We start from the raw sequence: 115,343 nt of genomic DNA, 5'->3' as shown, positions 1-115,343 counted from the left end.
CACTCGTACAAAAACTTTATGACTGGAATATCGTTAGCTACTATGGGATGAAGCTGCTGCTCCCGCTGCTGCTAATCCTCATTTATTATCGAATGAAAAATCGGTATTGGATCAACCCATGTATTCTTATTACGGTATTGATCTACTTTCTCGTCAATATTTATCACTTGGTTTGGATTTCTTACGGTGTCTATGACGGCTGGTTTTCACTTGATTCGCTGATATGAATTTCTTTACCTCTTCTAGGAGTGTTGTATAATAGCTAATAGAAACAATACAACATATTCCTTCTCTCAGGGAGCCAACGAAGGAGTTCACATGCATGATTGATGTAAGGCATTTCGCACCGCTCACACTTGCCAAATATATGTTGAAATGGCTGTTCATTGCTGGAGTGATCGGCATCCTATCTGGTTCTGCTTCCGCATTATTTCTAGCCAGTCTTGAATTCGTAACCGAAACGCGTATACAACATTTGTGGTTATTGTGGCTTTTGCCATTCGGCGGTGCCTTCGTAAGTTATCTTTATCTCAAGTTTGGGAAAGAAGCAGGTAGAGGAAATAATCTAATCATAGAGCAAATACATACCGGTAATGGCTTCATCCCATTAAGAATGGCACCACTTGTTCTAATTGGAACTTTAATCACCCATTTATTTGGTGGATCTGCTGGTCGTGAAGGTACTGCAGTACAAATGGGCGGCAGCTTAGCGGAATGGTTTGGCAAGCTAATTAAAAGCAGCCCGCTTGATCGCAAAATCATTTTGATGTGCGGCATTAGCAGCGGCTTTGGTGCTGTCTTTGGCACACCTTTAGCTGGAACAATTTTTGGACTAGAAGTACTTGCAATCGGCGTCATCAGTTATGAAGCGCTGCTCCCCTGCTTTATCGCGAGTTATGTTGGCCATTTGGTTGCTACCGCGTGGGGAGTTCAACATATCTCCTATTCAATGGGCGATGTCCCTCCGCTCGATTGGCTGCTCATTGTCAAAGTTTTCATTGCATCTGTGCTTTTTGGTCTAGCCGCATTATTATTCACTCAGCTGGTACGAGGATTCAAACGTTTATTTAGTAAATGGTTTAAAAGTCCTGTTCTCAAAAGTTTTTTGGGCGGACTATTCATTATTGCTCTCGTCTATACGATCGGAACACGTGATTATTTGGGACTAGGCATCCCGCTCCTAGAGCAGTCCTTTCAAGAGGCGGTTTCTCCGTTTGTTTTTTTATTGAAAACACTATTTACTGCTATAACGCTTGGGACAGGCTTTCAAGGCGGGGAGGTAACTCCACTCTTTGTCATCGGTGCAACGCTAGGAAGCGCACTTGCAGGTTTGCTCCATGTCTCCGTCCCCCTGCTCGCTGCCATTGGTTTCATATCCGTATTCAGCGGCGCTGCCAAGACGCCAATCGCTTGCTTCATCATGGGCATTGAATTATTTGGGGCTGAAGGTGCAATTTATATGTTTATCGGCTGCGTAATCGCATTTATATGTTCAGGTCGAATCGGCATCTATGAAGCTCAAAAACCAATTGAGTTGCGCCCATAAATCGAAAAAAAGCCTGCTCCTTATCATAAGGGAGCAGGCTTTTTCTATTGGTTAAAAATAAACGATATAGATTACAGCAGCAAGCACGATGCGGTATATTGCAAATGGTACAAGCTTGATTTTGTTAATAAGCTTCAAGAAGAAACGAATCGAAAGAAGTGCAAAAACGAATGCGCTTATGAAACCTGCGATAAAAAACGGCAATGACTCTAACGTGAAGTATTCCCAGTTTTTCGCCAAGGACAACAAGCTCGCACCAGCCATGATCGGCACAGCCATGATGAAAGTGAAATCAGCAGCAGCGCGGTGACTCATGCCTAGCAGCACCCCTCCGGAAATAGTGGAACCGGAACGGGAGAAGCCTGGCCAGAGGGATAAACATTGGATAAGCCCAACGGAGAAGGCTTGCTTATAAGTGATCTGGTCAACTGACTCGATCTTAGGTTTCTTAGGCCCAAAACGATCGGCAATAATCATAAGTATAGCTCCGATAACTAGACCAATTAGCACTGTACGTATCGAGAATAAATGCTCATCAATGTAATCGTCAAACAATAGACCAAGTACACCAGCTGGGATGAGACCAACGATAACATGTGTTAGCTTTAGCTTTTTCTTCGGTTGAGAAGAAGCTTGTGCAGCGTCCTTGCTGCCTCTGTTCAAGCCCAGCAAGTCAATAAAACGATTTCGGAAAATAATGACTACTGCTAAAATGGAGCCGAGCTGAATAACAATTTTGAATGTGTTCGCAACGTACTTCGTCAAGTACTGTTCCGTTTGAAGCCACATATCGTCAACAATGACCATATGTCCTGTCGAGGATACAGGTGCAAATTCCGTTAATCCTTCAACAATACCTAAAATAATCGCTTTTAAAATCGTAATAAAATCCATGTGTAGTTGAATCTCCTAACTCTCTGATTGATAGAAAGACGACAAAGAACAGCACGGAATAAATCATAACACAAAACGACCCCACTCAACAATTCCAACGCAATACCTATAATTCACATAACTTATTTCATTAATAATCGTTACTATAGTTATTTTGTCATTACAAATTGCCTTGTTGACCTACTAGCATAATCCTAGTAATCACCCAAAACGTTGGCGATAGCCGCATTTCCTGCACAGCTCCTCGACAGCTTCCCGTCTTGAGAAACCATCATAGAGATTAGTTGATCGCTCATTCTCAATAATTTCCGAGAAATGAGTATCATGAATGTTTCCTAAATTAATGACGCCCTCTCCGTCCAAGCAGCAAGGGATGACTGTTCCGTCGATGAGAATGCCAGCTTGATTCCTTAAGGCATGGCAGAAGCCTTTCCCATTATACTCCGGCTCTTTTAAATCCGGCCATTTGAACTCAGGATCTTGGTTTAGGTAAATGCGCTCCGCTATTTTGACACCTGAGCCGGGTATGAATTTTTCTTCAATTTTATAATCGAGATTAAATGCCTTCTCAATCATGCCCAGGAGCTCTCGGTTTTTGTTTTTCTGCTGATTCGTTTCATTGTCCATATCTAAGTTCCATAGCCGAAACGAAATAATAATATTGCTGCTTGCGACCGCTTCTTTTACGAAGGCTAAGATTTCAGCAAGGTAACCTTCTTTATTCGTAGAACCGGCATGACCGTCAAAGCTGTGCAGCGAGAAGTTGATTTGACGCAAGGCTGGCTTGTTCAGTAGCTTTTCCTTGTTTTTCGTAATAAGTGTGCCATTGGACGTAATATTTACTTTGAAGCCCTTCTCATGGCTAATATCAAGAAGCTCGTCCATTTTAGGATGCAGCATTGGCTCGCCTTTTACATGAAAATAAATATAATCCGTATGCGGCTTGATCTGATCCAGTGTTTTTTTGAAATCCTCCACTTTAATGAAACCTTTCGCTCGCAATGTGGGCGGACAGAAGCTGCATGATAAGTTGCAAATACTTGTCGTCTCTATATAAAACTTTTTAAATTTTTTCATTAGTCTAGTACTCCGTTTCCCATGGATCCAGCTGCATTTACCTCGTTAGCTTGGACCTGCTTATCGTGTCAGCTTCTATTATACAACGCCAAACACGAAAGTGACAAAAAGGAATAAACAGCAGTAGCCGTTTATTCCCTCTTCTCTTCACGTAATGGCCGAATTCCAATCGGAATCGCCTCATGCTCGCTATTCACGAATGAAGCTTGGAAAGAGCCTTCATAACGGAAAATTTGGCCAAGGATAGGGTTCCGAACGTCCACAGATATTTTGTAGCAGCGCTCCTCATCGTCATACCACTCATTCACTTCTGCTCTGCCAGTAAACAAACGAGGAAATCGAAATTGAAGCCACCCTTCATAGAAACGCTGCTCACCCGAAATGATTCGAATTCCACCCTTTGTGGAAACCGCAACATCCAAATCGACTGCTAAATGCTGCTTATTTCCTAAATAATCAACGATAATCTCTCTTTCTCCGCTATACACCATCGTTGCGTCAAAATGGCGGATCGTCCTTGGAAACTTGAATTTGCGAATCCACGTGACGGTTTCACGTCCGAATGCATCTACATATGCATAGTTTTCTATTGAAAACGGGATGTTTACGCCGCCTTGGGGGAACATGATGTGGCGGAGCGTTCCAATAAACAATGGCAGTGCAGCAAGTTTGTTGTACCAAATTAGCTGCATGACACCATGGCCTATGGACGCGGTACGATCTTGACTGCAAAAGCCAAAACGCTTCTGTATGCGAGGATGGAGCTTTTGAAAATCAGCTCCTAACGCTTGTTCATATATAGAACGCATCGTGATTTCCCCTTTTCTATTCTGTTTATTTAAATTGTCTTTTACAGCGGCTCGCTTGCGGCAAGTGACGTCTGCTTAAATAGGCTGTTAAGCCTAAACCAATCATTGGCAACGTAAGCGTAATTGGATTAAAAGGCGACTTCAGCAATTCTGAATAGAATAGAAGCGCTGGCATTGTTAATGAAATAAGTACCAATACGTGAATAATATAAATCCATTTTCTCCTATGGAAACAAGCGATTAGCACACCAAGTCCCATTTCTCCAATACCGATCAATTGAACCATTTGCAGCTCCATTCCTTTAAACCAACCCACCTGCCTCATCATTGTCAACTCTCCCGTTTCTGGGAACAAGAGCTTAGGCACAAGGCCTTCATAACACCAGAGCAGAACGATGAAGCAGACGCTCAAATAATGAAGCAAAGCTCGCTCTGCAACTACAGAAGGAGGAATACGTTCCTCAAGCCATATTCGCAATCGATCGAAGCTCCATGCGGTAGCCCAGCCAAATAGGGGTCGGAATACAAAGCGATCCAAAATTCGTCCTGCAATACCGAAACGAGTCTGATAATTAAATAATGTTATAAAGGACTGTTTGTCTCCAAGATCCTTGTACTTCCAATAACCGCCTCCGATTCGTATAAGCGAGATTGGCTGCTCTGAAGCAAAAGTTAACGTTGATACTCTTTCATTTCCATCTTTGAAAATTGTGCTGCTCGTTTCTCCTGTGCCTCTAATGTTTAGACCAAAGCCAATTCTCGTTTCATATTGGAATTTCTGGATGTCGGATTCACTATTTTTTGGAAAATATTGAATTTTCGAGAATCGGAGATCCCATTGCTCATGCAGCTGTGGGATTTGAGTATACGCCCACAGTTCATCCTGTGTTGCACGAATTTCAAGCTCGACGTAAATCGGTTTTCTATTCATTCATGCTCCTCCTATTCCATCGTCCAAAAATCTCTCTAATAACTCTGGTGTCGGGATGATGCACATTTCATGTTTCTCAAACCAACGATAGCGATTTCGCGCAATAATATGATAAACATAATTTCTCCAAGCAAGCGGTACGAAGCGAAACCAATACAACAACCTCCACCAGCCGTCAAGCTTGCGAAATACTCGAAGCGCCGCTTCGGATTTGGTATAGTACTGATTCGACTGCACCATTACAAACGTATCAAGATCATCTATAGGCAAATTTCCATCCTTAAGCAACTGCTGGCCAACAGGCGACTGAAGCGCAGCAAATCGAAAATATTTCTTTTTATCTCTCTTCACGACAAAGTGAGTAATTTTATTACATAACATGCAATTTCCATCAATGAGCAGCACAGCAGCTTCGTCGTTGTGTGAGGTTATTGCTTCCATGTTAAATCGCTCCCTCTCTCGTTTTATTTTAACCGCAAGCTGTATAGTAACGGCAGTTCCATCTTTCATAGAACGACAAACAAAGGGGTACTACGTTATGTAGTACCCCTTTGCCTTCTAGCTATGTAAAATAGGTTATTCCTTCTCATCCCGCTGGAAAAATCCTCTTCGCTTCACTTTTTCCACAGCTTCTTTGCTGCTGCGCACGCCAAGCTTCTTGAGCATTTTATTGACCTGATTTTTGAGCGTGCTCTCTGCCTTGTAAAGCTTCTTCTCAATTTGCGATTGCGTGTAGCCGGCTTCAATAAGCTCGAATACTTCACGTTCTGCGCCTGTTAATTCCTTAAGCTGCTCCTCGCGCTTTAGCCGAGTCAGCTCGTTAAGTAAAGCCTCCATAGGAGCAGAATGATGATATGCGTTACGAATCGTTTGCGGCAGCTCCTGAAAGCGTGTCTTCTCCAAATACTGTACAGCACCCGCTGTAAAGGCCTGAGTCATCGTCTGCTCATCATTTAATGACGTTAACATGATAATCTTGGCGGGAGAATGCTCATGCATAAGAATTGCTGTATGAATGCCGTCAAGCCTGCTGCCCTCCAGCTGAATATCCATTAGTACAACATCAAACGTAAGCGTGTGTGCAAGATTGATCGCATCGGTAGAATTAGTTGCCGTTCCTACAACAAGCAAATCAGACTCTTTATTCAAAAAAGTAGTGAGCGCTTTAATCCAATCCGTGTCATCCTCAACGATAAACACTTTGATATGACTCAAGGTTGCTCCCTCCTTCTCTACTCATTTTAAAATCTTTTTTCGCGGCCATATTAAGGCTGCACGTGTTCCTACACCTTCTTGGCTGGTCAGAATGACCTTTGCACCGCTCTTTTGCATAACATTATATACATAAGATAAGCCGAGTCCGAAATTCCGTCCACTTTTCCCACTGCTATAGAAGGGATCAAACACCTGGCTTAACTTCTCCTCCGGGATGCCCATGCCACTATCCTGCACAGAAAGCTCCGCCCCATTCTTATACGCTGCAAGCCTCACTACAATAGCTCCCCCATTTGGCATTGCATCACTTGCATTCATGAGCAGGTTACCAAATGCCTCGCTTATATGAATGGGATCACATTGGATGATAGGACGCAGCTCATACTTCGCGGTTAACGAAATTCCTTTATTTTGCATCAGACCCTCATGCTGAAAAAGAACTTTTTCGATGAGCTGATCGAGCTGAACCGCCTGCTCTTTCAGGGTAATGTCCTTTATTTGACTATGAATACGGCTGATCATCTCAAGCATATGATTGGATGCATTCGTTATGATCTGCATATGCTGCATAGATTGCTCATTCGATTCAGGCAGCAGATTTCTTAAATTTTCCGTACTGATGGCTATTTTTCCAATTTCATTTTTTATCGTATGATTAAGCATCGTAGTGCCAGTGCTAACTGCTCGCATCGTACTTTCCATTGGATCATGCTCAAAGCGGAGTTTAACACCAAGAACACCATACATGAAGGTACATAACAGCGCGACCGACAACGAATAAATCATAAAGACTGAAATATAATTAAAAAATTCAAAATCCGGCGTAATCACCTTTGCCACATATATGAAGATTAGAACAGCAAGCAGTGTTGGAACCATTATGATTGTGGTGATAAAGCGACTTCGCTTTATCCTTGCATCACGCTCTTTCCAAAAGGATGCGACTAATAAATAACAGGAAATTATATAATAAGGTGCGCTCCATAGCAGCAAAAGGTTAAAAAACCATTGCACATCAGAAGAAATCATAACAAATAAAGCCATCAAAAAAATCGGAATGGAAAGATAAAATTTCAGTTTTTTTCTCATTCGGTTATGGTCTAGAACAGACGCATAAAGTAGGCAGAATACGAAAACAGCATAAGGCGTGAATGTATAATTAAGAAATTGCAGTAGATCAGTTATTAAGAATAAACCATAGTCTATTAATACTTCTGAGAGTCCGCCAATTGAAGCGCTGAACAAAAATAAAGCAGCCCAGCGATTCGATTCGCTCCTGCGATTATTTAAGATGACAATTACGGCTGCCGTAAATAATGCGACAAAATAAAACAGCATATAGGGTACCATCCTGTCATTGTTTGTATGTCTATCCTACCATATTTTTAGTCGAACGATTCCGCTGTGCAATAAAAAAATCCCGATCCAGCTCTTATGAGAGGATTGGGATTTTTTTGAATAAACATTTTAGTAGTCCGATTTCGGCTTACGTGGCTGAGGTTTCGGCTTATTCTGAACGGCTGGCAAATGCCTCATGCTTCTGAGCATTGGTCCTTTGCAGATCGGACAGGTTTGCTCCGTTGCAGCAAACTCATCTCTAACCCATGCCTTGCAGTCCGGATTTTTACATTTGAAAATTTTGGTCGCCTTTAATTTCGGTTTTTCTTCTTCGCTAGTTGCCACGCTTCTGTATTCCCCTTTTCTCTCTATGCTTACGTCATTAATTATTTACATCGTTAAATAAACAGGGATTACACAAACTGGCTTAGATAACGATACGCTATTCCCAGTGAAGGCCAATTGTCCACTTGATTTATTAACTTTGAATGTAACGATATTGTTTGTGTCTCGGTTTGCAGCAAGTAAATAATTGCCGTTTGGCGTCAGTGCAAAATGACGTGGATGTCCGCCTTCAACCGAAATGTGCTGAACAAGCGACAAAGCACCCGTTTGTTCATCGATTGCGAAAACAACAATGCTGTCATGACCGCGATTGGAACCATATACATATTTGCCGTCTGAAGATACTGTAATTTCAGCACAAGAGTTTTCACCTTCAAAATCCGACGGAAGAGTGCTAACGGTTGCTAAAGTCGTCAACTGGCCGATTTCTTTATCGTATGTAAACGATGTAATTGTTGAATCCACCTCATTAATGACATAGACGAACTTACCATTCGGATGGAACGACAGATGACGCGGCCCTGCTCCCGGATGCAAAGAAATTTCGGCATGGTGAATAAGCTTATGATCAGCATCATCCAAGCGATAAGTGACAATTCGATCCAGTCCCAAATCAGAAACGAACAGGTATCGACCGTCAGGGCTGTAGAACGAGGAATGCGGATGCGGACGATCCTGGCGTTCTGGATGCTGACTGCTTCCAACATGTTGTTTCACATCAAGCTCTTGATCGATAGCGCCCTCTTCTGTGATGCCAAATAGTCCAATCATGCCGCCATGATAGCTAGTAACCGTCAAATAACGGCTATTCGCATCACGCTGAATATGACAGGTCGTCGAAGCAACCGTCTCTTTACGGTTTATGAGCCGTAATGAGCCCTCCTTGGTATCAATGGCAAATGCCGCAGCCTCTCCAACCTTAAGACCTGATTGATTCACGGTTTCGGAGATCGTATACAATAGCTTGCGGTCTGCATCTACATTGAGAAACGTCGGATTTTTAAAATCAGCAACCGCGTCCGTCAACGTTAATGTACCCGATTGCTCATCGAATGCATACACGTACACGCCATTCTCCTCTGCTTCTGCATAAGAGCCTGCGAACACAAGAAGACGTTGTTGTTCATTTGTCACGTTTAAAACCCCCTAAGTATTTGCATGTCGTCGCTTCTTAACGAACGTCTGACTTTTATACCGTTATCTATTATAAGTTGTGAAAGCTAATCCGACAAATACGTTTTTTCATAAGATCGTTTTACGATTCCAGCTGCTGCCTGTCCAGACAACAAAGTCGCCGAGGATTACACCCTCAGCGACTTTCGTTAATGGCACTTCAATACTTTTTTCATTTATTAAAATAAAAGCAGACATGCGAGACAACTCGATAATTTTACCAATTCGCTCAATTTGACAGTTGCTCCTTAGAGTTGTTTCCTCCATGAAATGTCCGCCCTTCGTAAGCTGTTACGACTTTGATGGATCAGGAACACAATAACCATCCGTACATGTAACATCAGCGTCCCCTTCATTCACTTGAATAAAGGTTGGATGTTTTTCTTCCCACGCTTTATTTAATGTGTCCAAAAACACTTCAGGCGATTGTGCGCCGGAAACAGCATATTTACGATCAACTACATAAAAAGGAACACCTCGAATGCCGAGCTTGCTGCCTTCCTCTTCTTCTCCACGGACATTGTCAGCGAATTGGTTAGACTCAAGCATTGCAGCTGCTGCGGCAGTGTCAAGCCCAACTTCAGCAGCGATTTCAACAAGGCGCTCGCGATTGCCGATATTTACGCCATCTATGAAGTAAGCTTTAAACAATCTCTCGGAAAGTTCCTTTTCCTTGCCCTGCTCAGCAGCAAAGTGAATGAGACGATGTGAGTCAAACGTATTTGTAGAAACTGTTCCTTCAAAATGAAAAGTGATTCCTACAGCTGCAGCTTGTTCTGCTACGTTAGCCGTTGTTTCCTTTGCTTTCTCCACGCTCATTCCATACTTCGTTGCAAGCATGCTGTATGTGCTTATATTTGAATTAGGATCAGCACTTGGATCTAGCTCAAAACTGCGGAATACGATTTCGATCTTGTCTTTATGCGCAAATTTTGCAAGCGCGAGTTCGAACTTCCTTTTTCCTATATAACAAAACGGACATACATAATCCGACCAAATTTCAACTTTCAATGTTGGCACCTCCAGAATGTTTAAAAAAAGTATGATACTATCTTTCTTATTGTAACATGATTGCATAACTTTTTGAAAACATCTCGCTGGCAAATATGATAGATACAAAAAGATTCTTATCGCAAGTTACATTGTCGATAAGAATCTTTTGTTTATACTGCAAATATATGACGTCCAATTTTTCCGGTTTGCTTGCGTGACCAAATCCATTCAGAGGTAGCTGTTTCTGGATTAAAATAATAAAGAGCTCCACCTGTTGGATCATAACCTTTGACAGCTTCCTGTGCTGCTTGATAGGCAAGTTTGTTTGGAGTAAGATTATATTGTCCATCATCAACGGCAGTAAATGCTCGCGGCTGTTCAATAACGCCTCTAACTGTATCTGGGAAACTGGACGATGCCAATCGATTCATAACGACAGCTCCAACTGCAACCTGTCCTTTATAGGATTCACCACGTGCTTCTGCATAAATAATTCTTGCCAGCAAATCAAGTTCTCCTTGATTCACGGATACACTCTTAAGTGTTTTCCAGGTCTGTGCGCCTGCGACACCGTCGGAAGCCACACCATAATCCTTCTGAAAACGTTTGAGTGACTCTAACGTTGTTGTGCCAAAATAAGCCGTTACGTCTTTATTAAAATAACCTAGCGTTTTTAACCGATATTGCAAATCCGGAACATCGGGTCCTGAGCTTCCTACCTTTAATGTAGCAGGCGGAGCAGCATGAGCAGCTTCGAGCGGAACCGAAAATACCAGCATAAATATAATAATAAGCGCCATACTATGTTGTATGAATTTAGTGTTCATCATTTAAGAATGAACCTCCTTTTTCTATAGCGTACATACAAATTGTCCGCAATTTGGAAGAAGATTGGCAACTCTTCTACAGACTCGTTTGAGTTTAGCACAGTTAAAATGGAATTGTAACCGAATTTGCAGAATTGCATATATTTACTAATTTACAACATCGCAAAAATCTGAATCAAATAATGAAGCAATCTTAACGGTTTAATGTGACGTAATATAGAGGAATTCGGAACATTTATAAGCTAATAAAAAGAAAAAAACTGTTGAGTTTCCTCAACAGTTTTTTTCTGATTTATATTGAAAATAGATTAGTTGTTATTTGTAGCTACCTTACCGTCATTGGATTCCTCTTTGTCGCTCGATAGGAACCAACCTATAACCGCGATCAAGACAAGGACAACATAGAAGGTAATTTTCCAAGCTGCTGAATGGGAGAATGATTCTGGAATGATCCCCAGTTTAGGGTGAGACAATGTGACAACAGCCAGCTTGACGCCTACCCAACCTACTATAACGAATGCAGCAACTTCAAGTCCAGGCTTGCGCTCTAGCAGCTTCACGAAAGCTGAAGCAGCGAAACGCATAATGATTAGACCGATGAAACCACCGATAAAGATGACTGCAAAGTGACCGCCATCCATTCCGCCTATTTTCGGCAAATTGGTCGTTGGCAGCGCCATTGCAAGCGCAACAGCTGCCAGGATGGAATCTACTGCAAATGCGATATCCGCAACTTCTACCTTTAATACGGTAAACCAGAAACCACTCGCTTTTTTGGTTTCTTTTTTGTCTTCTGTTGCATTATCGACATGCTTCTTGAAAATGACTTTTCGGAAAATATGGTTTAGCGCAATGAACAATAGGTACAACGCGCCAATTGCCTGTACTTGCCACACTCCAACCAGAAAGGAAATAGCGAATAACGAAGCAAATCTGAAAACAAATGCCCCTGCTAAGCCGTAAAACAATGCTTTCTTCCGTTCTTTCTCCGGCAGATGTTTGACCATGATAGCCAGCACAAGTGCATTGTCTGCAGCGAGCAAACCTTCAATTGCAATGAGGATGAGCAGAACCCATCCATATTCCATTAACAAACCAAAATCCATACAAGATTCCTCCCTTTCGACTCTGCTTAAGTAAATTTAACTTGTGCTTACACCCAAAAAATAGACCTTTGCCGACTAGTGGCAAAGGTCTCGCTAACAACGTTAAGTTGCCAATAAAGCCGGAGATCGTTAGATTCTCGTAATGACGACTTTACTGTAGCAGCTACTCCCCTTTGGAATGAAGCACGATGAAGTTATAAAAAGGTATACGGGCTGTTTATTAATGGGTTTCAAAAATAAAAAATAAAATAAATGAGATATTATTTTGTTTTTTTTAGAGTGACCATTATATAAATTCTTATACATCCAAACACCATAATCAACGTATGAGGGTCATAATGAGAAGATGTCTCTGAGTAGAGAATTCTTTTTTTGCCTATTACCCTTTTATGACGTTGTACCCCCTTACTCTAATTGTTACAATATAACTATTCATCTGGTTGTTATTACAATTTGTTAACATAATTATTATTATGTTTATTAAACGCCATTAATTATTCGCACCATTAATTTTAGGAGTGACTCGCCATCAATATTATTAAACAAAAAGATCGTGAAGAGCTCGACAAGAAACTTCCTACGATGCCTTGGTATATTGAAAAATTTATTAATTACAAACTTCCGGATTTATCTCCTTCATCGCTCGTCGAATATATGAGAGACTATGAAACCTTTCTTAACTGGTTAATGGCAGAAGGCCTTTCTGAAGCAGCAAATATTAGAGATGTAGCTTTGCTTGAACTGGAAAAGCTGCATATGGACAGTATAGACGGCTTCCGTATGTATTTATCGACTCATAAAGTGGAGCGAAACAGTAAAACGACGATCTCACGCAAGCTTTCCTCCCTCCGCTCGTTATTTCATTATTTAAGTCAAATTGCAGAGGATGAGGAGTTTTATCCTCTGCTCAAACGGAATGTTATGGCAAAAGTTACGATTAAACGTACGCATAAGCCGAAGGATACAGCCGCAAAGCTTGAGGGAAAGCTGCTTCAAGAAGAGGAAATTTCCGAATTCATGGCTTATATTAAACAGCATTATGGGACGGATGTTGCCAAAAACAAGCAGGCACTTTACGCATACGAGCTTAATATGATAAGAGATGCATGTATCATTAGCTTTATTCTACATTCAGGCTTGCGTGTATCTGAACTCGTCAATTTGAACGTCGATGATATCGATCTCAAGAAGAAGCTTTCCTATGTATATCGCAAAGGTAAAAATGACGATACGTTTAAAACTCCTGTATATTTTCGCCAAGAGGCGGTTGAGGATCTGCAAGCTTATTTGACTCTTAGGGAACTCCGTTACAAGGCGCCAAAAAGAGAAAAGGCTTTGTTTCTGGCTGTTGCTAATGGAAAAAACGAGGGTTCGCGCATGACGAAGCGAGCAATTCAAGAAATGGTCCTGAAATATGCCAAACGCTTTGGAAAACCTTACTTATCCGTACATAAGCTCAGACATAGCTTCGCCACGGACTACTATCTGCGAAACGACATCTACAAAACCCAAGAGCAGCTTGGGCATGCTTCGCCGGAAACGACGCAAATTTATGCGCATTTAACAGATAAAACGATGGCACAAGCAATCGATCGTACAAAAAAAGAGGACGAGTCAAGCTAGCGCATTTTTTGCGTGAGCCTGACTTGCCCTCTTCTTTTATTTCATGCCATTAAGAACTAGTTTGCAAAATAACAGATTCCTGCATAGACAGCTGTGTTAGAACAAGATTGGAGTAGATGCCGCCTTTCTTCATCAGCTCCGAATGCGACCCCTGCTCGGCTACTCTTCCGTTCTCAATGACGAGAATAAGATCAGCATCCTTAATGGTGGATAGTCTGTGCGCGATAATAAACGCCGTTCTTCCTGCTAGCAGCGTGTGCAAAGCCTCTTGAATATGCTGCTCTGTTTCCATATCTACGCTGGAAGTAGCCTCGTCTAATATGAGTATGCCGGGATCTGATAGCAATACACGGCCGAAAGCGAGCAATTGCCTTTGGCCTACCGAGAGTTTTGAGCCTCTCTCCTCCAGCTGCGTTTGATACCCGTCTGACAGCTTGCTTACGACTCTGTCTAGCCTTACGCTCTCGGCTGCTCTAATCAGCTCTTCCTCTGTTGCATGGTCGTTGCCATAACGCAAGTTCTCTTCTACCGTACCCGCAAAAATAAATGAATCCTGAAGCACGATTCCCATTTGCTTGCGTAGAGATTCGAGCGTTGCCTGCTTGACGTCCATCCCGTCGATTCGCACGGTACCGTCAGTAGCATCGTAGAAGCGCATCAAGAGATTAACGATCGTGCTTTTTCCAGCGCCGGTTGGCCCGACTAAAGCTACTCTTTGACCGGGCTTAACGAGAAATGAAACGTTATGAAGCACATCTGGTTTATTTTCCTCATATCGAAACGAAACATTATCAAACTCAACCTCACCGCGAACCTGCGGCAGCTCTGAAGCATGCTTGCTATTTTTCACCTCTGGATCGGTATCCAGCACTTCAAAAATACGCTCGGCAGAAGCCATAGCTGACAACAGCTGGCTATAAACCTTGGATAAGGCGCTCAGCGGCCCCCAGAAGCGCCATAAATAATTAATGAACGCCATAATAAAACCAAGCGTAAGCGCGCCTTCAATGACCTTCGTGGCTCCGAACCAAACTACGATACAGGTGCCCAGCATTCCGATCATTTCAACCAGTGGATATACAGTCGATTCCAATGTAATTGCACGCATAAATGCGCCTTTGTTGCGGGTATTTATGCCTTCAAATCGCTCATTATTTGTCCGCTGGCGTGAGAAGGCTTGAATGACTCGAATGCCCTGTATCGTTTCGTTCACATTACCGTTAATCGATGACATTGTTGAGCGAGAACGCGACCATGAGCCTTCAATTTTTGGACGGAGTTTTGCAACGATGAAATAGAGCAGCGGCATCATAATAAATGAGAGCAAGGCAAGCTGCCAATCCATCCAGATCAAAATGATGACGATGCCAAGTAAATGCGTAACCTCCATCACCATCGTTATCAAACCGCCGTTGATTAGCTCGCCAATTGCATTTGTATCATTCGTAATTCTGGACATAATTTTACCAGCGGGACGTCCATCAAAAAAACGAAAGGACAAGGTTTGCAAATGATTAAATAATTGCTGACGAAGATCAAACAAAATACGTTGTCCTGTAAAATTGATCCATCTGGTATGCATATAGCTAAACAACCAGCCTATTAGCTTAACGCCCAGCAGAATAGCACCCAATACATGGATAACCGAATAATCTTTTTGGTTTATGCCTTTATCGATGATGTACGCAAGAATAATTGGTTCGGATAAGCTTAATAACATATTAATAAGCACTATAATAATGACCCACGTCATTAATTTGCGATAAGGGATAAGATATTGAAGCATACGCCGCATGTATTTCCCATTAAACGGCTTCTCTTCTACATCAGAATCCATATCCCACTCCACTTGACTCATGATTTCACCTCTCTTCTATTGATGTGCGATTTGCTTCTGTCTATCAAACAATTGACGGAAGAAGCCACTGCCTTCGTTTAGTTCCTTATGTGTGCCTTCTTCAGCCACACGGCCATTTTCAAGCACAATAATACGGTCCGCATGCTGAATCGAGGAAAGCCGCTGCGCGATAATAAATGTCGTACGACCCTTCATGACTTCTAATAAAGCTTCATGAATAGCTGATTCTGTAGCTGTATCTACACTTGCTGTCGCTTCATCCAGTACTAGAATTGGCGGATCCATTAAAATCGCACGAGCAAGCGCCACACGTTGTCTTTGTCCGCCAGAGAGCCCGACACCCCGCTCACCGATTCGCGTATCGTAGCCGCTTGGCATGCTTTCGATGAAGGAATGGATTTGCGATTTGCGTGCTGCCTCCTCAATTTGCTCCTGCGTCGCATCCGGATGACCGTAGGCGATATTATCTCTAATCGATGCTGAGAACAAGAAGGTCTCTTGCGGTACAATACCTATGCTTCGCCGCAGTCCATCAAGCTCATATTCCCGCACATCTACACCATCAATGAGTACACTGCCACCGGACACATCATAATAACGAGAAAGCAAGCCAATTAGACTGCTTTTTCCTGAACCCGTGGCACCAAGTACACCGATCACCTCACCTTGCTTCACTTGGAAAGAAACCTCATCCAATATCGGCTTATCCTTCGCTAAATCCTGATCGGAGAAGAAGAATGTTACGCGATCAAAAACGACGTTGCCGTGCATTCCGTCCGTATTTATTGCTTGTTCAGGGGTTTGAATATCAACCGGTGTGTCCAGCACTTCAAATACACGTGGAGCTGCTTTAATCGCTTGCTGGAAAATATTAATTTGCCAGCCTAGCATATTCAGCGGCCAAATAATGCCCCATGTGTACCATTGAAACGCCATAAAGGTACCAATCGACATTTCTTCCCGAGCAACAAAAATAGCACCGATCCAGATCATCAAAACAAACGTGAGTCCTCCGTAAAAGCCCATGAGCGGAAATGCTTTTGCCTCCAGCCTTGCCCGGTCCATATTTGTATCGAAATTTTGCTCATTTCGCTCAGCGAATTTCCGTTGTTCGACAGACTCCGTTGCAAAAGATTTGACAACTCGAATGCCTGAAATATTTTCTTGCAGCGTAGTCGTTAAGCGCCCCATTTGTTCACGAATATTGGACCAAGCTGGTCCTACTTTGTGGTTAAAGCGAAATAACACGAACAAAATAAAAGGAATGGTAATTAAGCTGATTAAAGTTACTTTCCATTGCATCGTCATCATGAAAATTGTCGTTCCGATAAATGTCAGCATGCCAGTAAATAGGTTCATCGCTCCAAACCCGACAAAGTTTTTTACCGCATCAATATCCCCAGTCATTCTGGACATGAGCTGACCAGTCTGCGCACGGTCATAATAAGAAAATGATAACCTCTGCAAATGCTCATAAAGCTCTTTCCGGAGTTTAAACACGACATTTTGACCGACCAGCTCTTGGGAATAACCTTGTATAAACATGCCTAAGCTCTTTAAAGCTTGAATGCCTGCCAAAGCAAGTGTTAATCCGATCACGACAGACATATTGCTTTTTCCGATTCCTTCGTCAAATATTTTGGCTAATACCCAAGGAGCTACCAAATCGAATATCGTCGCAAAAATCATAATGATAACCGCTGTAAATACCCATTTGGCACTCGGTCTTACATAAATCATCAAACGTAACAGCGTTTTCATTGGATTGCCCCTTCCCCTATAGGAAACAAAAAAAGACCTCAAGCCATAATCGGCTTGAGATCTTCGTATAATAGCGTGCAACGGTCAAAAAAGCTGCGTTGACACCAATGAACGAAGGCAGCCCGATCGGCATGTTTGAACAACAAGATGGAAATTCATGCTAAACTGCGCGCCTTCGACATTCATTCCAATCTGATTGAAAAACATTCGTGAGCCCCCCTTTTCGTATCCATTTGATCATATTTTCCTAACCCATCCAAATCTTAACACCTGTTTCTGCCTTTGCGCAAGAGGTTTTTACAAAAAAATGATTTAAAACCTGTCCGACTCATTCGGCAAATCAAAGTCGCTTGAGGAGATGCCTTCCTCTACCGCAAACTCAAAATCCTCAATATCGTAAATTTGTACAGGGACCTCTGCTTCTATCAGCTTATCTTGAAACTCAAACTGATCCGACAGCAATGGGACTTGCAGCTTCAGCCCTGTTAACAGCAATTCCGTTTCGATCGGATCGAACATCTCGCCATAATGGGCATTATCGACAGCATGCACGACCGTAAAATGAATCGTATCATTTAGAATGAGCGGAGAGCTTTCTCGCCAAGGCACTTGCATGGCCTTTTCAATTTTTTTGCGATTAAGAGCATCCTCAAAAAAAGCAATAAGTTCATTTATTTTGGTTTTTACATGCCCATCGTCATCTGGATCATCCATGACAGGTTCAACACCGTCTCTCATTTCATACAGCTCAGCTATGGATGAATAAGGTACGACAAAATCAATTGGACGACTCGGTACAAGAAGATGTCCATACGTTGCCACCAGTACTGCCTCTATTACAAAACGTCGCCGCATGTGATCTCCTCCTATCATTTTGTGAAATAAAGCTAGTTTCATAGAACCGGTATACAAATAAGAATGGTTACACATTATTATACAATAATATATTGCATGTACACGAGAGCCATAAATCCAGATTTGCACAATATGTACGCCTCGCAGTAAAATGATCGTTATATTAGAATTTATATAGCTTCGTTATAGTATAGGAGGGTAATACGAATGCAAAAAGAAAAAGCCATCATCATTGGAGGCGGTCCGTGCGGCTTGGCAGCAGCGATTGAACTCGAACGGATTGGTCTCCAGCCACTAGTCATAGAGAAACGCAACATTGTACATTCAATCTCGCAATATCCCACTTATATGCAATTTTTCAGCAGTCCAGAAAATCTTGAAATCGGCGATATACCATTCACAACGGCTAACGATAAGCCTTCCAGACTCGAAGCACTTAATTATTATAGAACAGCCGCGCAGCGCAAAAACGTTCGTGTGCAAGCCTATGAAATGATAAATAAGATTACGCCTGAGAATGGACAGTTTATTTTGCATGGAGAAGATCGTTTTGGCGAGAAGCGCACATACCAAAGCAAGTATGTCATCATCGCTACTGGTTATTTCGATCATCCGAATGAGCTGGGCATTCCCGGTGAGCAGCTCGATAAGGTTAGTCATTTCTTTCGCGAATCGCATCCTTATGTTGGTATGAAAGTTGCCATTATTGGCGGCAGCAACTCCGCAATCGATGCAGCTTTAGAGCTTGAGAGGGTCGGTGCAGAGGTAACGGTCGTCTATCGCGGCAATGATTATTCCACCAGCATTAAGCCATGGGTTAAGCCAGGTTTCCAGAGCAAAGTAACGAAAGGCTCTATTCGCATGCTGTTTCAGTCAACTGTAACCTCTATCGAAAACAATGAGATCACTGTACTAGGACCTGAAGGCGAGATCCGTTTGGAAAATGATTTTGTATTAGCTTTGACCGGCTTCCATCCCGATCGCAACTTCCTTAACACAAGCGGCGTTACGATTGAGGAAGAAGGGTATCCAACCTTCAACGAAGATACTATGGAAACGAATGTTCCAGGCATTTATCTGGCAGGTGTGGTAGCCTCCAGACATGAAGCAAATGAAATTTTCATCGAATCAGGACGGTATCATGGCCATAAAATTGCCGAACATATTTTAAGCCTCAAATGATTATATGGTTAAGCTTTGAATCATACACCAAAAAAAGGGAATCAGCTTGTTAAGCTTGATTCCCTTTTTTTTCGAACTGGTTTTTAAGAGCGTTGATTTGTTGGTCATCTGGCTGTTTATCGCCATACCTTGCTTCTTCGTACAACTCAATAAATCGAGGCATATTGTCGAGCTTGCCAGCCTGCCATGTATTCAGGTCTTCTGACGTTTCGCGCGGAGTCATATGTTCTTTGACCGTATACCCCTGTTCGGCGCTGCTTCTCAATAAGCGAGCATATAAAAACCTGATTTTTTCGGTATTTGTTCGCAGCTCATTCCATTCCTGAGCAAAGGAGCGCTTCTTTGGCAGCAGCTGCTTCAGTTTATTGCCCATTTGCTCACGCCATTTAGTTAATGTCATTAAACTTTCAACTTCATCTGTAAAGCCAACCCCATTATTGCGGCTATCTGCTCCTCTTTCCTGCAATTTAGCAGCAAGCAGCTTCGCCCATTGCATTACCTTTCTAGCAATAAAATAGAACAGAATGCAGAGGATGATGATGACTAACACAATGCCGATGATTTTCGCAATTTGCTCGAGTAGCAGCATCCAATCAGACGGCGGTTTCGTTTCCTCCAAAGGCATCTCAGGTGTTGAAGAATCAATAGGAGGTTCTTCAACCGGTGTCTGCTCCCTAGACTGGTTTAGCCAGTTCATTATTCGCTCAATGATTGAATGAAAGAAGCTCTCAATCATCTTCTGAATTTGTCGGAAAAGAGCAAGAATGCTAATGATGCTGACAATTACAATAATTAATAGACGATTTTGGCGTTTGAAAGCAAGAGTAGCTGACGTTTTCCCTGAATCTACTGTTTCACTGTTCAAATGCCGCTCATTTGCAAAAAAGAAAAATATAATGACGGCAGCAATTCCGCAAACGATTAAAACACCGTTGAACTCCATCAGTTTTTTTAACGCAATTATTTTTAACGGCTGCACAGCGACATAAAGGAGCACGCCAATCAGCATCTGTGTATTGGGAAATGAGTTGAACCATCCGCGCAATTGCGCCGACATGCCCTTCATTGCTGCTACAGCAGCAGCAAGTCCGCATACAACTATAGGGACGATATCCACATTACCTACCCATGCGATAATGAACAAACTACTATGCAACGCCCCAATAGCAATAGCTAGAAGCAGCTTCACGCCGTATCGTAATCTTGGATATTTTCCGAGAATTAGCGATGCTGCCCAGTAACAGAGAGGAATCGTTGCTATCCATGGCCACAAAGCTCCAGCAGGCAGCAAGTAAACAGCTATCGCTATAAATACAGGCAAATAAAAGAGCAGTTCAATAACGCCTTGACCTAAGGTATTTAAAGAAAAAGATCGCTTCTGTGGCTCATTCACGCGGTCACCTCTTCTCTGCCGCTACCTGATATCGCTTGTCCAACATCGCTAATCGTTGGCTTAGCTTTATCTGTCAGCATCCAAACTGCGACTGCATTGCCGTTGTAGCGAAGCTGTTCAGCTTGTTTTTCCAGTTCTTCGTTCCAATAAGCCGTAATCATTAGCACATCTCGTTCACTGAAGCCGCTTCTTGCTTCGCGTTCCAACAAATGATGAAACAGCTCTGTGCGTTCAATATCGAGCTTCGCCATTTCCTCTAAAATAACGATTAAATGCTCATGCCCGCCTCTAGGATCAATGTGAACGCTCTCCATCATGCCGGTCAAAGGCATATTGGATGCAAAACCAACTTCCATGCCCTGCTGAATGACAGCTTCAGCTGCCCCTGCTGCCCATTCAATGCCTAGCTCGATTAACGATAAATCTGTTACGCTTCGCCACATGCCCTCTACATCGTCCACATTCAAATAAATCATCAGTCTGCGGTCCGCGGTAAAATCATACTGATGGACTTGAAGGCTTCCTGTTTTTGCAGTAGCTTTCCAATTGATTTGCTTATACGTATCGCCCGCTTGATAATCGCGAACGCCTGCAATAATGAATGGATCATTGATAATCCAGCGGCGAATCGATTGATCACCCTGCCAGCTATGATAAGGTAGCTCATGAATGGGCACCTCGGCAGGCTTTGGGTAAACAAGCAGTTCCCCTTGAAGCGCAATTTGAGCGGACGAATGGGTTAAACCAAGCGGATCACCCCCCGTTAACGTGACGGTTTGAAGCTTGTACCAGCCTCGCTTTGCACAGGTGATGCGGTGTGTGCGCGTAATTTTTGTATACGGCGATAGACTAAAGAAGCTCTTATGGTTCTGATAAAGCTGTCCGCTGCTCACAGAAAAATTATCAAGCTGTTGAAAATGCAGATGTGTGGATAGCTGTGATTCCACGCGTAGCCAAGGCACCGGCAGCCATTTGGCGTTGGCCATCTCTTCTATCATCTCAACCTGCTCGCCGCTATAGCATGTTTTGCTCGTAAAACGCCGTTCATATTGGATACGGCGCAATACGAGCTTTTGAAATATTTTGCCCTGTAGTGACAAAATGACGATTGCAGCTAATATAAACCAGAATAAAATCATCAGGCTGCCTAACGAGCCGTAACGCCTGCTTCAGCAGGCACGGCCGTCAAACGAATAATGTCATCAATAATGGACTCCGCCTGATTTGCTGTACGATGCATGCCGCGAATGGCTAGTCGGTGGGACAAGACCGGCTTCGCCATTGCCTTTATATCATCTGGCGTAACGAAATCACGTCCTCGCAAAATGGCATGTACCTGGGAAGCGCGGAGCAGCGCTTGACTGCCACGCGGACTGACACCAACAGAAACCTCCTCACGCCTTCGTGTTTGCTCCACGATTTGCAGCAAATACTGAAGGATGTCATCGTTCACTTTCACCGCTGAATAGGCTTGCTGTGCCTTCTGAATGACATCTATTCCTGCAACTGGCTCAAGCTCCGCAAGCGGATCATGATCTTTAAAACGTTTTAATAGCTGCAAACCTTCTTCAGTCGTCGGATAACCCATCTTAATTTTGAATAAAAAACGATCGAGCTGTGCTTCCGGAAGTGGAAACGTTCCTTGATGCTCCACTGGATTTYGTGTAGCAATAACCATAAATGGACGCTCCAAATATTTGGTTTCACCGTCGATGCTGATTTGACGCTCTTCCATACATTCAAGCAAACTCGATTGGGTACGAGGCGTCGCACGATTAATCTCATCTGCTAACAGCAAATGAGTAAACAATGGACCAGCTCTGAATTCAAACTCGCTTATTTTTTGATTATAGAAATGAATGCCGCTTAGATCCGATGGAAGCAAGTCGGGTGTAAATTGAATTCGCCTGAAAGATAAAGCCAATGATTTGGCCATAGATTTAGCGAGCAAGGTCTTTCCTGTTCCTGGCACATCCTCGAGCAGCACATGCCCTGATGTAAGGAGCCCGATGAGCATTAGTTCTACAACTTCCTCTTTGCCTACGATGACGCGTCCAATATTAGATTTCAATTTTTCGGCTAGTTGTTTTATCGCTTCAATAGACATAAGTCAACTCCTTCGTTAGGTTGTAAAGCCTGTTCGAGCACGCTGCAGTTTTTGCAGTTCACTCCAGCGAATCATACGAATGTTCTCTTTTTGCATCGTATTCTTGATCTCAGCATCACGGAATAATTCGAGCTCCATTCCCCGCTTTAAAGGCTGCATGTGAAAAGCTTTCAGCTCATCGGTTACGAGAGACGGATGTATAATAATTTCAGAAACTCCTGGTTGCAGACCTTCAAGCACCTGCTGCATGCTTGCCTTTAGAGAATCAAATGTTTCACCCTCCTCCAAATGGAACGGCAAGCCGATTAAATAATCAAGGATAACAACACCCTTCGAATCCGCCAGCATTCCGAGCTGTTTGGCTTGCTCTTCCAGCTCAGGAGAAGCCACTTGACCAATATTTTGCCTTAAATTACGCGGCAAACGGAAAGGAAGGCCATAGGAAGCGCATACATCCAGAACGATAGATAAGAAATTTCTGCCGGTTGCTAACCCATACAAGCTTCCCATGTGATTGTCTGCATGAGATGGTTTCATCCCCATAGCTAAAGCCATTTCAATTTGTGCGATAAGTTCTTCTTTTACTTGCTCTGGATCAGCTTGCAGCTCAAAGGTTTTACTGTCCTTCGGGAAATAATTTTCATGGGTGACAAGCGAACTTGTGCTTCCTTTGCGGTTGACTGGACCCCAGCGGTACATATCCCATTCGCTAGTAAATGTGAAATGGACACCCACATCGACTTGCGGGTGCCTTGCACTCCATAGCGCTGCTTCCCTCGCCCAGCCGCAAGGCATCATAATCGTCGCCGAGCTCACCGTTTGTTCTAGCAGCAGCTGCTGAATGCCGACATTTACCGAATGGCATACTCCGTAGTCATCTGCGTTAATAATGAGCAGTTTTTCGTTCTCGCCGTATCCCAGTGCTTTGGCTAAACTCATGAAAAATCATCCTCCCAATATTCACTAATCCAGCGGCAGCCAAATGCTGATTGATCGATAATGCCGCAAAGTATTTCCTCATCATCTAAATTATCTCTTAAGCGTATGGCAAAATGCAATGCTACATCAAGCAATCTTAATTTCATTAATATCGGCAATATCTTAATTTCATGAAGAGTTAACGGATTCGTATCCTGATAACCCTGCAATAAACGCTTCACCTTCTCTTTTATATTTAGGCCATCTGGTTTTATGATATCGACAATAATGACAGCAAGCTCCATCGCTCTAAGATCGACAGTCGTAAATTCAAAATCCAGCACACCTACGATCACATCGCCTTGACATACCATATTATTAAAAACCAAATCACCATGGATCCATTGTTCCGGCAGCCCGACAAGCTGATTACAATCCTCTTTCAGCTTCAGACGCTCCTCGTGCAAGGCCATGAAGCTTGATTTTCTACCTTTAAGATCTACGGAAAGCTCTGCCATTGCAAAAAAAGCTTCCTCATCCATCAAAGCATATGTATTTTCCAACATGAAATAAGGGTTGTAAAGCGGCAAGCCTTTTGGGTTTATTCCGTTTAAAGCGCTAGAAAGCTTCGCTGCTGCAACGCCTAGCGCATAAACATGCGCTGGGTTTGAAACCGTCGGTCGTTCACCATCAATAAACTGAAATAATGACGATAAGGTGCCATCTGTTGCAACGCTAATCGTTTCGCCTTGTTTATTCTGAACTGGAATCGGCACCTTAAAGGTTAGCTTCTGTTTATTCAAGTCGTTCAGTACCTCATGTTCAAGCCTTACAATATCAATATCTTTATGGTTTTTGTAAATGCGCAGGACAAATTTTTTATTTCCCGACGAAATGATTCGGGTCGTATTATTCATTCCGCTCTCCCGGCTCTCAATATGACAAGGCTCGGCGAACGCATATGCATCTAAATAAACTGTAAAATCTATGGTGTCGGTCAAAACAGACAAGCCTCCTTATTGATCAAGCTGCAATCTTGTCAAACGAGCTCCCAGCTGTTCCTGCCAGCTCGCAGCCAATTCTTTCACTTCAAGCAGCTCTCTTATTCCTTTTATGTCATCTTTATCACGGTACATGACACGGTTAGCTTCCATAACCGTTTTACGGGCCGGATGTTTATATTTAATTTCAAACGTCATCCCTGCCTGTATATGGCCCTCTTGGAGTACGCGGAAATAAAGACCTGTGTAGCCTTCACGCTGAACATGTCCCGGCAATTCCGGGAGCTTATGCCGCAGCCCCAGCTTATAGCACGGCTGTCTTGGCTGACTTACTTGGAGGATCACATCACCTGCTTGGATTATATCGCCGATGCACAAATCCCCTTCTGTCCAGCTCGAGAGCGTAAAGTTTTCACCAAAAGCTCCGTAATCAAATGGCTCCTCGTATTTCTCACGCCAATAGGCGTATCGTTGCTCGAAATAGACGCATACCGCTTTGTCCGGTCCACCATGATGAATCGTATCGCCTTGTCCATCGCCCTCAAGTCCTATAGTGCTCAAAGCATGGGTTGCTTGTGAAGGCTGCTTATAAATTCCTGTTAATACTTCTTTGCTGCCGTGTGTTATTGATTTCGGCATTCCTATATTTAGTGACACAAGTTTAGCCGTTTCTATATGATGTGTCATTAGCTTCGTTCCTCCTATAAATATCTCTCATTTGACTATTATAATCTTCTAAGGGAGATGTTGGCAAAGAGAGATAACTATATCGATAACTTTTGTGATTTTCCCTTTCCCAGCAACGCTTTCGACACATTCTACTTGCGTTAGCCACTGGCTGTCGAAAACCTCTCTTTTCTGTTACTTATTGCGTTTCCCCGGGAAATGTTTTTTAAATAGTCCGACTATTTCCTAAATGAGTACATCATTATTTCCCACAGCATCGACATACAGATTAATTTAAAGGAAATTTTCTTTCCATAAAATAAAGCTCCTTGCGCGAACGATCAACTCTGCTCTGCAGGCTCATCCCATGTTTTTGCCGATACCTTAGCTCCATGAAAGAGATCAAAGTAAGAATTACAAAAGCTGCAATTGAGCCTCGATAATCGATGAATATAGCAGCTAGTATCGTCGTTAACAGCAGCCAAGCTATGGAAACCACATGGATTGGGATACTCCAGCTGCCCAAATGCCACGGTGATGCATGCAACTGCGCATGGATCTTCCCCTGTTTTATTTTCCAGGCAATCGGTATGGCATAAGATAAATTTAAACATATTATCGCTGCAGTTAGAAGAAAAATGATTGTATCGTCTCTATAGCTGAAAAAAGCAATGAGAAGAATAGTTAGTGAAATGACCGCACACAACCAGACGGCAGGAATCGGCGTCTGATGCCGCTCCGACACATTAGACCACCGTTGGCTCAGCGGCATGGCGCCATCACGTGCTAGGCTGTATACAATCCGCGAGCATACTGTCATCGTCTGCAGTCCGCTGCTCCATAATGATAGAATGACAAAAATAATGATCATACTGGTGCCGCCCCAGCCAGCAGCTGCCGTTTGTAGAAACGTTCCCAACCAGCTTGGTCCGTTAGACAATGGAATGGATATAAGCATAAAGCTCAGAAGTACAAAACCAATAACAAATGTGTAAGCAGTGGATAAAAAAATCGACCACGGTGCTCGTACACGAGGATCAATTGTTTCTTCCGATCCTTGGCTTGAGCCCTCCATGCCAATAAATAGCTTTAACAAAAGGAGCGTACCGCTGACGAATGATCCCGCCTGAACGGTACCATTCCACTCTGCATTTTGAAATTGATACATCAATACAGGAGAATAGCTGCCTGGCCATGCAAGCCAAGCTAGCCCCGCAATAATGAATAAAGCAATAAATATTTGCAGTATAACTCCGCCTGCTTGCAGCTTGCTTAACATCCGGTTTCCAAAGTGGTTCACAGCACCTTGGGAAGCAGTCAGCCCTGCAACGACACACCAAAAAGTGAAATCCGAGGTTTGATAACCTATTCGAGCGGACATAAATCCGTCCAGTAAAGCTGCACATGCGAAGTTTAGCAGCGCAAGCATCGCTAAATGTCCAGATGCTTGAAGCCAGCCTGCTCGCACTCCCCATGAGCGCCCGCCTAATGAGGATGCCGTATGATAAATCCCGCCTGCAGTCGGTGTCACAGATGAGAGTTCTGCGAGAGATGCACTTAAAATAAGTGCAAATAAAGCGATTATGGGCAAACCAAATCCAATAACCGACGGTCCCCCCTCTCCGATCGCTGGCCCAAACAAAAAAGCTGCGCTTCCAATTAGACCGAGCACATTAAACGATAAACCAAATGACGATAACCCGCCGAACCGCCGTCTAAGCTGCTGCGCTAAACCATAACGATGCAAATCATGTTTGTCCTGCAGCAACTGCGCCTGCAAGCCATAACCAATTAGATTCTGATGCTTAGATAATGAAATGGACTGTTGCGCTTTGAATGCGATGGCCATAATCACGGCAATGACAATCGCAAATAATAATAATCCCGCTAGCAATAAAATCATCCAATCACCCTCCTACGTAACTGTATGAGTGGTTTGGATGTCACATGCAAAAGGAAGAGTGATTAAAACGCATAACAAAAACTCGCATCTATCTAGATGCGAGTCGATTGATTTCTATTTTTTCACTCAGCTTAATTAGCACTTTGCTCCAGTATTCCATAAACGAGTGATTTGAGCTCTATGATATCAAAGGGTTTCGTAAAACAATGTGTAATGCCAAGCGCAAGCGCCTCTTCCATTATGTCTGGATCTGCATATGCCGTTATGAGAATGACAGGCACCTCTGGCGACAACATTCTTATCCCACGCAAAATTTCTATCCCATCCATTTCGGGCATTTTCAAATCAAGCAGTACACAATTCGGCTTCTGCTTCTCGTAAATGTCCAAGGCGATACTGCCGCTTTCAGCTTCATAAACATCGATTCCCTGCGCAGCAAACAATTCAACAAGCATCATTCGAATAGCGGGTTGATCATCTACAACTAAAATCTTATAGAGCATATCTGCTGAATAAGGCATCGAACTTATAGTTGCTTTCGCAGCGGTCTCAGCAAGGGGTTGATCTGCTATTCGATTCGTAGATATTGACGTAACTGTCGCGGATGGTAAAACAGGCGTCCTTTCGGTGGAACATTGCTGCTCCTTTTCCATTTTTAGTTGGTGAAAGAAGACAAACGACACCGCGACAATTAGAGCTGCTGCGAATAATATGAGAAAATATATCAATGCGTTGTCTCCTTATGTTCTTAGGCTGAATAACTGCTAAGAGAAAATGGTTTCATTCAGAATTAGTCATTAACCAGCATCGGACCTAGTGGACCATCCTCATTAATGATATCTTGCAGTTCGTAGACKGATATCGGAAAATACAGAAATCCAAACACATAAGCTGCCAGCTCATATAGCTGGAAATAGACGACAAGTGAACGGTCCGCTACGTAATAGTCCTGGTCAGGTCTTATGGATTTGAAAGGCTCCAGCGTATCAATCTTTCTTGACAAGATTTGTGCGCTTACGATAGCGCTTATCCGCCCCACATAATCCGACCCAGGCTTAAACAGCTGGGCCAGCGTATAGGTTTGTCCTGTCGATTGCTTAAAAGTCAGCGATTGCTGAAGCGTCAAGCCATGAGCTCCGCCAGTAAAGGCATAATTGAACAAGGAAAGACTAAGATAATCCTTTTGATTATTTTTCTGTTCAAAATAACCCAGCATCTGCGCTCTCGGATCATCAAGCGAGCCTTGATTATGAACCATCTGCTGCACGGTATGATGAATCGTATGGTTGATCTTTTTATCTGCAGCTTCGCTTCTGCCCCCGCTCACATAAGGCAATGACAGCTCGGCTTTCGGAAAATCAGCTTTTGCCGTTTGGATAACGACTGGCGGTTGAAATGACATATGAAAGACACCTTCCTATTCGGTAAGATGCTCCATTGTATGCATTACACGTCTCATCTCATGCCAAACGATTCCGCCATGCGTAGAAGCAGACACCCCTCTACGCTCAAATTGCTCCGATTCGTAGAACGGAATCAAATGCTCCTCGCACATCAGTATAATGGTTTCAATATGTGATGAACTACATTGTTCGATCAGCTTCCTCAGCAACAATGTGCCGATTCCACGCCCGCGATAATGTGCATCAACTGCGATAGTAAGGATGCAAAAGTTGTTCCCCTCAAAAAAATCAGCTTGATTCCCCTTCATCTCATCACCGCAATCAGTCTGTGAAGTACGGATGCCGTTTGTTATTCCAACTAATTGGTCGCCAAGCCAAGCTGACCAAAAGTATGAACGATAATGCTTATAGCGAAATTGAAACCCTGCCATGGTAGCAGCAGCTTCAGGAGAATAGCATTTTTGCTCTAGCTTAATAGCAGCGTCGAGCTCAGCTTCTGTTATGAGGCGTAGTTCAATCTCGTTCACAGGAGTGCCTTCTCGCGTTCAGTCAATCTTCTGCCGCTTACGTTAAGAACAAGTTTACCGTCTTTCAAGCCGAGAATCTGATCAGCAAATCGCTCCGCCCAGTCCCCCTGATGCATAACAGCAATCACAATTACGCCTTGCTCCTTGCATAGCGCTTTCAAATCAGTTAGAACTTGATCCGCCGTATGGGGATCAAGTCCCGAAACCGGCTCGTCGGCTGCAATGACTTTAGCGCCATGAACGAGTGCTCTTGCGATAGCCATACGCTGACGTTCGCCCCCGCTTAGAGTGCTCGCCTTCTGATGTGCTTTATCAAGCAGGCCGCGTTTTTCGATCATATCCATTGCACCCATATAATCATCATTACGTACCATCCCGGTCCATCTCCGCCAAGCAGGCGTTTGTGAAATTGAACCGATAATAACATTTTTTAATCCCGTCTTGTTCGGGAATAGAAAAGGTTTTTCTTCCACATAAGCAACCTCTCTGCGAACTTTAAGCTTGCCTTTGAATCCTTCTTTGAAAATATCTTTGCCATCAAATTGATAGGAACCTTCACTCCACTTTTCTTGCAAGGCTAGGCACCGAAGAAGTGTGGACTTCCCGCTTCCGCTATCACCTTTAATGGCGATAAAGTCGCCAGGATAAGCCTCAAAGCTAATATCATCGAGCACCTTAGGCCCGCCGGGAATACGTCTGGATAAGTTCTTTACTTTGATCATTTTCCGCTCTCCTTCTGTTTGCAGCAACTGCTTCTATGAATCTAGTTTACGTTAAACAAAAAACAGTTTCCATACGAACAAATGTTTGGTATAATAAAAACAAGAACAAATGTTCTAATGATCGACGAATTCAACATTTTGAAGGAGGCCTGATCACCATGAATAACATCTGCGAAAATTTCCGATATGTAGAGAATGAACGTCTTGGACGCGACTTAACTTTTAAGTTTTACGCCGATGGACGGCTTATTATCATCGATAATGTTGCAGAGGAGGTGATCACTCCCAAAGATTTAAAGGGCGCCAGCAAGGACTTCTACGTTCGCAGACGTATCGCCTTCATTAAGAATCAATTAAAAGCTTCACAGCTTAAATATGCATAACATGGATTAGAAGGAGAGCTGAAGCAATTCAAGCTCTCCTTCTGTGTTTTTAAAAACTTGCTTCATTAAGGGAGCTGTTTGTTAATGCCGTTTAAGCTCGCAGGTCGCTTCGCGAATTTATCGGTTTTAAGCTTGCCTGACTGTCCACGCAAGGTAGAATGATTTTGACGAGATTCTCCATTGCCGTTTTTGTTGATAGCCATTGCAATCACCTCCACTATCATTATGCCGATATTATTGGATATGTATGTAAAAGCAGTTCCTCTCCTACACCCTACATTGACTCGACCCTGCCACTTGCGGTAGATTGATCATACAGTTTCAAGTTTTGCAAAGGAGATCGTATACATGAAGCAACAAATTATGTTTGACCTCGACGATACATTAATTCACTGCAATAAATACTTTTATTTGGTCATTGATCAATTTATTGATGCGATGACCACTTGGTTCGGCAGCTCTCCCCTCGTTTCCATACAAGCCATCCGAGACAAGCAAATGGAGATCGATATTGCCGGCGTAGCCGTATTCGGATTTAAAAGCGAGCATTTCCCACAATCGTTTGTTGATACTTATATTCACTTCTCTCATTTGACTGGTCGAAAGAGATCAACAAATGAAGAAAACTTTCTGTGGAAGCTTGGCTTAAGTGTTTATGAGCACGATACCGAGCCGTATCCAAATATGGAACAAACATTGTTCTCACTAGCGGAGGCCGGCCATGAGCTTCATCTCTATACGGGGGGCGAGATGCCCATTCAACGTCGCAAGATTGAGAAATTAAACTTGGAGCGTTATTTTGATTCCCGCATCTACATTCGTCGCGTCAAAAATAGCGACGCACTAGAAACCATTTTGTCCAATGGTGTCTTCGATCGCAACAGTACGTGGATGGTTGGCAACTCCATTCGAACAGATGTTGTGCCTGCATTAACAGCAGGTATTCACGCTATTCATATGCGTGCGATAACCGAATGGGAGTATAACATCATTCAGATTGAAGTGGAGCCAAAAGGAGCTTTTTTAACCTTGGATCATCTAAAGGATGTCCCGGACGCTATTCACGGGTACGTTAATCGTTAATGAAATGACAATAACAAATAAACCCGAATTCGTCCCTTATTGCATCTGACGAATTCGGGTTTTTCCTATGGGAGAGAAATGCCCTCTACTGTTCGATTGCTAATTCTCCGGTATCCACATTTCTAAGCACTATTTTTCCTTCTCCAGGCGTACCATCCGGAAGCTCAAGCTTCAGCTTAGTCGTCTTCCCCTTCTCGACTAACGCTTTCACCTGAGTATCCGTCAAATTCCTGCCAAAACTTTCTTTCCATATAACGAATTTACAGCCTTCCTTATAGTGAGAACAGCCATAGCCTTTGCGCCCCATAAAGATAGAACCGCCGCAGCCTGGCCTTGGACAAGTGGCAATAACAGTCGGTCTGCCTGATACAGTAGTCGCAGCCGATGCCGCTTTTTTTGCCGCTCCAGTCGTTTTTGTTGAGGCTGCACGGGTGCGAGTCGCTGTACCAGACTTCCCGCCAGTGCCTTTGCCATAAGCAGGAGCTTCACTCTCAAATGATGTTTTGGCCGCTCGTGATTGAACGCGAACCTTGTCCACGATCATCGTCGCGAATTTTTTTACATTTTCCATGAATTGTCCATCCGAAGCTGTTCCTCTGGATATCTCGTTCAATCGTCGCTCCCACAACCCCGTCATCTCAGGAGAGGTAAGCAAATCAATACCCGCACCACGAATCAGCTCAATAGCTGTTCGACCTTTTTGTGTAACTTGTATTTTTTTGCCCTGCATTTCCACATAACCAACGTTTTTCAGCCGCTCAATCGTAGCTGCGCGCGTAGCTGGTGTACCTAATCCTGAATCTTTCATTGCATCTCGGACATCCTCGTCCTCAATTTGTTTGCCTGCGCTCTCCATTGCTTTAAGCAGTGTGCCCTCTGTGTAATGCTTGGGAGGCTGTGTGTCCTTCTCTTTCACAATGGCATCCGAACAGATAATCCCTGCATCTGCTGATATGGAGAAAGGCTCATTTACTTCAATTTCTTCGTCCTCTGCTTCTTCCTTATCCTTGCTTTTGGCTGAAGGTTTTGCTTTCTCCTTCTTCTGGTCAGCATAGATGACCTTCCAACCTAAGCTTAGAAGCTCCTTAACCGTCGTTTTGAACATTTCGTTCTCTACCTCAGTCAAGACGGTGTGAACCTTATATTCAGCAGCTGGATAAAATTGCGACAAAAACCTTCGCACGATCAAATCATACAGCTTTTGCTCATCAGGGCTAAGTCCATTTGCTTTACGATTCGTTGGCAAAATGGCATGGTGATCCTCAACCTTTGTCGGGTTGCAAATAAATTTATTTCCCTTATGCACAAGGCTCCGATTAGCCCCTTTGACGAGATCATCATAGGCCGTACCTTGAAGTGCATTCAACGTTTTGTGCATTTCAGGAATGTTCTGCTCAGTCACGTAATTTGAGTTTGTTCTTGGATAAGAAATAACTTTATGTTTCTCATACAACGCCTGTGCTGTATCCAACGTTTTTTTCGCAGAAAAAGCATATTTGCCATTGGCTTCCCGCTGCAAAAGAGTGAGATCGTATAGCTTAAACGGATACTCCTTCGTATCCTTAACTTCATAAGACGCAATTCGTCCCGCCTTGCCTTTAACCTTTGCAGCAATAGCCTCAACTTTTGCTTGATCTGTCATTCTCTCGGCCTGCCACATGCCTCGGTACGTCATTTCATCCTGTGTGAAGTGTCCTTCCAGTTCAAAAAATTTCAAAGAGGAGAACGCTTCAATTTGCTTCTGTCGATCATATATAAGGGCGAGCACTGGCGTCTGAACTCTGCCAACCGATAGCAGCACATTATGCTTCGTTGTAAAAGCACGTGAACCGTTCATTCCGATTAGCCAATCCGCCTCGCTTCTTGCTGTTGCCGCGCGGGTCAAATTCTCATATTCGGCGCCCTCTTTCAATTCCTCGAAACCTTTTCGAATCGTCTCCGGGGTAAGGTCTGAAATCCACAGCCGTTTAACGGGTTGATTTAACTTAAGATGGCGCTGGATAAGGGAAAAAATATATTGCCCTTCACGCCCGGCATCACAAGAGTTGACAAGCAGATTGCTGCGTTTTGCCAGATCGCCGATAACCTTAAGCTGATCGATTGTTTTTTTGTTCGGTACGAGCTTGAACTGTGTCGGTATAATGGGAAGATCATTAATATTCCACTTTTTGTAACGATCATCATAGGCATCAGGCTCTGCAAGACCGATTAAATGACCGATCGCCCACGTAATAATATAATGCTCGCCTTCTATGTAGGAACGGTGATTTTTTGCTTTAGGATCGATTGCGGCTGCTATATTTCGTCCCATATCAGGTTTTTCCGCAATGATTAGTGTCTTCAAAAGATTATCGCTCCTTCATTAAGCTTTTCGAAAGTCTAACGCCTATCGCTCTCCACAATTAGCTAAAAACGTTTCGCACTGTACAGCCACTAGAACATTTTACAGATTTCCGCGCAAAAAAGAAATGTTTTTCCCCATATCAAGTTTGAAATTTCTCCATAGAAAAAAGCAAACCCAAGTGGGAGAGTTGTCCCAATTGGGTTCACGGAAGGTCTGTGTTAATAGCCGGCTTCTCCATATAGGCAATGATTTTGGCAAAAATCGAACGAACACCATCCGACCACTTCGGGTCTTCCGCATACTTTCGATTAATCCATGTAAAAGGATCTACTTCTGCCGGCCTATCCTTGCTTAAGTTAAATACGGTTCGCGCCGCAATTTCTGCTGATTGCTTAATATTGGTGTTAAAATCCTGCCAGCTATGAAAAACATTAAAAGGATTGTTGGCAATCTTTTTATGCTGCTTATTCGTTTTCGGTACAAACCCTTGCTCTTGTCCAGTTATAGCGAATAAGACGACCKGATGAATATCGAAGGCTTGCGCTGCCGTTATAATCGCTCCAAAATAAGGCTCCTCAGCTAGTATGGATGATTTCGTCTTTAAAAATGAGATCAACCGCGCTTGATCAATTTCTTGATAACGAAGCTCGATAGGCAGCCCGTCTACAGGGACAATAATAGGTTGAACTTGGTTCATAACAACGGGTGGCTGAAGCTTGTTGTCTGACGGTAAATTTAAAGACCAGCCATACAATAAAGTAGCTGCAATTAATAGAACGCTTAATGTGCTGTATATATAAGTTCTAGTACTAATCCTACGTGCTAATGTATTGCTCCATTTCGTTGCAGGAAGTGAAATGACCTCTGCTTGAGTTGAAACTTGCGTCATATTACGCGATTCAGCACCTTCAGTAATAAGCAATCCTCTCAGCTGCGTCAAAAGGCCATTCTCAGCCTCATTTGAAGATACACCCGATTGCTCCCTGTTTAATACGAGCTCGTCCATTACACGCTGCATGAGAGGCTTCTTGCAGCTTATGAGGAGCTGCTCCTCCAGCCAATCATGGAACGGATCATATATTTCTGCTGAATTTCGATCCAGCTCCAAGCAGGCTTGAAAAATATCTTCCGCTCTAACCGGTCTTTGCCGCTCCAAAACAGCTGTTTTAATGAGCATTTCTGTGACGGCACGTTTAATGTTGGTCTCGAAATTCGGCAATTGCTTATGTATTATGCGTTTGACCGCATCCGCTACAATTTCTGCTCGTTTTTCTCCAGGCAGCGCAGCGTATTTGTGTTGTACATAACTTCGAATATTTCGAACGTCTGTTGGTGACAAAACATATGCTTCATCGGCTGCCATGACGAATCGCCCCTTCGCGTCATCTCAAACCGATTTTACCACAAGTTTCCTTAGGACAGTGAGCTTAGTTTTTGAATTTCTTCTTGAACGTGCGGCTGAAGTATAAAAGCTGTGAATTGTTCCTTCTCGCTAACCGTAAATTGATATTCACAATCACAGCCTTTATCATGCGGGACAGTATTGAACCCATACTCAGCAAGAAAAGCGCCCTAAGGCGCTTCTCATCCATCAAATTTATTATCTCACTTCCAATATTTAAGGAAGCATCGATGATCCCATCAAATATTTATCCACTTCACGAGCGGCCTCGCGACCTTCATTAATCGCCCAAACCACTAAGCTTTGACCACGGCGCATGTCGCCTGCAGCAAATACTTTATCCACATTAGTGTTGTATTTGCCATAAGTCGCTTTTACGTTTGTACGACGGTCTTGTGCAAGACCAAGCTGCTCAATCAGCGTCGTTTCTGGGCCTTCAAAACCTACTGCAATAAATACAAGATCTGCAGGCCATACTTTTTCTGTTCCTGGAATTTCACTATATATTTTACGTCCAGTCTCATCAACCGTACGTTCAATTTGAACCGTATGAAGCTCTTTAAGGTTTCCATTGCCATCGCCAACAAATTTCTTCGTTAATACAGAAAACGCTCGAGGATCTTCGCCAAATAGTGCTTTTGCTTCCTCATGTGCATAATCCAGCGTGTACACATTCGGGAATTGCGGCCATGGATTTTTATCGTTGTCTCGCACTAGCGGCGCTTTCGCATGTGTGCCGAATTGCGTAACCGATTTACAACCGTGACGCAGTGCTGTAGCCACGCAGTCCGATCCAGTATCTCCGCCGCCAATAACGATAACGTCCTTGTCTTTCGCGGAAATATAGTTTCCATCTTCAAGATTCGAATCCAAATAGCTCTTAATTGTGCCATTCAAGTAATCCATTGCCATGTGAACACCGTTCAAATCGCGGCCTTCCATTTCAACGTCGCGAGCTCTTGTCGAGCCTCCGCATAGAACGACTGCGTCAAAATTATTAACGAGCTCAGAAGCTGTAATATCTTTGCCGATCTCTGTATTCGTTACAAACTCAACGCCTTCTGCTGCCATAATATCAACACGGCGTTGAACAACATGTTTTTCAAGCTTCATTGTAGGAATACCATAGGTTAGCAAGCCGCCGATGCGATCTGCGCGCTCATATACGGTTACGGTATGTCCTGCTTTATTCAGTTGTGCAGCAGTTGCCATTCCAGCAGGGCCAGAGCCTACTACGGCAATCCTTTTGCCTGTGCGGACTTTTGGCGGTTGTGGAACAACCCAGCCCTCTTCAAACCCGCGATCAATGATTGCTTGTTCGATTGTTTTGATCGTTACAGCATCACCTATTAAACCAACCGTACAAGATCCCTCACAAGGTGCTGGACAAACGCGGCCTGTGAATTCAGGGAAATTATTCGTTTTATGCAGACGGTCTAGCGCTTCACGCCATAATCCGCGATAAATCAAATTATTCCATTCTGGAATGAGATTGTTAACTGGGCAACCTGAAACCGAACCTGCCAGTTCAATGCCTGTGTGGCAATATGGTGTACCACAGTCCATGCAGCGAGCGCCTTGTGTTTTTAACTGCTCATCCGAAAAATGCTTATGAAACTCTTGCCAGTCTTTGATACGCTCTAGCGGGTCGCGATCGGCCGGCAATTCGCGCTGAAATTCCATAAAACCAGTAGGTGTAGACATGATCGCATTTCCTCCATCCATATTTCCCGTTAACACTGCTTAGATTCTCTTTAAAACTATATCGGGAATTCTTAAAATATTCAATAACGAACTTTCTGCGAAAACGAATATTTTGTCTAAAGCACTCGTTTACTATTTTACAACATCCTAGCATTCAAGTACTTATGAAGGTAATGGATTATGCGTACAATCATTTGCACTTTCTGACATATCGTTCGTCAAACGTTCGGTTTTACCTTGAAAAGCTACACTTCCGACCGAATAAACGTTTGAAACGTGAAAGCATACTTGTTTTTTTCATCACTATCTCTGCTCTCGCTTTCCACAAGCTTCCACTGCGAATCAGAGAATGCAGGAAAAAATGCATCTCCGCCTTCAATATCTGCTTCCACTTTTGTAAGCAATATTTGATTAGCAAAGGGCAGGAACTGCTCGTAAATATCAGCACCGCCTATAACAACAAGCTCTTCAGATGTATATAATTCTAGCGCTTCTTTTATCGAATGAACAATCTCACAGCCCTCAGGGTGGAAATCCGTTTGGCGAGTTAATACGACATTTCTACGATCCACCAATGGCTTAGGCAGGGATTCAAACGTCTTCCGGCCCATGAGCACTGTTTTACCAATCGTCATCTTCTTGAAAAAAGCCATTTCTGCTGGCAAACGCCATGGCAGCTTGTTTCCAATTCCTATAGTTCTATTGCGATCCATAGCGGCAATCAAAGTAATATTCATAATGGTTAACTCCTTTCTAAATTTTTTAAAATGAATATGAATTTTACACAGCTACCGGCGCTTTAATCGTTGGATGCGGGTTATAATCAGCAATGGATAAATCCTCAACTGCAAAGTCAAAGATTGATTTTTTGTCTGTGTTTAATTTTAACTGAGGGAGCGGTCTAGACTCTCTGCTGAGCTGAAGCTCGATTTGCTCCAAATGATTCGTGTAAATGTGGGCATCTCCAAGCGTATGAATGAATTCTCCCACTTCAAGCCCGCATTCGTGTGCAATCATGTGGGTCAATAAGGCATAACTTGCGATGTTAAATGGTATGCCTAGGAAAATGTCAGCGCTTCGCTGATAAAGCTGGCATGAAAGCTTGCCGTTTGTTACATAGAATTGGAACATCGTGTGGCAAGGAGGAAGTGCCATGCTGGGAACATCTTCTGGATTCCAAGCGGAGACAATCAGTCTTCTCGAATCCGGGTTTTTCTTAATCGTCGCAATGACATCCTTAAGCTGATCAATCGCATCCCCTTGCGTCGTCTTCCACTCTCTCCACTGCTTGCCATACACGTTGCCGAGCTCGCCGAATTCAGCGGCAAACTGGTCATCCGTTAAGATGTGCTGCTTAAAGAGATCCATTTGCTCATCATATACTTTAGAGAATTCATCATCCGTTTGCGACCGAAGACCAAAATTCGTCATGTCAGGGCCCGTGTAGGATGCGCTCTCCACCCATCTTTTGAACGCCCATTCATTCCAAATATTATTATTATGCTGCAGCAGATAACGAATGTTCGTATCTCCTTGAATAAACCAAATCAACTCACTCGCAATTAATTTGAATGGTACACGCTTAGTTGTAAGCATCGGAAAACCTTCGCTGAGATCAAAACGCATTTGATAGCCAAAGGTAGAGATCGTTCCAGTCCCCGTTCGATCTTCTTTTTTTGTTCCATGTTCTAAAACATATTTCAACAAATTCAGGTAGGTTTGTTCGCTTTTGCTCATTTGGACATTGCTCCCTATCATGAAAAAAAATCAGAAAAATAACAATTAATTATATCATCAACCAGGATTTCTGTCCTGTTTTCGTTTCTTTCGCAGCGCATGCCTCTCAGGAGCGGAAAGATGCAGCTTTATCTCCTCTTCTGTCTCTGGGACGACAGTTGGAACAATAGCAGGTTTGCCATGATCATCAATTGCAACAAAAGTGAAAAAAGCTGTAACTGTCGTTTTGCGCTCCCCACTGAACAAATTTTCGGATTGAACGGACACGAACACTTCCATCGAGCTGCGATGTGTCCACGAAACAAAGGCTTCAACCTCAATAACTTCTCCGACCCGAATCGGCGCCAAAAAATCAAGACTGTCCGTCGATGCGGTGACAGCTTGCATACGTGCATGTCTCATGGCTGAGATCGCAGCAACCTTATCCATGTACTCCATCAGCTTTCCGCCAAACATCGTATCAAAATGATTCGTATCCAAAGGAAAGATCAGCTGCGTCATAATTGTTCGTGATTCTCTAGCCAGTTTCGTTGATTGTTCCATGCTCGTGTACGCCTCCTATTTGTTGGATTAAAGCTCTTGAAGCGCAAAGAGGCCCCGCCGGCTGGAGAGCCGCGTGACCTCTGTTGTCGCAAAACGATAGCATTATTGCGATTTATTTAATGAAAGTGTGGATCGGGTGGCCAAGTGCAACCTCAGCTGCATCAAGCACGATTTCACCAAGTGTAGGATGCGCGTGAATTGTAAGTGCGATATCCTCAAGAGTTGCGCCCATTTCGATAGCCAAAGCAAGCTCAGCAATCATATTGGAAGCCTCAATACCGATGATTTGCGCACCAAGTACAAGACCGGAGTCTGCATCGGATACGAGTTTAACAAAGCCTTCATTTGCATTAAGCGACATCGCGCGTCCATTGATTGCGAACGGGAATTTGCCAACTTTTACATTATGACCTTTGTCTTTTGCTTCCTTCTCACTGAAACCAACGCTTGCGCATTCTGGATCAGAGAAACAAACTGCCGGTACGCATTTGTAGTCAATAACACTGGATTGACCCGAAATGGCTTCAGCTGCGATACGGCCTTCGTACATTGCTTTGTGAGCAAGCGCAGGTCCAGCAATGATATCGCCAATCGCATATATATGAGGAATGTTAGTGCGGCATTGCTCATCAACTTCAACTAGTCCACGATCAGACAGCTTCACGTTAATAAGGTCAAGACCTAGCTCACCATCCGTATTTGGACGACGTCCAACCGTTACGAGCAGGTAATCCGCAGTTACTTTCTCTTCTTTATCGCCAACTGTATACGTTACAGTAACGTCTTTATCTGTTTGCTCAGCACCTTTTGCTTGTGCGCCAGTAATGATATCCACATTCGTGCTTTTTAGTTTCTTCGCAACGATGTTGGACATATCTTTATCAAAGCCCGGCAAAATCGCGTCGGAGCCTTCAATTACTGTAACCTTTGTGCCGAATTTGGAGTACATTTGACCAAGCTCTATACCGATATAGCCGCCGCCGATAACGACAAGGCTCTTCGGAATTTCTGGCAAGGACAATGCGCCTGTTGAAGATACGATACGGCCAGTGAAAGGGAAAGCTTTTAGTTCAATTGGACGTGATCCTGTAGCGATAATACAGTTTTTGAAGCGGTAACGAGGCGCTTCTTGATCGTTGAATACACGCGCTTCGTTTTCGTTAATAAACATAACTTCGCCTTGGAAATATTGGACTTTGTTTGCTTTCAGAAGAGAAGCAACGCCGCCTGTCAATTTTTTCACGATGCCGTTTTTGAACTCTTGCACTTTTGTAAAGTCAACCTTAGCTTCTCCAACTTCGATACCGAATGCGGAAGCGTGACTGATTGATTCATATTGATGTGATGCGGAAATAAGTGCTTTCGATGGAATACAGCCCACATTCAAACATACGCCGCCTACATGTTCTTTATCCACGATGAGTACGTTTTGACCAAGTTGAGCAGCACGGATCGCTGCTACATAACCGCCTGGGCCCGCACCAATAATTAGAGTGTCAATATCTAGGGAAGCATCACCAACAACCATGTCTTATACCTCCATTATGAACAGTTCTGGTTGACCCAGAAGTGTTTTGATGTAATTCATAAAGTTTTGAGCTGTTGCGCCGTCGATAAGACGGTGATCGAAGCTAAGTGAAAGAGCCATTACAGGAGCAGCTACGATTTCACCATTGCGAACAATTGCTTTTTCAGTAATTCTGCCTGTTCCAAGAATTGCAACTTCTGGGAAATTGATAACTGGAGTGAAGAACATACCGCCAGCGGAACCAATGTTGGAAATCGAGATTGTGCTGCCTTTAAGCTCGTTTGCAGAAAGTTTGCCGTCACGGCCGCGAGCAGCTAGATCACGGATCGAGTCAGCAATTTTGAATAGGTTTTTACGATCTGCATCTTCAATAACCGGCACGATTAGGCCGTTATCTGTATCTGTAGCGATACCGATATTGTAGAATTTGCGAAGAACGATTTCTTGATTAGCCTCATCAAGCGTCGCGTTCAAGATCGGGAACTCACGGCATGCTGCCACAAGAGCTTTCACGATGAACGGCAAGTACGTAAGCTTGGAGCCTTTTTTCTCAGCATAAGGCTTATATTTAGCACGAAGTGCTACGAGCTCCGTTACATCAACCTCATCCATGATCGTAACGTGTGGAGCTGTATAAACCGATTTCGACATTGCGTTAGCAATGATTTTGCGAATACCTTTGAATGGTACGCGCTCTTCCGGACGGTACGGTGTACCAGCCGATACAGCAGCAGGTTTAGCTTCGCCAGCACCTTTAGCTGGAACTTCTGCGTTGCTTGATTGTTCAGCTGCAGGAGCAGATGCATCTGTAGCCGCAACAGCAGGAGCGCCGCCAAAACCAGTTACGTCATCACGAGTGATACGTCCGTTTTTGCCAGTTCCGCCTACTTGAGTTAGGTCTACGCCTTGCTCGCGTGCAAATTTACGAACGCTAGGTGTTGCTAGTACAAGACCGCCAGTTGCTTTAGGAGCAGCTGCTGCTTGTGCTGCAGGAGCTTCAGCTTTAGGCGCCTCAACTGCTGGTGCTGCCGCCGCTGCAGGAGCTTCTGCTTTAGGTGCTTCTGCTGCTGCTGGTTCAGCTTGCTCTGGCAATTCGCCTTCTGCATCAATGATTGCAACAACCTCGCCAATGTGGCAAACTTGTCCGTCTTTTACGAGAACTTCGAGTACTTTACCATTTACTGGGCAAGGCACTTCGACGATCGCTTTATCGTTTTGAACTTCCATAATAATGTCATCATCTGTAACCGTGTCTCCGACTTTGATATGCACTTTAATGATTTCGCCTTCGTGCAAACCTTCGCCGAGCTCTGGGAAACGATATTCGAATTTAGCCACCGCTTTAACCTCCTTTAAAAGTTCAGTACTTTGTTAACTGCTGCAGAAATACGTGCTACCGTAGGAAGCCACGCATCCTCAACTAGAGCAAACGGATATACAGTATCCGGACCAGCAACACGTAGTACTGGAGCTTCTAAGTGCAGAATAGCTTTTTCATTGATTTGAGCAATGATTTCTGCTGCTGCGCCAGAAGTTTTTTGTGCTTCTTGAACGACAATAGCACGGTTTGTTTTCTTAATTGAAGCAACGATTGTATCGATATCAAGCGGAAGCAGTGTGCGAAGATCGATAACTTCTACACTCACGCCTGTTTTTTCAAGCTCTTCTGCTGCTTTGACAGCTGTGTGAACCATAAGACCATAAGAAATGATCGTTACGTCACTGCCTTCGCGAACAACATTTGCTTTGCCGATCTCAACTGTATATTCACCTTCAGGAACTTCAGCCTTGAACGCACGGTACAAGTTCAAGTGCTCCATGAAAAATACAGGATCATTCTCACGGATTGCAGAAATCATCAAGCCTTTTGCATCATAAGGGTTTGAAGGAATGACAACCTTGATACCCGGCGTTTGAATAGCAAGACCTTCAAGGGAATCTGTATGCAGCTCAGCCGCTTTAACGCCGCCGCCAAAAGGTGTACGGAATACGATTGGTGAGTTGTAGCGACCGCCAGAGCGGTAACGCATACGAGCAGCTTGGACAAACATTTGGTCAAGCGCTTCATAAATAAAACCTACGAATTGAATTTCAGCGATTGGACGGAAGCCTTGCAACCCCATACCAACTGCCATACCTGCAAGAGCTGACTCAGCAAGAGGCGTATCAAATACGCGATCTTCACCAAACTCATCCTGCAAACCTTCTGTCACACGGAATACTCCGCCGACTTTACCTACGTCCTCACCAAAGATGACAACGTTCGAATCACGTTTAAGTTCTACGCGCATCGCATCGCGAATTGCTTCCAACATATTCATTTGAGCCATGATCGTCAGATCCTCCTCTTCTATTGAAAATCGTCCTTTTGCTCTTCCAAGTATTGCGGTGTTGTTTCGAACATGCTATCGATCAAGCCTGCTACAGTCATTTTTTCAACTGCTTCAGCTTTTTTGATGTGCTCAGTTACAGTTGCTTTTGCTTCATCTTTCACACGGTTTGTGTCTTCTTCAGTCCACAAGCCTTTTTTCTCTAGATATTTACCGAAACGAACAAGCGGATCTTTTAAAGCCCATTCTGCTTCTTCATCTTTTGTACGGTATTTAGTCGTATCATCCGCCAAGGAATGCGGACGGAAACGGTAAGTTAGAAGCTCAATCAAAGTAGCGCCTTCGCCATTGCGGCCACGCTCTGCTGCTTCTTGAACAGCTTTGATAACAGCAAGTACGTCCATACCATCCACTTGAACACCTTTAATACCAGCAGCAACAGCTTTATGTGCAACAGACAAAGCGCCTGTTTGCTTGGAGTAAGGTGTAGTAATAGCATAGCCATTGTTTTGTACAACATAAATGACAGGCAGCTTATAAGCGCCTGCGAAGTTCATGCCTTCGTAGAAGTCGCCTTCTGACGAACCGCCGTCGCCTGTATAAGTGATAGCTACACGTTTTTCATTCTTTTTCTTAAATGCCATTGCTACGCCAGTTGCGTGCAATACTTGTGCGCCAATAATGATTTGCGGCATTAGAACATGTACATCCTCAGGAATTTGACCACCTTGTTGGTGTCCGCGAGAATATAGGAAAGCTTGGTATAATGGCAAACCATGCCATACAAGCTGTGGCATATCACGGTATCCTGGGCAAATGAAATCATCTTTGTTTAACGCGTATTCGCTACCAACCATTGATGCTTCTTGACCTGATACTGGAGCGTAAAAGCCAAGTCTTCCTTGACGGCCTAAATTAACAGCACGCTCATCCCATGTACGAGTAAATACCATGCGGTACATAACTTCTTTTAATTGATCATCAGACAAAGCCGGCAATAAGTCCGGGTTAACAACTTCCCCGTCGAGTGACAAGACAGATAGCGGAGTTACCGGTTCCGTTTGAACTTCGTATGGCAATTTGCTCATTTTGTTCGCTCACCTCAATCGAAATATTTGAAAATCGTTTACCTCTGTTATAGAATTATTATAAACCTGTTTAATGAAAATGGTCAAAGCAAAAAACACAAAAACCGTTGTTTTTTCGCTGATTCTCATCATTCTTTTAAGAAATTGTATATGCTACAGACTTTATTTATTAGTATAACAGCATAATACAACAAGACAGAAATAGATGTGATTCCTTTGATTGTCTTTCTATTGTTTACCCACAACAGATGTTTTCCATTCAATAAATTCAACCGATAGGAGAGAAAGAAATGACAGATGAGCGATATTTGAAGAGAACAATAGTAAAGGAAACCGTGCCAAGCCGATATTTGGCTGAACAAAGCCGCAATTTACGTATCTTTTTGCCGCCAGGTTATAACGAGGTGCTTAGCTACCCGGTCGTCTATTGCCAGGATGGCGAAGATTTTTTCAACTTTGGGCGAATTGCGACTACAGCGACGCGATTGATTTTGGATGAGGGACTTGAGCCCTTCATTATTGTAGGTGTTGATGTCGACAAAAAGCAGCGCACGGAGGAATACACGCCAGATGGCAATAGACACGAGGCATACATTCGGTTTTTCGCGGAAGAGCTCATTCCGTTTGTTGAGGAACGTTATACGGTAAGACAAGACCCAGAACATCGATTATTGGCGGGCGATTCACTCGGCGGCTCCGTTTCCTTGCATCTAGCTCTCTCCTACCCGCAGCTATTTACACGAGTCATGTCCTTATCAGGAGCTTTTTATGGCATATCCCAAAACATTATTTCCGCAGCAGGAGACCTTAGCTGGCTCAATATTTATATGATTGTTGGTCTGCAAGAGGATGCATATGAAACGGACCGTGGCGTATTTGATTTTGTAGCTTTAAATCGCAACGCCAAGGCGTTGCTCGAACTTAATCAAGCTACTGTCTTCTATGAAGAAAAAGACGGCAAGCATCAATGGGGTTTTTGGCAAAAAGAGCTTGATAAAGCTCTCGCCTATTTCATTGAGGTTGAATAATCAAAAACAAAGCTGTCCAGCAGGCTCCTTTCAGAACTGTTGGACAGCTTTTTTAATGAATTTATTCATTTAATTGCAAATCTGCTTTTACCCGTTTGAGAAGCTCCTTACATCCGCTGTCGACTAATTCATAAACAAACGAAAAATTGTTTTCATAATAAGGATCAGGCACATCGGCTATTCCTTTCGCTGGCAGCAGCTCCATAAAAGTAAACAATCGTTTGGATTCCTCTACCGTAGCTTTAACTTCTCCAAAAAACAGCTTGCGTACATCTCGTAAGTTGTTTGTGTCCATACATACGATATAATCAAACGTTTTGTAGTCATCAGGCGTAACTAATCGAGCTTTCATACCCTGATGTGAAATTTGGTGCTGATCCAGCTGATCCCTCGTGCCCTCATGCGGCGGATGACCCAAATGCCAGTCACCGGTTCCTGCGGAATCGACCATAATTTGATCTGTCAATTTTGCTTGCTCTACCTGATGGCGCATAACGGCTTCAGCCATTGGGGACCTGCATATGTTTCCGAGACAAACAAATAAAATGCGAGCTTTCATGATATTCCTCTTTTCTGCTGTTCATTAGAAGTATGAATATGTAACGTGCGTCTTGGCAGCTTCCACTTGAAATAGACAGATAGCATGCGGAAGCTAATAATAATAACGAATAAAACCAAGAGCTCCAAGGTTGATTTTATCCAACCAAGTCCAATTGCGAGACCTGCAAGCATGGCCCATACGGCATAAATTTCATCTTTTAGCACAAGCGGCTTGCGGCCTGCCAGCACATCCCGAATGATACCGCCGCCAATCCCTGTCAGCATGGCCGCAACAAGGACCGCACTAAGCGGATGCTTCATTTGCGTTGCATATAGCGCTCCTTGAATAGCAAAGGCTGATAAACCAATCGCGTCAAAAAACGCCTCGCTCCGCCGCCAGCGCTGAATCCAGTCAACAGGCAATAGAAAAGCAATCGTCATGGCAATGATAGCTATTTTGAGCAGGTACCCTTGATTCCAAAGCGATGTAACTGGCATACCTATCAACAGATTACGCACGACACCGCCGCCAAATGCTGTGACAAGTCCAAGCACGAACACACCTAGTATATCGTATTCTTCCTCCATAGCGACAATCGCTCCGCTGACTGCAAAGGCAATTGTTCCGATAATGCTAAAAATACCAAAAATGTCCATACTCACAGCAAATGCTCCTCGCTTCCCGTACATGAACCGATCACTGCATCGGTACTTTCATTCATCATTTTAGCTGGGAGGATGTGGATACGCAACGACAAATTTCGTGAATTTCATCCGTTTATCCATACAGTTATTCCACTCCTCTAGTTTTTATAGAACAAAAGGCATTATACTGGAGTGAATTACATTAGATTTCGTCAAAAAGAAAGGAAAATTCATCATGCAACCTCGCATCGTAATATGCACGGGCGGCCAGCTTGGCCCCTGGGCACTTGCACATATAAAGCCCGATGATCTCCTGATTGGAGCAGACAGCGGTGCTCGCTTCCTCATTAAGAACGGACGAAGACCAGATATTTCGATCGGAGACTTTGATTCCGTATCAGAAGAAGATTTGTTAGAAATTCGAGAAAATAGCGGTCAAACGATAGCTTGTGACCCCATCGACAAAAACTACACCGATACGGAAATGGCCATACGTCTCGCCTTGGACTTGCAGCCTACTGCAATCATTTTACTTGGAGCGCTGGGCACTAGATTTGATCACTCCCTAGCTAATGTCCACCTGCTCGCGCTTTCTTCCCAGCAACAGGTGAAAATGACGATCATTGATGACCATAATAAAATTTCTTTAATTAGCGATCAATTAAACATCGAGCAGCAAGGATATCCGAACGTTTCATTGCTTCCGCTGTCGTTAAAAGTAGAAGGAATTACGCTTGATGGTTTTCAATATCCGCTGACTGACGCCGAGCTAACGATTGGTCAGTCTCTCGGGATTAGCAATGTCCTTCTATCATCTACTGGAACCATCTCCATAAGAAAAGGCTTATTGTTGGTCATCCAAAGTCGTGACTAACGATTTCAACAAAAAGACCCAACCGAGGCAATTAATCCTCCTGTCGGGTCTTTTGTTTTTTCGAGATTAATCCTTTAGAGAAGCTCATCCTCTTTTGTAACAATTTCTAAACCATCTACATGCTTGCGATTCATCAGCTTTCGAGCTTTTCTATTCTCCTTTGATTCAAACACAATATCGAGATCATACTCCTCATTTTGACCCGGGTAAAGCTTCGTTTTGGCGATATACAGCTTCAACCGTTTATGATTGAACGTAAGCTTTTGCCCTTGAATCTGGACAATCACATTTCCTCGTTCATCTGCAGGCCGATATACTACACCCATTTTATTTAGAGGATAGATCCATACTGCATCACCTTTCTCAAAAGGTTTTTTTGCTTCTTTCGGGTTCTGTGCTTTCGTTTCATCAGCCTTTTTTAAATTTTTGTTAATAAAATCTGCTGCTGCTGAAGATGACGTTTTCTGAGCTTCCTTTTCATTTCTTGATTGCTCACTTGTGCGTGTTTCATGAGATTGATTTTCTTTCCGCACAAGCAGATGTTCTGCACGCTGCATCACCTCTTCTGGCAGACCAAAGCGCCTTGCTATCGCGAATGCGTGACTCTCGCCTGCTTCCCCCATCTCTAAGCGATAAAGCGGCTTTAACGTTTCCGCATCAAATGCCATTTTCCCATTTTGACATCCAGGGGTTCGCGCAGCAAAAGCTTTAATTTCATTAAAATGAGTCGTTGCTCCCGCCAATGCTCCTTTTTTCAACAGTTGTTCTAATAGTGCGATAGAGAGCGCTATCCCTTCTGATGGATCGGTACCCGCCGCCAATTCATCAAGCAGAAGCAGTGCTCTAGGGCCAGCCGCTTGAAGCATATCCTTAAGAACGGTGATATGAGAAGAAAATGTACTCAGTGATTGCTCCAAACTTTGTCCATCTCCAACGTCGGCGATAACGTGCTGGAATACACCGATCTCGCTCCCCTTCTCAGCTGGAACCAGGAGGCCAGATTGGACCATCAGTACGAATAATCCAATGGTTTTTAAGGTTACCGTTTTGCCACCTGTATTCGGTCCAGTAATAATTAACTGTTTCCATTTGTATCCGAGCTCCACATGCAGCGGTACGCTATGTTGTCCTAGCAGTGGATGGCGTGCACCGACGAGTCTAACGACTGGCTGATCGGATAACTCGATTTTTTTACCGTTATACGACCTAGAGAGCTTCGCTCTTGCCGTAATAAAGTCAAATGAAGCCATAGCTTCTACGTTGCGAAACAGCTCAAAGGAGAACGATTCGGTATATTCAGACAATCGGGATAATATAACGGTACGCTCCCGCTCCTCATCCGCCTTCCACTGCTGCAGCTCAATTTGAAGCTCTGATGCGTCTAATGGCTCAACGAATAAGGTCTGACCACTTGCGGATTCATCCCATACTGTCCCTGGCACCTGCTTGCGATGCTCGCGCTTTACTGCAATGACAAACCGATCATGGCGCTTGCTGATGACCGGCTCTTGTAGAGCAGTACGATATTTATGAAGCGCATTCTCCATTTTTTTCTGGATCTTGTCCTCCGCTGCATAGATATGCCTGCGGATGTAGGCAAGATCAGGGCTAGCTTGATCGGTCAGCTGGCCGTAACGAATACAACGTTTTAGTTCGTCCCTAAGTACGGGGCAATCGTACATAGACTCCGCATAAGCAGAAATCGTTGGCGCAATCTCACGTTTGCTGAACATGTACTTTTTCATTTGTACAACAGAGCTTAACCATACCGATAGCTGTTCTAGTTCCTGCTCATTATAAATTCTACCTTTGCCGAGCAGCGACAGAAACGAATCAATGCCGTCCATTGCGGACAATGGAATGCTTGCCCCGCTTCCGAGAAGTTCAGCAGCCTCGTACGTTTCTTGCAGCCACGCTTCAACTTGCCGCTGCTTCGTGCTTGGTTCAAGCCTTTCAGCCAACAATCGTCCTGCGGGTGATATCGTGTGGCTTACTACGCCTGCTTTTACCTTATCAAATTCTAATCTTCGCCAAGATGCTTCATTCATCTGTATGGCCTCCTCTATTTTGAGTAAAAAAAAAGACAGAAACAGAACGCGGGCGCGTTCCATTCCTGTCTTTGATCGACAAATGCTCCAATACCATTTCCACCGCTAACAAAATCGTTAACATGAAAATAGATATAAAAAAAACCGCGCTGCGAGAGCACGGTGATTGGGCCGCTGTCGAATTGCTTCAGGCGGAAATCCTCATGTCCAGAACTCTTGGCGTCAGATCACGAAATAGAGCCTTGCATCTCAGTGAATTCACACTGGGAATCGTCGCAAGACCAACGTTCATCTGACTCTATCCAATTTATGAGTTATGGACACCAGCAAACATTAAAATTTCCCCTTTAAGCATATTGTTAAAAGTTAATCCAAAATAGGATTCTTAATAAATGTACATAAAAGACAAGCAGCTTGTCAAGCGAGACTTAATCTACTGTTTATGGCTATAAAGAAATGGACATKCCTGTTCGTGCAAATTGAAGGTGATCGGGCAGCTTATAATCTCTCCGAAGATCAATATCATGCGACATATGTGTGAGAAAGGTTTGTTTGGGCTTCCATTTCTGGATAAGCTCGATAGCTTCAACAACATCATAGACAGAACGAGTTTCATAAGCAAAAGGCTCTTCGTAAAAGCTTGTTCCTAGTACAAGCAAATCAAGATCAGCCAAATGTTGCTGCTGCTCATCCGTCAGGCCGATGGAATCAGAGCAATAAACCCATTTGCAGTTTGTTTCTGAATGTTCAAAGCGAAATGCGTAGGCATAGCCGTTTTTCCCGTGATTGACTCGCCAGCTATATGCTCGCCATTTGCCGAGCATAATAGGAGTGTCAAATGAATGGAACTCAATCTGCCGATTTAGCCAAGGAAAACGATCTAATATTTCTTTAATGACTTCAGTGGGCGCGTAAGCTTGACCTCTTTTTTTCGTCCAGCGACAAGCGTCTGCCCACTCCACCAATCCTCCGATATGGTCAAAATGAGCATGTGTAATGAGAAGTGTGTCGATCTCACGCAGTGAGGCCATCTCTAATTGTTTTGCGAAGTCCGACCCACAGTCAATCCACACCGTTCCAGCTTCTTGATCCTCCAGCTGCAACGACGATCTATAACGACGGTTTTCCTGTGTGTCCCGTGCTTCCTCACAAACCTCACATTCACAATAAATGCGAGGCACACTCATGGAATCTCCAGTTCCCCTAAAAATCAGCTTCGTCATAGCGGCAGCAGCTCAAACGACTCCGATGCACGGATTTGTTCCATCATTTGAAGCCATTGTTCCGGCTTGTTTGGCAATGCGGCATAATAGCCTTCTAAGAATGAGGCGATTAGAGCTGCATCAATCGTTGTTTGCTCTTCATTTTTCGGAAGGAAACATAAGTCCAGTTCAGCAACAGCTTGGCCTTCATGGTCCCAAGAAGGATGAACATAAGGAAAAGCGATTCGCTTATAGCCGATATGCGACAGCACTTCGCGACGCACAAACGGATTCATAGGTGAAACTCCGCCAAATGCATGCTCACCTGCGCGATAAGGGTCATATACCTCAGCAAACATGCCAAGCGAGACAGTACCCGACTGCTCAGCTAGCTTCTGCAAATCTTGTTCTCGATTGCGGAGTAGAAAACGACCGATGCCAAGTGATGGTTTTCCGATAATCGTAAAATCAGTCATAGCAACGCGCAGCTCTGGATAATAACGATATTCCGTTGAACCTACGACTTCCCCCTCATGCAATGCAACATATACATGAATGGTTGGGTCTTCAAGCGGCTCGCGCCAAAGTTCATAAGCAAGAACTTCCTCAGGCGGAAAAATCGTTTGAAGAAGCTTATGTAATGGTTCAAAATATTTGTCCTCAATGCTTACGATTCGATGATAGGTTAGCATATATGTACATCTCCTTATTTAAATGGATTACGCCACTCCATGATTGCAGCGCTGTTACCCGATTGCTCATCATCCAAGTAGTCATGAGCAACCCCAATCGGCATCCGTCCGCATCTAAGCAAAAAAGTAATGACAGGGTCTTTGTATTCTCCAGTTAACACTTTTTCCAAATAAGCTTCTGGCGTCATCTCTTGTATTAGCGCCCCATAACCGGGCATGCGGCCGCCCCCAAGCAATCTCATAAGACCCAGCTGAACAACCGTTTCATACATCGATTGCATGAGCCATTTGCCAATGCCAGATTTTCGGAACTCCGGTATGACACAAAGGTCTATTACATACAAAGTGTCTCCGTTTATATCATGATTGCGAATATAACCACTGTCAGAAATCGTTTCCCAATTATGTGCATGGCCATAATCATTCATATCGATGGTTACTCCGGTCATGGAGCCAATAATCATTCCATCAACCTCTGCGCATAAGGCACCTTCAGGGAATCGGTTCACATGTTCAGTTAATTGTTCTTTGTTCCACCAAAGCTCCTGTGGGTAAGGCGGGGGAAAGCTTAGCCGCTGAACTTCAATTAATCCATCAAAATCTGCTGGTTTATAATTACGAATGACTGCTTTTTGCGGCTTTCCATCGATGAACAAGAACAGCTCCTTACGCATCATGGTCTCCCCCTTTCTTCGCTAAACAAGATAAAAAAATCAAGTCAAATCGGTATACAAATCGGTGCGTCGGTCACGCCACGTCGTAACAGAACCCTTCAGCCTAACTTCCTCAAGTAAAGTTAAGTCGAGGTCAGCCACGACAAGCATATCATCGTTGATGATGCCTTCGCTTAATATACCGGCTGGCGGGAAAGGAATATCATTCGGAGCAATAATTGCAGCTTGACCAAAATTTGCACGCATCAGATCGACTTTACGAAGTGAGCCAACTGTACCTGTCGTTACGATGTATACCTGATTCTCAACTGCTCTAGCATGGCAGCAGTATCTTACGCGATAAAACCCATGACGATCATCCGTGCACGATGGACAGAAAATAACATCTGCTCCTTTGGCACGAGCCATTCGAACAATCTCTGGAAATTCAATATCGTAGCAAGTGAGCATCGCAATGGTGCCATAAGCGGTCTCGAATACCTCAAGACCTTCACCTGCCGACATATTCCAGCCTTCTACTTCTGGTGGTGTAATGTGGATTTTATGCTGAACGTCAATTTTCCCATCGGGATGAAAGAGATGCGCAGCATTGCGCAAACTTCCATCCGCTTGTTTAATCACGTGGGTGCCTCCAACAATGTAAACCTCATATTCAGCAGCTAGTGAGCGAAAGAGAGCAAGATAATCCTCCGTGAATTCAGGAAGCCGATCAATAGGAAGCGCTACGCCCTGCTCATCTCCAATCGACATCAATTGGGTTGTCAGAAACTCAGGAAACAAAATAAATTGTGCCCCGTATTCCGAGGCATTGCGTACATAATGTGTTACTTGTTCTGCGAATTGCTCAAACGAATTAATATCAGCAAGCTTATACTGAACGGCTGCCGTACGAAACTTCATTCGTTAAATCCTCCAATCGTATCGTTATTGTTTGCGCTGTTTAAATTGCAAAGTAATCGTCGTTCCCAAATCCGGCAGACTAAACACATCTACCTTTCCTTCATGCAAATCTATGATTCGTTTGGCAATGGACAAGCCGAGACCTACTCCGCCTGTTGTGCGGCTTCTGGCTCCATCCACACGGTAGAAGCGCTCGAATAGATGCGGAATTTCGTTTTCTGGAATGCCCATTCCTTTATCCTTAACCTCGATTTTCACGATATGTCTAACGAGTGTAATCGTAATATCGATCGGGTCCTTCGAGTATTTAATCGCGTTATCGAGCAAAATGACGAGCAGCTGCCTGATCTTGTCCTTGTCTCCAACCATACGAACAGCCTTGGACATCGCTTTCACTCGAATCGGTCTGCCGAACGTCGTTTGCAGCATCGTTGCTAGCTCATCAACCACTTGAACAACATCAAACAGCTCCTGCTTCAGCCAATCCTCCTGCTCCGCCTCAGCAAGCATAAGCATGGATTTTGTTAAGTTTTGCAGACGATTTGCTTCTTTATCGATTGCTTCAATCGCTTCATTTCGCAAGCTCTCGTCATCACGTCCCCAACGTTTTAACATACCAGCATAGCTGCTGATAACAGTTAGAGGGGTTTTGAGCTCATGAGAAGCATCTGCTACGAATTGCTTCTGCTTAGCAAATGTGCGGTCAAGTCGTTCAATCATCTGATTAAATGCACGAACGAGCTGCAGAAGCTCAGCAGATTCCTCGCGGTTGCTAAGCTCAATTTGTCTAAGTTTCCCGCTTCGGTCAATTTCTCGCATCGTATTAACCATTTGCTGAATGGGCGCCGTTAGTCTTGAAGTAAACCAATACGTTCCGAATATGGCAAACAAAATGGCACCGCCGCTCGTGACGCTTAACGCTGCGACCAGCACCTGCAAATAATTGTCCAATTCATCTAGTATTCGATTAATCTCAAGCATTGCAATGACACGATTGCCGTCATATAGCGGAACTCGCATGAACAAAATTCGTTCTCCGCCCTTCGTGATCATCCCGGTATGGTGATGCACCTCAAAGGTCGCTGGCAGCTGCTGCAGCAGCTCATCCGTTCCTGTTATATTTACAACCCTGTTATTAGGCGCAATGATGCGAATCATTTCGTTTACGTTGTAATACTCATTGAGCAGCTCCGGATAGTTTAATCCTCGGCCGCTCTGAATTCGGGGATTCTCAAGCATGAGATTCACCTTATTCGCAATGACCTCTTCTTCACTTTCAGTCGTTATTTTGATCACATAGAAATACACAAAAATATTAAATAGAATCAAAATAAATATAAGCCAAAAAATGGTGAAAAGCGTAAACCGTTTGCGGAGTGTCATGCATCGGGCTCCTTTATCATATAACCTACTCCTCGAACCGTATGAATAAGCTTATGACGATAACCCTTGTCCAACTTCTGACGCAAATAACGGATATAAACATCAACTAAATTTGTTTCACCGATAAAATCATATCCCCAAACTTCGGATAAAATATCTTCACGCGATTTCTCATCATTTTTGTTTTCCACAAGGTATACGAGCAGCTCGAATTCACGCGGCGTTAGCTCGATCAAAATATCTTTGCGATAAACCTTACGCGTGCGCAGCTCGATCGTTAAGTCGCCAACCTTGATCATGTCAGATCCTTCCGCTTCCTTCGGATACTGCTGGAATATACGTAAAATGTTGCGAACCCGCGCCAACAGCTCCTCCATTGCGAACGGCTTTGTAATATAATCATTTGCTCCATGCTCGAATCCACTTACTTTATCCGGTACGGTGTCGCGTGCAGTCAACAATATAATAGGTACAGGATTTCCTGCTTGTCGCAGTAATCGCAGCACTTCAATTCCGCTCATCTCAGGCAACATGACATCGAGCAATACAAGCTCCCATTCACCTGTCGAAGCCATTTCATATCCGGTTCTGCCATCAGCGGCAGTTCCTACGGTATACCCCTCATGCTCAAGCTCAAGTTGTAAAATTCGGGAAATACCCGCTTCATCTTCGACGACTAGAATACGTTCTTTCATTCTAGAGGTTCACCTGCTTCCAGTTGTAAATAATATTAATGCCGTTAATCAACCATATCTTCTTCTATAAATACGGTTAAATTTATCATAATGAAGACCTATCACAAATGCAAGCAAGCCGATCTACAAGAAGAGTAGACCGGCAATTGCCACGGAGGGTGTTTATCTTCACGAAGATAAAGGATATTAAGCTAAAACCACTCCTAGTTTTGCATCGACCATGCTTCTACATCCCATGTTTTGGTAGCCATATCCTCGTAAAATTCCGGTTCATGAGATACAAGCACGACAGTACCTTTATAAGCCTTAAGAGCACGCTTCAATTCCGCTTTAGCCACAACGTCCAAATGGTTCGTCGGCTCATCGAACAGAATCCAGTTGCTCTCGCGCATCATAAGCTTGCATAGACGAACCTTCGCTTGCTCGCCGCCGCTCAGCTGGTTAAGCGAACGTGTAATATGTTCATTTTTCAAGCCACAGCGTGCAAGGGCACCCCGAACCTCTGATTGGGTCATGAAGGAGAACTCATCCCATACATCCTCAAGCGGCGTCATGGTCGGAGCTTTTGCTTCTTGCTCAAAGTAAGCAGGATTTAAATAATCGCCCAGATAGGTTTTGCCGTCAAGCGCTGGAATTACGCCTAAAATGGTTTTGAGTAGTGTAGATTTACCAACGCCGTTGCATCCTACGATAGCAATCTTATCACCACGTTCAATGACCATGTCCATTTTTGGCAGCAGAGGTTTATTGTAACCGATGACCATGCCCTCTGCTTCAAATACAGTCTTGCCGCTCGTTCTCGATTCTTTAAAGTTAAACGTTGGTTTTGCCGCTTCTTCCGGTTTATCAATACGATCAATACGATCAAGCTGCTTCTCGCGGCTCTTAGCACGTCCTGATGTTGAAGCGCGTGCTTTGTTTTTTTGAATAAAATCCTCTTGCTTTTTAATAAAATCCTTTTGTTTCTCGTATGCGTCGATGTGCTGCGCCTTGTTCAGGTCAGCCATTTCAAGAAATTTATCATAATTGGCCGAATAGCGTGTCAGCTTCGTAAATTCAAGATGGTAAATCACGTTGACCACTTGATTCATAAAGCTCGTTTCATGTGAAATAAGAACAAACGCATGCGGGTAGTTTTTCAAATAGTTAGTTAGCCAATTGATATGCTCTTCATCCAAATAGTTCGTAGGCTCATCGAGCAGTAGAACACCTGGTTTTTCAAGAAGCAGCTTCGCTAGCAGTACCTTTGTCCGCTGACCGCCGCTAAGTGCAGTAACATCACGATCAAGTCCAATCGCATTCAGACCTAGCCCGTTTGCCATCTCATCGACTTTTACATCAATTAAATAGAAATCGCCGATCTCCAGCTCTTCCTGAATCTCACCCATACGTGTAAGCAGCTCATCTAATTTATCTGAATCTGCATCGCCCATTTGAGCTGCAATGTTGTTTAGCTCTTCTTCCAATAGCAGCAAAGGTAAAAAAGCATCCTTCAGTACATCACGGATCGTTTTACCTGCTTCAAGCTTCGTATGTTGATCCAAGTAGCCGTAACGAACACGCGGTGTCCATTCGACCTTTCCTTCATCCTTCAACAGTTTGCCTGTTAAAATATTCATCAGTGTTGACTTGCCTGTACCATTCGCACCGACTAGGCCAACATGCTCTCCATCCAACAAACGGAAGGCTACATTTTTAAAAAGCACACGATCTCCGAACGTATGTGATAATTGCTCAACTGTTAACAAACTCATTTGTCTTTATCTCCATTCATATATGAACCATAGTTATAGCTTGTGAAATGTGTCGTTTTGCCCGTATCATTGTACCACAAAAATGGTCATTTTGTGTTCATTTCCTTATAAAGGAGCTGTAAAATGGGCGAAAGCGCATGATTTAATCGTTTATTTAAGCGCGATTCATCCGTTGCCCAGAGCCCTTTCCATTGCAAAGAAAGCAGCGTCTCTTCCGGAAGTCGCGGCACGATGGCTAATGGCTTGTCGGGAAATAAGGAAAGCCATTCATTCCGACCTTGGTAGTTCAGATCTTTGTTGGCGATATAAAATAATTTTCCGCTTGTGGCTTTCATTTTTTGCTTCAAGTCCATTAGCAGCTTTAATTCGCTCGCTTGCCACTTAACCACAGCAGGATCACCAATTACAAATACGAAATGCGACTGCTTCAGCATAGATAAAGCATTAGACTCGTTCCATCTGCCAGAGAAATCGAATAGCTGGTACATAGTTGATGAAGTTCGAAGCATTTGTGCAAAAGCCATAGCATCATATTTAGCATCGGCGGAGCTTACTTCAGAATGAAATGAAAACCAATTTACTGCTAAATCATTATGTTTATAGTGGATATAGCGTTTATCCTGTGTTTGCTGATCAGAATGTTCATAATTACTGATGCTTTTATGCCCTGATAACCATGCATGCCATTCAGGCCTAGTATCGTCGTATTCGACTGCTGCTATAGAAGCGCCTTGCCTCCCAAGCAGGACTGCAAGCGCATGCGTCAAAAAGGTAGATCCTGCACCTGAGGATAAAGATAATAAGCCGATCAGCTTCTGATTTAATTGTGTACGGGGTTTGCTTTTTTGTTGATTCCAGAACACCTTATTGTCGCTATCAGGCTCTACAAAAACCTCTAGCGCTTTCTCCGCTTCAGCAATAGTTGCATATCGATATTGAGGATCGGGTTGAAGCAAACGTTTTAGCACAAGCTTAAAGGCTTTCGGAACGTCTGGCTGCAAAGATGTAAATAAAGCAGAATCCGCTGTCCAGCCCGTTTTTTGATGATAAATACTTCCCTCACTAGCCATAAAATACAGCAGCGCACCGAGTCCATAAATGTCCGTTCGCTCATCGCTTTGCCCTGCTCCTGCTTGCTCCGGCGCTGCGAAGCCATACGTTCCAAGCTGAACGGTATCTTTTTCCTTGCCGTTAATATATTGGCGTGAAATACCAAAATCAATTAGTTTCACATTACCTTTTTTGTCAATCATCACGTTTGAGGGCTTCAAATCACGATGAATAATTGGAGGCGTATGTTCATGCAAGTAACGAATCGCAGAGCATAGCTGTAATCCGATATCAATTATGTTTGTAAAGGTTAGCTGTGCTCCGTTTGAACGATATAAATCTGCAATCGTGCAGCCTTCAATGTATTCCATTACCAGTGCTTCGAATTGCAGCTCATTCGGAGGGAAGTAGTCGACCATTAATGGAAGCTGCGGATGCTCCAGCCTCATCATCATTTGTGCTTCTTCTGCATATTTCCGACCGCCTGACAGCGGTGCGATGACTTTCATTGCTCTTCGTTTATTTGCGAGCTTCAAATCATCAGCGGCGTAGACAACTCCCATGCCACCTCGCCCAAGAATGCCAACAATTCGGTATCGATCACCCACCACAGATCCTATTGCATAAGGTGAAAACAACTCATCCGAACCTTCCATATCGATCCCTCCAGCATAAAATACGAACAAAAAAAGGCATCCCGACGCCGTTTGTAAGTTACAAACCGCATCAGGATGCCTTCCTGATTTCCTATCTATTAGTGCTACTTTAACATAGTTATTAAACTTGAAACAAGCAGCATTTCATTAAAATACACGTTTTTTGGAATTCAACAGCTCCGCCAAAAACGCAAGCACAAGTCCTTGCCCCCAGCCTTGTACACGTTTGTGAGCCACTTCACGATAGCCCTGCAAATCATTCATAACTGCTGTGCCGGCTGATACATTCAGTACTGCGCCGTCCTCTGTAATTTGGCTCAAAATACCTTCAATCGAACGCTGAATGTATTTGTTGTATAAGGAACCAAATGCGAATAATCCAGTCGCAATTCCTGCTGAACCCGACGTTTCATGATAGGAGCTATCATCGTTTAGAACCGTGTGCCATAGCCCATTTTCGGATTGCATTCGCACTAATGTACTAAGCTGATCTCGCATCGAGCCTTCAATAATCATAAATGAAGGATGCTGAACGGCGATATGCGGCAATGCCTTTGCCATTGTTAGAGCAGCCCAAGAGTTTCCGCGTGCCCAGAAGATCGAGGACATATGATTTTGTGCGATATTGTCCCACCCATGATAGTAGAGGTTCGAAACGGGATCTTGTAAAAAATGCTCATGACCGTGATATTGCTTCAGGCCATCTTCCAAATAATCGTTTCGTCCGAGCAAATGTCCCATACGCACGAGGAAATAACCCGCCATCATCATCGTATCCACCCACGCTTGCTCAGGAAAATTATACGTTTCTGAATTGACCGTGTGCTGGAAAATGCCATCTGCGAATCGTACCGCATCATTTTTTAAGTATTCGGCCATTTGAATGGCGACATCTAAATATTTTTGCTCATCAGTTGCTTTGTACAATGAAATTAAAGCATGACCTATGGATACTCCGTTGACTGATAGCTTCGGCAAGCCGTCTTCCAGCTTCTCATCAATCCATTCCTGCAAAAGCTGAATATAACGTTCATTACCTGTTGCCTCGTACGCTTCCGCGACCCCATAGAAAGCAACACCGCCTGGCCAATCCCAGCTAAAATCCATTCTGAATGTGCGATCTACGACACGATCTATAACGTCCTTAATATGATTTTCGTCAAATTGAAGCTGTGGCATTTCCATCTTCCTCTCCCCTATTTCATTTTGAATGTCTATTTCAAACCGCTGGTGCTGATACCTTCAACAATATACTTCTGGAATGCGAAGAAAATGGCGAGCACCGGTATGAGGCTGACGATTGACATCGCGAACATTGCGCCCCAGTTGGAGACGGTATCGCTGTCCAGAAACATTTTCAGACCCATCGACACAGGATACAAACTTGGACGATTCAAGTATAAAACCGGTCCGAGCAAGTCTTCCCAGCGCCAGTAAAACGAGAAAATTGAAGCGGTAGCCAGAGCTGGAACGACGAGCGGCAAAATAATTCGGAAAAACAAGCGGAACTTCCCGCAGCCATCGATCGTTGCTGCTTCGTCAAGCTCATTCGGTATGGTCCGAATGAACTGAATGAGTAAAAAGATAAAAAACGGAATGCCGAAATATTGCGGGATAACAATAGGTTTAATTGAATTTAACCAATGAAGCTTCGCAAACAAAATATATTGCGGAACGAGTACAACATCATGAGGAAGCATGAGCGTAACCATCATGATTCCAAACCAAAACGTTTTCCCCACAAAATTAAGTCTTGCAAATCCAAAAGCGATAAATGCAGATGATAATACAGCTCCGATGGTAGAAATAACAACGATTTCTAGAGAATTCATAATAAAATTGCCGAATGACTGACCTGCTATGCCGACCCAGCCTATTTTATAATTTTCCCAAATCCAAGGCTGTGGTATAAGTGAATCAGCCGTTGCGAAGATGAGATTGCTTTGCTTAAATGAACTCATTAACAGCCATAACACCGGGTAAACCATGACTAACGCGAGCGCTGCGACAAATATGTGGTAGATCGGCCACTTCAGCTTTTTGAATGTCATGTTTAATGGCCACCTTTCGACTCGTAATGAACCCATTTTTTAGAGGTATAGAACAAAATCCCGGTTAGGATAGCGATAATAATGAGCATTACCCACGCCATTGCTGAAGCAAATCCCATATCGAAATAAACGAATGCTTGACGGAACAAGTAAAGGGAATAAAGAAGTGTGCCGTCTAACGGGCCGCCCTCGCCTTTTGAAATAATGTAAGCTGGAACGAAAGTCATAAATGCTCCGATCGTTTGCATGATCGTATTAAACAAAATGATCGGGCTGAGCATAGGCAAAGTAATTTTGAAGAAGCGAACGACTGGCCCCGCTCCATCCACATTGGAAGCTTCGTACAATTCTGGCGGTATATTTTTGAGACCTGCTAGAAAAATAAGCATCGACGATCCAAATTGCCAAACGGACAATGTAATGAGCATCCACAGCGCAGCTGCAGGTTCAGCAAACCATCTCACGCTATCTAAACCGAGTGCATTCAGAAAAATGTTTATAACCCCTTCGTCGCCATAAAGGTTGCGCCACATAATCGACACGGCAACGCTACCTCCAATAATCGAAGGAAGATAATAAACGGTCCGATATAACCCGATTGCTTTCGAGGCTGTATTCAATATCATTGCAATAAATAAAGCAAAGGCCAATCTAAGCGGTACACCGATAAAAACGTATAAAAAAGTAACCTTCAGAGATGCCCAAAACTTCGAATCATCAAAAAACATCGTCTGGTAATTCTCTAATCCGATAAAGGATGGTGTCGATAAGAGATCATAATCGGTAACCGAGAAATATAACGATGCGACAGCGGGTACTAAGGTGAACAATAAAAATCCGATAACAAATGGACCAATAAAGGTGTAGCCTACCAAGTTGTTTTTAAGTGATAGCGATTTCATCTTATCCAACTCCTATACGAAGTCTAGCGTGCCAATGCATCTTTATTTATGAAAAAACGATGGTCGATCTAACGACCAACCATCGCTTCTACTCAAACAATATTACTTGTTTTTCTTAAGAATAGCGGTTGCTTCGTCTCTAAACTTCTTAGCTGCGTCTTCTGGTTTAATTTTGTTGTAGTTCATTTGCTCTGCAAGGCTTGTGAGCGATTTGAACACTTCTGCAGAACCGATTGGATCAGCTGGATCCATTGGTGAGCTGTTCGCTTCTGCCCAAGCAACATAGTCGTATACTTGGATTTGTGCTTCAGTAGAAACTGCTTTTAACGCTTCTTTCACTTTAGAGGAAACAGGTACGCCGCGATCGCCTAAAATCAATTTGTTAGCTTCGATATCATTTACGAAGAAGTTGATAAACTTAGCTGCTTCTTCTTTCACTTTCGAATTTTCCGATACGGAGAAGAACATACTTGGCTTAAGGAATAACCCTTTAGTCATATTTGGACCAGCCATTGGAGCAATTGCTAGCGGACGGTTAGCCACTTGCTGCAATCCAACATATTGGTTCGACCATTGCCATACGCCAATGCCTTGGTTCAATACAAGGTGGCTGTCTTCTGCGCCTTTGATTTGAGCTAGAACGTCTGGCGACGGTACTGCACCATCGATAACAAGTTTAGCTAGCATTCCGAAGAAATCGGTGAATAGTTGATCATCCTCGTAGCCAAGGCCGTTGCCTTCTGCGTTAAACAACGTTTTATCAAGTGTACGAAGGTAGTAGCCGAAGAACACTTCTGGACGCATACCGTTGTCGAAGAAAATTCCTGCTGCTTTTGCTTTTGCAGCCATTGCTACGTAATCATCCCAAGTGTAGTTTTCAGGAATGGAATCAATGCCTGCTTTTTTCAGTAGTGCTGGATCGTAGTTAAACCCAAGAGCATTTACACCAAGGTTCATACCGTATAGTCCATCGCCTAATTTACCGCCATCAATCGCGTTTTGGCTAATGTCACTTACGTCAATTTGATTGCCGATAAATGGAGTCAAATCAGCCAATTGTTTTCTGCCAGCGTATTGCGAATAGTTTTGCGTATCGATTTGGATGATATCAGGAAGCTCGTTTGCAGCTGCTTGAGGAGCAAGCTTTTTCCAGTAGTCATCATAGTTGGCATATTCCATTTCTATCGTTACATGCGGGTTTTTCGTTTTGTACATCTCAATGACTTTCATTGTGTAATCATGACGCGGCTGACCGCCCCACCATGCGATACGAAGAGTGACCGGCTTTGCTTCTGCTGGTTCTTCTTTCACTTCGTTTGTTGATTTTGGTGCGTTGGTCGCATTTGTTGGTTTTTCATTGTTTGCGTTTCCGCCGCAAGCGCTTACGAGAACTAGTGCAAAAGCCATGAGCATCAAAAGCATTTTCTTTGGTGCTTTCATTGTGTTACGCCCCTTCCAGACTCTTTAATGTTGTTTACAAGCTTTATTATAGGGTGAATGTCGAATCGTCGGAATTAAAAAAACCGCTTTCTTTGTTAAAAAAACAGAGGTCGCCATTATGGCGACCTTTTGAATTCGGAAGGCGTGAACCCTGTATGTTTTTTAAAAACTTGACTAAAATATTGCGGATTATCGCCAAAACCAAATTTCTCAGCGAGTTCAAAAACCTTCACATCACCTGTTTTCTCGATCTCTTCCATTGCTCGCTCCATCCTTAACCTAACAACATAATTTGAGAATTTTTCTCCCATTTCCTTCTTAAACAGCTTGCCTACATAATCTGCGTTCATGTATAAGATCTCACTCGCTACCCAGTTGAGCGATAGATCAGGATTGGAAATATGCGCTTCAATTACTTGAATCATCTTCTGAATAATGGCGGAATGCTTATTGGTGTGGGTATGAAAGTTGTTCAAGCATATTTGCTGCGCACATTCGGTGACGAATTGCTGCGTCGTTTTTAGTGTTGTAAATTGATCAAATCCTGCAATCTTAGTTAAATATTCATTGATTTCTTCAGGTTTGCCTTGTCTAACGACAGATATGTAAAGCGGAATGACATAAGATTTCGAGAGATGCATGTCCATGCGGCTGTCGGCAAGCATATCAAAATAGTTTTGCAGCTCATGCTGAACAAACGCCCAGTCTCCTGATTTGACATGCATGCAAAGAGGCTCTTCATCATAGATGAAAGGCTTAAGCGCATTATCATCTCCTCTTTCAACATCCTTCTGCGTTATGATGCTTCCTTCGCCTAAATAAAATTGATAATTTAAGCATTCCAGCGTATCACGATACATTTTACGAGCATCGATAATTTGACCTGGATTGCTGACGGCCACTGTAGCATCCAATTTGTAATAGGAAGAAAACGTTTGCTTAATTTCATTCAATTGTGCAAATAAAACGTCTGTTCCGTTAATCTCTTTAATGAGCAACAGCACATGTTTTCCTATCGTCGTACTGAGAAGTACCGTCGGTTTGCCGAGGACATCCTGAGCGATATTTTTGACCGCAAACAGATGCTCAAATTCAAACACACCCTCTATTTGAAACAAAATCAACTGAACCTTTTCATTGTCTACTGTAATATGAAACAGGTTGCCATAATCATCCCAATCACGCTGGCCATATGTTTTATTGGTAACAAGCTCCTTAAGGAATTGCTCCTTCGCGTGAGGAAGTACCTTTGAAAGCTCTTTCTGGATATGAAGCATGAAGCTCTCTTGCGTTTGCTGTTTCCTCAGCTCTGTTATCACCTCGGTTAGTGCATCCGTAATCGTATTTTCATTGCATGGCTTAAGCAAATAGTGTTTAACTCCAAATTGCATCGCAGTGCGAGCATAATCAAACTCACTAAAGCCGGAAAGAAGAATAAAAACGATATGCGGGTAGTTTTCATACACTTTTTCCACCAGCTGCAGCCCGTTCATGCCTGGCATTTTGATATCTGAAATGACGATATCCGGCATATGGCTCTCGATAAAGGCCAAAGCTTCAAGTCCATTGCGCGCCGTTCCTGCCAGTTCTGCCTCATATGCATTCCAGTTTACAGTTCGCGATATGCCTTCTACGATGATTCGTTCATCATCAACCAACAAAACCTTATACATGGGAATCCCTCATTTCATAAGGAAGCATCAGCTTCACTTTGGTACCGCCGTTTGGCTTGCTCTCTACGTTTAAGCCGTATGCATCGCCATACAGCAGCTTGATGCGGTCTTCGATATTTTTCAAGCCTAAGCCGGAGCCTTTCGTCTGCACTTGTCCGCTTAATAGCTTTGTGACAAACTCTTCTTCCATTCCCGGCCCATTATCCTCCACTGAAATAAACCACAGCTCATTTTCCACATAGGCATGTATTTGTATTTTACAGGTGTCAATCATTTGTTCAAGGCCGTAATTGATTGCATTCTCAACGAGCGGTTGAAGCGAAAGCTTCGGAATGCTGCAGTTAAGTAACTTGTCTGGTACGTCAATATGGAAATCAAGCCGTTCTTCAAAACGATATTTCTGAATCGTGACATAGTGATTAATGATGTCCAGTTCCTTGCTAAGCGGAATGAGCGGCTCCTTCAAATTGATTGACGTTCTGAGCAGGGAGCCGAGCGCTTCAACCATCTGAGAAATATGTGTTTGGTTGCTTAGCTTGGCGGACCAGTTGATCGACTCTAATGTGTTGTACAAAAAGTGTGGATTAATTTGAGCTTGCAGCGCTTTAAATTCCGTATCGCGAATTGTAAGCTGCTTCACGTAATTTTCATGAATGAGCTCATTGATACGTTCAATCATTATTCGGAAGTTTCGATGCATTTGACCAGCTTCATCCATTGCAAGCGCTCTCTCATTCGGCTCCTCGATATATTCAAAATTGCCGAGCTGCACTCTTTTCATTTTAGCATTCAAGCGTTCAATAGGCTCAGTAATACCATTTGCGAAGCCAACTGCAATGAGGAGAATGACGATAAATAATATAGCAAAAATAATAATAATCGTATTTTTGACCTTCACGACACGGTCAAAGATGTCATCAAATGGGATCAGCGTATAATAAGTCCAATCGGTATACGTTGACGCTATATAAGTAACAAAATATTGCTTCCCCTCATAACGTATAACTTTGTAGCCCTCATTGCCAGGCAGCGCAGATAAGGACTCCATGGAAAAAGCGGACGCTTCAGGATACACCGCTTCATTGTTTTTCATAATGACTAGCTTGGCGTCGTTGCTGTTCATCCCTTTAGCAAGATCTCTAAACAGTTTGTTCATATCGATGCGAAGCGCTAAAGTGCCAAGATAGTCTAAGCTCAGCTGCTCAAACGAACGCACTTCTCGCGCAGCAATTAAGGACTTATCGTTGCTGTAGGGGGCAATCCACGTATTCCCACCCTTTTTGACCGCTGTTGCATTTTTGAATGCATCCAGACGGTCCTGGTAAATCGTTATCGAGTTTGCACCAACCGCATATTCATTATCATTTACGTCATACAGCTGGGCGGAAAGCACGTATTTATCAAGCCCTCCGATATTGACCATTCGCTCCTTCACCGTTAATTGCACAACATAGTTATCATAATCGGACAAACCGCTCTTGATGGATCTCAAATAGTGCTGGATCGTAGAATCCGTTGAAAGCATAAAGGTAAGCTTCTCCATCTTTTTCAGCTCATTCTCGATACTGAGGGACGACAAACTGAGCGCTTTGGAAGATTGCTTATAAATTTCCTGATCATAAAAATCAAAAGCGTATTGCTGAATGATGATAGCAAGCATAGCAACAACCAGCATGATGACTGATATCAACACAAACATTTTGTGTTTGATACGCAAATTCATATAAAGCGCTTTCAAGCTCTGCATTGGCCAGGTCTCCTTTAAGAGATTACAGCTATTATCGATTTATTAGTGGTTAGAAGACATACTTATTCTTTGCTAGGATTGTAAGCTGGATTTGAAAAAAGAGCGCCCTCCTTTCAACAAGGGGGGCGACTCCTGTTATTTTTTGATCAAATAAAGTGTTATTTCTTCTCTGTTATGGAACAGCTGCTTAGCTTTTTGAAGCTTAAATTCCGTTGAAAGTCTTGAAATCACGTCTCGAATCGTTTGAAGCGGTTTCCGGTGCATCAGCTTAACTGTAATTATGGCAGTTGCACCCTTCGTTAGTGCAGGCTCAAGATCGAGAACGAGCTTGCACATCATCATCGGACTCCAGCTCATATCACAGACTAGTAGCTGGAATGAATCAGGATTGAATTTCACTTCGGAAGCATTGCGCTTTAAGTAAGTTAGCGTGGGATACGCCATTAGCGATGGATGCAATTCAGCAGGATCGATGGCTGTAACTCTCAAGCCGCGCTCAAGTAAAAGGGATGTCCAGCCGCCTGGCGCTGCGCCAACATCAAGGGCATTTTGAAACTGTGCGTAATTTAGGTTGAATTCACGTTCTGCTTCAAGCAGCTTAAATTTGGCACGCGAGACTTGTCCTTCTTCGCGTTGAAAACGAACGGCTCCGCCTGGCCAATCCGAGAGCATCTCCGATGGCGATCCAAAACCGACATAAAGCTGATTGATCGCCGCATAGATCGCAATAATAACGTCTGGCTGCTGTACAACAGGTTCCGCGTCAATCTCTTCGAGTACCGCATCAATTACCGCTTTTGTATCCGCAGCCGAATACACAAACTCCGACTTCGACGTACGTCTAATATGAACGGCTACCCGTTTATTTTCCAAAGTTAATACAGCATTTCGAACCATGCTAGACAATTGTTCTAAATCATTCGCATTTCCTGTAATTTCAATCGTCCGATCCACCGGCTGCACATGGCGCAAAAAGATCGGCTCCTGCTGATGAATCGCTTGCAGCGTCTCTTCCCGTGTTAGCGGGCTCGTCATTAAAAACACTTCTCCTGCTGCCAGTTGTGTGAAGGCAACGCCCTCAATCAGCCTCCGAAGCTCCTCCATCGCATATGGTGCATAAGTTTGATTAGCAGTTCCGATCCATTGACTCACGTATGTTAAACCTCTTTCGTGTTATATTACCCTAGATCCCTAAAGGGATTTTTTTCACCCTTGCCCTCGAGGGTTTACTACCCTGAGCCCTAAACAATTACTACACCAATCCTACAAGCGTTTCGAACCCACCCAAACCCTCCCTTCCAAGGGAGAGCCCCAAGGGTTGCACCCTCTGGACACCCGCAACTCGACTAACGTTGGCGATAATCTGTGCTGGAATGTTTAGTTTACGGATGAGCGCTTTCGTCCCTACGGGACACGCTGGAAGTTTGTTGTCTGTAAATGTAAATCGTGTCTTGATGTGTGAAAGATTGAAGCCTTCGTAAATACAAACATTTACATAGATCAGAGATAATTAAAAAATATAGAAATGCCAGGAAATTAATTCCTCAGCATTTTAGTTCTACTTATATTTTTAGTCTTTGTTTGCATTATAACCGAATATGTCACATTTCGTGTAATTATTCGAGTAATTAACTCAAATATTATTTTTGCTAGGTATTATTTGAGTATAGCCATATGAACCATTGTTTTAGCCCATAAATAATGATTAATGGACGATGTTAGTGAAATAGATATAGAAACTAGACCTATTTCAACTAAATGGGCTCAATAAAACTAAATAAGACTAGAATATAGTCTTAAACCAGAGAAAAATAAATTTTATTACTGCTTATTGTAAAATTGAGCACAAATAGAACTAAAAACTAGTCTTATTACCCTCAAACCAATCGAATTACTCCAAATAAGTCTAAAAATTAGTCTTATGTGTAACTGGCTTAACAATATGTAGTTGATATTATTTATAAAACTGCATCAAAAAATAAAAACTGGTCAGCTCACACAATATCCAAATTGATAATTCAAACTAATGAGACTATCTATTAAGAAAAGGTGAAAGCCTCTCAGTGAAAGCATGTCCCAAAGGGACAAAAGCGTTAGATACTCTACCCTAACTCGCAAGCGACGATCAAGCTCCCACGTTATTCCAGCTGCAGGTGTCCAAAGAGCGTAACTTTCAAAGTCCTTAAAAAATATAGAGTTTGGGTGTGTTCGAAACGCCCTTGGGGTTCCCCCCCGCATTAGTGAAAGCGTGTCCCAAAGGGACGAAAGCGTTCGATGCTCTACCCTAACTCTCAAGCGCCGGTCAAGCTTCGACGTTAGTCCAGTTGCGGGTGTCCAGAGGGTGCAACCCTTGGGGCCCTCCCTTGGAAGGGAGAGTTTGGGTGGGTTCGAAAATCTCTTAGGTTCGGGAGTTTTAAAAATCCTCAAAGATTTCACTTTAAAAAGCCCTTTAGGGTTTGGGTGTAGTAGCCCTTATGGGTCTAGGTTTAAGAAGCCCTTAAGGGTTTGGGTGTACTAGCCCTTAAAGGGTCTGGGTTTAAAAAGCCCTTGAGGGTTTGGGTGTATTTTATTGCCCAGCTATATTATTAATGAGAGCCTCCGGCATCGGACCATTGAACAGCTTGGTCTCTGCCGGCGCATTCGTTGAAAGCATATGGTACATTTGCATGCGACCAGCGGCACTTGAGGTGTGTAAGTATATTTGGCTTGGATAACGACCCGTTTCAACAATGTGGCGCACGACTTCGTAGCCAGTCGGCTGTGACCAGCCTAGATCGTAATCAAGCGATAAAATATCCACTTCCTCAAGGTCAATCAGCTGCTTGCACTCTTCGGCGTTGCTTGCCAATACAAAACCTTTTGGACAAGTGCGATAATCGTCTAAATATACATGAATCATAAATGAATCCCCCGTTCAACCGATAGACTCAAAGTACGCTTAATCCCTCATCTTGTTGACAAGCAGGACAAGCATACGCTTTGCGGCCAGATACATCGATTTTCTCAATCACAGCACCACAGCGTGAACATGGTTGACCCTCACGCTCGAAGACTTGAAAGTGATTCCGATGTTTTCCAGTTAAGCTATCTCCCTCAAAGAACGAATGCTCTCCCGCTCCTCCTTGTGAAATCGCTTCCTTCAGTACATTATGCATCGCTGCGTATAGGCGTTTCCATGCTTCGTTTTCCAATACTGGAACTTTAGTGTCAGGGCGAATCGCTGCGTCAAAACAAATCTCATCCGCATATGCAGCACCAATTCCAGAAATCACGTTTTGGTCGCTAAGAGCGGTTCTGATTGCAACACGTTTTTTGGCAAATAGTGCAATGAAACGATCCACTGTCACTCTTTTGTCCAATGCATCTGGTCCTAGGCGTCCAAGTTTCCCTTCGACTTCCTTCACAGTCAACAGCTGCAAATCATCCGCACGCAAACCGACTCCATACAATACGGCTTCACCGAAATGCAGTTTCATCTGAACGTTGCGTTCAGGTTTATCAGACTCGCTTCCTCTATACAAATAAGCCCCTTGCCCCAAATGAAGCAATAGACGTTTTCCATTATCCAAGTGTAAAACTAAATGTAAACCTCTTCTTTCAACGAACCATACAACTTTACCAATCACGTCACGCTCAATTTGTTCTTCACTTGCTTGAAAAACTTTACCATTTGTTATCTCGATACCGGTAATTTGGGCGCCAGCGAAATGCTCCGCCAATAAAGCCCGATAATTTTCCAGTTCCGGCAATTCATGCATGAAAGCTCGCTTCCTTCCTATTTTCTTCGTTATAAGTCTTAACAATCTCTATGATCAGATATATAAGAACGAAGCTCTTCTAAATGATTGCAAATGACAGTTGGTTTACACCCTGCCTGCTCCATATAATACTCGATATTTTGCGCTGTAGTAAGCCCGGTCAGCACAAGAATCGTACCGCAGCCAGCAGCTGCTCCAAAAGCGATGTCTGTTGCCAAATTGTCGCCTACTACCCATGTTTCATCAGCGCTTAAGCCAATCGATCTTAATGAATAGCTCATAAGAATGGATGATGGTTTGCCAATGAGTATAGGCTCTTTGCCGCCCGCTGCCTTCAACATAGCTCCTATAGAGCCTGCTCCCGGAATGAGTCCATCACTGGATGGCAGCAGCAAATCAGGATTTGTCATAACGAATTCAGCCCCACTGTGAATATACCGAACGGCCTTCGTTAATCGCTCATAAGTGAACGAACGGTCAATTCCTTGTAAAACAAAATCCGGTTGTTCCTCTGTGAGAATTAAGCCTGCTTCTTGGACAGACTGTTTTAGTCCAGCCTCACCAACGACAAATACGGATGCACCTGGCTTCATCGAAGCGATATGCTCAGAAGCCGCTTGCGCGGATGTGCACACCTCATCAGCAGCAGCTGGAATACCCATTTTTATTAGCCTTTCAGCTACCTCATCGGGTGTTGAAGAGGCGTTGTTTGTAACAAAGCGATATGGAAGCCTAATCTCTCTCAAATAAGTGATGAGTTCAGCTGCACCAGCAATTTGATGAGTACCGTGATATAACGTTCCGTCAAGATCAATTAATAAGCCGCGCATGGCAGGCAGTCCCGTTGTCATCGTTGTTTTCCTCCCAAGGGTAAACGGCAGTCGCCACTATAGTGGTCAAGCTTACGTTTTCCGTTGAAAGATAAGCTATATAGTTGAGCTGCAGCTGTCTGTTTACGCTTTTATCCTATTTTAAAAAGTAGCTTCTTAATGAACATGTTTGGTTGATTTGCGGCGCAGCCTTGCTATTCGATTACGCAAAGCATCGAGCTCCGCTCTTTTTTTGGCATCAGGCCGAATGAGCTGCGAATGATTCAGCGCACGTTCAAAAGCTGCATTCGCATATCCTAAAGCTGACTCAAAATCTTTGATCTTATGCTCATAATACATGGCAAGCTCAATGCTTGCTTCATGGGCAGCAGATCCAAAATGATTAGAAGAATGAATAATAGCCTTCTGCCACAATAACACAGCACGATCCCAATTTCCAGCCTTCTTGTCCCGCGCGGCAAGCATGACTAGTGTAGAAGGTTTTGAGTTCTCTTCCTTCATGGCTAAATCGAATAAATGATCAGGAAGCTCCATTTTACCCATACGCTCTAGCCAAAGACCTGTGCGCACCATCTCCTCAGGCTCATCGGGCAACGGAATATACAACTTAATCGTTCCGTTTAACAAATGTCCAAATCGAATCGCTAGACAAGCTAGGGATAACATATCTATTTCGTTATGGCGAAAAACACCTTCAAGCGGTGCTGGATCTCCATTCGCCAGAAATTGAAAATAAAGCTGAGGAGCAAGTGATCCTGGAACGTCATCCTCCCGGTGAATACCGAGCCGCTCTTCTTCAACATGGCTCAATTTACACGAAACGAGCGTATTACGCCATATCGATCTTGCAGGATGCAAGAAATCAAGATGCTGAGGCTCCCACATCTTTTGGCCAAGTCCATTCATAATAAAACGATTTTGAACGAGTGGCCAATCGAAGGTTTTTCCGTTGTAGGTGGACAAAAATGTATAATCGTTCAGCTTCCCCATCAAATAATGAAGCATTGCCCGCTCTTCAGCTGGATGCCTGATCAACGCTTGCTCGATGACAAATTGGTCCTTTGACAAATAGCCTATGCCAACCATGAAAGGAACGTTCCCTGCTCCAACGCCTAAACCTGTCGTTTCCAAATCAAGAAACATGATTTGTTCCGCAGATGTTAAAGAATCAGGATGAAACGCTGATAAGGCAGGTGCAGCCTCGTGCAGTTCTACTAATGCATGATGACCATGGCGATAATCTGACGGATAAATGATTTTTCGGAGCAAAAAGCTTCCAACTTCATTCGTAACCAGCTTGACATCGAAGGTCTCCCACACGGGTGAAAGCCATTCTTCATCACCTTCCGGCTGTTGTACCATCTTCTCTTCAGTGGCAGGAACCACCGACGCTGGCTGGTTCTCTTCCTCGCGGATGTTTCCCCGCAAACGATTCATTTTATCACGTAATAAGCTCATCGTTTGCCCTCCGCTTCATTAAGAAGATAACATGTTTGCTTTGACACACCAATCACATGAATCGGTCCTAGCGGAGCGCGATGAGCGAGCTGCATTTCGTACTTGCCAATATAACCCTTCATAATCATAATGACCTCAACAGATCTAAGCTTGTTTGTTTTGCATGAATTCCATATATTTCAGTGCCAATACAAGACGGACAACCATCTTCGCATGGACATTTTCGGATTAATTTTATTGCAGCTTCTTTTACTTCATCAAACCGTTTATATACGTCCTCTGCTAGTCCAATGCCCCCAGGGTAATGGTCATATATGAAAATCGTAGGAAGCTGCGTATGCTCGGCCCTGATTTGTGAAACGACATGAATATCATTTCGGTCACACATTACATGAATAGGTACAATATGCCTAAGCACATTCGCTATTCCAAGAAGCAGCTGTTCTAGCGTTTTTGTTTCAATCGCTGGGTCTACCTCTTTTAATTCTATCCAGGTCGCGCTGGTATGCAATTCATCTTCCGGTAGATTTACTTGGCCGTATCCGATATTTTCAAAACTCGTCAATCGAATTTTCTTAAAAAGTGTTGCGAGAAAATTTACTACAACATCTCCATATATAATAGATGAAGTTCGCTTGCTCTCTATCCTATCCTCTGCTAAAACTTTAAGTTTTACCGCCAGATTCGCGTCAGTATAATACTCTACATCGACTTTTCGAACATAAGCCTTCTTATGCTCCCAATCCAGCTTTTCTACTTGGAATTGTACACCTTCATGTAAATAAATGGCTTCATCGTGCAAAAGAGTCATAGCGCTAAAACGGTCCATTTCCCCTATGATTTTCACATTCGCAGTTTCTGACTGGTCGATGATAACTACATTTTCCTGTGCGGCAGAACGTAGACTTACCTCACTAGCTGGGAAAGCCAGATTAGCCCAATAAAACGTATCAGCTGCTTGAGTGAGCACCCGTTCTTCTACCAGATACTCCAATATGTCTACTATTTCTATTGAACCGAATTGTTCTCCCTTTTTAAAAGGCAGCTCATAGGCGGCACAACGAACGTGATCAACTAGTATGAGTAAGTTTTCCGGATTGATTCTAGCGGATTCCGGGGATCGATCAAAGAAATATTCGGGGTTTTGCACAATATACTGGTCAATAGGCGTATTGCTAGCTACCATTAGTACAAGTGCTTCCCCATGTCGTCTTCCAGCTCGTCCAGCTTGCTGCCATGTACTTGCAACGCTCCCTGGATATCCTGTCATAATACAGACCTGCAGCTGTCCAATGTCTACACCTAGTTCTAAAGCATTTGTGCTGACCACGCCTAATATTTCGCCGTTCCTTAATCCTCTTTCAATTTCTCGTCTTTGATTTGGCAAGTAGCCGCCACGGTAGCCTCGTATGGATTTTGTGCCGATTTCATTTTTAACCAATTCCTGAATATGGCTCAAAATAATTTCTACTCTTACCCGGCTGCGAGCAAAAACAATCGTCTGTATTTTGTTCGTCAAAAATTCCTTCGCTAATTGATTAACCTCTACAGTAGAACTTTTTCGAATATTGAGCGGCTTATTTACAATGGGCGGGTTATAAAAAACAAAATGTTTCCGTCCTCTTGGTGCGCCGTTATCATCAATTAATCGCATAGGATTCCCTGTCAATTGTTCTGCTAGTTCCTTAGGGTTAGCAATTGTGGCAGATGTACAAATAAACAGTGGATCGCTACCATAAAACTTGCATATTCGTTTGAGCCTTCGAATGACATTTGCTACATGACTTCCGAATACGCCTCTATACGTATGAAGCTCGTCAATAACGATATATTTAAGATTGCTAAATAAACTTACCCATTTTGTATGATGTGGAAGGATAGCGGAATGCAGCATATCGGGGTTCGTGATGACGATATGTCCTACATTTCTTACAATCGTTCGAATAGCAGGCGAAGTATCGCCGTCATAGGTAAAGCTTTTAATATCAATTCCCATTTCGTTTATCATTTCAGTTAATTCACTTTTTTGATCTTGTGCAAGAGCTTTCGTTGGGAATAAATATAAAGCTCGACTGCCGTCGTCTTCCGCTATCGCTTGTAACACTGGAAGGTTATAACAAAGCGTCTTTCCAGAAGCGGTCGGAGTTACAGCGACTATATTTTCACCTTTACGTATCGTTTCGTAGGCTGAGTGCTGGTGTGTATATAAATGCTCTATTCCTCTTTTTGCGAAAGCCGATTTAATTCTTGGATCAACACTTTCTGGCAGAGGTTTTGTTTTTGCCTCTTGAGGCTCTATTTCAGTCCAATTTATAATATTTTCATTGGCTCGTAAATTTTGGATCATTTCTGAAAGTGATTTCTTTTTTATCATTTCTTAGCACCTCACTATACCCTATATATTAGCGAATATCTGTTCCCTTTACTAGTATTTAGTTCTGGATATACAATGCCAAAGAAAAACTGTTTGCTTGCCATAAACTTGTTGACATCGCACCTATCAAATTGACACACGAAACAAAAACCAATATAGTAAATTTATATTACAATTAGATGGTTGTTTAAATATCTAACGACTTCAAAAGTCAGCTGGAAAGGACAGCTTACATGTCAATCAATTTAGCCTTTAAGGCACTATCTGACCCTACTCGCAGAAAAATTTTAGAACTATTGCGAGAACGTGACTTAACTGCTGGAGAAATAGCCGACCATTTTCAAATGACTAAGCCCAGCATCTCTCATCATCTTAGCCTGTTAAAGCAAGCAGAGCTTGTATCCGATGAACGTCAAGGCCAGCATATTTATTATTCACTTAACACAGCTGTCTTCCACGACTTAATGGACTGGATGAATTCCTTTCAACAGAGCGAATCCGAAGGGATTGTAGAGAAATGAAAGCAAGTATCTTCTCTTGGATTATTGTTGCCATTGCTTTAATTGCCAGCATCGTAACCTATCCCGATTTACCCGAGCAAATGGCGATTTACTGGGATATGAATATTGAATTCGATGGATTGGCGCATAAAGCATTTACCTTGCTGCTTTTACCAGCATTCATGGTCATCCTAATTGTCATCCTTCCAAAAAAACATGCTTCCCAAAACCAAAAGCCTAATCTTCACACGGTTCAAAATGTAGTCTTGATCAGCTTGCTCGTGCTTCACGGTGTTACCATTGCATCTGGTTACGGACTCATTATTGATATCACCAAAGTCATCATCACGATCATTGGTATTATTTTCACAGTGGCAGGCTTGTATATGCCGCATTTTCAACCAAACAGCTATATTGGAATAAAAACCGTTAATACGCTTGGCAGTGAAGATGTTTGGAACAAAACACATCGAGCAGCATCCAAATTTTATCTGATTGGCGGATTGCTGATGATTGTCTCGTCTTTTATTCCAAACCCTTACCAAATGTTTATTTTTTTCGGTATTGTTGTCATCATCGTATTAGCTTCTGTATTTCTATCGTTTCACTTTGGCAAAGATAACAAATAAAGCAAAAACGCGAGGAAATCCTCACGTTTTTGCTTTTTTTTATTCTATTTGAGTCACACGTTTTATTTCGATATGTAGAAAATCTGTTGCTGCTATGACAGGTGAGAAGTGTACGCCAGCCTCTTCTTCAAGCTGTGCAAGAGCCTCATTGCTATAGCGTCCGCTAAAATGGGTCATCACCAGCCGCTTGGCGTTTGCTTTAACAGCTGTTTCTGCCGCCTCCGCCGTCGTACAATGTCCAAACTCATGTGCTTTTTCTTCCATGCCCGCAGCGAAGGTCGCTTCGTGAACGAGCAGATCAGCATCTTTCGCTAAGGTTATAGCATTATCACATGGCTTCGTATCTCCGAGCACTGTAATTACTCTCCCGATATAAGTAGGGCCGGTAACATCCTCAGTGTGAATGAGCAATCCGCTGGGAGATGTAACCGACTGCCCTCTTTTTAACGCCCCGTAAAGCGGACCTGCTTCAATCCCGTACTCCTTCAGCTTGTGGACGAGCAGCTTGCCGGGCTGATCTTGTTCAGTTACGCGATAGCCGAAGCAAGTCACTCGATGCTCAAGCGGCGCTACCTCAACCTTAAATCGATTATCGTCAAAAACAACACCTTCATTTCCCGTTAATTCATGGATAATGAGCTCATAATCGAGCTGCGTAGCACTAATCGCAAAGGTTGTCTCAATATAGCTCCTAATCCCAACAGGACCAAAAAGCTGTACAGGTGTGATTCCGCCATCGAAAGAGCGACTGCTGAGCAAGCCAGGCAGCCCATAAATGTGATCACCGTGCAGATGTGTAATAAATATGTATTCAATCTTATTCAGTTTAAGCGATGTTCTCATAAGCTGATGCTGCGTTGCCTCTCCAGCATCGAATAACAGTAAACTGCACGTTGGCTCAGGAAGCTGCAGCGCCACGGCTGTTACATTGCGATACTTCGAAGGTCTTCCTGCGCCCGTACCCAAAAACCACATATTCATATTATTATCCACCCCACTCTTAGCCCTGCGGCTTCGACTTCTGGAATTGAAACGAAGAGCCCTCTTAAGCTCGTCATTACGAACGCTCAAGGGCTCTTTGTTATTATACGCTATAGTTTCTCAACATTAAAATATTGTGCTTCTGGATGAGCAAATACCATTGCAGATACGGATGCCTCTGGCTCCATCATGCAGCCTTCAGTCAATTCGACGCCAATATCTTGGGGTCTCATCAAATCGAACAATGGCTCCTGATCCTCAAGGTTTGGACATGCCGGGTATCCGAACGATACACGAATGCCTTGATAACGAGCGCCATGACGCTGCTTCATCGTCATCTCCGCAGGATCTGGATAACCACAGATATCACGCATAATATGGTGGACACGCTCTGCCATTCCTTCTGCAACCTCAAGAGCTACGGACTGAAGTGCATGCGAGCGCAAATAATCGCCGTTATCCTTCCATTCATTCGCAATTTCACGAATGCCGTGTCCAGCGGTTACGACTAGGAAACCAACATAATCCATAACGCCGCTATCCACTGATTTCAAGAAGTCAGATAAGCATAGGTAAGGCTCCACCTGTTGACGAGGGAACGTAAACCGCTTAATTTCCTGACGCGGGTCCACTGGGTTGTAAATAATTATATCATTGCCTGAGGACTGCGCTGGGAAGAAACGGTACATACCGTGGGTTTTTATAATGCCATCGGTTGTTCCTTTTTGCAATATTTCATCAACGGTTGCTTTAAGCTGCACTGCTTTTTCATTGCCATCCTTCAATAATTGATCAACATTGCCTTTTAGTCCGAGGTGATGACCAAGCAGCATCTGCATGTTGACATAAGGTATGACATGAGGAAGCGGTACATCACGCAGAATATGCCGATCCAAATCCGGCGGCGTAAATACAGGCGCATCCGGTGAAATTTTGGAACGAACAGCCCGCGTCAATTGCGGCAAAGGTTTCTTCTCTTCTTCGTATACTCCGCCAGACGCTTTAAAAGCGGCCATTTCATCTTCAAGCCGTGATCGATGCTCAGGGTCCATCAGCTTGTTGGCGATATCAAGACCGTCCATTGCATCCTTTGCGTAAAGAACGAGTCCATCATATTCCGGGCCAATTCTCGTTTTTGTAAATTTCCGTGTCAGCGCCGCGCCGCCAACAAGAATCGGTGCATCAATGCCGGCTGTACGCAAATCCTGCGCCGTAATAACCATTTGCTGTGCGGATTTGACGAGCAAACCAGACAAACCGATAGCATCGGCCTTCTCATTGCGATAAGCTTCAATTAATTGCTCAGGCGGCACCTTAATGCCTAGATTTATAATTTTGTAACCGTTGTTTGATAAAATAATTTCGACTAGGTTTTTACCGATGTCATGAACATCGCCTTTAACGGTCGCCAAAATAATTTTACCTTTGACGGAGGATTCATTTTTTTCCATAAATGATTCAAGGTAAGTTACCGAAGCTTTCATCACCTCAGCGCTTTGAAGCACCTCTGCAACGATGAGCTCATTGCCATTGAACAAACGGCCAACTTCCTCCATCCCGCGCATTAGCGGCCCGTTGATGACTTCCATCGCCGTATATTTCTTCAACGCTTCATCCAGATCCGGGATAAGCCCCTCTTTTGTTCCTTCGACTACGTAGGAGCCTAAACGTTCCTCTAGCGATAGATTCGAAATCTTTTCTTTCTTCTCTACCTTCTTGTCACGGAATGCGGCAACGAACGCAGCAAGCGACTCGTCCGTCGTGTTGTAAATTAGCTCTTCAGCCAGTTGACGCTCTTCATCAGGGATCGAAGCATAACGCTCCAGCTTCTCTGTATTAACAATGGCATAATCTAGCCCTGCTTTTGTCGCATGGTACAAGTACACCGAGTTGAGTACTTCCCTACCCGCATCAGGCAAACCGAAGGAAATGTTGCTCAGACCCAAGATCGTTTTGGCACGTGGGAACTTCTCCTTGATCATCCGAATTCCTTCCAGTGTCTCAACAGCTGAACCGATATATTGCGGATCACCTGAACCAACTGGGAACATATTTGGATCAAAAATAATATCTTCCGGATTCATCTTGTATTTCTGAGTCAGAAGATTGTAGGAACGTTCCGCAACTTCCATCTTCGCTTCACGCGTAACCGCTTGGCCGCGTTCATCGATTAGAATCATAACAACTGCTGCTCCATAACGATGGATTAATGGCAAAATCTTCTCAAACTTGGATTCACCATCCTCCAAGTTAATGGAGTTAATAATCGCTTTACCTTGCGAATATTTCAGACCCAGCTCAATGATATGATCATAAGTTGAATCCAGCATAAGCGGTGCCTTTATTTTCTTTACAACTTGCGGCAAAAATTGATGAACCGCATAAGCTTCATCAATATCGGTATCCTGCAAGTTGATGTCGATGACATGGGCGCCGCCCTTCACCTGTGCACGTGCAATTTCAGAAGCCTCATCAAACTTCTCTTCCTTAAGCAGACGTTTGAACTTCCGCGAACCGGATATGTTTGTTCGTTCCCCGATCATGATCGGGCGATTTTCCGGTTCAATAAATACCGTCTCAATACYTGAAACCGCATCTGGATGCTCGCCCATCTTCGTGCGCGGAGCATACTTCGCCATGGTTTCAGCCATCACTCGTATATGGTCAGGAGTTGTTCCGCAGCAGCCGCCGGCAATATTCAACCAGCCCTGTTCAGCGAATGCTGACATCTTCTTAGCCAGCGACTCTGGAGATTCGTGATAATGCCCGTTCTCATCCGGCAAGCCTGCATTTGGATAGCAGCTAATTGCAGCGTTTGCGATTTCACTCAGTGTCCGCAGGTGATCCCGCATAAACTCAGGGCCTGTCGCACAGTTGAGTCCGATGGAGATCGGCTTCAAATGCTCTAACGAAATGTAGAACGATTCGATGGTTTGACCAGCGAGCGTCGTTCCCATCGGCTCAATCGTACCTGAAATCATAATCGGCAGCTCTTTGCCAAGTTTATCAAAGGCGTTGCGAATACCGATGCTGCCTGCTTTTACATTAAGCGTATCCTGTGAGGTTTCAAGCAATAATGCATCCACATCAGCTTCGATTAAAGCAAGCGCTTGCTCATAATAGCTCTCGACGAGCTCATCGAAAGTTACCCCTCCGGTTACGGATAAAGTTTTGGTCGTTGGTCCAAGCGCGCCTGCAACGTAACGCGGCTTGTCTGGCGTGCTGTACTTATCACATGCATCACGCGCTAATTTTGCAGCTGCTAGATTGATCTCTCTCGCTTTCTCAGGAATATCATAATCATCGAGTACAACGCTTGTCGCACCAAATGTATTGGTTTCCAAAATATCTGCGCCAGCCTCTAGGTACTGCTCATGAATAGACTGTATAACGTCAGGACGTGTCAGAACGAGTATTTCATTACAACCGTCCAGCTCCGCTCCACCAAAATCATCTTCAGTTAATCCAGCTTGTTGAATCATCGTGCCCATTGCGCCGTCCAAAATAAGTATGCGCTCCTGAAGCATTTGTTGTATGGTCGGTTTTGACAAAATACTACACCCTTCCCAAAAATCATTAACACATAGTTTATCAGAATACCTGTGTGGTGAAAAGGTAATCCATCGACAATCCATTTGATTTGTTTTATAATCATTATATCATTTAATCTCTATAGGAAAAGAGGGAATGTTCATGGCTCAAATTAGAATTCGCAATACTGAAGAACGGATTCAAGGGGAAGAGGCTGTTCGTGCATTTCTAGAACAGCAAGAGGTGCTTTACGAGCATTGGAATCCAAGCAAGCTAGCAGAAGATTTACAGCAAAAATTCGTTCTCTCCGATGAAGAGAAGCAGCAAATTTTAGCGACATATGACGAAGAAATTAAAGATTTGGCACAGCGTCGCGGATATCAAACTTGGGATATTATCGCATTGTCCGATGCTACGCCTAACTTAGACGAGCTGCTCAAAAAGTTTGAAAATGTACACACGCATACAGAAGATGAAGTTCGTGCGATTACAGCAGGACGCGGCATCTTTATTATAAAAGGTACTGATGATGTTGGTTATTTCGACGTTGAGCTTGAAGCTGGCGATGTCATTTCCGTACCGGAATACAAACCGCATTTCTTCACGCTAATGGATAATCGCCAAATCGTTGCCGTTCGTCTCTTCATTGAAACAGAGGGCTGGATCGCTCATCCGTTTGCTGACGACAAGTTCGCTGCTAATCAGGCCTAATATTAAATCAAAAATAATGCAAGCCCCTCTTCAGCAGCACAAGCTGTCCGCGAGGGGCTTTTTTGATGCAAGTTTAAACTTCAAGCAAAGGAAGAAGCTCTTCCAAATGTTTAATTTCATGTGATGGTACAATCTCGTCATTGCGAACAACGCCGTGACGGTTAATCCAAACTGATGTCATACCAATCGTATTTGCACCAAGAATATCCGTTGTCAGCTTATCTCCAACCATGATCCCATGATCCGTCTCTACGCCAAGACGCTCAAGCGCATGCTTGAATATCGATGCTGCTGGCTTTCCTTCTCCAAATTCACCCGAGATTATAATATGATCGAAGTATGGCACAAGTTCCGGTACGCCAGCAAGCTTCTCACGCTGCAAATCAGGCGAGCCGTTCGTCAGCAGAAGCAGCTTGTATTTTCCTTTGAGTGCATCTAGAACGCGGAATGTTTCTTCATATACGATAGGACGCAAGCGGCGCTCAGCCGGGAATTGCTCAGCCAGCTTCGCACCTAGCTCCTCGTTATCAACGCCTAGTGCTTTCAAGCCTTGTGTCCAAGCTGCTTTCCGATAACCCGGAGCAAGTGACTCAAGCTTGCGGAATTCCTCCTGTTCACCTTCAAGAAACGGTGCCCAGAGTCCTTCGAAAGGATTGATCCCGATCATCTTGGTGAACGAGAACGTTTCATAGGATTCGTAGAGAGCTCTTGCCTCACGGCGAACGGATTCTTCAAGCTCGCTCGGATCAACCCCGCATTCTGCTGCTGCCGCTTGGCATGTAGCTTCAAAAGCTTCCTTAACGCTGCGGTCATCCCACAGCAATGTGTCATCCAGATCAAATAATACTGCTTGTTTAGCCATCGTTGTTCGAACTCTCCTGCCTATTTATTTTTGCTGAAAAGCAATTCCATTAGCATTTGCAAATAATTTCAGCTTATCGCCAATTTCATCGGTTGGAAAACGGTTCGTCAATTTAGAGAACACCCAGTTTCCGCCTTTTTGCATCTCCACGACCACATAACCTTTTTGCACGCTGAAGCCTTTGATTGATGCTGCTGGAATACGCTTGTCTCCCGTAAGACGTCGTGATTGAATGTAGTCTTTGCCGATCGTGATATATGGTCTGCGGAAAAAGAACAAAGCCGCAAGCAAAATGTAGCATCCTACCGTAATCCAAAACATCGTATCCATTTTAAATGTAGAGGAGCTGGACATCAAAATGACGTACATGCCGATAAACAAAATCAAAAGAATTGGCGCAATAAAATTGCGGCCAACGATTTTTTCTGATTTCTCTGCATTAAAAACGATTTGACCATTTCCTTGCTTCTTGCGCTGCTTATTTACGACATCCATATTTTTGCGCACTTTGCGCTCCCAGGAACGTGACAAACAAATTCTCCTCCTAATTAAATACCTTATTCAAACGGTCTGCGAAACTTTTCTATAAAACGATTAGGGTAATCTTCCGGAAGCGCACTTATCTGCTCCAAACGGTTCCAAACCTCGCTTGGCATTTCCCAGCCGATGGCGCCAATATTATCTTCAAATTGCTCCAGCTTGCTGGCACCAAAAATCGGTGAAGTAATGCCTTCTCGCTGAATGAGCCATCTTAAAGCTACCTGTGATGGTGATTTATCCAGCTCTTTCGCTGCTTCCAGCAATGCGTCGAGAATTTCAAAGTTTTTATCATTAGACCGCAGAGTCCACGCGCTCTCGCCTACTTTGGAAGTTAGACGCCCTTCCTTTGGCTCTTCCCTTGTATAGCGTCCCGTTAGAAAACCGCCGCCAATCGGAGCCCAAGGAATAATTCCGACTTTCTCTTCTAAACAAAGCGACAGCATTTCACGATCCATCTGTCTGCTCACTAAGCTGTATTGAGGCTGAATCGATACAAAACGCACATATCTGCTAGCATCGCTATACGCTAGTGATTTCATCAGCTGCCAAGCAAAAAAATTGGAACATCCTATGTAACGAACTTTACCGGAAGTAACGAGGTCATCCAGTGTGCGCAGCGTTTCCTCTATCGGAGTCGCATGATCCCATACATGCACTTGATACAGATCGATATAATCAGTCTGAAGCCGCTTAAGACTAGCTTCTACACCGTCCATAATATGTTTGCGGGATAAGCCTACACCGTTAATATTGCTGGATGTTGTCATACGCACTTTTGTAGCAAGAACGATATCAGATCGTTTGTTTTTGATCGCTTTGCCGACGATTTCCTCGGAACGACCGCTTACATAAACGTCGGCCGTATCGAGAAAATTGCCTCCACGATCAACAAAACGATCGATCATCTCGATCGAATCTTCCTCACTTGTCGTATTGCCGAATGTCATGGTGCCTAAACAAAGCTCAGAAACAGCTAGTCCACTTTTGCCTAATAGTTTGAAATTCATCTAATCACCCCATCTTGGATATTAAATGATTACACAGTACATTCATTAGTGCTTAACATTATCTTTGTCATCAACGATTTCGATCTGATCAAGCTGTTGACGGAAATTGCTTTTGAAAACATTCAAGTACTGCTTGCGAAGCTCTTCTCTCTCAACCGTTTCCTCATCGGATAAACCTTCCGATTTATTTTTACGAGCCAGCTCGTTAATACGTTCTATAATTTTATCGAATTCCATTACTTGCTCTACTCCTCTCATGATGAAAAAAACTCTACTCTCTACTTTTACATTTCCACCAATCAGTTGTCAAGGCAACAGAGCTCATCTCGAATAAAGTAAAGACAGACTGCAGCATTCGTTATTGCAAAACAACTTGATCGCCTGGCTTCAATCCTTCAAGCACTTCTGTTTGTTCTGGCGTTTCGAGGCCAATCTTTATTTCCTTACGCTCATATTGACCATTGCCTGTATCGAGCATCACGAAATGTTTATCTTTCTCGCGAATAATCGCAATCGATGGCACTGAAATTGCATTTTCTTTACGTTCAGTTTCAATAGCACCGCTGAGACTAAGGCCGGCAATCAAATACTCGTTAGGCTCAAGCACGATTACGACTTCAAATTGTGCGGCTTGATTTAAATTATTTTGATCCGTTCCCGTTTTTGCAAATTTAGAAACTTTAAGCACTTTGCCTGAAAGATTCAGCTCTTTCATCGCATTCATCTTCACCTTGACCGGCATGCCCGCTTTAATTCGAAACACATCCTGTTCGCCAACTAAAGCGATAAATTGCAATTTATTCAAGTCAACGACTTTGCCGACATACTCATTAACGGTCAATGCCTGTGGCCGTTTGTTAGGATTATCGAATAAAAAGATTCCCGTTGCTGGTGAACGAAAGCTGGATTCATTAAGCATTTTTTTCTTTTGCTGCAGCTCCTTGGCTTGAATGCTAGCTGTTACTTCATTAACATCCTTCGATAAACGTGCGATTTCTCTTTCAACGAGCACTTTTTTTCGTGCTTCTTCCGTCGACTCCATCGCCGCTGATTCGTCATTCAATTGATTGAGGTAATCGTTTAACTCAGCCTCAAGCTTGCCCTTTCGCAGTACTGCCTCCATTTGCAAAATATCGTTTTGCACGGCCGTCTGATCCAGGTTAAACAATATATCACCCTTTTTCACCTGCTGCCCGTCTTCTACCGCCCACTGTTTAACCTCGGAGCCATAAGGTGCATAAATGAGTGTTTCCTGCTCATACAATGATTTTCCCTTTACTTCAACCGTATTGGCTATCGTTTCGTTCGTCACTTGGAATGTAATTGCCTGAGAATCAGAAACGAATTCTGTTTGCCTTGGAGGATTGCCTATCTTGTATAGTCCAAAACTTATCCCAATAATAATAATACCGATTATTCCCCACTTTATTTTTCTTTTCATATGTAAGCTCCTTCTTCAACCATAAATTAATCGCGCCTAATCGCTGTTAAAGCATCCGTACGTGAAGCGCTTATTGCTGGATAAATTCCCGATAGTATACCTGTAGCAAGCGCAAAAGCCATGCCTATTGGAATCGTTATAAATGGAATGAAAATAATGACTGAGTCCGTCTCGCCGGATAAGTTATATATGAGGGCATTTATACCCCATACAATCCAATAGGAGAAAAGTACACCTAACAATCCACCAAGCAATCCAAGCAGCGCTGCCTCGATGATGAACATGTTGCGGATTTGAGCCAAATTCGCACCAAGCACCTTCATTATCCCAATTTGTCTACGTCTCTGGTAGGTAGACATCGTCATCGCTACTACGATTGATATCGAAGCTATGATCAGAATAAACACACCAATACCAAGTGCCGCAGCTTTAATGATTTTAAATTCATTAGCGAGCTGTTCCTTCTGCTGAAGATTAGTTCGCGTCGTAACGACTAGTTTCTGCAGCTGCTTCTCTACTTGTTCAATCTTTGCTTGGTTATCTACTTTTACAATAATAGAGTTATAAGCTTCCTGCTCATCATTCCCTAGCTTCAGTTCTTTCTTTAGAAGCTCCGCTGTCTCTAATGAGACATAACCTTTTTTGTCATACATCGACTGCTCATCACTGACTCCAGCTGGCTTCTTGAGCACACCTATTACCCGGAGGGGTCCGCTCAACACGCCTTGGCCATCAGGTGAATAGGAACGAAGCTGTATTTGCTTCTGATATAAGGCCCCTGGTACACGATTTAACTTCTCAATTTGCTGATAAACCGTTTCATCATAGGGATTGGCATCGATTTGCTCTCGAATTTTTCGTTTCGACTCTTCATCAATAAATCCCATTGTCGCTCCATAGTTAAGAACGATGGTACCTAATACATTCGTTGCTTCTCCTTGATTGATGTCATTTCCAAAAGCGGAAAGCATCTCAATATCTGTACCTATAATTTCGGTTTGAATTTGTGAAGTAAGCCCATCCAACGTCATCGTCTCCATATAGTTGAGCTGTTGATAAGGTGATGCCGCTTTGACATGTTCGATTTGTCTCATGATGTCAAGCTTTTGCTTGGTTAACTTGCCTTTCTGCAAAGAATCTTCATCAGCTGTGGATGCTCCGCCGCCGGCGTATGCTCCTGTACTGGCTGTTACCGTTATTTCATCCATCTTCAAGTAACTATTCATTTGTTTCTCAATGTAAACTTGAGCAGATTCTCCGATACTGAGTGCGATTATAATTGCTGCACATCCAATAGAAATACCCGCAGCGCATAATGCCGTTACAACCTTTCTACGCCTTACCTGATCCCATGATAATCTTGTAATATCACTAATTCTCAATTTGAATTCCCCCCGCAAGCATACTTTCTCGTGCGGCTTCCTGATCCGTTACGAGATAACCATCTCGCAGCGTGATAATTTTTTCTGTTTGTGCTGCTACCTCACGTTCATGGGTTACGATAATAAAGGTAGTATCCATCGTTTTATTCAACTGCTTCAAAATCATAATAATTTCTTCCTCTGTTTTGGTATCCAAATTACCGGTAGGCTCGTCCGCAAAAATAACCGATGGCTCTGTTATCAATGATCTTGCAATACTGACACGCTGTTGTTGTCCTCCCGAGAGCTGCGATGGGAATAATTCCGCTTTATCAGGAATTCCTACCTGCTCTAATAACGAAAGAGCTTTTTTCTTCCGTATTGAAGGATGCATTGATTGAAATACAAGCGGAAGCTCCACATTTTCCCTAACCGTCAAGTTGGCTATCAACTCATACGCTTGAAAAATAAATCCGATATGCTTCCGTCTAAACTCTGCCAAGCGGTTTTCATTCATCGTTACAATATTATGGTCCGCAATAAAGATTTGGCCTTCTGTAGGCTTCATTAAGCCAGCCATTAAGTTCAGTAAAGTAGATTTACCGGAACCGGAGCTCCCTAACAATGCAATCATTTCTCCCTTATGTACGTGAAAGCTTATTTTCTGCAGTACAGCGGTCGTTTCATGCCCATTCATAAATGAGTGGGATAACTCTTCAACTCGTAACAAAATAGCATCTCCTTTCAGTCCCCTTTAATAGACGGCTAAACCAAGCGTTAACCCTGCAGTAAACATAAAAAAACTTTCTAAAGAAGTAGATTGGCCTGCATCTACTTTAAATAGAAAGTAATTTTTTGTATGAACTATTGAATTGTAATGGAAAATCAAGCTAAATGCTAGGAATAATTAACTTCTGTCCTGGCTTTATAACTGTTGATTGCAGATCATTCCGATCTTTAATCAAATATACGATATATCTGATATCATGGCTGCCATCTGAAACTTGTTTTGCAATATTCCAGAGTGTATCGCCTGATTGCACCCTAATAATTTGTTCTTCCGCGGAAGCGGCTTCGGGAGTATTACTCGAAGCGTATGTCCCCATAAGTAGGAAGCTCGTAAACAATAAGAAAAACACAGCAGTGCAAACGACGAGCTTAACAGTATGACGCTTTATGAAATGCCTAATCAAGCGGTTGACCTTTGTTGCTTTGTTCGTATCTTGTTTATGAATGGTTCTATAAAAACTTGGACTGGTTATCATTTATCAACACCCCAAACGTTTGTTCTGTTTTTAGATTACACGAACAAACGTTTGGTGTCAACGAAAAAATACGAACCTCTGTACTTAAGAACTTATGTTTGTACGAACTCGAGTTCTATGTTATAATTTTTTGCAAACCTACTAATGGAGTGATTGCAGTGTCGAAGATTTCTAACCGACAACATTCAATTCTTGAATTTATTAAGAATGAAGTTCGGGAGAAAGGCTATCCACCCTCCGTTCGAGAAATCGGCGAAGCTGTTGGATTGTTGTCCAGTTCAACCGTTCACGGTCATTTGGACCGTCTAGAGAAAAAAGGTTTAATACGCCGAGACCCTACTAAACCGCGTGCTATTGAAATTTTGGATCAAGAAGGCTCTGATGGCATTATCCCGCTTTCCGTAGCTAGAGTACCTATTGTTGGTAAAGTTACCGCTGGTGTGCCGATTACTGCTACAGAAAATATTGAAGAATATTTCCCGCTTCCTTCCCATTTTGTTGGTGACAGCAGTGTTTTTATATTGAATGTCATGGGCGAGAGTATGATTGAAGCAGGTATTCATGACGGGGATTATGTTATCGTTCGTCAGCAGCAAACGGCAAACAATGGTGAGATCGTAGTTGCAATGACTGAGGACGACGAAGCAACAGTCAAAACATTTTACAAAGAGAAAAATCATATTCGCTTACAACCGGAAAACTCCACTATGCAGCCTATTTTACTTCAAAATGTAACGATACTAGGTAAAGTCATTGGACTTTTCCGTGATATTCATTAATACCAACTTATATGTACATAAAGAAAAGGCTGAATCAACATCGTTGATTCAGCCTTTTCTTTGATTATTACATTAACTTTCTTGCTTAAAGGTTTGGTAACGTCTACCATTCTCATGCCTTTCGACAAAATTCTGATTTGTGAGCTCTCCAATGACAGGGATCCAAAATTGTTGTGCGGGAACATTACGTTCAAGCTGATACAGCTCCCACTCTCCGCTATGCTTTTGTATAACTAGCTTTGCTGCTTGTTTACCAAAACCGGATCTTCTATATTTTCGCATAATAAAAAAATGTGCAAGTAAATTATAGTATCTGTCAAATTCACTTACTTTTTTAATTAATGCAAAGCCAGCAATCTCATTATTCACAGTCATGATGTAAGGAAAATAATCATTAGATTCATGCCAATAATTTTCCCAATCGGGCAATTGTGAATATAAGCCTGATGAATTTACAGCAGCATCCGTATACTCTGTAAAGTCGTACATATAAAGCTGAAGCAAATGAGTCATTGTTATTTTTTCTTCTATACGAGCTAATTTCAGTACAACATTCAGTATAACCACTCCCTAAGCAAGCTGGTTATACAAACCTGCTTCTTTAACTTAATAATTCCAGGTCTGTATGATTTAATTAGCTAATGACAAACACCCAATCACTATGTATTTCCAAAGCATAACATACTGTGTATTCAACTCGTAAGGAGGTGCATTGAAAAATGTCCGGTTACGTGGGTGGAGCTTTCTCAAGCTTAGGAATCATCTTAGTATTATTCATTCTACTGGTGATCATTGCTTGCAGTTGCGGCGGCTTTGGCTTCGGATATTAATTCGTATTTGAGCCATTCTTCATATTAACAAAAGAAGATCCATTTGATGGATCTTCTTTTTGCTTTTCATACTCCTTACAACCATTACTTTGTTATTTAAATGGAAAGATTTTAAATTACACGTTTTCTTAGCAGTACTGCTGTTGTTCTTAAACTAGAAATTCGTATTAGCTTCTTGCGGTCAAGTTTCGGATAATCATAAAGTAATCCTTCATATACGATTTGCATTTGCTCATGTTTTAGAAAATCATGAGGTGTAACTTGCGCGGATGGTCGTTCCCACAAGTTTATACCACTGCTCCGCATGGCTTCAGCAACAAACTGGGAGCAGAAATATGAATCTGTTGGCTCGATATTAAGCTCAAGCAGTACACCTAACAATCCGATTAAATTGTATCGGTAATTTTCTTTATTTTTTTCAAACTCACGAATGTATTGAAGCAATGCGGCATGTTGTTTTTCTGATAAAGCAATCTTTAGAAGAACACAGCGCGTATTAGGGAAATATCGAAACGTTCCAGTATAGACGTTTTCTTTGACAAATCCAGCGATTAGCGGGTTGTTTGCACGTTTACGCCCAAAGCTGTATATATTCTTCAGATTTATATCCAGTGCAAGTGAAGCGTGATTATAGGGTGCACCAGTAAATAATTTGATCATTCGAGTAAACCATGTGCCCGTGTCCGTAAGCAACACATAAATACTGCCATTGGTTTCTTCATCTATTCTAGTTTCTGTCATGCTGCTCACCTCATTTATCTTTGATTATCCAGGTTATAGTTAGGTCATTTTTGAGTTTAAGATATATGTCACGATTTCGTTTATTAGCTTGGGTTGATTAACTGTTATGAATATAACAACAATATAACCACCCGAATAGTACTAACTCTATGTGGTACTGGCTCTAGTCAACCTAAAAAAGACCAGCCACAAACACATTATCCATGTGTTTGACTGATCCTATAAAAGTTTATTTTACTAATGACGCATATATATCATCGACATATAAGCACTAGACCGTAGCTCTTAGACCTGTATACTTTTCTTTAGGCGCGTTTTGAGTCCACTGCTTAATATGTCTCTGATAATCTTTAAAATCAAACTCAGCGCATCTTAGACGTTGCTGAGCGATAATATAGGTTACTTATCGACATATGTCTGTGCCTTCACTTCATTATGCTTAATTTCAGCTGTATAACTGAACGCAAAAAAACCTCAACGCCAGCAGCGTTGAGGTTTTTGAACTTTAGTAAAGCGTCAAATACTGATCGCGTTCCCATTGGTGAACTTGTGTGCGGTACATATCCCACTCAATTTCTTTAAGCTCGTAGAAATGAGCAAGAGCATGATCACCCAGCGCATCGCAGATGATGTCGCTTCTGAGCATTTCGTCCAGTGCTTCTTTCAAATCTAGCGGCAAGCTCGGGATGCCTGCATCCTGACGCTCTTCCTCTGTCATGATGTAGATGTTCCGATCTGTTGGTGCTGGTAAAGGCAGCTTGTTTTGAATGCCGTCAAGACCAGCTCTGAGCATTACAGCAAGTGCCAAATACGGGTTAGCAGCTGGATCTGGATTCCGTACTTCTACACGTGTGCTAAGACCGCGCGAAGCAGGAATACGGATCATTGGCGAGCGGTTGCTTGCAGACCATGCTACATAACAAGGCGCTTCATAACCAGGCACAAGACGTTTATAGGAGTTAATTGTTGGATTCGTAATGGCAGCCATTGCACGCGCATGAAGCAGGATTCCTGCCATGTAGTGACGAGCAGCAGCACTTAGGCCAAGCTTGTCCTTCTCATCGTAAAACACGTTCGTATCGCCTTTAAACAACGATTGGTGACAGTGCATACCCGAACCATTCACACCAAACAACGGTTTAGGCATAAATGATGCATGCAAGCCATGCTCACGAGCAACTGTTTTTACGACTAGCTTAAATGTTTGAATTTGGTCAGCCGCTTTAATCGCATCGGCATATTTAAAGTCGATCTCATGCTGGCCTGGTGCCACTTCATGATGGGATGCTTCGATCTCGAAGCCCATTTCTTCAAGTGTCAAAACGATTTCACGGCGACAGTTTTCACCCATATCCATAGGTGCTAAGTCGAAGTAACCGCCTTGGTCATTAAGCTCAGTCGTAGGTTCGCCGCGCTCATCGGTTTTGAACAAGAAAAATTCCGGTTCTGGACCAACGTTCATTGCTGTGTATCCTAGATCTTCTGCTTCCTTCAGTGCACGTTTCAAAATACCGCGCGGATCTCCAGCGAATGGCGTTCCGTCTGGCATGTAAATATCACAGATCAAGCGAGCAACACGATCTTGTGTTACCCATGGGAATACAACCCATGTATCAAGATCAGGATACAGGTACATATCTGATTCTTCAATACGTACATAACCTTCGATAGAAGAACCATCGAACATCATTTTGTTATCCAACGCTTTTTCAAGCTGGCTTACAGGAATTTCAACATTTTTAATTGTTCCGAGCAAATCCGTAAATTGCAAACGAATAAATCGAACATTTTGTTCCTGTGCTATACGTCTAATATCGTCTTTAGTGTAACTCACAGAATCATCTCCTTAGTTTGCGAAGCAATAGTTATCATGTTAAATTAGCGCTTATTTAAGAAACGAGTCAATTGTCCTTGAATTAGCGAAGCTTGTCCAGGTCTCTTCTCCAGCAATTGCTGTTTAAGCAGTCGGTGAAGCTGCTGATCGGATAGCTCACGGCGCTTCACTTCCGATTGCTCACTGACAATTGTCGCATCATCAGATTCCTTGGATACAGGATTCATTACTTGCTTAATGCCGGCGATATTAACGCCCTTCTCAATTAACGATTTAATTTCCAAAAGCCGTTCTACGTCATTAAATGAAAATAACCGCTGATTGCCTGCTGTTCTTGCAGGAACGATTAGTTCATGCTGCTCGTAATAACGGATTTGGCGGGCTGTTAAATCCGTCAGCTTCATAACGATGCCGATGGGAAATAAGGCCATATTTCTGCGAATATCATCAGCCATGTCGCATCAACCTTCCAGTCGCTCTTTTATATGTTCATTCTAACCGTTACAACGCAAATGTGTCAAGTTATGTAAGGTTTAATCACAATTAAACCACTGTCTACAAGGCGATATAATGCGGTTAAAACACCATATTTAGCGTGAGCATACGTCAGTCCACCCTGCATATATGCAATGTAAGGTTCGCGTATTGGAGCATCAGCTGATAGCTCTAAACTGCCTCCTTGAATGAACGTTCCTGCCGCCATAATGACAGCATTCTCATATCCAGGCATGTCCCAAGGCTCGGGAACCACATGCGAATCAACAGCAGCTGCCTGCTGTATCCCTTGAACAAAAGCGATTAAATGATCAGCTTGTCCAAAACGAACCGCTTGGATGAGATCTGTACGCGGCTCATTCCATCTCGGTTTTGTTTCGAACCCAAGCTCTTCAAATAAAGCAGCAGCAAGCACACTTCCTTTGATCGCTTGTCCGACCAAATGAGGGGCTAAAAATAAACCTTGGAACATGGAGCGAAGCGTGCCTAACATTGCGCCTACCTCGCCGCCGATGCCCGGAGCAGTCAAGCGGTAAGCAGCAGCTTCGACGGCAAAAGCTTTCCCGGCAATATAGCCCCCCGTTTCAGCTAAGCCCCCGCCTGGGTTTTTGATAAGCGAGCCTGCCATCAAATCTACTCCAACTTGAGTAGGCTCGAGCAGCTCTGTAAATTCACCATAACAATTGTCCACAAAAACAATCAGGTCCGGCTTTATTGCTTTTACCCTATTTACGATAGTTTCAATCTCCGAAACGGTAAATGAAGCTCTCCAATCGTAACCACGCGAGCGCTGGATACCGATGACCTTCGTTTTTTCCGAGATCGCTTGCTCAATTTGAGCCCAGTCCAATCCACCATCCTCAAGGAGCGCTACCTCGGAATATTTCACGCCCCAATCCTGCAAGGAACCCATGCCGTCTCCAGGCTTGCCGATAACTTTATGCAGCGTATCGTAAGGTCTTCCCGTAACGTACAGGAGCTCATCCCCAGGGCGCAGCACTCCGAATAAGGCACAGCTGATTGTATGTGTTCCAGAAACGAAATGCGGCCTAACAATAGCCGCTTCCGCTCCCATTACCTCTGCGTAAACAAGATCAAGTATTTCACGTCCGCGATCATTATAGCCATATCCCGTTGAACCGGTAAAATGAAAATCGCTTACTTTGTGATGTTGAAACGCTTCTATGACCTTCCACTGATTCCGCTCAGCTATCTTGTCAATGCTGCGAAAAACTTCTGAGGCAAGCACCTCGGACTGCTCTGCTAGCTGCTCTAGGTGCTCCCATAGTCTTTGGTTTACATGTTGCCTGTTCATTATGATATCTTCTCCTTAAAGTTTTGCGCAGCAAAACTACTTCGTAAGCATAAGCCTAAGTTTTGCGCAGCAAAACTACTTCGTAAGCAAACCCTACTCAATATATTGTTTCAAACGATGACCGTGCTGCTCGTATTCCTGCTTACTCACATGAACGGTAAGTCGTAAGCTTTCTTCATTCACTTCTTGATTGATGACCTCGCCGCTTCGATAAGCAAGTGCGATCAAATCTCCACGCTCTGCTGGCACGTTAAAGACTACTACGTCTCCGCTGAGCTTATCTTGCACGGTTTGCTTTAACAGCTCGAGATCCCCAGCATCGTACGCGCTAATGACAAGATTGTCGCCGCTAGTAATCGGCAAATCTGCTAATGAACCGTTATTTACACACATATCCTTCTTATTGTAGACCATAATATAGGGTTTATCCGCAGCGCCTAGCTCACCTAATATTTTGTTAACGACTGCAATTTGCTCATCCCGCATTGGAGAGCTGCTGTCGATGACATGAAGCACTAGATCAGCCTCGCATACCTCTTCTAGAGTTGCCCGAAATGCTGCTACAAGATCTGTCGGCAAGTTTTGAATAAAACCTACCGTATCTGTCAGTATAATTTCTCGGCCATTTGGCAGCTCAAGTGTTCTTGAGGTGGGATCAAGCGTTGCGAACAATTGATTTTCTACATACACATCTGCATGAGTAAGCTCGCGAAGCAGCGTCGATTTCCCGGCATTCGTATAGCCAACAAGAGCTACTTGAATGGCGCCGGATTTTTTGCGACGCTCGCGATGCAATTTACGGTGGCGGACAACCTCGTCAAGCACCGTCTTCAGGTCAAAAATCCGATCACGAATATGACGGCGATCCGTCTCGAGTTTCGTTTCACCTGGGCCGCGGGTACCAATGCCTCCGCCAAGCCGTGACAAGTTTTTGCTTTGTCCAGATAGACGTGGTAAAAGATAGCTGAGCTGCGCCAGCTCAACCTGAATAATACCTTCGCGCGTTTTGGCACGACCTGCGAAAATATCCAAAATCAGCTGGGTGCGGTCAACGATTTTCAAATCCAGTGATTCTTCCAAATTGCGAACCTGAGCGCCGGACAACTCTTGATCAAATATAGCCGTTGTAGCGCCCAGTTCATCAGCTAGAGCCTTAACCTCTTGTACTTTTCCTTTGCCGATAAACCATTTGGAATCGACGGTTTCTTTGTTTTGCGTAATGGTCGTCAGCACTTCAACCCCTGCTGTTTCCGTCAGCTGTACAAGCTCCTGTAGCGACAGCTCAGGGTCTCCGCCTTTCCGCTTGTCTTTTGACGTAACTAAGCTAATCAGTATCGCTTTTTCAATCATGTTCGTATTCGTATCGAATGTTATCTCGCTCATCTCATACTCCTTCTAAACTACGCAATCATATTGGTTTCGTGTCCCACTTTAAATCATCTGGTCTAATCGTCATTAATTCCTGCTTTGCGGGAACGGAACTGGCATACTGCGTAAGCAAACGAACAGCTTGAAACCTGATCGCTTTCTCTATCACATTTCGAACATACCTGGCATTGCTGAACGAGAACATGGTGTTTAGCTTTTCCTGCATTAAATGCTGTCTTAGTTTAAATATGGTCTGAGGCTGCAATATATAATCACGGTCCTTAGCCATGAGCTCACTAATCTGAATCAGTTGATCAACCGAATAATCTGGAAACTCAATTTGGATCGGAAAACGTGACGGCAAGCCTGGATTTGTGAGCAAAAAATCGTCGATTTCGGCAGGATAACCCGCGAGTATGAGCACAAAATGATTTTTGTGATCCTCCATTGCTTTTACAAGCGTATCGATTGCTTCCTTGCCAAAATCTTTTTCCCCGCCCCGAGCTAGACTGTACGCTTCATCAACAAACAACACTCCGCCGATTGCTTTTCGAACGAGGTCTCGCGTCTTCTGAGCGGTATGTCCAATATATTCGCCAACAAGATCAGCTCGCTCCACCTCAATCAAATGTCCTTTCGTAAGTACACCCATCTTTTGAAACAGCTTCGCGACGATGCGGGCGATTGTTGTTTTTCCTGTCCCTGGATTGCCTTTAAAAATCATATGATACACATGAGAGCCGCCAAATAATCCTGCTTCAGAACGCATTCGGCTAATATAAAGCAACGCATATATTTCGTACACAAGAGATTTCACGTTGTCCATGCCAATCATCGGTTCAAGCTCTTTCTGAATGTCAGCATAATGATCGACGCCCGGCAGCGGCTTCACTGCAGGCAGCGGTTCTGTCTCTAAAGCAGGAGCAGAGGCCCCAGTCTGAAATGTTTCTTGCGTTCTTAGGACCACATTGATTTGACGGGAAGGCCTTGCAGTGCCATTGCCGGATCCCGATTTGACGTGTCCACTCATCTGTGGCATCACCTATCCTTTGCTTCGAAAGCTGTAGCGGCTAACCGCACTACAAGTTTATTCTACTTTGCAGCAGCATATTAGCAGATTTACAGCTTCGAATCGGAAGAATGAAATCCGAGACTAAGCAATAGAGAGTCGAGCTTCCACTTTGTAAAAGCTAGTACTTCACGCGACTCATTATAGACAGGATTTAGCACCTTTGATTTTATACCAGCGACTTGAAACTGAACAAAATCAAGCTTTTTTGCTATCTCCATTGATCTTGCAGCATGATAATCATGGGTGATGACAATTAGTGTTGACAGGCCTTGCTGCTCTGCGATCTTCTTGCTGAATTCAAGATTTTCGTACGTGCTGGTCGCCTTATTTTCTAGCAACAGCTTGTCAGCTGAAATACCTTTTGTTATGAGATAGTCCCTCATACCCTCGGCTTCTGTTTTCTTTGAACCGTTGCCATCCAATCCACCTGTCAAAATAAGCTTGTCTACCGTACCCGCCTTGTATAATTGCCAAGCAAGGTCAAGCCGTTCCTTCAGTGCTGGACTTGGCACATCATTCCACAAAGCAGCACCAAGAACGATGCCTGCATCCGATGGAACAAGCGGCTTATTCGTATCGAAACCGTTAATTAACCACAGTAAATATCCACACCAGAACACGCCTGCACATATTAACCAGGCAACAACACGAAACAAGAGCAGCCACGGTCGCTTTTTCTTCGATCTTCTGCGCGGGCTGCTCCTTGAGACGGTTGCCTTCCTCATGATTCGCTTAATTCCCCGGTTTTTGCAAGCAAGCTCTTGCGATGCTTAAGGCTCAGCGTAAAATACCGGAACCGTCCGTTTCGTATGCTCGATAATAATTTCCCTGCTGTTTTGCGTGCAAGTGCAACATCCTTGCCATTAACATCACCTTGCCTTAAGGCATCCTCCAGCTCATCCTCGTCCATGAGAAATACCTCGCCGCTTGGCAGCACAACCACGTCCAAATATAAATCATCGAACCAAGGCACTTGCTGATCGGTTAAGCCTTGTGTTTTGCAAACATCGATATACCATTGCACGACACGTCCCTTGTCATCAAACATCGTCGTGACGACAAAATGCTCGCCTCTTGGAAAATGCTGCATCCACAAGTATCCGCGATCTGCCAAACATAATCTACGTCCGTTATATTCCTTCCATAACGGCTCACGCAATTCATGAATCCGGTAAAACGTCACGAGACCTTTGAACTCTTCACCGTCCAGCGCTAGGCACGTATAGCTCTTACGCAAGATACGCCGCCAGTTAGCTCGGTCTGAAAATTTTCTCTTCATACGGAACGTACCCTTCCGTTCATTTGGGAAAAGCTCGCAAGCAACCTGCACAGCTCTTCTTGGCTTTGTTAACACAACGAACATTTTGCGACCAACGACAATTGAAATTTACCTATAAAAAAAGATTACCATAACTTAACGTCCATCTCCAGCCGACAGCCAAAATAAACCAAGCTCTTTGCGATAAAATAAAAAGAATACCGCCCCGAAAGGCGGTATTCCTCTTATTGCTCAACGATTTCAATCGAATCAATGACGATATTTTCAGTTGGCAAGTTGTTTTTCAAAGGCGTCTTCGAAATGGCTTTTACAACATCCATGCCACTCTCCACCTTGCCGAAAATCGTATAATTAGGCTCGCGGTTTAAATTTGCAGCATCAGGTCCCGTGCAAATAAAAAATTGGCTGCCACCCGAATTAGGCTTGCTTGCGTTTGCCATCGCGACAATTCCTTCTTCGTATTTCATTTCCGAACTTAGTTCATCTGGAATTGAATAACCTGGAGTACCATATCCATTTCCTTTTGGATCTCCGCCTTGAATCATGAAAGACTCAATAATACGGTGAAAAGTTAATCCATCATAAAAGCCTTCTCGCGCGAGAAAAACAAAATTGTTCACCGTTACCGGCGCGTCTTCCGTAAACAGCTTGACTGTAAAATCGCCTTTAGTCGTTTTAAACTTTGCTAAGTACGACTTGTCGAGATCAATCTGCATATCAGGCATCTTGTCCCAGTTCATCAACTTGGCTGAAGCTGAAGCACTATCCCTTCCTGAACCATCCTTGCCGCAGCCAGCTATAACCATAACTGCTGCGACAACAATGATCAAATACAAGAATGGTGCTCTCTTTCTATTCGCCATTGCTAACCACCCGTTTCTTACGTATTGCCGCCGGTTTCAGTATTTCCTAGAGCATTGTTGCTGTTGTTCGTATTTGTGCCAGTGTTTGGAGTTGGTGTTGGTGTTGGTTCACCCGTTCCGTTTCCTGATCCTGGCGGTTCAGTTGTTCCTGGATCTGTACCATCAGTTGGAGGCAGCGTCGGTTCTCCATCACCGCCTTCTACTGGAGGTGTAGGCTCTCCTCCGTCCGGCTCATCTGGATTCGGCTCCATTGGCACATCCGGATTCACTTCTGTTTCCGGAATGCTGATTTTAACTTTTTGAGATGGGGCACTTTCCAAATCCTGCTCAGCATCATAAGCCACAACATAATATTCATAGGTCATTCCCGGGAATGCACTCATATCATCTACCCCTGTGGAAGTGAGCGAGTCTACGAAGCGGATGAAGTCACTTTCTGAAGCTTCCTTGCGGTAAACCTGATAAGTGACCTTTCCATCCTGATACGGATCCCACGACAATTGAACCTTCATTTCTTCTGGAATAAATACTGCTTTAAAATTTGTTATCGTTGCCGGCGGTTTATTTTCTTTAATGCCTTGCGGTTTCTTAAAGCTTGACTTCGCTACATCCTTCATTGCAGGTTTCATAACCTTGGAGAACATGGAAGCCGCTTGACTGCTGCCCGTCTTAAGGATATGTTCCACATTTGTCTTATCGTATCCCATCCATACGGCTGCTGTCCACTCCGGCGTGTAGCCAACAAACCAAGCATCCCGGATACCCGAGCCTTTGTAACCTGGAATACCATGCTGAGTAGTACCCGTTTTCCCTGCCAATGGACGATCAATTGCTGCTCTTGTACCTGTACCGCCCTTTTGTACGACCGTCTGCATCATCTCGGTCAAATAATAGGCAGTGCTTTCAGACATGAGCTGCTTGGAAGGTGGAGCTTTATATTCATACTTATAATTATTTTTGCCTTCAATCTTCGAAATCGCATGAGGATCAACGGACTTTCCTCCGTTTGCAAATACGCTATAAGCTGTTGCCATCTGCATAGGCGTTGCACCTTTGGACAAGCCCCCCAGTGCAGCTGTTAAATTACGATCATCTTTCTCAAGCTCGATGCCAAGCTTGCTTGAAAAAGCAAACCCTTGCTTCAAGCCTACTTGATTCAGCATCCAAACGGAGGCAAGATTTCGAGAATCCTTAATCGCCTGCTGCATCGTAACTGCAGTTGCTCCCCATCTATCCGTTGGGCAATAGCTGCCGTAACATTTCTTGTCATTTGCAAGTACAGTCCATGGATAATACTTGCCCGTTTCAAGGGCAGGACCGTAAGAGATAATCGGTTTGAAAGCTGAACCTGGCTGGCGAGGAACCTCTACCCGGTTAAGTCCCTTTTTCACGTAATCTCTGCCGCCTGTTAAGGCTTGAATCGTGCCATCGCGGTGATCAATAATGATCATTGCGCCTTGCACTTGTTGGTCATCCTTGCTCTTCTCAAAGTTGTCATCATCGTTAAACTGTGTATCCATCGTATCCTGTGCTTGCGGGTTTAGCGACGTATAAATCCGGAAACCGCCGATCCGAAGCTCTTCCTCGGATTTCCCAGTCTTCTCCATCGCTTCTTCAACCACATAATCAATAAATGCTGGATACTTTTCGGTATTTCTTTCTTCATGATTTTTAGGAATTTCATACACGACCGCTTTTGCCTCTGCCATCTCTGCTGCCGTAATCAAGCCTTGATCGTACATAAGCTTAAGCACGACTGCTCTCCTGTTCATCGAATCCTCAGGATGATTTATTGGATTGTAGCGGTTCGGCGCTTTCGGCATAGCGGCAATAGTAGCAATCTGCCAAAGCTCCAGCTTATCAAGATCAGTGTCGAAATAATACTTGGCTGCTTCCTTAACGCCATGTACTCTCTTGCCAAAAAATATTCGATTCAAATACATCGTTAATATTTGTTCCTTGGACATTTTGTGCTCAAGCGCTACCGCAATAGAGGCTTCCGTTGCTTTACGGAAAAACGTCTTATCCGCAGTTAGAAATACGTTTTTGGCAAGCTGTTGGGTAATTGTACTTGCTCCCTCAACCGCGCTGCGTGCGATAACGTCCTTCACAACAGCACGTCCGATAGCAAAAAAATCGATTCCTGAATGCTCATAGAAACGTTGGTCCTCTGTTGCTACAATAGCATCAAGCAGTTGCTTTGGAATTTCCGAAAATTCAGCAATCTCACGATTTTCATTTGGATCGGACAATCGTGAAATTTCATTGCCATTCACATCATAAATGATGGATGCTTCACCCATAGTCAGTTTGTTCGCATTTTCAGTCAGAACTCGTTCACCGTTCAGCACGATAAGCAAGTATCCGATCAAGCCGCATACGATGGCGATTACAGCGGTGAAAAATAATCCATAAAACCATTTCTTTCCTGATATCTTCTTTTTCTTCTTTTGTTTAGAAGTTTTAGGTGCAGTTGTTTTGCTTGGTCGTTCAGCCATAGCCGACTCCCCTCCTGTTGTTCAATTGTCTGTCTAATCTAGTTTTACCACAAAATGAAAAGAGCAACCCAGCTTGGAGCGGGGTTGCTCTTGCCTGCCGCTATCTAGTTAAACGAGACACGTTATAAGAAAGTTTCACTAACTGATTAAGCCTATGAATCGGAACTGTTATGATCCTGCTGCATAAGAGAAACATTCCGCTGCGGGGTAAACGTCGAAATAGCATGTTTGTATACCATTTGTTGACGACCTTCGCTGTCGATGATAATCGTAAAATTATCGAACGCTTTAATAACGCCCCGAATTTGGAAGCCATTCATTAAAAAAACCGTAACCGGTATGTTGTCTTTGCGAAGCTGATTCAGGAACGTATCTTGAATATTGATCGATTTGTTCATTGGACGTTACCCCCGTCTTAAAAAGATTGATTAGAAGTATATTCAAGATTAACTTGAAACTTTCCTGCTATTATATCATGAACAGATTGCAAATTGTTGTGAAAATTTTCCCCCATATCAATCCAATGAATGTCTTTCATATGACGGAACCAGGAAAGCTGGCGTTTTGCAAACCTTCTCGTATCTCTTTTCAGTAGCTCTACCGCTGCTTCCAATGAGCATTCTCCCTGTAAATATTGTGCAATCTCTTTGTAGCCAAGACCCTGCATAGCAACCGCTGCAGGCGGCAAATCTCTCTCAAGTAGTCGCCTCACCTCATCTACTAAACCTAGCTTCATCATCTCATCTATCCGCAGCTCTATTCTACGATACAACTCCGCACGGTCCATAGTCAAACCGATGATGCAAAGCTCGTATGGAGACACCTTAGTTTGGCCGGCTTGCTGATCGGAAAAGGTTTGTCCAGTCATGTGATAAACTTCCAGCGCACGGATGACGCGGCGCATGTCATTTGGGTGCAATCTCTGCCCTGCTAGAGGGTCGATAGCAGCTAAGCGCGCATGCAACGCTTCTGCGCCAAATTCAGCCGCATAACGCTCTTGCTCTTGCCGGAATGCAGCATCTGAACCAATTTCTGCAAACTGAAACTGATAACAAACGGACTCCACATATAAGCCAGTACCTCCAACGATAAACGGCAGCTTTCCTCGCTCCGATATTTCCGCGATCGCTTTCGTTGCTCCAGCTTGAAAATCAGCAGCGGAATACGCTTCATCCGGCTCACAAATGTCGATAAGGTGATGAGGAATGCCTTCACGCTCTTCAAGTCCGATTTTGGCAGTACCAATATCCATGCCGCGATAAACCTGCATGGAATCGCCCGAGATGATCTCCGCATTCCAGGCTTTTGCAATATCTAAGCTCATTCGTGTCTTGCCTACAGCTGTAGGACCAATGAGGACTAGCAAAGGCTGCTTTCGAATCGGAAGCCCTTCTTGATCTAACTGCGTATTGTTTATTTCTTCACTCAAAGCTTTATCACTCCATATGCAATTTTCGAAGTATTCACATGCTTGCGTTCAAATCCGAGTCTTGCAAATTCACCGCTAGCTTGATGCTCCTTTAGAACTACGCTTTTCCTTGCAACACGTTTTGCTTGCTCAATCACTTCATCCGACAATGCGTCCATATTTGCAATGCCGCGAAGCGGCTCCATCGAGCTGGATTCGTTAATCGGTTTCCGGAACATAGGGTCAAAATAAACGATATCTACACTATTGTCAGGCAATGCTTTTAAGTATTCCAAATGATTCATGCACTTCATGTCAATACGTCTCATTGCCTCATTCACATCAGGAAGGCTTGTTTCATAACCTGCTAGACCCTCTCGAACGATAGCGCATAAGATAGGCTCGCTCTCAATCGCGGTAACAGCTCCTTTAGGTCCAGAGGCATAAGAAAACACTAGAGAATCCGAAGCAAGACCTGCTGTGCAATCAATGATTTGATCCCCTTCCAAACATCCCGAAAGCTGGATAAGAGGATCTGTTTCACCGCGCCGCAGCCGTTTTACCCGCACATATGCCATGCTGGGGTGAAAATAAAGCGGCGTCTCTGATTGTCCGTCATAATAACGAACCTCTTCCTCGGTTACGACGATTAGCTGACTGTCATTGCTTAACGATAATAGTTTGTTAACCGTTAAGTTTCCGCGTGCTTTGAGCGAAGCGGCTAGCTCTTCAGAAAGCCGGCTTGCTTGCTCCAAAGCCCGTTCTGAAGGCTTCGCCGTCGTTGTAACAATCAAGACATCACCCGCTTGAACATTTTTTCAAGCTGATAGGTCGATAGATGCACAATGATTGGGCGGCCATGCGGACAAGTATAGGGCTGTTTGCAGTTTGCAAGTCTTGTCAAGAGTGTCTCGCCCTCCTCACGGTTCATACGATCATTTGCTTTAATGGAGGCTTTGCATGCGCACATAATGGCCGCCTTTTCCCTAAGCTTGCCGATATCAATCGTTTTTCGCTCGGAGATGAGCAGCTCTGCCATTTCCTCAAGCAAGGATTGCTCCTCGCCTTGAGGCATCCATTCCGGGTAGGAACGAACGAGAAACGTTTGAGGACCGAAGGACTCCAGCTCCACGCCTGCTTGCGCGAACATAGGAATAAGGTCCTTTAATTGCATCGCTTCTCCTGCTGTAAATTCAAGCGTCAACGGAACAAGCAATTGTTGGCTAGCTGCCTCAGGATTTCCGAATTTTTGAAAGAAATATTCATAATTGATCCGTTCATGCGCAGCATGCTGATCGATTAAATAAAGACCATCCTCCGATTGCGCTACGATGTAGGTGCCATGGTGCTGTCCAATCCAGTGAAGCTCAGGAAAGGATGGTTGATCCTCTACTGTTTCTTCTTCTGATGGCAGCTCGGCGATCATGGCTTGAACTACTGGCGCCTGCACCTCATCAAAAAGGTTCTCTTGCGGCACATCCGCCTGGTAAGCTCGAGCCTCAGCGAATTCAAGGGTCACAGCAGCTTCTTGAGCAGCATTTCGTAACGAATCAGTGTCTAAGGCTGTTTCAAGTGATTTTAGATTAGAACCCGAATCATTAGATGCTTGCTCCATATGCGCGGGAGCTTCACGGACGGTAAAGCTGTCAATAGGAAACGTTGGAGGAGGAGCATAAAGCTTTTCTGCCGCATTCCTAGGAACATATTCCCGATCAATAACCGGCGGCTTATAAGGCGTCGATGAAGTCTTATTTGTCGCTGTTGGTTGGTAAGGCTTAAACGATTCCGCCATGGGCTCAGGGCGATGGAAAGAAATCGCATCTTGAACGAACAATGGCTTTGAACGCTCCAGCTTATTGCTTGATTCTGGGCCCGGTATATGTCGCTGGCGACCTAACACCGCTTTAATCGCATCCTCTATCATTGTACGAAGCTCCGGTTCTTTACTGAACCTGACCTCCATTTTGGATGGATGAACGTTTACGTCGAGCAAGCTTGGATGCATTCCTATTTCTAATATCGCAAGCGGAAAACGATTGATCGGCAGCAGCGTATGATAAGCCTGCAGCAAAGACTGATTAATCGTATGACTGCGAATGTAACGTCCGTTAACGATTGCAGTAATCCCATTTCGATTCGCACGTGTGAGTTCCGGCTTCGAGATATAGCCGCTCAGCTCGTAATCTGAAGTTTCTGCTTCGATCTTGAGCATCACCTTCGCTGTATTTGAGCCATAAACGGCCGCAATAACCTGAAGTCGATCGCCAGTTCCGAGCGTACGAAGCAGTACATTCCCGTTGTGCTTGAACGTAAATGCAATGCCCGGATGAGCAAGCGCAATTCGGTTAATATAGTCGGAAATATGTCCTAGCTCCGTCTGAATTGCCTTCATATATTTAAGGCGCGCAGGTGTATTGTAAAATAAATCCCGCACGGTCATTTCCGTGCCCTGCGGCGCATTTGCTGGTTCATCAATGGTAACCTTGCCGCCCTCTATTACAATCCGGCGAGCAAGTCCTGTCGACGTTTCCGAAGAGGTGCACTGCAGCCTCGAAACAGCTGCGATACTCGGCAGCGCTTCTCCGCGAAAGCCAAGGCTCGCAATACGGAACAAGTCGCTTGCTGTAGAGATTTTGCTCGTCGCATGCCGCTGAAATGCGGTTACGATATCGGCTGCCTCTATGCCGTAGCCGTTGTCGATGACCTTTATAAGCGATAAGCCGCCTTCTTCAATCATTATATCGACCGTTGTACTGCCGGCGTCTACCGCATTCTCAACAAGCTCTTTGACGACTGAAGCAGGCCGCTCTACCACTTCTCCTGCGGCTATTTGGTTGGCTAGCTGCTCGTCCAATATATTAATTTTTGCCATGACGTTGCTGTTCCCCCTTTCACGAAACTAGTCATTTAATTTCGATTTCATATCGTTAAGCCACTGCATAGCTTGCATTGGCGTCAAATTAAACAAATCGAGCTTGCGCAATTGATCCGCCAGCTGCTCCGCTTTCGGATTCGCTTTCTTCCGCACGGGCTCTGCTTCCACAGCAGCTGCTGGCTCATCAAATATCGAAAGCTGTACCATTGCACTGGTTTCCTTTACTCGTTCATTGCGAGTGCTGGTATTGGAAAACACTGAAGAGTCCTCCGGTACTGGGTAAGTGAAACGATTGCTAGAAACAGCACTTTCAATGCCAGCTGTTGCTTTCGGAGTTTCGTCCGCTAGTGTCTCATCAAGCAGTTCATAAGCTCGTCCAATGATCGATTGCGGCAGTCCAGCAAGCTGTGCACAGTAAATTCCGTAACTAGTGCTTGCAGCACCTGGAATCAGCTTTCGCAGAAACGTTACATTATCGCCGCTTTCCTCAACCGCCATACGTGCGTTAGTCAAAGATGGCAAAGATTCCTCGAGATGCGCCAGCTCATGGAAATGCGTGGATACCAGTGCTTTGCATCCAATATGATGGTGGACGTATTCAATAACTGCTTGTGCGATTGCCATTCCTTCACCCGTTGAGGTGCCTCTTCCCAGCTCATCTATGATAACAAGGCTGTTCGCCGTTGCTTTCTCCGTCATTAGCTGGATATCCTTCATCTCAACCATGAAGGTGCTTTGCCCGCCGATAAGATCGTCAGCCGCTCCAATTCGTGTAAAAATGCGATCGATTAACGGAATAACCGCTGACTTAGCAGGAACAAAACAGCCCATCTGAGCCATGATGCAAATGAGTGCGACTTGGCGCATGTATGTGCTTTTACCAGCCATATTAGGCCCTGTGATCAGGAGCATCCACTGCTCGTCCTTATGGAGCGAAGTACCATTTGAAATAAATGGCGTACCATCCATCATCGCCTCTACGACTGGATGTTTTCCATCCTCTATGTGCAGATCATAATTCTCAGTCACGCGCGGACGTGAAAAACGACGTTCAGCGCTGACCGTTGCCAGCGATTGGTAAACATCAAGCTCAGCGATAATCGCAGCGGCCTTCTGCAGCCGATGAAGGTGTTGCGACAAATGATCACGCAGCTCGATGAAACGCTCATGCTCCAGATCGACCATTTTATCCTCTGCTTCGAGAATCAGCCGCTCTTTCTCTTTGAGCTCAGGAGTTACAAATCGCTCCGCATTTGCCAATGTTTGCTTGCGCTCATATCTGCCTTCAGGCAAGCTTGATAAATTTGCTTTTGAAACTTCTAAATAATAGCCAAAAATGCGGTTATAGCCGATTTTTAAGTTTTTAATGCCTGTTGCCTCGCGCTCTTGACGCTCGAGCTCAGCCAGCCATTTTTTGCCGTTCGTGCTTGCCTCGCGCAGCTGATCCAAATAGTCATCATAGCCAGCACGGATCAGTCCGCCTTCTCTAATGGTAACTGGAGGATCGTCGACTAACACGGTTTCAATCAGATCAGCTAAATCGGAGCAATTGTCCGTCCCATCCACAAGTGCTTTGAGGACCTCTGAGCCAGACTGTTCACACAAAGCAGTCAACTGCGGAATGCGGCGAAGCGAGCTGCGAAGTGCATTTAAGTCGCGCCCGTTTGCACTGCCAAAAGCTACTCTACCGACAAGCCGTTCAAGATCGTAAATAGGCTGAAGCTCTGAACGTATGTCATCTCTCAAAATTAAATTAAGGTATAAGGTCTCCACTGCATCCAAACGAGCTTCAACGGCAGCGCTGTTTAATAACGGTTTGTCGATCCAGCGGCGCAGAAGCCTCGCTCCCATTGACGTTTGTGTACGATCAAGCAGCCATAAAAGCGACCCCTTCTTGTTGCGATCGCGAACCGTTTCGGTTAGCTCCAAATTTCTACGTGTATAGTGATCCAAAATCATATATTGATTTGGTTCATAGCTCGTTATCGAACGCACATGTCCAAGTGAGCGTTTTTGTGTTTCGTCCAAATAACCCGTAAGTACACTTACCGCCAGCAGCCGTGCTCCAGTTATTTTGGATAGCTCCTGCTCTCCGAACTGCTCAGCAAGCTTCTCCGCATCCATTGGCTCGCGGGCGGTTAACAGCAGCTGCTTATTCCACACGGCTGCAGACTGAACACGATCAAGCAATTCTTTGTCCCCGACCAGCTCCGATGGCTGATAAACATTTATTTCATCAATCAGCGCTTCGACATGCTCTTGGAATGAGGTTACATAAAGCTCACCTGTCGATAAATCGCAAGCCGAAAGCCCGAACAAGCCTTGGGAGCGAACGATTGCAGCAATAAAGTTGTTCGTATTTCCGTCAAGCGCCTTCGATTCCATAACGGTACCGGGTGTAATAATTCGAACAATTTCGCGGCGGACAACACCTTTTGCCACTGCCGGATCTTCGACCTGCTCGCAAATAGCTACCTTGTAGCCTTTGTCCACTAGTCTGCTAATATAATTTTCAGCGGAATGATAGGGTACACCGCACATCGGTATTTTTTGCTCGCCGCCGCCCTCTCGGCCTGTCAGCGTAATTTCCAGCTCGCGCGAAGCGGCTATTGCATCATCAAAAAACATTTCATAAAAATCGCCTAATCGAAAAAATAAAAAAGCATCTTTTGCCTCTTCTTTTATAGCTAGGTATTGCAAAATCATTGGAGTATATCCAGCCATTCCGATCCTCCTCAAAAACGTAGGCAGCATGCTGCTCCGTATATGTTCAAATAATTAATATCGTTAATTACATGCGTGCGATAATATAATCCTTTTGCGCCCATGCAGTAAACAGTAGATATTCATTATAACAAGCGGAACAGATGTGCGCCATAAGTGAAACGGGTTGTGGGTGGTTTTGTTTGTTTTGTGGGAGGTGGTTTGGAGGAGGGTACGGGGTTTGTGGGGTTTGTGGGGTTTGTGGGTTTGTGAGGTTTGTGGGTTTGTGAGGTTTGTGAGGTTTGTGGGGTTTGTAGGGTTTGTGGAGTTAACTGCAGGGAGTTATTTAAATGAGGGGCTTCATGGAAGCGGTGTTTGCTGATGGTTACCAGTAGCATTGCTTATGTTAGCTGGCTTCGGTGMGGAATGCTAAAAATTTGTGACTGTGTGGAGATGAGGTAACTTGTGAAATGGGAGAAAGGAGTAGGTTTAACGGACACTAGATACGTTATTATGCTCATTTTGCCTGTTTACGCAGCACTAACGGACATTCAATCCCTTATTTGGCTCCTCGAGCTAGTTTTAGCTCCCTTTTGCGCAAATAGCKGAATRTATGTCCGTTAGATTCAAATATGTGCTTGATTATCGAAAATAGCGGAACATATGTCCGTTAGGAGGTGTGTGGTGACTTTTGCGATTAGCTAACGGACATCAGGTACGCTATTATTCTCATTTTAGCTGTTTACCCATTACTAACGGACATAGAATCCCTTATTTGGCTTTTCGAGCTAGTTTTTAGCTCTCTTTTGCGCAAATAGCKGAATGTATGTCCGTTAGATTCAAATATGTGCTTGATTATCGAAAATAGCGGAWCRTATGTCCGTTAGGWGGTGTGYGGTGACTTTTGCGATGAGCTAACGGACATCAGATACGCTATTATGCCCATTTTGGCTGTTTACGCATCACTAACGGACATAGAATCCCTTATTTGGCTCCATTAGTCCGTTTTTAGCTCACTTTTGCTCAAATAGCGGAATATATGTCCGTAAGATTCAAATTTGTGTCCGATTCTCCAAAATAGCGGAACGTATGTCCGTTAGGTAAAAATCAATGTTATCGCAAGCCGATACACTCTCCATACTCTGTTCAATATGGAGCTCATCTCCCCTTTCGCACCTCTCTTCTTGCAGCAACAGTAAATAACACATAATAAAATACAAGTGCAGCGTGTACCGACGAGTTAATTAACAAACTCAGAAGCAACAACTTAAACTAAAAGCGGCTTACATATGCCATTTCAAAACGCCTATCTTCTCAATGGCAGTCTCCATTTGACACGTATATCTGTGCTTTCATCCCAGGTCTTGCCTTTTCTTGCGGCATCAAACAATGGCTCGATGTATGGTGCGAGCTCAGAGTAGCTTGCTGTGGCCGAGAGTGCTGAAGCGAGGCCATCCAAGCAGAACGCTAGTTCTGCGCGGTCGCCGGAATAATATGCTGCTACATAACGCTCCTGGAGGGACGGCATGTAGGATAGATTTTGTTCTTCGCGGGCGCATATAAGCGCGAGCGCGAAGGAGGCTTTGGCTGCCGCAGGCGATACAAGCCAGCTCGGTAGCGTGCGGTATTCGAACCCGCCATGCGGCTGCAGACGGAAGTCTCCAAGGGTTCCATACCTTGGACGGCGAGCCCGCCCTGCGGGGTCCTCAACTAGCGCGAGCGGGAATGCCGCGTAGCTGTCCAGCAAGCGGAGCAAGCGACTCGTCAGCGGCGCTCCGCTAAGATGAATGTGCCCGCCGAGCGCAAGCCCCGGCACGGGCATAGCTCCAGCGGCCCAGCGCAGCGCCGGGTCGCTGATGCGATCGGCGGCGCGCAGCAGCAGCCGCCGCACATTCGCGGCAAGCGCGGCCGGGCTATCGGCCGGCTCGGGCCGCAGCTCGGCGACGGGATACAGCAGCCGTCGCCCTACGAGCAAGGCGTCGGCACCGGCTGCCCCGCCGACGCCAGCTCCAAAAAAACGTGACGCCGACGCGATCTTCCCCGCTGGCGTCACAAGAACAAACTCCGGATCGGCGCCAATAAGCAGCTGCCGATCCACAGTCTCCGCTCTCGCCGCGGCATGCCACGCGGCGAATCGCCTAAACGAAGCGGCCTCAAGCCTCGTGTCCCTCAGCTTCGGCCAAGCATCACGGACGGCTGTGCGCCCGTCCCCGCCAAGCCACACCTCGGCCTCGCCAATATCGAGGCCAAGTGCATAGAGTGCCGCTACAGCGGTACGCGCCACTCTTCGCAGCGCTGGATCATCAGGCCAACCGCCGCTGATTGGCAGCAAAGACTTATACGGCATCACTTTCCCCGATGCATCAATTCGCAGCATTTCGACGGGCTCCAAATGGACGACGCTGATACGGTACAATCGTTCGCTCTGAATCGCAGGACCGCCGCACAAGCCAGCTCGGCGCCAAATGCGCTGTTTCTCCGAATCAAGCAGATTTGTGGCAATGTGACCGTTGACATTAAGAATCCACATCCCTGTGAAACGGCTGCTATCGATTGTGCGGGCGTCTGACCATGCGAGCACAGCATCCCCTGCTCTCGCTGCTGACCAGTGCTCGGCATGCAGCGGCTGCCCATTGCGCTCGCCTGAGGTATGCTGCTCATTGGCATCGTATGTAATTTTCTCCAGCCGATCGTAGCTGCCCCGCCATATCCACGTCGAAGCCATTGCTTTCCCGCCTTTAAACAAGGGATGTATACATCAATTTTCGTTTTTTTTATAATTTCAAAAAAAAAGAGGGCTTTCGCCCTCGAATTTGCCGCTCGCGCAGCATATGATACCTTGACAGCAAAGCTTCCCGGCTTGCTTACAACTCATCGTCCAGCAGATCTGGATCCAAATCCTCATAATCATTATCGCCGAGGCTGAATTCCAAATCCTTGCCGTCCAGGTCGTCGCAACCGCCTGGAAGAACCGCTACGCAAACCTTAGTCTCGGCGACTAGCTCTACCGAAAACTCACGCTCTACACGAATCACGACGCCTGAACCGTTCGAAGAAATATTCGCTTCGATACAGTTTGGCTCCTGAACTACCTCGGCTGACACTTCCACTGTAGAAGGCCGATGTTTCGGGTCTACATAGGATAGATTGACATGCTCGACGTAATGCACGGATTCCTTAGCTACGTCTGTTTGCGAGTTTTTGCTGTACGAATACCAAATGTTGATATCGTAAGTACCAATTACCTCAATGCCGTCGCCCGAACGAACCGCTTCATACTGATGGTTGATGATCCATGCTCCCAGAATACTGGTTGGATTATGAGGCGGCGTTACGGTATGGGTTACAGTGGAAAACTTACGACCTTTGCCGCAGACAGCTTTCGTAATTATTTCTCTGTATTGTAGCTGTTTATCTGCAATAGTCATTGATTTAACCTCCTCCATACAATCATTCATTTAAAGTGTATGCAGGACATTCGTCTAGGGTGACTGTTTATTTTCTCGAAATATAAGATTATATAAGTTTTATACTTATAGCGATCCATATAGATCACTGCGGAACGGATGCTAGAGCCGCCTGACGTCGGAAATAGCCGTTACGCTTGAAATATAAGAATACATAAGTGCCACACTTATAACGATGCTTATATTTCTCAGCTAAACGTATGCTGTGCCGAAATGGCTTGCAGAACTGCTTGCGATTGATATGCATGCGATTATAGCTTTTATCTCTACAATCACGCTCGCATATGTGCGCAAAACGAAAGTTAGGTTTGCCAATGTCGCCACAGCCGTTTACGATAGAAATTCAAGCGGCTATAGTTTAAAACCTATAAGCCACTCGTATTTCAACGTGATACGATAGCTATGTCTACGAATGCCGCCACAGCCGCATACGCCAGAAATTCATGCAATTACTTATTACGCCATAATCACATTTGAATTTCTAGGCGGTACAATAGCTATGTCTACGAATGTCGCCACAGCTATTTACGCTTGCCTCGCAACGAATTTTTCCCTTTACATTCTATGGTCGAAGTTCGGACGTCATGACTTTTCTTTTTTTTAATCGCTTCGCGATACCTAAATACCGTTCAAGTTCCCTTAAAAGCATGAGCAGCGAAGCGCGAACCTCGAACTCATCTCTTGTTTTTGGCAGCTCCATCGCTTGAAATAATCGAGACAGCTCTAGCAGCCGCTCTCCAACGCTGCCTTTATAAACATCTGATTTCACATCGCTAGACAGCTGATCAAACAAATCTGCGATCATAATCGCTTGAGGAAACTTTTCATATACGAAAGCAAGCTTAACCATCATTTGCTGGATGGATTCGAGCTGCTGACGTCTCATTTCAAAATAAGTGGACCAATATTGCTCTTGGCCCCAAAGCCGATTTTCGCGATTGCGAACGGAGCGCTGGGCTCCTTCCTCAATCGCGTTATAGGCTTCCAAAATTTCGCCGCCATTCCATATATGCGATGGATCTCGCAGCGTCAGCGACATTTCTTGAAAGATGACGGCAAAGTTTTGCTCAATTGAAGAACGAAAGAAGCTAAGTTGATGCTCATCCTTAGGCATATAAATGATGTTCACGATGGTTGCCCATCCCAAACCTGCAAATAAGAGCATAATTTCGTTTCCAATAATGTCTGTTGTCACCTCTGCCCGATTGAAAAGGTGGAATACGATAACCGAGCTTGTAACGATGCCATCCTTTAATTGGAAGCGTGACAATATTGGAAAAGTAATGAGAATGAATATAGCAACTGCCCAAATGTGAAAACCAAATACAGTAAAGATAAGCGAAGCAAAAAAAAGTCCGAGCACAGAAGCGATAAATCGCACAAATGCGCTCTTAATCCCCTTCATCCTCGTCACTTCAACACCAAGTATGGCAAGAATCCCGGCGCCAAGCGGCGGCTCCAATCCGAGATAGACAGCGGTATAAATGGCTGCAATGGCGGCTAACGCCGTTTTGATAATACGAATGCCCATGAAATAACCTCACGTTAAGTAGGATTTATTTCTACATCCTACCGCTCGCGCCAACCCTCAGTCAACTTTCTCTCCAGCATTGCAACTAACTGATACATAACCGTAGCAACAACAGCAATCACAATCAAGCTCGAAAGCACTAATGTGAAATTGAAAACTTGGAAGCCATATATTATTAAATAACCTAAACCTAGCTTGGCGACGAGAAACTCACCCACGATGACGCCGATCCACGCTAGCCCGACATTAACTTTCAACGTTGAAATAATGACAGGAAAGGAACCCGGCAAAATTACAAGCTTAAACAATTGCAGTCTAGAAGCACCAAACAGCCTTACGACTTTAATATAACCGGTGTCAATCTCACGAAATCGATTATAAATGTTCAAAATCGTTATAATGACAGTGATCGATAGCGTAATAGCAACGATCGACATAAAGCCTGGTCCAAGTCCAACGATAAAAATAGGTCCAAGCGCCACTTTTGGCATACTATTGAGGACGACCAAATAAGGATCGAATACACGAGATAGAAATGGGAACCACCATAGCAAAGCGGCAATCGCAGTGCCTAAAATCGTACCAAGCAAGAAACCTACGACGGTTTCTGTCACGGTCATGCCAACATGGGGCCATATGGAGCCGTCCGCCATCGTCTTCCAAAGCTGTAGAAACATCTTGGAGGGATAGCTGAACAGCAAGGGATCAATCCAATTTTTGCGCCCAGCAGCTTCCCATAGACCGATAAACAGGAGCAGTAGCACAAACTGTGTTGTGATGACCGCAGCTGTAATACGCCGTTTGTGTTCCTTGAACCGATTGTGCAGCTCGCCCATCCAAGTTAGGCGATCCTCTTGAATACCCGATACAGCAGCTTTACCTGTTTTGTCGTTATTCAATATATCCCGCCCGCTTCGTATATCCACCATTTCCACCCCCTTCCATGTCGTCCTCATCAAGCTCCTCCCATAAGCGATCAAACAATAGTTGAAAGTCTGGGAGCTTGCGAGCCGCCATCGGGGTTGCTTGACGAATCTCTTCCGGTATTTCCACTTCACATCGAATATGTCCGGGGTTTCTGCCTAGCACGATAACACGGTCACTCATTGCAGCAGCTTCTGCCAGATCATGTGTGACAAGAACCGCTGTTTTGCCAAGTCTCTTCAATGTCTGATGAACCAAGTCCTCGAGTTGGAGTTTGATATGCAAATCAAGTGCTGAGAAAGGCTCATCGAGCAGAAGCACTTCCGGCTCTGTAGCTAAAGTTCTTGCAAGTGCGACTCGCTGCCTCATTCCGCCTGATAGCTCATGAGGATATTTGCGCCCGGATTCCGGCAGTCCAAGCTCAACTAACAGCTCATCTACCGCTTGAAGCGCCTTTTCTGATTTGCGTCCGCTTATTTCAAGTCCAATTGCGGCATTTTCTTTGATAGAACGCCATGGAAATAAATAATCTTGCTGCAGCATGTAGCCTACCTTGGGCGAAGGTCCCACAACCCGCTCACCATTTAGCAGTACTTGCCCCTTAGTCGGTGGAAACAAGCCGGCTAACAGACTAAGCACCGTCGTCTTGCCGCAGCCGCTAGGACCAACCAAGCTGATAAACTCCCCGCGGTTAACCGTCAGCTCAATTTCTTCGACCGCGAGGGAGGCTCCTTTTTCATTCACATATACATGTGATAATTGCTGCAGCTCAAGCACGGGTACATCCATCATGCCTAAGCCTCCATTTCATGCCGGCAGTTATTTCACTGCTTCAATTGCTTTTTCGGCAAAGCTAGTATCTACAATTTCACTATGCTCGGTACGCTTCTGAAGTTCTCCTGCGCTCGTAATAACGTCAAGAAGGTTGTTCCATTCCCCTTCATCAATGATTGGATCTGTCGCAAACGAGCCTTGTTTTTTGTAACGGTCAATGGAGCTGATAAGAATATCGCGATCCACATTTTCAAAATATGGCAGCACAACATCGGCAATTGCTTCTGCATTGTTGTCTTTAACCCAAAGCTGCGCTTTATGAACAGCGTTCGTGAACGATTGAATAGCTTTTTTGTTTTTGTTGATATAGCTTTTCTTAGCCATAAACACCGTGTAAGGAAGGTGACCGCTTTCCTCACCAAATGATGCTACCACATGCCCCTTGCCTTCCTTCTCAAAAATCGAAGCTGTCGGTTCAAATAGCTGGACATAATCGCCAGTACCCGATGCGAAGGCTGCAGGTATGTTTGCAAAATCAACGTTTTGAATCAGCTCCAAATCCGCTTTCGGATCGATGCCAAGCTTCTTTAACGCAAACTCGCCGGCCATCTGCGGCATTCCGCCTTTTCTTTGGCCAAGGAATACTTTGCCTTTTAAATTGTTCCAATCGAAGTTTGCATCAGCCTCTCTAGCTACAAGGAAAGTACCATCGGTTTGAGTCAATTGGGCAAAGTTAATGATCGGATCATCCGTCCCCTGCTGATACACATAAATGGAAGTTTCCGATCCCACCAATGCAACGTCGATCGCATTCGAGAGCAATGCCGTCATTGTTTTGTCACCGCCCGGTGTAGTCGTTAATTCCACATCGAGCCCTTCCTCTTTAAAGAAGCCTTTCGCGACAGCTACGTATTCTGGTGCATAAAATAATGAGCGCGTTACTTCGCCGATACGAATCTTCACATTGCCTGAATCGCCTTTCCCGCATCCAGCCAGTACACTTGTCATGACTAGCACTGCGGCGAGCAGCATCGTCAATACCATTCGTTTTTTCATTTTTGAGTCCCTTC

Annotated in this window: 108 protein-coding genes (1 of these 108 cut by a window edge); 14 read left to right on the top strand and 94 right to left on the bottom strand. The window is 44.0% G+C overall.

Going from position 1 to position 115,343, the window contains the following annotated elements:
- Both AC1DM9_RS09315 and AC1DM9_RS09310 read left to right on the top strand, forming a co-directional pair.
- Window positions 1–227 carry the 3' portion of a DUF5658 family protein gene (locus tag AC1DM9_RS09315; protein WP_441882325.1) on the top strand. Its footprint begins 127 nt before the window's first position, so the window shows 227 of its 354 coding nt (coding positions 128–354); the start codon falls outside the window, past its left edge; the stop codon is at window positions 225–227.
- Window positions 228–322: 95 nt separating this feature from the next.
- Window positions 323–1,546 (top strand): voltage-gated chloride channel family protein, encoded by a 1,224-nt coding sequence (locus tag AC1DM9_RS09310; protein WP_477579601.1) that lies wholly within the window; start codon window positions 323–325, stop codon window positions 1,544–1,546.
- Between the two features lie 51 nt (window positions 1,547–1,597).
- Here the strand turns inward: AC1DM9_RS09310 and AC1DM9_RS09305 are convergent, their stop codons facing one another.
- The 13 genes from AC1DM9_RS09305 to AC1DM9_RS09245 all read right to left on the bottom strand — a co-directional run bounded on the left by AC1DM9_RS09305 (window position 1,598) and on the right by AC1DM9_RS09245 (window position 12,254).
- Entirely contained in the window at window positions 1,598–2,440 is an 843-nt protein-coding gene (locus AC1DM9_RS09305; RefSeq protein WP_430058959.1) for an undecaprenyl-diphosphate phosphatase, read from the bottom strand.
- A gap of 201 nt (window positions 2,441–2,641) precedes the next feature.
- Complete coding sequence (locus AC1DM9_RS09300) at window positions 2,642–3,517, bottom strand: radical SAM/SPASM domain-containing protein (protein WP_441882331.1); 876 nt, start codon at window positions 3,515–3,517, stop codon at window positions 2,642–2,644.
- Between the two features lie 131 nt (window positions 3,518–3,648).
- Window positions 3,649–4,326, bottom strand: a complete 678-nt coding sequence (locus tag AC1DM9_RS09295; RefSeq protein ID WP_477511848.1) for a DUF4166 domain-containing protein — start codon at window positions 4,324–4,326, stop codon at window positions 3,649–3,651.
- Between the two features lie 25 nt (window positions 4,327–4,351).
- Window positions 4,352–5,257, bottom strand: coding sequence for a DoxX-like family protein (locus AC1DM9_RS09290; RefSeq protein WP_477511847.1), 906 nt, complete (start codon window positions 5,255–5,257; stop codon window positions 4,352–4,354).
- Window positions 5,258–5,698 carry a thiol-disulfide oxidoreductase DCC family protein gene (locus AC1DM9_RS09285; RefSeq protein ID WP_477511846.1) on the bottom strand — a complete coding sequence of 147 codons (441 nt, stop codon included), beginning with the start codon at window positions 5,696–5,698 and terminating at the stop codon, window positions 5,258–5,260.
- 135 nt (window positions 5,699–5,833) lie between these two features.
- Complete coding sequence (locus AC1DM9_RS09280) at window positions 5,834–6,472, bottom strand: response regulator (protein ID WP_477511845.1); 639 nt, start codon at window positions 6,470–6,472, stop codon at window positions 5,834–5,836.
- A 21-nt stretch (window positions 6,473–6,493) separates the two neighbouring features.
- The gene (locus tag AC1DM9_RS09275; protein WP_477579598.1) at window positions 6,494–7,810 is read right to left on the bottom strand and encodes a sensor histidine kinase; all 1,317 of its coding nucleotides are present in this window, start codon (window positions 7,808–7,810) and stop codon (window positions 6,494–6,496) included.
- Window positions 7,811–7,939: 129 nt separating this feature from the next.
- Window positions 7,940–8,155 (bottom strand): cold-inducible protein YdjO-related protein, encoded by a 216-nt coding sequence (locus AC1DM9_RS09270; RefSeq protein WP_076265875.1) that lies wholly within the window; start codon window positions 8,153–8,155, stop codon window positions 7,940–7,942.
- 45 nt (window positions 8,156–8,200) lie between these two features.
- Entirely contained in the window at window positions 8,201–9,289 is a 1,089-nt protein-coding gene (locus AC1DM9_RS09265; protein WP_477579596.1) for a lactonase family protein, read from the bottom strand.
- A gap of 108 nt (window positions 9,290–9,397) precedes the next feature.
- Complete coding sequence (locus AC1DM9_RS09260; protein WP_441882349.1) at window positions 9,398–9,595, bottom strand: hypothetical protein; 198 nt, start codon at window positions 9,593–9,595, stop codon at window positions 9,398–9,400.
- 24 nt (window positions 9,596–9,619) lie between these two features.
- A complete protein-coding gene (locus tag AC1DM9_RS09255) occupies window positions 9,620–10,339 on the bottom strand; it encodes a DsbA family oxidoreductase (protein WP_477579593.1) in 720 nt (239 codons plus the stop codon).
- Between the two features lie 152 nt (window positions 10,340–10,491).
- Window positions 10,492–11,148, bottom strand: coding sequence for a spore cortex-lytic enzyme (gene sleB, locus AC1DM9_RS09250; RefSeq protein ID WP_477579783.1), 657 nt, complete (start codon window positions 11,146–11,148; stop codon window positions 10,492–10,494).
- 308 nt (window positions 11,149–11,456) lie between these two features.
- On the bottom strand, window positions 11,457–12,254 hold the full coding sequence (locus tag AC1DM9_RS09245) for a TerC family protein (protein ID WP_076265871.1): 798 nt from the start codon (window positions 12,252–12,254) through the stop codon (window positions 11,457–11,459).
- A gap of 528 nt (window positions 12,255–12,782) precedes the next feature.
- Here AC1DM9_RS09245 and xerS point away from each other — a divergent pair.
- A complete protein-coding gene (gene xerS, locus AC1DM9_RS09240; protein ID WP_477511863.1) occupies window positions 12,783–13,877 on the top strand; it encodes a tyrosine recombinase XerS in 1,095 nt (364 codons plus the stop codon).
- Window positions 13,878–13,926: 49 nt separating this feature from the next.
- On the opposite strand, the gene AC1DM9_RS09235 is transcribed toward xerS, so the two are convergent.
- The 3 genes from AC1DM9_RS09235 to AC1DM9_RS09225 all read right to left on the bottom strand — a co-directional run bounded on the left by AC1DM9_RS09235 (window position 13,927) and on the right by AC1DM9_RS09225 (window position 18,351).
- Entirely contained in the window at window positions 13,927–15,735 is a 1,809-nt protein-coding gene (locus AC1DM9_RS09235; protein WP_477579591.1) for an ABC transporter ATP-binding protein, read from the bottom strand.
- A gap of 15 nt (window positions 15,736–15,750) precedes the next feature.
- The gene (locus AC1DM9_RS09230) at window positions 15,751–17,496 is read right to left on the bottom strand and encodes an ABC transporter ATP-binding protein (protein WP_339202625.1); all 1,746 of its coding nucleotides are present in this window, start codon (window positions 17,494–17,496) and stop codon (window positions 15,751–15,753) included.
- Between the two features lie 312 nt (window positions 17,497–17,808).
- Window positions 17,809–18,351, bottom strand: coding sequence for an ADP-heptose synthase (locus tag AC1DM9_RS09225; RefSeq protein WP_076265867.1), 543 nt, complete (start codon window positions 18,349–18,351; stop codon window positions 17,809–17,811).
- Between the two features lie 207 nt (window positions 18,352–18,558).
- On the opposite strand from AC1DM9_RS09225, the gene AC1DM9_RS09220 reads away from it, so the two are divergent.
- Entirely contained in the window at window positions 18,559–19,533 is a 975-nt protein-coding gene (locus AC1DM9_RS09220; RefSeq protein WP_477579589.1) for a YpdA family putative bacillithiol disulfide reductase, read from the top strand.
- Between the two features lie 49 nt (window positions 19,534–19,582).
- Here AC1DM9_RS09220 and AC1DM9_RS09215 read toward each other — a convergent pair whose 3' ends face one another.
- The 11 genes from AC1DM9_RS09215 to AC1DM9_RS09165 form a co-directional block, all read right to left on the bottom strand.
- A complete protein-coding gene (locus tag AC1DM9_RS09215) occupies window positions 19,583–20,926 on the bottom strand; it encodes a DUF4129 domain-containing protein (protein ID WP_477579587.1) in 1,344 nt (447 codons plus the stop codon).
- The gene (locus AC1DM9_RS09210; protein ID WP_477579585.1) at window positions 20,923–22,065 is read right to left on the bottom strand and encodes a DUF58 domain-containing protein; all 1,143 of its coding nucleotides are present in this window, start codon (window positions 22,063–22,065) and stop codon (window positions 20,923–20,925) included. The genes AC1DM9_RS09215 and AC1DM9_RS09210 overlap by 4 nt, the downstream gene beginning before the upstream one ends.
- Window positions 22,066–22,073: 8 nt before the next feature.
- Window positions 22,074–23,033, bottom strand: coding sequence for an AAA family ATPase (locus tag AC1DM9_RS09205; RefSeq protein WP_477579583.1), 960 nt, complete (start codon window positions 23,031–23,033; stop codon window positions 22,074–22,076).
- A gap of 15 nt (window positions 23,034–23,048) precedes the next feature.
- Window positions 23,049–23,972 (bottom strand): polysaccharide deacetylase family protein, encoded by a 924-nt coding sequence (locus AC1DM9_RS09200; RefSeq protein ID WP_477579581.1) that lies wholly within the window; start codon window positions 23,970–23,972, stop codon window positions 23,049–23,051.
- Window positions 23,969–24,952 (bottom strand): phosphotransferase, encoded by a 984-nt coding sequence (locus AC1DM9_RS09195; RefSeq protein WP_477579579.1) that lies wholly within the window; start codon window positions 24,950–24,952, stop codon window positions 23,969–23,971. The genes AC1DM9_RS09200 and AC1DM9_RS09195 overlap by 4 nt, the downstream gene beginning before the upstream one ends.
- A 15-nt stretch (window positions 24,953–24,967) precedes the next feature.
- Window positions 24,968–25,639, bottom strand: a complete 672-nt coding sequence (locus AC1DM9_RS09190; RefSeq protein WP_477511833.1) for an MOSC domain-containing protein — start codon at window positions 25,637–25,639, stop codon at window positions 24,968–24,970.
- Window positions 25,640–25,907: 268 nt separating this feature from the next.
- The gene (locus tag AC1DM9_RS09185; protein WP_477579576.1) at window positions 25,908–27,521 is read right to left on the bottom strand and encodes an amino acid permease; all 1,614 of its coding nucleotides are present in this window, start codon (window positions 27,519–27,521) and stop codon (window positions 25,908–25,910) included.
- Window positions 27,522–27,652: 131 nt separating this feature from the next.
- Entirely contained in the window at window positions 27,653–28,249 is a 597-nt protein-coding gene (locus AC1DM9_RS09180; protein ID WP_477579574.1) for a response regulator, read from the bottom strand.
- A 62-nt stretch (window positions 28,250–28,311) separates the two neighbouring features.
- Window positions 28,312–28,923: a DUF3298 and DUF4163 domain-containing protein gene (locus tag AC1DM9_RS09175; RefSeq protein ID WP_441882387.1), complete on the bottom strand. Its 612-nt coding sequence runs from the start codon at window positions 28,921–28,923 to the stop codon at window positions 28,312–28,314.
- Between the two features lie 15 nt (window positions 28,924–28,938).
- Window positions 28,939–29,451 (bottom strand): GNAT family N-acetyltransferase, encoded by a 513-nt coding sequence (locus AC1DM9_RS09170; RefSeq protein ID WP_441882390.1) that lies wholly within the window; start codon window positions 29,449–29,451, stop codon window positions 28,939–28,941.
- Window positions 29,448–30,173 (bottom strand): phosphonate ABC transporter ATP-binding protein, encoded by a 726-nt coding sequence (locus AC1DM9_RS09165; RefSeq protein WP_076265856.1) that lies wholly within the window; start codon window positions 30,171–30,173, stop codon window positions 29,448–29,450. The genes AC1DM9_RS09170 and AC1DM9_RS09165 overlap by 4 nt, the downstream gene beginning before the upstream one ends.
- Window positions 30,174–30,331: 158 nt before the next feature.
- Between AC1DM9_RS09165 and AC1DM9_RS09160 the strand changes: the two genes are divergently transcribed.
- Window positions 30,332–30,556 (top strand): hypothetical protein, encoded by a 225-nt coding sequence (locus tag AC1DM9_RS09160; protein WP_441882394.1) that lies wholly within the window; start codon window positions 30,332–30,334, stop codon window positions 30,554–30,556.
- A 65-nt stretch (window positions 30,557–30,621) separates the two neighbouring features.
- Here AC1DM9_RS09160 and AC1DM9_RS09155 read toward each other — a convergent pair whose 3' ends face one another.
- Window positions 30,622–30,759, bottom strand: a complete 138-nt coding sequence (locus AC1DM9_RS09155; RefSeq protein ID WP_179089726.1) for a hypothetical protein — start codon at window positions 30,757–30,759, stop codon at window positions 30,622–30,624.
- A gap of 145 nt (window positions 30,760–30,904) precedes the next feature.
- Here AC1DM9_RS09155 and AC1DM9_RS09150 point away from each other — a divergent pair, with 145 nt between their 5' ends.
- The gene (locus AC1DM9_RS09150; protein WP_477579571.1) at window positions 30,905–31,639 is read left to right on the top strand and encodes an HAD family hydrolase; all 735 of its coding nucleotides are present in this window, start codon (window positions 30,905–30,907) and stop codon (window positions 31,637–31,639) included.
- Window positions 31,640–31,724: 85 nt separating this feature from the next.
- Here AC1DM9_RS09150 and AC1DM9_RS09145 read toward each other — a convergent pair whose 3' ends face one another.
- The 10 genes from AC1DM9_RS09145 to pdhA all read right to left on the bottom strand — a co-directional run bounded on the left by AC1DM9_RS09145 (window position 31,725) and on the right by pdhA (window position 44,315).
- On the bottom strand, window positions 31,725–33,983 hold the full coding sequence (locus AC1DM9_RS09145) for a type IA DNA topoisomerase (RefSeq protein WP_477579569.1): 2,259 nt from the start codon (window positions 33,981–33,983) through the stop codon (window positions 31,725–31,727).
- A 202-nt stretch (window positions 33,984–34,185) separates the two neighbouring features.
- A complete protein-coding gene (locus AC1DM9_RS09140) occupies window positions 34,186–35,346 on the bottom strand; it encodes a hypothetical protein (protein WP_477579567.1) in 1,161 nt (386 codons plus the stop codon).
- A 255-nt stretch (window positions 35,347–35,601) separates the two neighbouring features.
- Entirely contained in the window at window positions 35,602–37,089 is a 1,488-nt protein-coding gene (locus AC1DM9_RS09135) for a glutamate synthase subunit beta (protein WP_076265851.1), read from the bottom strand.
- Window positions 37,090–37,334: 245 nt separating this feature from the next.
- Window positions 37,335–37,826, bottom strand: coding sequence for a dihydrofolate reductase (locus tag AC1DM9_RS09130; protein WP_477579565.1), 492 nt, complete (start codon window positions 37,824–37,826; stop codon window positions 37,335–37,337).
- A 43-nt stretch (window positions 37,827–37,869) separates the two neighbouring features.
- Window positions 37,870–38,826, bottom strand: a complete 957-nt coding sequence (locus AC1DM9_RS09125) for a thymidylate synthase (RefSeq protein ID WP_477579563.1) — start codon at window positions 38,824–38,826, stop codon at window positions 37,870–37,872.
- A 57-nt stretch (window positions 38,827–38,883) separates the two neighbouring features.
- Window positions 38,884–39,369 carry an acyl-CoA thioesterase gene (locus AC1DM9_RS09120; RefSeq protein ID WP_441882416.1) on the bottom strand — a complete coding sequence of 162 codons (486 nt, stop codon included), beginning with the start codon at window positions 39,367–39,369 and terminating at the stop codon, window positions 38,884–38,886.
- A gap of 112 nt (window positions 39,370–39,481) precedes the next feature.
- Window positions 39,482–40,897: a dihydrolipoyl dehydrogenase gene (gene lpdA, locus AC1DM9_RS09115; RefSeq protein ID WP_076265847.1), complete on the bottom strand. Its 1,416-nt coding sequence runs from the start codon at window positions 40,895–40,897 to the stop codon at window positions 39,482–39,484.
- A 3-nt stretch (window positions 40,898–40,900) separates the two neighbouring features.
- Window positions 40,901–42,235, bottom strand: coding sequence for a dihydrolipoamide acetyltransferase family protein (locus tag AC1DM9_RS09110; RefSeq protein WP_477579561.1), 1,335 nt, complete (start codon window positions 42,233–42,235; stop codon window positions 40,901–40,903).
- 14 nt (window positions 42,236–42,249) lie between these two features.
- The gene (locus AC1DM9_RS09105; protein WP_339202658.1) at window positions 42,250–43,227 is read right to left on the bottom strand and encodes an alpha-ketoacid dehydrogenase subunit beta; all 978 of its coding nucleotides are present in this window, start codon (window positions 43,225–43,227) and stop codon (window positions 42,250–42,252) included.
- Window positions 43,228–43,247: 20 nt separating this feature from the next.
- Window positions 43,248–44,315 (bottom strand): pyruvate dehydrogenase (acetyl-transferring) E1 component subunit alpha, encoded by a 1,068-nt coding sequence (pdhA, locus tag AC1DM9_RS09100; protein ID WP_339202659.1) that lies wholly within the window; start codon window positions 44,313–44,315, stop codon window positions 43,248–43,250.
- A 290-nt stretch (window positions 44,316–44,605) separates the two neighbouring features.
- On the opposite strand from pdhA, the gene AC1DM9_RS09095 reads away from it, so the two are divergent.
- On the top strand, window positions 44,606–45,343 hold the full coding sequence (locus AC1DM9_RS09095) for an alpha/beta hydrolase (protein WP_477579559.1): 738 nt from the start codon (window positions 44,606–44,608) through the stop codon (window positions 45,341–45,343).
- A gap of 61 nt (window positions 45,344–45,404) precedes the next feature.
- On the opposite strand, the gene AC1DM9_RS09090 is transcribed toward AC1DM9_RS09095, so the two are convergent.
- Together AC1DM9_RS09090 and AC1DM9_RS09085 are read right to left on the bottom strand one after the other, a co-directional pair.
- A complete protein-coding gene (locus tag AC1DM9_RS09090; protein ID WP_477579557.1) occupies window positions 45,405–45,902 on the bottom strand; it encodes a low molecular weight protein-tyrosine-phosphatase in 498 nt (165 codons plus the stop codon).
- A complete protein-coding gene (locus AC1DM9_RS09085) occupies window positions 45,899–46,540 on the bottom strand; it encodes a trimeric intracellular cation channel family protein (RefSeq protein ID WP_076265841.1) in 642 nt (213 codons plus the stop codon). Before AC1DM9_RS09085 ends, AC1DM9_RS09090 begins: the two co-directional genes overlap by 4 nt.
- A 223-nt stretch (window positions 46,541–46,763) precedes the next feature.
- On the opposite strand from AC1DM9_RS09085, the gene AC1DM9_RS09080 reads away from it, so the two are divergent.
- On the top strand, window positions 46,764–47,402 hold the full coding sequence (locus tag AC1DM9_RS09080) for a thiamine diphosphokinase (RefSeq protein WP_477579555.1): 639 nt from the start codon (window positions 46,764–46,766) through the stop codon (window positions 47,400–47,402).
- 74 nt (window positions 47,403–47,476) lie between these two features.
- Here AC1DM9_RS09080 and AC1DM9_RS09075 read toward each other — a convergent pair whose 3' ends face one another.
- From AC1DM9_RS09075 to AC1DM9_RS08975, 21 genes are all read right to left on the bottom strand, one after another.
- Window positions 47,477–49,450 carry an endonuclease MutS2 gene (locus AC1DM9_RS09075; protein WP_477579553.1) on the bottom strand — a complete coding sequence of 658 codons (1,974 nt, stop codon included), beginning with the start codon at window positions 49,448–49,450 and terminating at the stop codon, window positions 47,477–47,479.
- A 446-nt stretch (window positions 49,451–49,896) separates the two neighbouring features.
- On the bottom strand, window positions 49,897–50,673 hold the full coding sequence (locus tag AC1DM9_RS09070; protein WP_441882434.1) for an MBL fold metallo-hydrolase: 777 nt from the start codon (window positions 50,671–50,673) through the stop codon (window positions 49,897–49,899).
- Entirely contained in the window at window positions 50,670–51,344 is a 675-nt protein-coding gene (locus tag AC1DM9_RS09065) for a GNAT family N-acetyltransferase (protein WP_477579550.1), read from the bottom strand. Before AC1DM9_RS09065 ends, AC1DM9_RS09070 begins: the two co-directional genes overlap by 4 nt.
- A 14-nt stretch (window positions 51,345–51,358) precedes the next feature.
- Window positions 51,359–52,021, bottom strand: a complete 663-nt coding sequence (locus AC1DM9_RS09060; protein ID WP_477579548.1) for a GNAT family N-acetyltransferase — start codon at window positions 52,019–52,021, stop codon at window positions 51,359–51,361.
- Window positions 52,022–52,057: 36 nt separating this feature from the next.
- Entirely contained in the window at window positions 52,058–52,918 is an 861-nt protein-coding gene (locus AC1DM9_RS09055) for a carbon-nitrogen hydrolase family protein (protein ID WP_477579546.1), read from the bottom strand.
- A 24-nt stretch (window positions 52,919–52,942) separates the two neighbouring features.
- Entirely contained in the window at window positions 52,943–54,301 is a 1,359-nt protein-coding gene (locus tag AC1DM9_RS09050) for a HAMP domain-containing sensor histidine kinase (protein ID WP_076265834.1), read from the bottom strand.
- Window positions 54,298–54,996 carry a response regulator transcription factor gene (locus AC1DM9_RS09045; protein ID WP_076265833.1) on the bottom strand — a complete coding sequence of 233 codons (699 nt, stop codon included), beginning with the start codon at window positions 54,994–54,996 and terminating at the stop codon, window positions 54,298–54,300. Before AC1DM9_RS09045 ends, AC1DM9_RS09050 begins: the two co-directional genes overlap by 4 nt.
- Before the next feature lie 203 nt (window positions 54,997–55,199).
- Window positions 55,200–56,750 carry an ABC-F family ATP-binding cassette domain-containing protein gene (locus tag AC1DM9_RS09040; protein ID WP_339202673.1) on the bottom strand — a complete coding sequence of 517 codons (1,551 nt, stop codon included), beginning with the start codon at window positions 56,748–56,750 and terminating at the stop codon, window positions 55,200–55,202.
- A gap of 86 nt (window positions 56,751–56,836) precedes the next feature.
- Window positions 56,837–58,456: a serine/threonine protein kinase gene (locus tag AC1DM9_RS09035; protein ID WP_477579544.1), complete on the bottom strand. Its 1,620-nt coding sequence runs from the start codon at window positions 58,454–58,456 to the stop codon at window positions 56,837–56,839.
- A 147-nt stretch (window positions 58,457–58,603) separates the two neighbouring features.
- Window positions 58,604–59,635, bottom strand: a complete 1,032-nt coding sequence (locus tag AC1DM9_RS09030; RefSeq protein WP_477511862.1) for a glycoside hydrolase family 88/105 protein — start codon at window positions 59,633–59,635, stop codon at window positions 58,604–58,606.
- A gap of 35 nt (window positions 59,636–59,670) precedes the next feature.
- Complete coding sequence (locus AC1DM9_RS09025) at window positions 59,671–60,507, bottom strand: carbohydrate ABC transporter permease (RefSeq protein ID WP_076265830.1); 837 nt, start codon at window positions 60,505–60,507, stop codon at window positions 59,671–59,673.
- Between the two features lie 2 nt (window positions 60,508–60,509).
- Window positions 60,510–61,409, bottom strand: a complete 900-nt coding sequence (locus AC1DM9_RS09020; RefSeq protein ID WP_076265829.1) for a carbohydrate ABC transporter permease — start codon at window positions 61,407–61,409, stop codon at window positions 60,510–60,512.
- Between the two features lie 102 nt (window positions 61,410–61,511).
- Window positions 61,512–62,849, bottom strand: coding sequence for an ABC transporter substrate-binding protein (locus AC1DM9_RS09015; RefSeq protein WP_441882456.1), 1,338 nt, complete (start codon window positions 62,847–62,849; stop codon window positions 61,512–61,514).
- Window positions 62,850–62,965: 116 nt separating this feature from the next.
- Window positions 62,966–64,522, bottom strand: coding sequence for a response regulator transcription factor (locus AC1DM9_RS09010; RefSeq protein ID WP_441882459.1), 1,557 nt, complete (start codon window positions 64,520–64,522; stop codon window positions 62,966–62,968).
- The gene (locus AC1DM9_RS09005) at window positions 64,515–66,269 is read right to left on the bottom strand and encodes a sensor histidine kinase (RefSeq protein WP_441882462.1); all 1,755 of its coding nucleotides are present in this window, start codon (window positions 66,267–66,269) and stop codon (window positions 64,515–64,517) included. The genes AC1DM9_RS09010 and AC1DM9_RS09005 overlap by 8 nt, the downstream gene beginning before the upstream one ends.
- Window positions 66,270–66,404: 135 nt before the next feature.
- Window positions 66,405–67,421, bottom strand: coding sequence for an SAM-dependent methyltransferase (locus tag AC1DM9_RS09000; RefSeq protein WP_076265825.1), 1,017 nt, complete (start codon window positions 67,419–67,421; stop codon window positions 66,405–66,407).
- 1,414 nt (window positions 67,422–68,835) lie between these two features.
- Complete coding sequence (locus AC1DM9_RS08995; RefSeq protein ID WP_076265823.1) at window positions 68,836–69,168, bottom strand: cyclic-phosphate processing receiver domain-containing protein; 333 nt, start codon at window positions 69,166–69,168, stop codon at window positions 68,836–68,838.
- A 28-nt stretch (window positions 69,169–69,196) separates the two neighbouring features.
- Window positions 69,197–70,027, bottom strand: coding sequence for an Fpg/Nei family DNA glycosylase (locus AC1DM9_RS08990; protein ID WP_477579541.1), 831 nt, complete (start codon window positions 70,025–70,027; stop codon window positions 69,197–69,199).
- A gap of 38 nt (window positions 70,028–70,065) precedes the next feature.
- A complete protein-coding gene (locus AC1DM9_RS08985) occupies window positions 70,066–70,878 on the bottom strand; it encodes a TIGR01457 family HAD-type hydrolase (protein WP_477579539.1) in 813 nt (270 codons plus the stop codon).
- Between the two features lie 135 nt (window positions 70,879–71,013).
- A complete protein-coding gene (locus AC1DM9_RS08980) occupies window positions 71,014–72,315 on the bottom strand; it encodes a ribonuclease H-like domain-containing protein (RefSeq protein WP_477579537.1) in 1,302 nt (433 codons plus the stop codon).
- A gap of 124 nt (window positions 72,316–72,439) precedes the next feature.
- Window positions 72,440–74,686, bottom strand: a complete 2,247-nt coding sequence (locus AC1DM9_RS08975) for a DEAD/DEAH box helicase (RefSeq protein WP_477579780.1) — start codon at window positions 74,684–74,686, stop codon at window positions 72,440–72,442.
- A gap of 236 nt (window positions 74,687–74,922) precedes the next feature.
- Here AC1DM9_RS08975 and AC1DM9_RS08970 point away from each other — a divergent pair, with 236 nt between their 5' ends.
- Together AC1DM9_RS08970 and AC1DM9_RS08965 are read left to right on the top strand one after the other, a co-directional pair.
- Window positions 74,923–75,210: an autorepressor SdpR family transcription factor gene (locus tag AC1DM9_RS08970; RefSeq protein WP_339202685.1), complete on the top strand. Its 288-nt coding sequence runs from the start codon at window positions 74,923–74,925 to the stop codon at window positions 75,208–75,210.
- Window positions 75,207–75,818 (top strand): SdpI family protein, encoded by a 612-nt coding sequence (locus AC1DM9_RS08965; RefSeq protein ID WP_441882474.1) that lies wholly within the window; start codon window positions 75,207–75,209, stop codon window positions 75,816–75,818. Before AC1DM9_RS08970 ends, AC1DM9_RS08965 begins: the two co-directional genes overlap by 4 nt.
- Window positions 75,819–75,857: 39 nt before the next feature.
- On the opposite strand, the gene rnz is transcribed toward AC1DM9_RS08965, so the two are convergent.
- Together rnz and metH are read right to left on the bottom strand one after the other, a co-directional pair.
- Window positions 75,858–76,799, bottom strand: coding sequence for a ribonuclease Z (gene rnz, locus AC1DM9_RS08960; protein ID WP_477579535.1), 942 nt, complete (start codon window positions 76,797–76,799; stop codon window positions 75,858–75,860).
- 110 nt (window positions 76,800–76,909) lie between these two features.
- Complete coding sequence (gene metH / locus AC1DM9_RS08955) at window positions 76,910–80,326, bottom strand: methionine synthase (RefSeq protein WP_477579778.1); 3,417 nt, start codon at window positions 80,324–80,326, stop codon at window positions 76,910–76,912.
- Window positions 80,327–80,492: 166 nt separating this feature from the next.
- Here metH and AC1DM9_RS08950 point away from each other — a divergent pair, with 166 nt between their 5' ends.
- Window positions 80,493–81,041, top strand: coding sequence for a 1,2-dihydroxy-3-keto-5-methylthiopentene dioxygenase (locus AC1DM9_RS08950; RefSeq protein ID WP_441882478.1), 549 nt, complete (start codon window positions 80,493–80,495; stop codon window positions 81,039–81,041).
- 73 nt (window positions 81,042–81,114) lie between these two features.
- On the opposite strand, the gene AC1DM9_RS08945 is transcribed toward AC1DM9_RS08950, so the two are convergent.
- From AC1DM9_RS08945 to yneA, 8 genes are all read right to left on the bottom strand, one after another.
- The gene (locus AC1DM9_RS08945; protein WP_430058852.1) at window positions 81,115–81,903 is read right to left on the bottom strand and encodes an HAD family hydrolase; all 789 of its coding nucleotides are present in this window, start codon (window positions 81,901–81,903) and stop codon (window positions 81,115–81,117) included.
- 24 nt (window positions 81,904–81,927) lie between these two features.
- Entirely contained in the window at window positions 81,928–82,434 is a 507-nt protein-coding gene (locus tag AC1DM9_RS08940) for a hypothetical protein (RefSeq protein ID WP_477579532.1), read from the bottom strand.
- A 26-nt stretch (window positions 82,435–82,460) separates the two neighbouring features.
- The gene (locus AC1DM9_RS08935) at window positions 82,461–83,450 is read right to left on the bottom strand and encodes an aldo/keto reductase (protein ID WP_477579530.1); all 990 of its coding nucleotides are present in this window, start codon (window positions 83,448–83,450) and stop codon (window positions 82,461–82,463) included.
- 45 nt (window positions 83,451–83,495) lie between these two features.
- The gene (locus tag AC1DM9_RS08930; protein WP_477579776.1) at window positions 83,496–83,687 is read right to left on the bottom strand and encodes a DUF896 domain-containing protein; all 192 of its coding nucleotides are present in this window, start codon (window positions 83,685–83,687) and stop codon (window positions 83,496–83,498) included.
- Window positions 83,688–83,808: 121 nt separating this feature from the next.
- Entirely contained in the window at window positions 83,809–84,891 is a 1,083-nt protein-coding gene (locus tag AC1DM9_RS08925) for an efflux RND transporter periplasmic adaptor subunit (protein WP_477579529.1), read from the bottom strand.
- Between the two features lie 26 nt (window positions 84,892–84,917).
- Window positions 84,918–86,273, bottom strand: coding sequence for an ABC transporter permease (locus tag AC1DM9_RS08920; protein WP_477579527.1), 1,356 nt, complete (start codon window positions 86,271–86,273; stop codon window positions 84,918–84,920).
- Complete coding sequence (locus AC1DM9_RS08915) at window positions 86,263–86,982, bottom strand: ABC transporter ATP-binding protein (protein WP_475442493.1); 720 nt, start codon at window positions 86,980–86,982, stop codon at window positions 86,263–86,265. Before AC1DM9_RS08915 ends, AC1DM9_RS08920 begins: the two co-directional genes overlap by 11 nt.
- Before the next feature lie 160 nt (window positions 86,983–87,142).
- Window positions 87,143–87,517 carry a cell division suppressor protein YneA gene (gene yneA, locus AC1DM9_RS08910; RefSeq protein ID WP_430058841.1) on the bottom strand — a complete coding sequence of 125 codons (375 nt, stop codon included), beginning with the start codon at window positions 87,515–87,517 and terminating at the stop codon, window positions 87,143–87,145.
- 158 nt (window positions 87,518–87,675) lie between these two features.
- On the opposite strand from yneA, the gene lexA reads away from it, so the two are divergent.
- On the top strand, window positions 87,676–88,296 hold the full coding sequence (gene lexA / locus AC1DM9_RS08905) for a transcriptional repressor LexA (protein ID WP_054024635.1): 621 nt from the start codon (window positions 87,676–87,678) through the stop codon (window positions 88,294–88,296).
- A 72-nt stretch (window positions 88,297–88,368) separates the two neighbouring features.
- Here the strand turns inward: lexA and AC1DM9_RS08900 are convergent, their stop codons facing one another.
- Window positions 88,369–88,863 carry a GNAT family N-acetyltransferase gene (locus AC1DM9_RS08900; protein WP_477579524.1) on the bottom strand — a complete coding sequence of 165 codons (495 nt, stop codon included), beginning with the start codon at window positions 88,861–88,863 and terminating at the stop codon, window positions 88,369–88,371.
- 152 nt (window positions 88,864–89,015) lie between these two features.
- Here AC1DM9_RS08900 and AC1DM9_RS08895 point away from each other — a divergent pair, with 152 nt between their 5' ends.
- Window positions 89,016–89,126, top strand: a complete 111-nt coding sequence (locus AC1DM9_RS08895; protein WP_083681511.1) for a sporulation protein YjcZ — start codon at window positions 89,016–89,018, stop codon at window positions 89,124–89,126.
- 111 nt (window positions 89,127–89,237) lie between these two features.
- On the opposite strand, the gene AC1DM9_RS08890 is transcribed toward AC1DM9_RS08895, so the two are convergent.
- The 18 genes from AC1DM9_RS08890 to AC1DM9_RS08805 all read right to left on the bottom strand — a co-directional run bounded on the left by AC1DM9_RS08890 (window position 89,238) and on the right by AC1DM9_RS08805 (window position 111,005).
- On the bottom strand, window positions 89,238–89,867 hold the full coding sequence (locus AC1DM9_RS08890) for a hypothetical protein (RefSeq protein WP_441882495.1): 630 nt from the start codon (window positions 89,865–89,867) through the stop codon (window positions 89,238–89,240).
- Window positions 89,868–90,372: 505 nt separating this feature from the next.
- Window positions 90,373–91,701 carry a type I glutamate--ammonia ligase gene (gene glnA, locus AC1DM9_RS08885; protein ID WP_076265805.1) on the bottom strand — a complete coding sequence of 443 codons (1,329 nt, stop codon included), beginning with the start codon at window positions 91,699–91,701 and terminating at the stop codon, window positions 90,373–90,375.
- A gap of 44 nt (window positions 91,702–91,745) precedes the next feature.
- Complete coding sequence (locus AC1DM9_RS08880) at window positions 91,746–92,156, bottom strand: MerR family transcriptional regulator (RefSeq protein WP_053376247.1); 411 nt, start codon at window positions 92,154–92,156, stop codon at window positions 91,746–91,748.
- A 62-nt stretch (window positions 92,157–92,218) separates the two neighbouring features.
- Window positions 92,219–93,511 carry a methionine gamma-lyase family protein gene (locus AC1DM9_RS08875; RefSeq protein ID WP_441882499.1) on the bottom strand — a complete coding sequence of 431 codons (1,293 nt, stop codon included), beginning with the start codon at window positions 93,509–93,511 and terminating at the stop codon, window positions 92,219–92,221.
- Between the two features lie 93 nt (window positions 93,512–93,604).
- Window positions 93,605–94,894: a GTPase HflX gene (gene hflX, locus AC1DM9_RS08870; protein WP_441963413.1), complete on the bottom strand. Its 1,290-nt coding sequence runs from the start codon at window positions 94,892–94,894 to the stop codon at window positions 93,605–93,607.
- Window positions 94,895–94,919: 25 nt separating this feature from the next.
- Window positions 94,920–95,909, bottom strand: coding sequence for an AAA family ATPase (locus tag AC1DM9_RS08865; protein WP_339202714.1), 990 nt, complete (start codon window positions 95,907–95,909; stop codon window positions 94,920–94,922).
- An 89-nt stretch (window positions 95,910–95,998) separates the two neighbouring features.
- On the bottom strand, window positions 95,999–96,676 hold the full coding sequence (locus AC1DM9_RS08860; RefSeq protein WP_477579521.1) for a YdcF family protein: 678 nt from the start codon (window positions 96,674–96,676) through the stop codon (window positions 95,999–96,001).
- Complete coding sequence (locus AC1DM9_RS08855) at window positions 96,673–97,230, bottom strand: ribonuclease FAU-1 family protein (protein ID WP_076265800.1); 558 nt, start codon at window positions 97,228–97,230, stop codon at window positions 96,673–96,675. The genes AC1DM9_RS08860 and AC1DM9_RS08855 overlap by 4 nt, the downstream gene beginning before the upstream one ends.
- Before the next feature lie 224 nt (window positions 97,231–97,454).
- Entirely contained in the window at window positions 97,455–98,093 is a 639-nt protein-coding gene (locus AC1DM9_RS08850; protein WP_339202718.1) for a peptidylprolyl isomerase, read from the bottom strand.
- A gap of 17 nt (window positions 98,094–98,110) precedes the next feature.
- A complete protein-coding gene (locus tag AC1DM9_RS08845; RefSeq protein WP_477511878.1) occupies window positions 98,111–100,591 on the bottom strand; it encodes a transglycosylase domain-containing protein in 2,481 nt (826 codons plus the stop codon).
- Window positions 100,592–100,743: 152 nt separating this feature from the next.
- The gene (gene hfq / locus AC1DM9_RS08840; protein WP_076265797.1) at window positions 100,744–100,989 is read right to left on the bottom strand and encodes an RNA chaperone Hfq; all 246 of its coding nucleotides are present in this window, start codon (window positions 100,987–100,989) and stop codon (window positions 100,744–100,746) included.
- Between the two features lie 17 nt (window positions 100,990–101,006).
- On the bottom strand, window positions 101,007–102,020 hold the full coding sequence (gene miaA, locus AC1DM9_RS08835) for a tRNA (adenosine(37)-N6)-dimethylallyltransferase MiaA (RefSeq protein WP_477579519.1): 1,014 nt from the start codon (window positions 102,018–102,020) through the stop codon (window positions 101,007–101,009).
- Window positions 102,017–102,793 carry a class I SAM-dependent methyltransferase gene (locus tag AC1DM9_RS08830; RefSeq protein ID WP_441882510.1) on the bottom strand — a complete coding sequence of 259 codons (777 nt, stop codon included), beginning with the start codon at window positions 102,791–102,793 and terminating at the stop codon, window positions 102,017–102,019. Before AC1DM9_RS08830 ends, miaA begins: the two co-directional genes overlap by 4 nt.
- Window positions 102,790–104,871, bottom strand: a complete 2,082-nt coding sequence (mutL, locus tag AC1DM9_RS08825; RefSeq protein ID WP_441882512.1) for a DNA mismatch repair endonuclease MutL — start codon at window positions 104,869–104,871, stop codon at window positions 102,790–102,792. Before mutL ends, AC1DM9_RS08830 begins: the two co-directional genes overlap by 4 nt.
- A gap of 27 nt (window positions 104,872–104,898) precedes the next feature.
- Window positions 104,899–107,598 (bottom strand): DNA mismatch repair protein MutS, encoded by a 2,700-nt coding sequence (gene mutS / locus AC1DM9_RS08820; RefSeq protein ID WP_477579516.1) that lies wholly within the window; start codon window positions 107,596–107,598, stop codon window positions 104,899–104,901.
- A 1,285-nt stretch (window positions 107,599–108,883) separates the two neighbouring features.
- Complete coding sequence (locus tag AC1DM9_RS08815) at window positions 108,884–109,924, bottom strand: putative amidoligase domain-containing protein (RefSeq protein ID WP_477579774.1); 1,041 nt, start codon at window positions 109,922–109,924, stop codon at window positions 108,884–108,886.
- Window positions 109,924–110,244 (bottom strand): hypothetical protein, encoded by a 321-nt coding sequence (locus tag AC1DM9_RS08810; protein WP_477579796.1) that lies wholly within the window; start codon window positions 110,242–110,244, stop codon window positions 109,924–109,926. The genes AC1DM9_RS08815 and AC1DM9_RS08810 overlap by 1 nt, the downstream gene beginning before the upstream one ends.
- Window positions 110,245–110,441: 197 nt before the next feature.
- Window positions 110,442–111,005: an outer spore coat protein CotE gene (locus AC1DM9_RS08805; RefSeq protein WP_076265792.1), complete on the bottom strand. Its 564-nt coding sequence runs from the start codon at window positions 111,003–111,005 to the stop codon at window positions 110,442–110,444.
- A gap of 244 nt (window positions 111,006–111,249) precedes the next feature.
- Here AC1DM9_RS08805 and AC1DM9_RS08800 point away from each other — a divergent pair, with 244 nt between their 5' ends.
- Window positions 111,250–111,444, top strand: a complete 195-nt coding sequence (locus AC1DM9_RS08800; RefSeq protein WP_477579514.1) for a hypothetical protein — start codon at window positions 111,250–111,252, stop codon at window positions 111,442–111,444.
- Between the two features lie 162 nt (window positions 111,445–111,606).
- Here the strand turns inward: AC1DM9_RS08800 and AC1DM9_RS08795 are convergent, their stop codons facing one another.
- The 4 genes from AC1DM9_RS08795 to AC1DM9_RS08780 are packed head-to-tail and all read right to left on the bottom strand — an operon-like array spanning window position 111,607 to window position 115,329.
- Window positions 111,607–112,575 carry an aromatic acid exporter family protein gene (locus AC1DM9_RS08795; RefSeq protein ID WP_076265791.1) on the bottom strand — a complete coding sequence of 323 codons (969 nt, stop codon included), beginning with the start codon at window positions 112,573–112,575 and terminating at the stop codon, window positions 111,607–111,609.
- Window positions 112,576–112,613: 38 nt separating this feature from the next.
- The gene (locus AC1DM9_RS08790) at window positions 112,614–113,411 is read right to left on the bottom strand and encodes an ABC transporter permease (RefSeq protein ID WP_477549595.1); all 798 of its coding nucleotides are present in this window, start codon (window positions 113,409–113,411) and stop codon (window positions 112,614–112,616) included.
- A 55-nt stretch (window positions 113,412–113,466) separates the two neighbouring features.
- Window positions 113,467–114,291, bottom strand: coding sequence for an ABC transporter ATP-binding protein (locus AC1DM9_RS08785; protein ID WP_477579512.1), 825 nt, complete (start codon window positions 114,289–114,291; stop codon window positions 113,467–113,469).
- 27 nt (window positions 114,292–114,318) lie between these two features.
- On the bottom strand, window positions 114,319–115,329 hold the full coding sequence (locus tag AC1DM9_RS08780) for an ABC transporter substrate-binding protein (protein ID WP_430058807.1): 1,011 nt from the start codon (window positions 115,327–115,329) through the stop codon (window positions 114,319–114,321).
- Window positions 115,330–115,343 lie beyond the last annotated feature (14 nt).

Source organism: Paenibacillus sp. 01T431, from assembly GCF_056398625.1.
Note: the sequence above shows the minus strand (reverse complement) of the source record. Positions and strands in the feature narration are given on the sequence as shown.

Coding starts and splice junctions, on each gene's coding strand:
- AC1DM9_RS09310 (WP_477579601.1), top strand. CDS start 323: ATGATTGATGTAAGGCATTTCGCACCGCTCACACTTGCCAAATATATG.
- AC1DM9_RS09305 (WP_430058959.1), bottom strand. CDS start 2,440: ATGGATTTTATTACGATTTTAAAAGCGATTATTTTAGGTATTGTTGAA.
- AC1DM9_RS09300 (WP_441882331.1), bottom strand. CDS start 3,517: ATGAAAAAATTTAAAAAGTTTTATATAGAGACGACAAGTATTTGCAAC.
- AC1DM9_RS09295 (WP_477511848.1), bottom strand. CDS start 4,326: ATGCGTTCTATATATGAACAAGCGTTAGGAGCTGATTTTCAAAAGCTC.
- AC1DM9_RS09290 (WP_477511847.1), bottom strand. CDS start 5,257: ATGAATAGAAAACCGATTTACGTCGAGCTTGAAATTCGTGCAACACAG.
- AC1DM9_RS09285 (WP_477511846.1), bottom strand. CDS start 5,698: ATGGAAGCAATAACCTCACACAACGACGAAGCTGCTGTGCTGCTCATT.
- AC1DM9_RS09275 (WP_477579598.1), bottom strand. CDS start 7,810: ATGCTGTTTTATTTTGTCGCATTATTTACGGCAGCCGTAATTGTCATC.
- AC1DM9_RS09260 (WP_441882349.1), bottom strand. CDS start 9,595: ATGGAGGAAACAACTCTAAGGAGCAACTGTCAAATTGAGCGAATTGGT.
- sleB (WP_477579783.1), bottom strand. CDS start 11,148: ATGAACACTAAATTCATACAACATAGTATGGCGCTTATTATTATATTT.
- AC1DM9_RS09245 (WP_076265871.1), bottom strand. CDS start 12,254: ATGGATTTTGGTTTGTTAATGGAATATGGATGGGTTCTGCTCATCCTC.
- AC1DM9_RS09235 (WP_477579591.1), bottom strand. CDS start 15,735: ATGAGTCAAGTGGAGTGGGATATGGATTCTGATGTAGAAGAGAAGCCG.
- AC1DM9_RS09230 (WP_339202625.1), bottom strand. CDS start 17,496: ATGAAAACGCTGTTACGTTTGATGATTTATGTAAGACCGAGTGCCAAA.
- AC1DM9_RS09225 (WP_076265867.1), bottom strand. CDS start 18,351: ATGCGGCGACGTTTTGTAATAGAGGCAGTACTGGTGGCAACGTATGGA.
- AC1DM9_RS09220 (WP_477579589.1), top strand. CDS start 18,559: ATGCAAAAAGAAAAAGCCATCATCATTGGAGGCGGTCCGTGCGGCTTG.
- AC1DM9_RS09210 (WP_477579585.1), bottom strand. CDS start 22,065: ATGATTTTATTCTGGTTTATATTAGCTGCAATCGTCATTTTGTCACTA.
- AC1DM9_RS09200 (WP_477579581.1), bottom strand. CDS start 23,972: ATGAGTTTAGCCAAAGCACTGGGATACGGCGAGAACGAAAAACTGCTC.
- AC1DM9_RS09190 (WP_477511833.1), bottom strand. CDS start 25,639: ATGACACATCATATAGAAACGGCTAAACTTGTGTCACTAAATATAGGA.
- AC1DM9_RS09185 (WP_477579576.1), bottom strand. CDS start 27,521: ATGATTTTATTGCTAGCGGGATTATTATTATTTGCGATTGTCATTGCC.
- AC1DM9_RS09165 (WP_076265856.1), bottom strand. CDS start 30,173: ATGATCAAAGTAAAGAACTTATCCAGACGTATTCCCGGCGGGCCTAAG.
- AC1DM9_RS09160 (WP_441882394.1), top strand. CDS start 30,332: ATGAATAACATCTGCGAAAATTTCCGATATGTAGAGAATGAACGTCTT.
- AC1DM9_RS09155 (WP_179089726.1), bottom strand. CDS start 30,759: ATGGCTATCAACAAAAACGGCAATGGAGAATCTCGTCAAAATCATTCT.
- AC1DM9_RS09150 (WP_477579571.1), top strand. CDS start 30,905: ATGAAGCAACAAATTATGTTTGACCTCGACGATACATTAATTCACTGC.
- AC1DM9_RS09135 (WP_076265851.1), bottom strand. CDS start 37,089: ATGTCTACACCTACTGGTTTTATGGAATTTCAGCGCGAATTGCCGGCC.
- AC1DM9_RS09130 (WP_477579565.1), bottom strand. CDS start 37,826: ATGAATATTACTTTGATTGCCGCTATGGATCGCAATAGAACTATAGGA.
- AC1DM9_RS09125 (WP_477579563.1), bottom strand. CDS start 38,826: ATGAGCAAAAGCGAACAAACCTACCTGAATTTGTTGAAATATGTTTTA.
- AC1DM9_RS09120 (WP_441882416.1), bottom strand. CDS start 39,369: ATGGAACAATCAACGAAACTGGCTAGAGAATCACGAACAATTATGACG.
- lpdA (WP_076265847.1), bottom strand. CDS start 40,897: ATGGTTGTTGGTGATGCTTCCCTAGATATTGACACTCTAATTATTGGT.
- AC1DM9_RS09105 (WP_339202658.1), bottom strand. CDS start 43,227: ATGGCTCAAATGAATATGTTGGAAGCAATTCGCGATGCGATGCGCGTA.
- pdhA (WP_339202659.1), bottom strand. CDS start 44,315: ATGAGCAAATTGCCATACGAAGTTCAAACGGAACCGGTAACTCCGCTA.
- AC1DM9_RS09095 (WP_477579559.1), top strand. CDS start 44,606: ATGACAGATGAGCGATATTTGAAGAGAACAATAGTAAAGGAAACCGTG.
- AC1DM9_RS09090 (WP_477579557.1), bottom strand. CDS start 45,902: ATGAAAGCTCGCATTTTATTTGTTTGTCTCGGAAACATATGCAGGTCC.
- AC1DM9_RS09085 (WP_076265841.1), bottom strand. CDS start 46,540: ATGGACATTTTTGGTATTTTTAGCATTATCGGAACAATTGCCTTTGCA.
- AC1DM9_RS09080 (WP_477579555.1), top strand. CDS start 46,764: ATGCAACCTCGCATCGTAATATGCACGGGCGGCCAGCTTGGCCCCTGG.
- AC1DM9_RS09075 (WP_477579553.1), bottom strand. CDS start 49,450: ATGAATGAAGCATCTTGGCGAAGATTAGAATTTGATAAGGTAAAAGCA.
- AC1DM9_RS09065 (WP_477579550.1), bottom strand. CDS start 51,344: ATGCTAACCTATCATCGAATCGTAAGCATTGAGGACAAATATTTTGAA.
- AC1DM9_RS09060 (WP_477579548.1), bottom strand. CDS start 52,021: ATGATGCGTAAGGAGCTGTTCTTGTTCATCGATGGAAAGCCGCAAAAA.
- AC1DM9_RS09055 (WP_477579546.1), bottom strand. CDS start 52,918: ATGAAGTTTCGTACGGCAGCCGTTCAGTATAAGCTTGCTGATATTAAT.
- AC1DM9_RS09050 (WP_076265834.1), bottom strand. CDS start 54,301: ATGACACTCCGCAAACGGTTTACGCTTTTCACCATTTTTTGGCTTATA.
- AC1DM9_RS09045 (WP_076265833.1), bottom strand. CDS start 54,996: ATGAAAGAACGTATTCTAGTCGTCGAAGATGAAGCGGGTATTTCCCGA.
- AC1DM9_RS09040 (WP_339202673.1), bottom strand. CDS start 56,750: ATGAGTTTGTTAACAGTTGAGCAATTATCACATACGTTCGGAGATCGT.
- AC1DM9_RS09035 (WP_477579544.1), bottom strand. CDS start 58,456: ATGGAAGGTTCGGATGAGTTGTTTTCACCTTATGCAATAGGATCTGTG.
- AC1DM9_RS09030 (WP_477511862.1), bottom strand. CDS start 59,635: ATGCCACAGCTTCAATTTGACGAAAATCATATTAAGGACGTTATAGAT.
- AC1DM9_RS09025 (WP_076265830.1), bottom strand. CDS start 60,507: ATGACATTCAAAAAGCTGAAGTGGCCGATCTACCACATATTTGTCGCA.
- AC1DM9_RS09020 (WP_076265829.1), bottom strand. CDS start 61,409: ATGAAATCGCTATCACTTAAAAACAACTTGGTAGGCTACACCTTTATT.
- AC1DM9_RS09015 (WP_441882456.1), bottom strand. CDS start 62,849: ATGAAAGCACCAAAGAAAATGCTTTTGATGCTCATGGCTTTTGCACTA.
- AC1DM9_RS09010 (WP_441882459.1), bottom strand. CDS start 64,522: ATGTATAAGGTTTTGTTGGTTGATGATGAACGAATCATCGTAGAAGGC.
- AC1DM9_RS09005 (WP_441882462.1), bottom strand. CDS start 66,269: ATGCAGAGCTTGAAAGCGCTTTATATGAATTTGCGTATCAAACACAAA.
- AC1DM9_RS08995 (WP_076265823.1), bottom strand. CDS start 69,168: ATGATTCATGTATATTTAGACGATTATCGCACTTGTCCAAAAGGTTTT.
- AC1DM9_RS08990 (WP_477579541.1), bottom strand. CDS start 70,027: ATGCATGAATTGCCGGAACTGGAAAATTATCGGGCTTTATTGGCGGAG.
- AC1DM9_RS08985 (WP_477579539.1), bottom strand. CDS start 70,878: ATGACAACGGGACTGCCTGCCATGCGCGGCTTATTAATTGATCTTGAC.
- AC1DM9_RS08980 (WP_477579537.1), bottom strand. CDS start 72,315: ATGAGCTTATTACGTGATAAAATGAATCGTTTGCGGGGAAACATCCGC.
- AC1DM9_RS08970 (WP_339202685.1), top strand. CDS start 74,923: ATGTCAATCAATTTAGCCTTTAAGGCACTATCTGACCCTACTCGCAGA.
- AC1DM9_RS08965 (WP_441882474.1), top strand. CDS start 75,207: ATGAAAGCAAGTATCTTCTCTTGGATTATTGTTGCCATTGCTTTAATT.
- rnz (WP_477579535.1), bottom strand. CDS start 76,799: ATGAATATGTGGTTTTTGGGTACGGGCGCAGGAAGACCTTCGAAGTAT.
- AC1DM9_RS08950 (WP_441882478.1), top strand. CDS start 80,493: ATGGCTCAAATTAGAATTCGCAATACTGAAGAACGGATTCAAGGGGAA.
- AC1DM9_RS08945 (WP_430058852.1), bottom strand. CDS start 81,903: ATGGCTAAACAAGCAGTATTATTTGATCTGGATGACACATTGCTGTGG.
- AC1DM9_RS08935 (WP_477579530.1), bottom strand. CDS start 83,450: ATGAATTTCAAACTATTAGGCAAAAGTGGACTAGCTGTTTCTGAGCTT.
- AC1DM9_RS08930 (WP_477579776.1), bottom strand. CDS start 83,687: ATGGAATTCGATAAAATTATAGAACGTATTAACGAGCTGGCTCGTAAA.
- AC1DM9_RS08925 (WP_477579529.1), bottom strand. CDS start 84,891: ATGAAAAGAAAAATAAAGTGGGGAATAATCGGTATTATTATTATTGGG.
- yneA (WP_430058841.1), bottom strand. CDS start 87,517: ATGATAACCAGTCCAAGTTTTTATAGAACCATTCATAAACAAGATACG.
- AC1DM9_RS08895 (WP_083681511.1), top strand. CDS start 89,016: ATGTCCGGTTACGTGGGTGGAGCTTTCTCAAGCTTAGGAATCATCTTA.
- AC1DM9_RS08890 (WP_441882495.1), bottom strand. CDS start 89,867: ATGACAGAAACTAGAATAGATGAAGAAACCAATGGCAGTATTTATGTG.
- AC1DM9_RS08880 (WP_053376247.1), bottom strand. CDS start 92,156: ATGGCTGATGATATTCGCAGAAATATGGCCTTATTTCCCATCGGCATC.
- AC1DM9_RS08875 (WP_441882499.1), bottom strand. CDS start 93,511: ATGAACAGGCAACATGTAAACCAAAGACTATGGGAGCACCTAGAGCAG.
- hflX (WP_441963413.1), bottom strand. CDS start 94,894: ATGAGCGAGATAACATTCGATACGAATACGAACATGATTGAAAAAGCG.
- AC1DM9_RS08865 (WP_339202714.1), bottom strand. CDS start 95,909: ATGAGTGGACACGTCAAATCGGGATCCGGCAATGGCACTGCAAGGCCT.
- AC1DM9_RS08860 (WP_477579521.1), bottom strand. CDS start 96,676: ATGAGGAAGGCAACCGTCTCAAGGAGCAGCCCGCGCAGAAGATCGAAG.
- AC1DM9_RS08855 (WP_076265800.1), bottom strand. CDS start 97,230: ATGAAGAGAAAATTTTCAGACCGAGCTAACTGGCGGCGTATCTTGCGT.
- AC1DM9_RS08850 (WP_339202718.1), bottom strand. CDS start 98,093: ATGGCGAATAGAAAGAGAGCACCATTCTTGTATTTGATCATTGTTGTC.
- AC1DM9_RS08845 (WP_477511878.1), bottom strand. CDS start 100,591: ATGGCTGAACGACCAAGCAAAACAACTGCACCTAAAACTTCTAAACAA.
- hfq (WP_076265797.1), bottom strand. CDS start 100,989: ATGAACAAATCGATCAATATTCAAGATACGTTCCTGAATCAGCTTCGC.
- mutL (WP_441882512.1), bottom strand. CDS start 104,871: ATGGCAAAAATTAATATATTGGACGAGCAGCTAGCCAACCAAATAGCC.
- mutS (WP_477579516.1), bottom strand. CDS start 107,598: ATGGCTGGATATACTCCAATGATTTTGCAATACCTAGCTATAAAAGAA.
- AC1DM9_RS08815 (WP_477579774.1), bottom strand. CDS start 109,924: ATGCCGTATAAGTCTTTGCTGCCAATCAGCGGCGGTTGGCCTGATGAT.
- AC1DM9_RS08810 (WP_477579796.1), bottom strand. CDS start 110,244: ATGCCAATGAGCAGCATACCTCAGGCGAGCGCAATGGGCAGCCGCTGC.
- AC1DM9_RS08805 (WP_076265792.1), bottom strand. CDS start 111,005: ATGACTATTGCAGATAAACAGCTACAATACAGAGAAATAATTACGAAA.
- AC1DM9_RS08795 (WP_076265791.1), bottom strand. CDS start 112,575: ATGGGCATTCGTATTATCAAAACGGCGTTAGCCGCCATTGCAGCCATT.
- AC1DM9_RS08790 (WP_477549595.1), bottom strand. CDS start 113,411: ATGGGCGAGCTGCACAATCGGTTCAAGGAACACAAACGGCGTATTACA.
- AC1DM9_RS08785 (WP_477579512.1), bottom strand. CDS start 114,291: ATGATGGATGTACCCGTGCTTGAGCTGCAGCAATTATCACATGTATAT.
- AC1DM9_RS08780 (WP_430058807.1), bottom strand. CDS start 115,329: ATGAAAAAACGAATGGTATTGACGATGCTGCTCGCCGCAGTGCTAGTC.